The following is a 115,343-nucleotide window of genomic DNA, read 5'->3' as shown; positions in this document are numbered from 1 at the left end:
CGGACGAACACCTCCACCTGGGAGCTCTCCACCTCGGCGTACACATCAACCGAGCGTTCCCCGGAGTGTTTGGCGGCGTTGACAAGTGCCTCCCGCGTCGCCGCGATCAGCGCAGCCCATCGACGGTGATCGCCACTCCAGGAGGGGTCATCGGCCGTGACGTCGCCGACGGTCACCACCTCGACTTCGACGCCGTAGTGGTCTTCGACCTCGGCGGCAACGGCCTTGAGTGCGGTGGTCAGCGAATCGCTCTGCTGCCCTTCACCTTCGAACAGGTAGCGGCGCAGCTCGCGTTCCTGACTCCGCGCCAGGCGCTGCACCTCTTCGGCATGTCCCGACCGCTTCTGGATCAGTGCCAGGGTCTGCAGCACAGAATCGTGGAGGTGCGCGGCGATCTCTTCCCGTTCGGCGTTGCGGATGCGTGCGGCGCGTTCGGCACCCAGCATCCGGGCCATCCGCAACCACAACGGGATCGTCAGCAGCAGCACACCCAGTACCGTCGCGGCGACGGCCAGCAACGTGGTGCTCAACCCGCCGATCCGGTTGTTCCCGGCCAGCACCACCACCACCAGGCCGATCACCACCAGCGTTGCGCCACCGGCGATTCGGGTCCAGGTGATCGCCCGGGCCGACGCGGATCTGGGCCTCCATGTCGAATCGAGTTCGCGCCAGACAAGTGATGCGCCAACCGCCACCACCACCAGCGGGATGAGGAACTGCGCGGGGGTGCCTGAGGCCACGAACCCCACCGACACCACTGCGACCACGCCGACGATCGCCAGGCCGATTCCCTGCCGCCGTTCGGAGGAGGTCGGCGGTTCGGTGTCGGTACCCGGCGGGCACATGAACCAGAGCAGACCGTAGGCGCACACGCCGGCCCCGGCCAGTGCGCTGAGCACGACGAACACCACGCGCACCCGGAAGGCGTCCACTCCGAGGTGGTCGGCCACGCCTCCGGCGACCCCGCCGATGACACGGCCACCATCGCGGCGGTGGACACGTTCGACTGTTGGCACCAGTCGATAGTGGCACGCGCCCGCCGTCGCACACATCAGGGACAATCCCCAGATGTGATTCCAGGGAGCAGATCAGGGTGAATCCCGATGGTGCGGTGCCCGACCCGTGATCAGTATTGAACACATGAGCGGAGATGTCCCGAAGACGAAGCGAAGCGGAGCTCGACCATGAATGCTGCATCCAGTCCCACCATCAATGCCGAAGTACTGCAGAACATGTGGCGAACGCGCCCGGCACGCGCGGCGTCGGGTTCGACGATCGGCGGCGTGTGCACCGGGATCGGTGTCCGGTACAAGGTCGACCCCACGCTCGTGAAGGTGGCGTTCATCGTCTCGGCTCTGTTCGGCGGTGCAGGCATCCTGCTCTACATCGCTGCGTGGATCGTGTTGCCCGAGGGCGCTCCTGCACAGTCATCTCCGGAAACGGCTATGCGCCCCAAACGCTTTGGGCATGGGATGCGTCATGCCTCATCCCACCCGCCGACCGTGGTCGCGGTGGCCGTCGTGGCCGTAGTGGCCCTGATCGCCGGGCCCCATCTCGCGTGGAGCAGTGGTGGTCTCTTCGGCCTGGCGCTGATGATGCTGGGCTGGTGGTTGCTCTACCAGCGCACACCGGTCCCCGAGCCCGGTACGAGCGCCGACACGTTGGGGCAACAGGCTGCCGGCGATCCGGTCACCGCAGGCGGTTCGTGGTGGCAGACCGCCACAGGTGTGCACACCCCTGCTGCGGGCGGGCACTTCCAGAGCTGGACTCCCCGCGCCTGGCTCAAGGAGGACCCTCCGGCGACGGCGGCCGACGCGACGCAGAAAACTGATGGTGAGGATGCGGACTCCGATGTCGAACCGCCTCTCCCGACCCCACCTGCATGGGACCCACTGGGTGCGGCGCCTTTCGCCTGGGATCTACCGGAACCGTCGTCGCCGGTGGAACGCAAGCCGTCGTCACGCTTCACCCCGGTGGTGCTCGGTATCGCGGTCATCGTCGCAGCGGTCGCGGCGGCGATCGGCACGGAGGTGGATTGGTTCGGTCCGGCACGGGTCGGGGCCATCGCGTTGGCCGTGGTCGCCGGCGGACTGGTCATCGGTGCATTCGTGCGCAAGGGCGGTGGCCTGATCCCGATCGCCATTCCCCTCGCCGGGTTCGTGGTGATCGCCACGGTGATCGGCAACGTGAACCTGCCCGAGGGCGGCATCGGCGACCGCGATTGGAAGCCGCTCTCGGTGACCGATCTCCAGGACGAGTACTCCCTGACGATGGGTTCGGCACGACTCGACCTCACCGCAATCGAACTCGACGCCGACAAGAAGGTGACGATCGACATGGGTGTCGGCGACTTCAAGATCATCGCGCCCGAGAACATGAATCTGCGCGCCGATTGTGAAGTGGCCATCGGAGAGGTCAAATGCCCCGAGGGTCTCGAGGGCGGACCTGATGGATCACAAGGTCCGGTGCTGACCATCGACGCCCATTCGAACATCGGAAATGTGGAGGTCATCCGTGACTAAGTTCGCACCATTTCAAGCCGTGACCGGAATTGCCGGACTATTGGTGGCCTTGTGGGCCATCGCGGGCGGCCCCGAACTCAACGGCTCGGATTCGACGATGTGGATCGCGCTCGCCGTTGCTGTCGGGGTGGGACTCATCCTGATCTTCAGCGGAGGAAGAGACAAGAAAAAGCTGCCCGGGGTGCCCGAGCACGAAACGACCAGCTAGCAATATTCGCATCGATCCGGCCGCGCAACAGCGGCCGGATCGATGCGTTGATTCACCGCGAAAGCGGCTTTGTCCACGTAATCGAGTAGCGAAAGAGCAATTCGCGTCGAAACCGTGATCCGGGCAGGAGTTCGGACGCATGTGTGCGCATTTCCCGATACGAGACCGGCGGCGGCCACACAATGGGCGACGGCTGTTTCCACACGTTCCGCCGTGCCACCGTGGCGCCCGCGGCCACGATGGATGCGTAGTCCAACGCACGATCGCGAAGGCCTACGCTGCCCGCACAGCCGACCACGACCAGCGTTCCGCCAGGACGGATGAGTTCCCCCATGCGCTGCAGGCCCTGACGGGGATCCATGTGATGCAGTGTCGCAACCGAGACGACCGCATCGAAGGACTCCGGTTCGAACGGATGGCTGAGGACGTCACCACAGATGTAGTCGATGTCGTCCGACTTCGCCGCCGCCATGTCGACGCTCGCCTCATCGCAGTCGATCCCGACCACGTGCGGTATGGATCGGCGTAGAAGTCGGGTCAGCATTCCCTCGCCCGATCCGACGTCGAGCACCGACTCTGCTCGTCCTTGCAGCGACCGCTCGATGAATGGGTAGTAATGGGTGTTGAAATTCCAGTGTCTCGAATCCGATGCGATGTGGTCATGGTCTTCGATTCGAAGAAGAGACCAACGTTCTTTGACCGAATTGTTGCCGTTCATGATCGCCACCTGATGCCCCCAACCTGTTCGCGGAGATACAACATAAACGTGTTGTGTCCCACATATGAACCGTGTACTTCACCTTGTTGCCCGAATGGCGAATTCACGAACGAGGCCGATTCGACAATTCGGTGATACGACCCCGCTCGTACTCACCATTACTTTTACAACGTAGCACGGAGACGATTCAGGCTTGCCCCGGCGATCATTCTGATGATTGGTCAGCATGTTCACAGTAGGCAGACACAAATCAAACATTGAAATGCGTGCTGGTCGCAGCCTGAAACAATGGCCGGACATCCGATTCAGAACGAATGGAAGGATAAAGCCAATACGGGAGTGAAATTATTCATTCACGCCGACGAATGGAACGCGCCGCGCCCACAGGCACGACAGCGAACCTATTCCCATTCGATGGTGCCCGGGGGCTTGCTGGTGACGTCGAGTACCACCCGATTCACCTCAGGCACCTCGTTGGTGATCCGTGTCGAGATCTGTTCGAGCACCTCGTAAGGGATGCGGGTCCAGTCGGCCGTCATCGCATCTTCACTCGACACCGGACGCAACACGATCGGATGGCCGTACGTGCGGCCGTCGCCCTGCACACCCACACTGCGCACGTCGGCGAGCAGAACCACCGGACACTGCCAGATCTGGTGATCCAAACCGGCGGACGTCAGTTCCTCACGGGTGATCAGATCAGCTTTTCTGAGGAGTTCGAGACGGTCTGCGGTGACCTCGCCGACAATTCGGATCGCCAGACCCGGACCCGGGAAGGGCTGGCGTCCGACGATCTCCTCCGGCAGACCCAACTCACGCCCGACAGCCCGGACCTCGTCTTTGAACAGCAGGCGCAGTGGCTCCACCAAACTGAACTCGAGATCCTCTGGCAGGCCACCGACGTTGTGATGACTCTTGATGTTCGCCGTACCGGTTCCGCCGCCCGACTCCACGACGTCGGGATACAAGGTGCCCTGCACGAGGAAGTCGACCTTCTCCCCTTCGGCCGCCCGGTCGCCGAGCACATCGCTCACCGCGCCTTCGAAGGCGCGGATGAATTCGCGGCCGATGATCTTACGTTTGGCCTCCGGATCACTGACGCCTGCCAACTCACGCAGGAACGTCTCCTCGGCATCAACCGTCACCAGACGAGCGCCGGTAGCGGCCACGAAGTCCTGCTGAACCTGCTCGCGTTCCCCGGCCCGCAGCAATCCGTGGTCGACGAAGACGCAGGTCAGACGATCTCCGATGGCCCGCTGTACCAGCGCGGCAGCCACCGCCGAGTCGACACCGCCGGACAGCCCGCAGATGGCGGTGCCGTCACCGATCTGTTGTCGGACCTGCTCCACAAGCGCATCGGCGATGTTCGCCGCGGTCCAGGTGGGCTTGAGGTCCGCGACCTCATGCAGGAACCGGGTCAGGATCTGTTGCCCGTGCGGTGTGTGCATCACCTCAGGGTGATACTGCACACCGGCCATCTGACGTTCGATGCTCTCGAACGCTGCGACCGGAGCGCCCGCCGTCGACGCGGTGACCTCGAACCCGGGCGGCGGTTCCTGGACCGCGTCGTTGTGGCTCATCCACACCGGCTGTTGGGCCGGGGTGCCCGAGTGCAGCACGCCGCCCTCAGTGGTCATCGTGGTTCGACCGAACTCGCGCCCGCCGGTGTTGGCCACCACGCCGCCCAGCGCATTCGCCATGGCCTGGTAGCCGTAGCAGATCCCGAACACCGGAACGCCGAGGTCGAACAGATCGCCGTCGATTCCCGGGGCGTCGTCCGCATAGACCGACGCAGGTCCCCCGGACAGGATCAGCGCGACCGGATTCTTCGCCTTGATCTCGTCCAGGTCGGCGGTATGGGGGATCACCTCGGAGTAGATCCGGGCCTCACGCACGCGACGCGCGATCAGCTGGGCGTACTGCGCCCCGAAATCGACCACCAGAACCGGTCGCGGAGCCGCTGATTCCACACCTGTATCTTCGCTGTCTGCCACGCCTGTCAGTCTAAACCCGGCCGGGGTCGGGCCCGTCCCACCGGCAACCGGACGAGGTCGGTACTCAGGCGCTCACACCGTCGGTCTTGGTGATCACCGTCAGTGGCAGCCGAAGCGCACCGGGCGCATCCGCCGGAACCACCGGCGACTTGGGCGGCGTCGGCGAGATCCGCTCGTAGGGCTCGCCCTGCGGCGGCCGGTTGTCGCGCTCACCCTTGTTGGGCCACAACGCAATTGCGCGCTCGGCCTGGGCACAGATCGACAGCGAGGGATTGACCCCGAGGTTCGCCGAGATGGCCGCACCGTCGGTGATGTGCAAAGTCGGGTAATTCCACACCCGGTGGTAGGGGTCGATCACACCGGTGTCGGGACTGTCAGAGATCACACACCCGCCGAGGTAGTGAGCGGTGAGCGGCATGTTGAACACATCTCCCCAGGTTCCGCCGGGCAGACCGTCGAACTGTTTCGCCGCGCGCTCGGTGGCTTCGTTACCCGCCGGGATCCACGTGGGGTTGGGCTCCCCATGGCCCTGTTTGGTGGTGACAAGACGCCACGGCCCAAACTTCTTCACGAAGGTGGTGAGCGAATTGTTCCGGTTCTGCATCACCAGCAGGATCACCGTGCGCTGACTCCAACGCCGCAACCAGATCAGCTGCAGAACGCCCCGCCAGCCCTCTTCACGGGCCTTGTCGAGCAGCTGAGCCGCCTCGACCGACCCGGCTTGTCGTCGGTGAGGAATGTCTGCAGCGCCGCAATGGCGTTGGATCCCTTGCCATATCGGACTGGTTCGATGTGGGTGTCGGGCGACGGGTGGAAGGACGAGGTGATCGCGATGCCCTCGGAGAAATCCTGCGCCGGGTCGTAGGAACGGCGCATCGCACCCAAGATCGATTCGGAGTTGGTGCGGGTCAGCACACCCAGCGTTTCGGAAAGTTCCGGCAGCGAACCCCTGTCCTTGGCCAGGTGCATGATCTTCTGGGTGTTGAACGTACCTGCGGCGACGATCACCTGACCCGCGGTCAGGGTCCGGCGGCGGGCACCGATCCGGCCCCAGGCCGCCGACCGAGCCGTGTGCACCTTCCAGCTGCCGTCTGCTTGCGGATCCAGCCCGGTGACCGTGGTGCGGTCGAGAATCGTCGCCCCGCGTGATTCGGCAAGACCGAGGTAGTTCTTCAGCAGGGTGTTCTTCGCGCCGTACCGGCATCCGGTCATGCAGGCGCCACACTCGACACACACTGTCCGGTCAGGGCCTGCGCCACCGAAGTACGGATCGGCCACCCGCTCACCCGGAGTTCCTGTGCCACCGGACTTCTCACCGAAGAAGACGCCTACGGGGGTCGGCCCGAAGGTGTCCCCCACCCCCATCTCGTCGGCCACCTGCCGCATGACGCGGTCGGCGTGGGTGACGATAGGGGTGCTGACCACACCCAGCATGCGGCTGGCCTGGTCGTAGTACGGCGACAGCTCGCTCTCCCAGTCGGTGATGTGCTCCCACTGTGGATCCCGGAAGAACGGTGTCGGCGGTTTGTAGAGTGTGTTGGCATAGTTCAGCGACCCACCGCCGACGCCCGCACCGGCCATCACCATCACGTCTTTGAGCAGATGAATGCGTTGAATGCCGAACATCCCGAGCTTGGGAGCCCACAGCCACTTGTGCAGTCGCCAACTGGTTTTGGCGAACTGGTCGTCGGCGTACCGCCGGCCCGCTTCGACGACACCGACCTTGTAGCCCTTCTCGACCAGCCGTAAGGCGCTGACACTCCCGCCGAAGCCCGATCCGACGATCAATACGTCGTAATCGTGCTTCTCGCGAGTGGCCGGCTGCTCGGGCTGGGAGTAGCTGTTACCGCGTGATACAGACACCACGCCATCGTACATTGGTACGTTACCGGCCGGTAATGTATGGCGAATTCTCGCGTGAGAAGAGCCAGGAGCGAGTGGTCAATCGCAGGCCGACAGGCCGACCTTCTGGAACTCCTTGAGGTCGGAGTAGCCGGCCTTGGCCATCGAACGCCGCAATGCGCCAACGATGTTGAGATGTCCGAACGGGTCGTCGGTGGGCCCGTGCAACACCGTCTGCAGATCCGGCCTGCCTTCGTCCTCGGCCACGGCCAGCAGTGCGCCACGAGGCATCGACGGATGCGCGGCGGCAGCGGACCAGTAATAACCGCGGCCGGGCGCCGAGGCTGCCGCAGCCAGAGGTGTGCCCAGGACGGCGGCGTCGGCGCCGCAGGCAATCGCCTTGGCGAGCTCGCCGGAGTTGTGGATGTCGCCGTCGGCGATCACGTGCACGTAGCGACCGCCGGTTTCATCGAGGTAGTCGCGACGGGCCGCTGCGGCATCGGCGATGGCCGTGGCCATCGGAACCCCTATCCCGAGGACTTCCCCGGTGGTGGTGGCCCCGGCGGTGGAGCCGTAACCGACGATCACCGCAGCAGCACCGGTACGCATCAGGTGCAGGGCGGTGCGGTGGTCGTGCACGCCACCGGCGATCACCGGTACGTCCAGTTCGGCGATGAACGTCTTGAGGTTCAGCGGTTCGGAATCTCCTTGGGAGACATGCTCGGCGGAAATGATCGTGCCGTGGATGACCAGGAGCTCCACCCCTGCTGCCACAAGCACCGGCGTGAGCTCGGCAGCCTTTTGTGGGCTGACCCGCACCGCGGTGGTGACGCCGGACTCACGAATCGACGAGACAGCCTGACCGAGCAGGTCAGGATCGATCGGCGCCGCATGGAGTTCCTGCAGCTTGCGCACTGCCGCGGTCGGATCGATCTCGTCCTCGGCGATCCGCACCACCTCGGCGATCTTGGCCTCGACATCGCGGTGGCGAGCCCAGAGACCTTCACCGTTGAGGACGCCGAGACCCCCGTGCCGACCCAGTTCGACAGCCGACTGCGGCGAGACGAGCGCGTCCGTGGGGTGACTCAAGATGGGGATCTCGAACCGGTAGGCATCGAGCTGCCACGCGGTCGACACCTCTTTCGACGAGCGGGTGCGCCGAGACGGCACGATGTTGATGTCGCTGAGTTCGAACGTCCGACGGGCCGTACGGCCCATCCCGATGTCCACATGATCACGCACGAGGGTGCCTTTCGTCACTGCTGCACACAGAACCGCATCGGTGAGCACCGACAGACCGGTTCACGAACTGACTCGACCTGCCCGAATCGGATCGGTGCCGGCCGCCTTGAGAACTCAGCGGGAAGTGTAGTTGGGCGCCTCGACGGTCATGGTGATGTCGTGCGGATGGCTCTCTTTCAGGCCCGCCGCCGTGATCTGGACGAACTGGGCGTTCTGCAGCTCGGCGATCGAGCTCGAGCCGGTGTACCCCATCGCAGCGCGCAACCCGCCACCCAGCTGATGGATCACCTGGGTGAGGGGTCCACGGAACGGCACTCGTCCCTCGATGCCCTCGGGCACGAGTTTTTCTTCGGAGAGCACATCGTCCTGGAAGTAGCGGTCTTTCGAGTAGGACTTCGCCTGGCCGCGACCCTGCATCGCGCCGAGGGAGCCCATCCCCCGGTAGCTCTTGAACTGCTTGCCGCCCACCAGGATCAGCTCGCCCGGGGCTTCTGCGGTGCCGGCGAGCAGCGAGCCGAGCATCGCGGTCGATGCGCCTGCCGCCAGCGCCTTGGCGATGTCGCCGGAGAACTGCAGCCCGCCGTCGGCGATGACCGGAACGCCAGCCGGCTTGCAGACCGCAACTGCTTCCATGACCGCAGTGATCTGCGGGGCGCCCACGCCGGCGACCACACGGGTGGTGCAGATCGAACCGGGTCCGACCCCGACCTTGACCGCATCGGCACCGGCCTCGACCAGAGCGGCAGCGGCAGCACGGGTCGCGACGTTCCCGCCGACGATCTGCACCTTCGACCCGATCTCTGCCTTGAGTTTGCTGACCATCTCCAGGACCAGCCGGTTGTGCGCGTGCGCGGTGTCGACGATGATCACGTCCACCCCGGCGTCCGACAGCGCCATGGCCCGATCCCACTGGTCACCGCCGGTTCCGACCGCGGCCCCGACCAGCAGCCGCCCGTCGGCGTCCTTGGTGGCATTGGGGTGCTGCTCTGTCTTGACGAAGTCCTTCACCGTGATCAAACCGGTCAGGCGACCGTGACCGTCGACGATCGGGAGCTTCTCGATCTTGTGCCGTCGCAGCAGGCCGAGCGCGGCTTCGGCGGATACACCCTCCTGGGCGGTGATCAATGGAGCCTTGGTCATCACCTCGGAGACCGGCCGGTTCTGATCGACCTCGAAACGCATGTCCCTGTTGGTGATGATGCCGACGAGCTCGCCGGCGTCGTCGGTGACGGGCAGGCCCGAGATACGGAAGCGGGCACACATCGCATCGACCTCGGCCAGCGTGTTCGACGGGCTACAGGTCACAGGATCGGTGACCATGCCGGCTTCGGACCGCTTGACCGTTTCCACCTGCCCCGCCTGGTTCTCGATCGAGAGGTTGCGGTGCAGCACACCCATCCCACCTGCGCGGGCCATCGCGATGGCCATGCGGGATTCGGTGACGGTGTCCATCGCCGAGCTCACCAGGGGCACCCGCAACGTGATGTCGCGGGTCAGCTGCGACGAGGTGTCCACGTCGCTCGGGATCACGTCGGAGGCCGCGGGCAACAGCAGGACGTCGTCAAAGGTGAGGCCGAGCATGGCGACCTTGTTCGGGTCGTCGCCGCCGGTCCACACCGGGCCTCGTGCCTGGGCGGAGCCGGCTGTCGGGTTGTTCATTCCGGGCACGCTCATTCCGGTCAGGCCTGTTCCACTTCGGATCGGCATGTTGTCATTTCGATGAGTCCATCCTATCTGCTCGGCGGACCTCCTCAGGACGTCGCATCCTGCCCTCGGCGGTGCCCTCTTCGAGCGTTGATTCGGCGGTCGGCCCTCCCGCACGCCCCACAGGTCGTTCACCTATGTGAAGGAGGATCGTTCATCCAACCGGCGTCGATCTTTCATTCATGCGGTGCACAGACTGGCGCCGGTGGGGTGAGGCTGACTACCGTGGTCAGCGTGCGAGATCATCTGCCGCCGGGGCTGCCACCGGACCCGTTCGCCGACGATCCCCGAGGGGACCCGTCGGCGGCGTTGGACGCCGCCCCACCCGGTGAGCCACTGGACGCGAACGAACGCATGGCGATCGAGGAAGACCTCGCCGATCTCGCTGTCTACGAGGCACTTCTGCACCGCCAGGGGATCCGCGGTCTCGTCGTGGTGTGCGACGACTGCCAGCTCGACCACTATCACGACTGGGACATGCTGCGCGCAAACCTGCTGCAGCTCCTGGTCGAGGGCACGGTACGACCGCATGAGCCGGCCGTTGACCCCAGTCCCGAGGCGTACGTCACCTGGGATTACTGCCGCGGCTACGCCGACGCGACGATGCACGCCAAAGACGAGGACTGACTTTCTTCCCCACCGCGGGCGTCGGGCTGATCAGCCCGGCGGCGGTAGCGGGACGCTGCTGGTCGTCGAGGTGGTCGTCGGGGTCACCGGCGACTCACTGACCACGGTCTCGTCGGTGGTCGGCGGTGGTGTGGACACCGAGGTCGTCTCGGACGGGATCACCGTCACCGTCTGCTGAGTTTCGGTGATCGTCACCGCCGGCAACTGCAGCTGCGGCAACGTCGTCTCCACCGGCGGGAGGGTGACGGTCGTCGGGAGGGTGATGGTCGGCAGGATCGACGTGAGCAGGCCACGCAGCTGGTCGATCTTTGCCTGGAGCTCGGCCCGCCTGTCGGTATCGGTCACATCGGCCAGTTGTGACTCGGCCCGGTTCAGCAAGGTCTGGGCCGCAGACCTGTCACCTGTCGACAACAGGTCGACGGCCTGATCGAGATCGTTCTCGACGTCGCCGACTGCGAGCGTTGCCGAAGCGTCCGCTCCGAACATCACTTCTTTGACACCCCAGAGCGGGTCACCGGGCGAGGCGTCATGAGCCACCACGGACAAACCGCCGAACACGATCGCACATGCTGCCGCGGCGCCGGCCGTGTAGCGGGCCACGGTCAGGGACCGGCGACGGGTCGCGGTTCTTCGCTGTGTGGCGATGCCCGCCTCGACCTCTTCGAGGGTCGGGTTTGCAGGCATCGGAGCGGCCGTCACCTCGGCACGCCAGTTGGACAGCAGCGCCGCCAGTTCGTGATCTACGGGCGATTGCGCAGGCACGCCACGCTGGGACACCAGAGCGTCGATGAACTCGTCGTCGGCACGAACCGCGCCCAGGTTCACCGGGATGGAGTCTTCATCGATCGCCTCGGATGCCGATGAGGGCACGCTCTGGAAACGCTCGTCGGATTCATCACCGAACCCCTTGCCACCACGTCGATCGCGCCTGTCACCCATCGCCCTCACCTACCCTTCTCGATCTCGGTCTTCAATTTCGCGAGTGCCCTGTGTTGAGCCACCCGCACCGCTCCCGCCGTACTACCCACAGCGGACGCGGTCTCTTCGGCCGACAGCCCGACAACGAGTCGGAGCACCAGCACCTCACGCTGCTTGTCCGGGAGCGTCGACAACAGTTCGTTCATCCGACGGCCCGCGTCGGAGTCCAGCGCCCTCTGTTCGGGTCCGTCGTCGACGGCCATCCGCTCGGGCATCTCATCCACCGGCTCGGCCTTGTTACGACCGGCCGCTCGATGAGCATCGGCAACCTTGTGGGCGGCGATGCCGTAGACGAACGCCATGAACGGTCTGCCCTGGTCTTGATACCGGGGCAGAGCTGTCATGACGGCCATGCAGACCTCCTGCGCTACGTCGTCGGCGGAGAGCGAATGCCGCTCACCACCTCCGACCCTGGCCCTGCAATAGCGCACAACCAGGGGGCGGACACTTTCGAGTACGTCGGAGAGAGCCGATCGGTCGCCCTGCGCTGCGGCAGAGACAACCCGGTCCAACTCTTCACCTGTAAAAATCATCGCTCGTAGACGTCTCCGCGTTACCTTCGCCGATTGGTGCCGGCCGCGCGGAGGCCATACCCCCGGCGGTAAGTCGCTAGTAGCTTAGCCAGCGAACGGCCTCGCGTTCTCGCCGCTAGCGCATCGCACCGCCGCGAGCTGCCAGTTCGTGCCTCAGATCGGCCGCACTCGGCGATCCGCCGGCGCCGAGCGCTTCGAGCAACATGGCCGATGCCCACCACAGCGGCAGTTGACCAGCGAATGCTGCCGCATCACCAACTCGCTGGGCTCCTTCGATGGCGCGCGTCGTCTCCCCCGCGCTCGCCGCGGCCGCAGCAGCGATCAGTTCGGTCTTGATGAGATGGCGCTGCGAAGGACACCTTCGGGCCACTACAAGGGCTGCCGCCGCGCGTTCTTCTGCGGTCTCGGGGTCACCGCTGTACATCGCGAGTTCGGCCCGGACCCACAGTGAGCGCAGGGCCGGTCGGCCATGCCACACCCATTCGCTGCTGCCCTCGATGCGTTCATGCGAGTCGATCAGCAGGGCGTCGACCCGGTCCAGCAGTCGCGCGGCGGCGCCGAACATCCCGCGCCCGAGATCATCGGCGGCCAGACCGGTGAGCGCGTCGCACCAAGCAGACACCCGGGGTCCGGCGATCGTGGCCGAATCGGACCCTGCCACCGGGGTGGCGAGCAGGGCCAGTGCGTGTGCGTCATGGTAAACCGCGCGAAAGTGCTCTCCACCCTGGCGCAGATGCGCGGCGCGCGTACTCGCGGCGAGGGATCGGAGAACGACGTCGGTGCTGGTGATGGCGATCCGGTGCAACTCCGTGGCCGCCGCGGCGTAGTGGCCGCTACCTCCCAACGCGACGGCGCGAAACCACCTGTCCCAGCCGTCAACAGCCACGGGAAGTGGGTACTCGCCCGCACTGCCGCCGAAGGCGATCGCGGGTAGTGTGACCTGCATCGCCCTCCTCACATCACGGCACGGTAACCAAGTTAGCGTGAATTTAACTTACTGAAACCGGCTCAAAAGTCGCCTCGACGTCAATCTGAGGTCACCGGAACATTTCCTGCGGGTAAATTGCAGCTCTTCTGCGTTTTCCCTCCATACGCGGTTCTCAAACCATCGCGACCTCGGGCGACAGCACTCGAATGGCCCCTGACATGCGCATACGCCGCCTGCCTTCGCCATGCCCCGACGCCAGTCGTCATCACAAAACAACAGGGCGTCGATAAACAAATGGTTAACATCGCCCGAAGTTCGCGTCTTCAATTGGCGGAATCGGGGCCTGTTGACTCCATTTCCTCGCTTTGCATACGGTGTGCTGGACGTCGAAAACAACGCGGTCTCGACCAGTCAGTCACAATTACGCCTCACCGGCACGTCACAGAGGAGCACGCAGATGCCTCAGCCGAACCACCTTCCCGGACCGAATGCCGACATCTGGGATTGGCAGATGAAAGGCTTGTGCCGCGGTGTCGACTCATCAATGTTCTTCCATCCGGACGGCGAGCGTGGCCGTGCCCGGGCCCAGCGGGAACGTCGCGCGAAAGAACTGTGCCACCAGTGCCCCGTGGTAGCTCAATGCCGCGAACACGCACTGGCGGTCGCTGAGCCATACGGCATTTGGGGCGGCCTGTCCGAGTCCGAGCGTGGAATGCTCATGAAGCGCGGGGTCGGGCGCCGCATCGCGAGCTGACCCTTTGCAACTCCACGAAATCCAACGCAAAGAAACAAAACAGAATTGGATTTCAATCTCAACAAATTGAATCTTCACAAAAGCGAGGACGCCTGATATCGGCTCCTCGCTTTTGTTGTCAAGACAAATACGAGAAACAACACCCGAACAACCGGTGAACGACAAACGCCCCGGCCGTGGGGCCGGGGCGTTCGAGGTCGGGCAACAACTAGTGCGCGTGCCCGTGACCGTGACCATGACCGTGGTCGGCCTCGGACTCGGCCGGCTTGTCGGTGATGGTGCTCTCGGTGGTCAGGATCATCCGCGCCACCGAAGCGGCGTTGACGACGGCCGAGCGGGTCACCTTCACCGGGTCGACCACGCCGTCGGCGAGCAGGTCGCCGTAGGTCAGGGTGCCGGCGTTGAAACCGTGGCCGCGAGGTAGCTCGGCAACCTTGGAGACCACCACGGCCCCGTCGGTTCCGGCGTTGGCCGCGATCCAGAACAGTGGCGCCTGGGCGGCCTGCTTGACCACCCGCACACCGAGCGCCTCATCACCGTCGAGGCTGTCGGCGAGATCGTCGAGGACCGCAGCGGCAGCCTGCACGATCGCCGAACCACCACCGGGGACGATGCCTTCTTCCACAGCTGCCTTCGCTGCCGCGACGGCGTCTTCCACACGGTGTTTGCGCTCCTTGAGTGCGGTCTCGGTGGCTGCGCCGACCCGGATCACTGCCACCCCGCCGGCCAGCTTGGCCAGGCGCTCGGCGAGCTTTTCCCGATCCCAGTCGGAATCGCTGGCCTCGATCTCACGACGGAGCTGCTCGGCGCGGTTCGCGATGGCGTCGGAGGTTCCCGAACCGTCGACGATCGTCGTAGCGTCCTTGGTGACGACGATCCGGCGTGCGCCGCCGAGCAGTTCGAGCCCGGCGTCGGCCAGGGTGATCCCGATGTCGGCGGTGATGACGGTGCCGTCGGTGACGATCGCCAAGTCCTCCAGGAACGCCTTGCGACGGTCGCCGAAGAACGGTGCCTTGACCGCGACAGCGCGGATCGTCTTACGGATCGAGTTGACCACCAGAGTTGAAAGCGCTTCGCCTTCAACATCTTCGGCGATGATCAAAACAGGCTTGCCGGATTCGGCGATCTTCTCCAGAAGCGGCAGGAAGTCGGGGAGCGAGCTGATCTTGTCCCGGTAGATGAGCACCAGCGCGTCTTCGAGGACGGCCTCCTGGCTGTCGATGTCCGTGACGAAGTACGGCGACAGGTATCCCTTGTCGAACTGCACACCCTCGGTGATCTCGAGGTCGGTGACAAGTCCCGAGCCTTCCTCCACGGTGACGACACCATCGGCGCCGACCCGGGCCATTGCCTTGCCGACCATCTCGCCGACCTCTGCGTCACGGGACGACACGGTGGCGACCTGCGCGATGGCTTCAGCACCTTCCACCGGGGTGGCAGCGGCGAGCAGCGACTCGGAGAGCGCGTCGGCGGCCTTGGAGATCCCCAGGCCCAGCGCGATCGGGTTGGCCCCTGCTGCGACGTTGCGCAGTCCGGCCTTGACGATTGCCTGCGCCAGAACGGTGGCGGTGGTCGTACCGTCGCCGGCCACGTCGTTCGTCTTGGTGGCAACAGATTTGACGAGCTGGGCGCCGAGGTTCTCGAACGGGTCTTCCAGGTCGATCTCTCGCGCGATGGTGACGCCGTCGTTGGTCACGGTCGGACCGCCGAACGCCTTGGCCAGCACCACGTGGCGGCCGCGGGGTCCAAGAGTCACCTTCACCGCGTCGGCGAGGTGGTTGACCCCTCGCTCCAGCGAGCGCCGGGCCTGCTCATTGAATTCGATCTGCTTGGCCATGTGTGTGGCTCCTAAGATTTTGGTCGGGTGATGAAACGACAGCCGCCCCGGCTACCCCGCATGGGGACGCCGGGGCGGTGTCGAACCAGAGTTACTTGGAGATGACTGCCAGCACGTCACGCGCCGACAGGATCAGGTACTCCTCGCCGGAGTACTTGATCTCGGTGCCGCCGTACTTGCTGTAGATGACGGTGTCGCCTTCTTTGACGTCGACCGGGATCCGGTTGCCCTGCTCGTTCACGCGTCCTTCGCCAACGGCGACGACGGTGCCCTCTTGCGGCTTTTCCTTGGCCGTGTCGGGGATGACCAGGCCGGACGCGGTCGTCGTCTCGGCCTCATTGGCCTGAACGAGGATCTTGTCCTCGAGCGGCTTGATGTTCACGCTCGCCACGATGTGAGCCCTCCACTTTCGGGGTAGTTCGGGCCCGAAGACCGGGCCCTGTTAGCTGTTCGGAACGTATACGGCGCCTGGATCGGTCCCGTCGTCGCGGGTGCCGGAACCTCACTGGGTGCCGACTAGCACTCTATACATGCGAGTGCCAGCACTCAAGGTGAGAGTGTGCGAAGTTCTCATTCCGGGAGCGATACCGTCGTCGCGACGGCGCGGTCGCGACGACGTTCCCATCCGATCAGGCCAAGCGTCGACACGAGGGCGACCACGGTCAGCACTGCGATCACCGTGATGGCCGGGACCATGCCGCCGATCAACTCCCCGGGACGCCCGGGTTCGGCGCTGCCGAGGATGGCGGTGATCACCGCCATCATCAGCGCGCCGCCGATCTGGATGCTGGTGTTGACGAGCCCTGAGGCCAGCCCCTGCTCGTCGTCCGACACACCGGCGGTGGCCTGGGAGTTGACCGAGGGGAACGTAGCCGCGAACCCGATGCCGAGGAACAGGATGGTCGGTAGCAGGAAGACGAAGTAGTTCATACCCGGTTCCACGCGGAGGAACCACAGGTATCCGATGAGGAACGCCACGAAACCGCCCGCGATGAGCAGCTTGGTGCTCACGCGGTCGAGCACCCGGTCCATGAAGAACGCACTGGCCACCACGAGCACACCGGCGGGCAGGAACCCGAGTGCCATCTCGATCGGCGACCATCCCAGGGAGTTCTGCAGGTACAGCGTGACGACGAACTGGAAGGCCACATAGCCACCGAACATCGCCGCGGCCGACAGGTTGGCGTGCACGAGCGTGATCGACCTCAGGATCCCCAGTCGGAGCAGGGGGTGTTTGTGCCGCACCTCCACCGCGATGAAGGCTGCAGCGAGTAGACCTGCGATCACAAACAGGACGATGGTCGACGTCGCTGCCCAGCCGACCTCAGGCGCCTGCACCACGGCGAACACGAGGATCAACAGCGCAGATGTACTCGTGACCGCGCCGATGACGTCGAAGTGCGACCAGTTGAACGCCGCGCGTGGCGACTTCACGATCACCCGGGCACCCACCACGAGTAGCAGCAGCGCAACGGGGCCGGGGAAGATCAGTGTTGCGCGCCATGACAGTTCGGTGAGCAGCCCACCGAAGACGAGGCCCAGGGAGAACCCGCTGGCGCCGCACACGGTGTAGATCGACAGTGCTTTGTTGCGGGCCGGCCCCTCGGCGAAGGTCGTGGTGATGATCGACAGGCCTGCGGGCACCGTGAAGGCCGCGGCCACGCCTTTGACGAAGCGCAGCGCGATGATCAGGGTGTCGATCTCGGTCGCCGCGCTGACGACGGAGGCGACGCCGAACACTGCCAGTGCCGTGAGGAACACCCTGCGACGACCGAGTAGATCGCTGGCTCTACCTCCCAGTAGCAGCAGGCCGCCGTAGCCGAGGACGTATCCGCTGACGATCCACTGCAGCTGCGCCTGGTCCATGGCGAGTTCGGAGCCCATCGAAGGGAGCGCGACCCCCACCATCGAGACGTCCAGCCCGTCGAGGAACAGCGCGCCGGCAAGAACCACCAGCAACAACCAGGTCTTGCCGGTCCATCCGCCGGCAGACGTGACGTGCTCGGTGGCCGGCGCGTCGCCGGCCATCAACTCCTTCTCGTCTTTCGTTCTGGGTTCTCGGATCTTCGGATCTTCGGGTGTGGTTTCAACCGTCATGGTCCAAAACTATATGCATTTGCATCTAATGTGTCTACATAAAATGCAGTCGAACATAATGTGGTTGCATCTGATACGATGCCCTCATGTCCACCCCGCGCCGAAGCGACGATGACCTGGCCCAGGCCTGGCATTCGCTGTCGGTGCGATACCACCGCCTCCAGTGCGACCTGGACCGGGAATTGCAAGCGGCACAACAGATCTCGAACAGCGAGTTCGAGGTTCTCGAGCTCCTCTCGGCCGCGGACGACTGCAAACTCCGGATGAGCGAGCTCGCCGGATCAGTCCACCTGAGTCAGAGCGCCCTGTCCCGTCTCGTGGCCGGGCTCGAGAAAGACGGATTGGCATGCCGATCCATGTGTCCGCAAGACCGCCGTTCCGTCTTCACGCAGCTCACCGACGAGGGGCGAGCCAGGTACGAGGCGGCCAAGCCCGTTCAGCGCGCCATCCTCCGTGCCGAAGCCGAATGCCATTCATCCGGTTCGATCTGCGGCGCGATCGAAGTGAACCAAGGCCCACATAGCTGAACGCAGATCAGTAGTTGCTGACCTGCACCGACAGACCCGGGTCGGTGGCCACCGTCAGATCTGACGGGGCTGCCCCACCGGCGATCACGTGGGCACCCAGGGTCGCGATCATCACGCCGTTGTCGGTGCACAACCGCGGCTTCGGAACCCTCAGCGTGATCCCGGCGTTCTCACAGCGTTCTCGCGCGAGCGACCGGATTCTCGAGTTCGCGGTCGCGCCGCCGCCGAGCACCAAGGTGTCCACACCGACGTCTCTGCATGCCCGCACGGCCTTCATGGTCAGTACGTCGGCCACCGCTTCCTGGAAAGACGCCGCAATATCCGCGACGGGTGGCTCGACACCATCACGGCGGCATTGCTCCACGTATCGGGCAACCGCAGTCTTGAGACCGCTGAACGAGAAGTCGTGCCGCGCATCTCGTGGACCGGTCATGCCCCTGGGAAACCGGATGGCGTTCGGATCGCCCTGTGCTGCAGCCGCATCGAGTGCCGGGCCGCCGGGGAAACCGAGGCCCAGCAAGCGGGCGACCTTGTCGAACGCTTCACCGGCGGCGTCGTCGACCGTCGTACCCAACTCCACGATGGGCGCACCGAGGTCGTCGACGTGCAACAGGTGTGTGTGCCCGCCCGACACCAACAGCGCCACACAGGGCGGCATCGGGCCGTGTTCGAGGGTGTCGACCGCAACGTGACCGCCGAGGTGGTTCACCGCGTACAGCGGTACATCCCACGCAGCCGCATAGGCTTTCGCTGCCGCAACCCCGACGAGCAACGCACCGGCAAGTCCCGGGCCGATGGTCACCGCCACGGCATCGGGCACTCGGATGTCTGCCGTCGCGAGCGCACGCCGCAGGGTCGGGACGATGGCTTCCAGATGTGCGCGGGAGGCGACTTCGGGGACCACTCCCCCATATCGGGCATGCTCATCGACACTGGAGGCCACCTCATCGGCCAGCAGTGTGGTCGTACGGTCGGCATTCCACCGGACGATTCCCACACCTGTTTCGTCACAGGAACTCTCGATACCCAGGACGATCATGGTCGGCCTCCCTCGGGCGGGGCTGATCTATGCTCACGCCGCATCGTGTACGCGTCTGCCCCGCTGGGCTGGTAGTAGCCCTTCCGGGTTCCCACGATCTCAAAACCGTTGCGACGGTACAAGTCGATGGCCGCCTCGTTGTCGGTACGCACCTCGAGGAACACCGGCGCCCGACGCGTGTCCGCGATCTCGAGCAGTGCGGCGAGAAGCCCCCGTCCGTGACCGTGTCCCTGATGCTCCGGGGCGACCGCGATCGTGTGGATCTCACACTCGTGGCCGCCCTCCGGTCCGAGCACGGAAATACCCGCATAGCCGACCAGGTCGTCGCCGTCACGGGCCGCGAAGTAGTGGTTGTGTGGCGTCGAGATCTCGGCACGAAATGCTTGCGCGGGCCACGGCGAGTCCCCCGCGAACAGCAGGCTCTCGATGGCCGCGCAACGGGCCGCGTCGCGAGGGAGTAGTGGTCCGATCTCCACTTTCGACGAGGTCATTTCTTGCGGTCCTTGAGTTCCACGGCATCCGGTCGACGAAGGTACAGCGGCGTCAACGGCGCGGGTGGTGTCCTCGACAGGAGTCCTGGCAACGCCGCCTGAACCAGTCCGATCGCCGTGGGAGCCGTAGTGGCGAGCACCGGGTAGTCGAAAAGCGCGGTATGAGCGGGAGACCCGGCAATCGCGTCGATGGCCGCCGAGCCCGGCGAGGTCGCCTCTGCGCGCTCGAGCGCGGCAGCGAGATCGGCGGGAGCCTTGACGTCGGGACCGTCGGTACGGGCGCCACGGGTGTACCGCGCCCAGTAGACCTCCCGACGGCGGGCGTCGGTGACAACAAGAAGGGAGTCGACGTCGCTCGCCGCGACCGCGATCGCGTCCAGCGAGCACACGCCGTGGACATCGACACCCAGCGCATCGGCGAAGGCAGCGCCGGTGGCGAGCCCGACACGCAATCCGGTGAACGGTCCGGGACCTTGCCCCACCACAACTGCGTCCAGGTCAGCCCTCGCGACGCCCGCCTCTTCGAGGCATTCCAGGATGCGGGTGGTGAGGATCTCCGCGTGGCCCCGCGTGGTGGTCTCCACACGTTCGGACCGCACGGCGAGCCGGCCGGGCGGTGATCCGGCCGTGCCGGTATCGAGTTCCACGATCCCGGTCACGACCTCGGGCGTTGCGGTATCGACTGCGAGGACAAGCACGATCAGCCAGCCTACCCGTGACGGCCGACGCGCCGTGGCGAGCGGACGTCGCCGACTGCGTCAGCCGCGGGTCACCCAGCCGTAGTCGACGGTGCGCTCGTCGGTGTCGAGGTCACGGCGCAGGCGAACGAGCAGATGACGTCCACTCAGCCGTTCCGCCACCCCCTCCCCCATTCGACGACGACCACGGAGTCGGTGAGGTCGGTGTCGAGGTCGAGGGCGTCGAGTTCCTCCAGACCACCCAGCCGATAGGCGTCGACGTGAACCATCGCCGGTCCACCTCCTGGCCCCGGCCGGTGTTCCCGCGCGATGATGAACGTCGGTGAGGTGACGCGACCCTGCACGCCGAGACCTGCCCCGATCCCCCGTGCCAGAGCGGTCTTGCCCGCTCCGAGTGGCCCGTCGAGGATCACCAGATCTCCCGCGCCCAGGCCGGCGGCCAGGGTACGTCCGAACGCCTCGGTGTCCTGCACCGTCGGCAGGATCTCCTGCTCGAAGTCTGCCTGGTCGTCAGATGTCACGGTCGCTGTACCCGCCCGACGAGCCCGCTGATCGCGTCGTTGACTGCCTGCGGGTTCTCCATCATCACCATGTGGCCGCACTCGGCAACGCCGAGCAGTTCGCAGTTCTTGCCCAGACGGTTGTGCAGTTCCACCGAGTTCGCCACCGGCGTGACCTTGTCTTCGTACCCGCACACGACGGCCGTCGGGATCGCGGAGAGCACCGGGAGCCCGGAGGTCTCGTCGTGCTCCTCGAGAGCACGCAGAAAGTTGACGACCGTGTCGATCCTGGTGTTCTGGATGACCGATTCGGTGAACTCGATCACGGCGGGTGAATGGTATGCAGAGCCAAAACTGCCCGCGGTCAGCACCGGGGCCATCAGCATCCTCGTCACGCCCCGGCCTGCCTCCACCGCTCGCGGGGCCTGCCGGACGGACAGCCTGAAGGCGTCGACCAGTGGATTCTGCAGTCCACGTCCCAACCCGGCCTGCGTGATCCCGTGGGCTGCGCTCGCCACGAACCCGACACCGACCACTTTCGACCCGAACAGTTCCGGCCGTCTGCTGGCCAACGCCATGATCGCCATGCCACCCATCGAGTGCCCCACCAGCACCACGGGCCCATTCGGAACAACTACGCGCAGAACGGTTTCGAGGTCCGCGGCCATCTGAGTGATGGTGCACGAGCCCGCGGCCGCCTGCGCAGACTCACCGTGCCCCCGGTGATCGAAGAAGACCATGCGGACGTCGTCACCCCACGTCTGCGCGAGATCCCGGCGCTGGAAGTGCCACGTGGACATGCGCAGGCAGAAGCCGTGGACAAAAACGACGGTGAGCGGCGCGTCTCCCGGACCGACTTCCCGAACAGCCAGCGGCACACCATCATCGGCGACCACGATGCTCGGGCGATCGTTGTAGATCGACCCGAAGTCCTCAATGGAGTTGGGGTCGCTGGTGGGGTGCCGCCGCGTCAGCGAACGCGCTGCCGCCCCCACAGCGAGAGCGCCCAGAGTCGCGATGCCGGCGGTACCGGCCAAGATCTCCCAGCGTCCGGTGCGCTCCATCAGCCGGGCCCCGTCGCGACGGGTGTGTGGCGGTCGTTCGGAATCGGCGCTGGCGCACCGACATACGTCCGCACCACCCGCCCACGGATTCCGGAGACGATCTCGTAGTCGATGGTGCCGATGGCCTCGGCCCACTCGAGAGCGGTGGGTCCACCATGCTCCCCCGTCCCGAACAGCACCGCGCGATCGCCCACGTCGACACCACCGCCGTCCGCGCCGAGGTCGACGACCATCTGGTCCATACAGACACGTCCGACATTCGGAAAGCTCCGGCCATTGATGTGCACCCGCAGGGTGTTCGACAGCAGTCGCGGAACCCCGTCCGCGTAGCCTGCCGGCAGCAACGCAACGGTGGTGTCGCTCGGCGCAGTCCACGTGTGACTGTACGAAACACCTTGACCTGCCGGGATCTTCTTGACCGACAAGACCTCGGCCGAAAGAGTCATCACCGGGATCAACCCGAAGTCGCCCAGGTCGGGGGCAGGCGATCGGCCGTACACGGCGATGCCGGGCCTGGCGAGATCTCGGCTCAGGTCGGGCCTGGTGAGCGTGGCCGCCGAATTGGCGATGTGCACAACCTCCGGATCCACGCCGATGCGGCGCAGGTCGGCCACGGCCTCATCGAGGCGTTCACCTTGCAGGCTGTTGAGTGGATGGCCGGGTTCGTCCCCGCGCACGAGGTGGGACATCACTCCGCGTAGCACGACCGATTGCTCCGCCGAGGCAGTTGCGACGGCGTCCCGCAGCTCGTCCCACTCATCTGCCGCCACCCCGTTACGGGCCAGGCCGGTGTCGACCTTCACGGTGACCGACGCGGTACGACCCGCCGTGCGAGCCGCCTCGACGACCGCGGTCAGCTCGCGGGGCGAGGAGACACCGATCTGCACATCGGCCTCGATGGCAGCACCGAAGTCCGTCGAACTGCCGTGCAGCCAGGCCAGCAGAGGCGCGTCGATCCCGCCCCGGCGCAACGCCAGCGCTTCGTCGATGGTCGCGACCCCGATCTCGGCCGCCCCAGCGCTCATCACCGCCGCAGCGACCTGCACGGCGCCGTGACCGTACGCGTCCGCTTTGAGGACGGGCATCAGCGCAGCGGTGGTGTGTGCCTGTAGGACCTCGATGTTGTGGGCAACCGCCGACAAGTCGATGCGGGCCTCGAGCGCCGGAGAATTCATCGCCCACCATTGTCGCACTCGAGACCACCGAGGAGGGCACGCAAGGTGGGCGACACCGCCGCCAGCAATGCCGACGCACCGATCGGGGCGTTCCCGCCACCGTGGTTCGGCCCTCCCGCAGACGCTGCGGTCGCCGCCAGCGCGTGTACTCGCGCTGCCGCAGCCGCGGCAAAGGACGGTTCCAGACCTGCGGCCAACAGACTGCCTGCGATGCCCGACAACACGTCGCCGGCGCCGGCCGTGGCAGCCCACGACGATCCTGCGTCGTTCACCAGTACCTGCCCGGAGGGATCCGCGATCAGTGTCGCCCGCCCCTTGAGGAGCACCGTCGCACCCAGTTCTGCCGCGAGATCCTTCACGGCCGCGATCCGGTCGACGCCGGGGGGCTGTCCGGTGATCCGGGCGAACTCGCCGGCGTGCGGGGTGATCAAGGTGGGTGCGGTGCGGGTGGTCAGCAGCTCACGGTGGGTGGCCAACAGTGTGAGTCCATCGGCGTCGACAAGCACGGGCAGGTCGGTGTCCAACACGTGTCGCAGTCGCCTGATCCCGGTGTCATCGGTTCCTGCGCCTGGCCCGATCACCCACGCCTGCACCTTGCCCGTCTTCTCCGGCTCATCACTGGCGACAACCTCGGGGAAATGCGAAAGCACCTGCGGCGCTGCCGTTCCGACGTACCGGACCATTCCTGAGGTGGCCGCCACGGCTGCCCCGCTGCACAACACGCCAGCTCCTGGATAGCGCGCCGAGCCCGCGACGACACCGACCACTCCCTGGCTGTATTTGTCGTCCGACGGTCCGGGCACCGGCCACATCGCGGCCACCTCGGCGTTGCTCAACTGCCGCAAGGCCGGGCGGTGAGCCTCGATGCCGATGTCGGCCAACACGATCCGGCCACACTGGGGTGCGGCGAGCACGTGAGCCACCCGGTACTCACCGAATGTCACTGTCACCGCGGCCCGCACGGCCGGGTCATTGACCTGCCCGGTGTCCGCATCGACCCCTGACGGGATGTCCACCGCCACGATGGGCGCGGTGAGCTCACCGACGATCCGAGCCGCTTCCGGGCGCAGCGGTCCCGAACCGCTCAGCCCCACGATGCCGTCGATCACCACATCGACGTCGCGCGAGAAGCTGTCGGTGATACGCCCGCCGGCGCCGCGGAAAGCGGCGAGACCGCTTGCGTGAGTGCGGTCGCCGGCCAGCAGGACAGTCCGTACGTCGACGCCCCGCCGGCGTAGTAGCGCGCCCGCGAACAGAGCGTCCGCCCCATTGTCGCCGGCTCCCGCAAGCACACCGACCTTGCGTCCGTAACAACCACCCGATCGTGACACCAGTTCCGCCGCAACCACATCCGCGACAGCGCGAGCCGCACGACCCATCAACACCCCGCGCACCAACAGATCTCCGGTCGCCACCTCGGCGGCCCGGATCGAGTCGGCGGTGAAGTAGTCGATCATCGCCCCGCGCGGCCTATTCGACGGTGACGGACTTGGCCAGGTTGCGCGGCTTGTCCACGTCGTACCCGCGCGCCTGAGCGACAGCCGCAGCGAAGACCTGTAGGGGCACAGTCGAAACCAGTGGCTGTAGCAACGTGGGCGTCTGCGGGATCACGATCAGATGGTCGGCGACGCCCCGTGCCGACTCGTCACCTTCCTCCGCGATGACGATGGTGGTGGCGCCACGCGCCTGGATTTCCCGGATGTTGCTGACCATCTTCGAGTGCAGCAATGCCCGCCCCGTCGGTGAGGGCATCACGATGATGACCGGAACGCCGTCTTCGATCAGTGCGATCGGCCCGTGCTTGAGTTCACCGGCAGCAAAACCCTCGGCGTGCATGTACGCGAGTTCTTTGAGTTTGAGTGCGCCCTCGAGCGCGACGGGGTATCCGACGTGGCGCCCGAGGAACAGGACGGTCCCCCGGTCGGCCAGGTCGCGGGCCAGCGCACGCACCGGCTCGACCGTCTCGAGCACTGTGGCGACCGCGGCCGGCATCGCTTCGAGCGCAGCGTATTCGCGTGCCACCTCATCGGGATACTTCGTACCCCTGGCCTGTGCGAGCGCCAGACCCACCAAGTATGTTGCTGCGATCTGGGCGAGGAAACACTTGGTGGACGCCACCCCGATCTCCGGCCCGGCGTGGGTGTAGAGCACGGCGTCGGATTCTCGGGGGATCTGCGCGCCATTGGTGTTGCAGATGGCCAAGACCCGGGCCTTCTGTTCCTTGGCGTGCCGGACCGCCTCCAACGTGTCGGCGGTCTCGCCCGACTGCGAGATGGCAACCACAAGGGTGGAACGATCGAGAACCGGGTCGCGGTAGCGGAATTCGCTGGCCAACTCGACCTCGACCGGCAGACGCGTCCAGTGTTCGATCGCGTACTTCGCGAGCAACCCCGCATGGTAAGCGGTACCGCAGGCGACCACGAACACCTTGTCGATGTCGCGCAGGTCGTCGTCGGTGAGTCGCTGCTCGTCGAGGATGATCCGGCCGTTCTCGAAGTGCCCGAGCAGGGTGTCGGCGAGAGCCTGTGGCTGCTCGGCGATCTCCTTGAGCATGAAGAAGTCGTGCCCGCCCTTTTCCGCCGCCGCCAGATCCCAGTCGATGTGGAAGGGCTTGCCGGATTCTTCGTTGCCTTCGAAATCGGTGATCGTGTAGTCGTCGGCGGTGATCACGACCACCTGGTCCTGACCGAGTTCGACAGCCTCACGGGTGTGTTCGATGAATGCCGCGACATCGGAGCCGACGAACATCTCGCCTTCGCCCACACCCACCACCAGTGGAGTGGACCGGCGCGCGGCCACGATGGTGTCGGGGTGGTCCGCGTGTGTGAACACGAGCGTGAACGCACCCTCGAGCCGGCCCAGCACCGCATATGCGCTGTCGACGAAGTTCCCCGCTGTCGAACCACTGGCGTACTGCAGAGCCATCAGGTGGACGGCGGTCTCGGTGTCCGTGTCGGACGAGAACTCGATGCCGGCCTTTTCCACCTCTTCCCGCAGGACCGCGAAGTTCTCGATGATGCCGTTGTGGACGACGGCGATCTTGCCGTCGAGGCTGGTGTGCGGGTGCGCATTTCGGTCGGTCGGCCGCCCGTGGGTGGCCCAGCGCGTATGGCCCATACCGGTCGAGCCCGCGAATGCTTCGCGGCCGATGGTGGCCAGCTCCTTGTCGAGGTTCTCCAGCCGCCCGGCCTTCTTCTCGACTGCGGCATGTCCGGCGCCGTCGAGGATTGCCACACCCGCGGAGTCGTACCCGCGGTATTCCATCCGGCGCAGGGCTTCCACGACAACCTCGAGGGCGTCGCGTCTGCCCACGTATCCGACGATTCCACACATAGTGCTACAGGGTACTTGCCGGGCGCGGTTACACAGAAGTCGCTGGTGAAGTGCCGATTCTTGCGTTCGCACTGACAACAGGTGAAGTTATGGGTTACGCTGTGCGAACTCTTGCAGTTCTCGAGCGTCAAGCTCAAGGAGTCGAGGGGGATGCGTCGGTTGGGACGCCTTTGATACGTTCGATCCGTATGTCCTCCACCACCGGGGTCAAGCCCCACTTCTCTACCGCGATCCACGTGAAAATCCTGTAGCGAATCCGTCTGGTCACGGTTCGATCTGCAAACACGCTTTTTTGGCTCGTACACACGTGACACCTCGCATTTCGCTGTAGGTTTCGATGCGGGCTCCACTTTCGGGTCCATCCTCCTGAAGGACGTACATGGACTGGCTGTGGGACATATCGGTGCTCGACGGACCACTGCCGTGGGCCATCCTCCTCCTCGGCGCCCTAGGGCTGTTGTGGCTGATCCTGCTGCCCCAGAAGACCTACCTTCTTGTTGTCGTACCGATTGCCGCGGTTGTCAGCTTCCTACTGGTGTTCGTCACGAAGTGGCTCATCGAAGACGTCTGGAAACTGTTCTCGGACCCCATCCCGGCGTCCAACTACATCTGGGGTGGCGCAGCGGTGTTCGCACTTGTGCTGTTCATTCCGAGGCTGATCCGTGGCCGTGGTGTGGCCGGCCGGATCATCACGGTTCTGGCGACGGTGTTCGCGGTGGTGATGGCTCTCGCACAGATCAATGACCACTTCGACGAATACCCGACCGTTGGCTCCGTCTTCGGGATCAACAACGTCAGGACGGTGTCCATCGATGAGGCCCGCAGCACCGACATCAAGACCGTGGAGGTGGACAAGTGGCGCAAGCCCGCGGGCCTGCCGTCGCAGGGCGGCGTGATCACCTCGTCCATCCCGGGTGAGGTCTCGAAGTTCAACGCACGGCCGGCCAAGGTCTATCTACCGCCCGCCTACTTCGCCGAACCCCGTCCGTTGCTACCGGTACTGGTGCTGATGGCCGGCCAACCGGGGTCACCGGAAGACTGGCTCGTCGGCGGCCGGTTGACGCAGACGATGGATCAATACGCTGCCGCCAACGAAGGACTGTCCCCCGTTGTGGTGGTCGCCGATGCCACCGGCGACGAACTCGCCAACCCACTGTGCATGGATTCCAACCTCGGCAACGTCTCGACCTACCTGTCGGTTGATGTGCCCACCTGGGTGAAGAACACCTTGCAGGTCGAGACCGACCCGTCCGGATGGGCTATCGGCGGGTTGTCGTACGGCGGTACCTGCTCATTGCAGATGACCACCAATCACCCAGAGGTGTATCCGACGTTCCTCGACATGTCGGGTCAACTCGAGCCCAGCCTCGGTGACCGCAAACGAACCATCGACCAGGCATTCGGCGGCGACGCGGCCAAGTTCACCGCGGTCAATCCGATGGACCTGATGAAGTCGAAGAAGTACCCCCAGGTGGCCGGCGCCTTTGTCGTGGGCAAGGACGATGCGGAATACCGGCCCGGTCTGCAGCAGGTCTACCAAGCCACACAGGCTGCCGGCATGGACGTCCACTTCGACATCGTCCCGGGCGGACATTCGTTCGCCGTGTGGTCGGCAGGCTTGAAATTGGAGATGCCATGGCTCGGTAAGCGCCTGGGATTGCCGTGATCTAGGGAATAATCCCCTCCGAGAGCGACTCTGCACACATCTCGACCACCAGCGGCGGGCACGGGCCCGTCCGTTCGGCCGGCGCGACCGGCTCCACAACTCGAAAGGCGCCGATGAGCACGACCGACACCACTGCCGAGGCACCCCCGGCCGAGCCGACACCGTCGCGGGCCGACAAGGTGCTCGGTCCGGTGGCCTGGACCATCCGCAAGGTCCCCTTCACCTCGACCGTGGTCGCGGTGACAATTGTTCTCGGCATCGTCACCGGAGCGTTGTGGGAGACGGTGGAGAACCGGTCCTGGTTCGGTGATGTCGCCTATGGCTATCCCCCGCTCACCGACGGTAAGTGGTGGACTCCGTTGTCGGGCACCCTCTTCGGGCTGACACCTGCTCACTACATCGCCCTCATCGTCATCTTCGCCGTTGTGGTCGGATGGTGCGAGTGGTTGCTGGGCACGGTCAGGGTCGCCGTTGTCACCATTGCGGGGCAACTGATCGGCGAGCTCGGTGCCGTCGCGTTCATCGCTGTGTTCCGGCCGACCAGCTGGGAATGGGTCGACCATCTCGCCGACGTCCAGGACGTGGGCCATTCCACCGCCATCGTGGCTGCCGTGGCGGCGGCAAGTGCCAGACTCCGCTCGCCGTGGCGACTGCGGGTGCGGGCGATTCTCCTTGCCTACGTTGCCGTTTCTTTTCTGTTCGAGGGCTCGCTGCACGACGTCACCCACCTCATCGCTGCGGTGGTGATGCTCGTGGTCGGCGAAAAATTCTTCAGTCGAGGTGAATCCGGTGTGATGCCGCGAACGCGGCAAGAGATCCGGATGATCAGCTTCCTCGGCCTGGTCCTCATCGGGATCGTCAACATCGCCGTCGCCGTGTTTCCCGGCGACGGGCCCTTCGGTCCCACCGATTCCGACGACAGCCTCAGCTGGGGATCGATCGTCAGTGTTCTGATCGTGCTGCTGATCGCCGACCAGTTGCGGCGCGGACGGCGCTGGGCATGGTGGATCACCGTGATCTACGGGCTGTTGTACGTCGTCCTGCTCGTTTTCGTGTTGGTCGCGGTGATCACCTCCGACTTCAAGGGTCAGGGCGCGGTCACGGTCGGTACCGGTCTGTTGTGGATCGTCGAACTATCGTTGCTGTTCGCCGGGCGGTATGCGTTCAACGTCCCGCTTCGTAGCCGGAAAGCCATGGCCGGCATGGGCGGATCCAATCCGGCCGAACAGGTACGCAGCCTCCTCAAGAAATATGGGGGCAGCACCATGAGCTGGATGATCACCTGGGAGAACAACCAGTACGCGTTCACCAAGGACGGCGAAGGCGTCATCGGCTACCAGCGACCGGCCGGCACCGTCATCGCCCTTGCGGACCCCGTCTGCGCTCCGGAGAAACTGGCCGAGACGATCCGCGAGTTCACCGACATGGCCGAGAGCAGCGCGCGCATCCCCTGCTGGTTCTCGGTCAGTGAGGCAACCGCCGAGATCGCCCGCGAGATGGGCTGGCGCACTTTGCAGATCGCCGAGGACACCATCATCGACCTGCCCACACTGGCCTTCAAAGGCAAACCGTGGCAGGACATCCGATCGGCGATCAACAGGGCGAAGAAGGAAGGCATCAACTTCAAACTGACAACACTGAAGGACGAGCCGTTCGCCGTACTCGCCCAGGTGCGGGCGATCTCCGAGGAATGGGTCGGCGACAAGGGCCTGCCGGAAATGGGTTTCACCCTCGGCAGCGTCGAGGAGGCCCTCGACCCGGAAGTCCGTGTGGCGCTTGCCATCGACGAGACGGGTTCGGTGCACGGAGTCTTGTCATGGCTGCCGGTGTTCGGTGGAGATGATCAGGTGAAGGGCTGGACGCTCGACGTGATGCGCCGACGCGACGACGGTTTCCGCCCGGTCATCGAATTCCTCATCGCGAGCTCTGCGTTGGCTTTCAAAGCCGAAGGCGCGCAGATCCTCTCACTCTCGGGCGCTCCGCTCGCCCGTGCCGCCGACGAGACCGGCGAGGTGGAAGCCATGGATCGCCTGCTGGACATGCTGGGAGCAGCAATGGAACCGTTCTACGGTTTCCGCTCATTGCACGCTTTCAAGATGAAGTTTCAGCCGCGATACGAGCCGGTGTACATGTGCTTCCGCGATGAAGGCGATCTGCCACGGATCGGACTGGCGCTCACCAGGGCGTACCTGCCCAATGCCACCCCTGGCCAGATGTTGAAGCTGGCCACCACAAGGGAGTAACGGCATCAGTCGAACAGAGGCCAGCCCCGTCGGTGGATACACACCGACGGGGCTGACCAATAGTTCTATTGGGTCAGGCGGTCCCGGCACCTAGTTTGGTCGAGGCCTGCGACCGCTGCCGCTGCACCTCGATGGCAGCATCGAACTCTGCTCGCCAGTTCTCGGTCAGCGGAAGCTCTCGGTTGACGGCCTCTTCGGTGGACAGCTCCACCGGGAATCCGAATGTGTCGTAGAGCTTGAAGAGGTCGTCACCGTTGACGGTGTCACCGGTCTTGCCCAGTCGCTTCAACTCTCGCAAGCCCTTGCCGAGGGTGCGCCGGAAGGCCCGTTCCTCCTTCTCGAGCACGGCGATCACCACGTCGCGCCGATCGGCCACCTCCGGGTAGGCCTCGGCGTACAGACCTGCGACAACTGGGACCAACTCCGTCAGCAGGTTCTGTTGAACACCGAGTTGATGGGCGAAACGGATCGCCCGCCGGACGAGCCGTCGCATCACATAACCCTGTTCCTTGTTGGACGGCACCACACCGTCCACCGCAAGGAACACCGCACCGCGGATGTGGTCGGCGATCACTCGCATCGCAACCGTGTTGTCGTCGTAGCTCACACCCGAGAGCTCCTCGATCTTCTGGACGATCGGCCAGAGGAGGCTGATGCGGTACACATCGGGACTGTCGATGGATGCCGCGGCGATCCGCTCGAGACCGCCGCCGTAGTCGACGTTCTGCTTGGGAAGCAGCGCAAACCCGTCGTCGGTCTTGCAGTACTGCATGAACACCGAATTGCCGATCTCCATGTACTGACCGCCATCGGAGTTCTGATGCGGATACTTGCCGAAAGCCGTGTCGTGCTCCACCTGTGGGAAGTAGTAGAAGACCTCGCTGTCCGGTCCGCCGGGGTCGCCGACGGGCATCGTGTCCGGACCACCGGACCGCGACCACCAGTTCTTGTCGCTGTAATAGGCGATCCGCGCGCCCTGGTTTCCTTGCTCGTTGCCCTGTTCTTCGGTCAGCAGCACCACTCTGTCCGACGAGACACCGGCCTTGGTGAACAACTCGGTCCAGATGTCCGCGCTCTCGTCGTCGCGGGGGATGCCGTGTTCGGGGTCCCCCGAGAACACCGTCACGTAGATTCTGTTCGGATCAAGTCCGACGATCTCGGTCAGGAAATGCCAGAACAGCGGGATCTGCTCGGACTTGAAGTAGTCGCCCAGGCTCCAGTTGCCGAGCATCTCGAAAAAGGTGGTGTGCCGGTTGTCGCCGACTTCCTCGATGTCCTGCGACCGAAGGCAGGTCTGCGAGTCGGCGAGCCGGTTGCCGTCCGGATGTTCGGCGCCCAACAGGTATCTCAGCAACGGCTGCATCCCGCTGCCGGTGAAGAGTGTGGTGGGGTCGTCCTTCGGCACCAGCGGGGCCCTGTTGATGAGGGCGTGGCCGCGCTCCTGCATCAGCGAGAGGTAGGCGCTGCGGATTTCATTGGCATCCATCCGGTAACTGTCCCAAGATCACGGCCGGTGTGCGCGCCGAATCGGCGCGTTGGCCTGAAAATTGTCTCCGATACGGGCAACGGGTGATGTCGGCAGGCAACACGATCGCTTAGAGTCAGTTCGTGGCCAACCCCAAGAAGCTTCTCTCGCAGCTGTCCAAGACGGGACCGCACAAGGTCTTGCGCGGCGATATGGCGATTGTCGGATTGCCGGGCACCGTCTATGCGCCCGCCGGCGGGAAGGACCTGCCCGGGGTGGCGTTCGGTCATGGCTGGCTCACGGGCGCCAAGCAGTACAACAAGACCCTCGCGCACCTGGCCTCGTGGGGCATCGTCGCCGCGGCGCCCACCACCGAGAAGGGCATGCTCGGTTCTGATCAGGGACTGGCCGCAGATCTCGAGACCACCCTGTCGATCATCACCGAGGTCCGCCTCGGTGCCGGCGACATCACCGTGCACAAACAGCGTCTGGCGGTCGCCGGGCACGGCTTCGGCGCATCGGCCGCGACGTTGGCCGCGTCACGGAGCAGCAAGGCCAAGGCACTCGCCGCCCTCTACCCGGCGCCGACCAGTTCTGCCGTGCTCCCCGCTGCCGCGGACGTCCGGCAGTCCGCGCTGATCCTTGCCGCGCCCGGCGAACTCGAATCGATGACGTCCAATGCGCTTGCGCTGCGTCGTGCCCTGGCCGGACAGTCGGTGTTGCGCCTGGTCCCCAAAGCCGACAACCGTGGACTGGCCGAAGGTTTCAGTGTTCGGGGCAGGCTGGGTGCCGGGGGCAACGACAAGAAGACGCAGAAGCAGACGCGCGCGGTACTCACCGGATTCCTGTTGCACCAACTGACGGGCGACGTCACGTACGCCGCATTCAGTGACCCGGCAGCCGAGCTCGGCAAGCTGATGACGATCGACCCCGATGCACTCGCGCCTGGCATGGAGGAGATCGTCGATCCGCTCACCAAGTTGCTCAAGGGCTAGCGCGGTCGCTCGAGGTCTAGCGCTATTACTCTCGGGCTTACGCCACAACGAGCTCCGGCGTTCAGCGGTCGGACAGCCAACCGGATGTGTACGAGAACCCGCTGTCCTGACAGTCCTCTACGCCGGACTGACCAGGGAGCGGCGTCGAGGAGTCCTTCGCATCGGTGCCCGGAGTTGCCTTCGCCCCGATCGTCGGGTTGTCCGCTGACTCACCCGGGGCTGGGTACGGGGTGTGGGGACTGAGGTCGATGTCGTTCGCAGGGAGCAGGATTGCGCCGCCCGCAGCCACCGATGCCCGTGTGACACCGCGACCGTGCGTTGCGTTCTCGGCACTCGTCCGGACCTTCTCACCGAGTGTTTGCTGGCTTTTGCGGTAGCCGGCCACGGCCTCGGCACTGTGCGTACCGACTCTGGCGGCGATGTTGTCGAACAGGTCGGACAGGCTCATTGCTCACCGGCCAAAGCCAGGAGTCCGTCGTCGGGCGGTGCCACCGCGTCGCGCTCAGATGCCTGCGGTGTCACCGGTGTCGCATCGAGATTGCCAGGAGTGCCGGGGGTATCGACATCATCGTTGCTTCTCGGAGCTTGGATCCCCGGCGAACCGGGAGTCGGACATTGCTCGAGAGGGTCTCGATCCGTCTCGGGCGCGTCCGGCGGTTCGGGGTCACCGGGAGTCGCCGGTACCGGCGGTTGCTCCTCGAAAGTCAGGTCGTCACCGATCTCGCTCTGGCCGTCCGCGGTGGTGGTCTCGCACGCTTGCTCGTCCGTCGCGACGGCATCCGGTGGCCCCAAGGAGACCAGAGGGGCCGGACAGTCGGGCGCGCCCGAGCCAGATGACCCGTTCAAATCAAACCTCTTGTCCCCCAACGGGGTCGGTGCCGGCGGTTCATCTGTCACACCGCCCGCATCTGCGGCATGCTCGGCGCCGTCCGGGCTCGCCGGAGGCAGCATCACTGCGCCGCTTGCGTTCGCCACCATCTCGATCACACCTGTGATCGAGCCTGCCACAGCCGAACCGACTGCCACAGCGACGGATCCGAGCACTGCTGAGAGATCGGCACCACCCACCATGGGCGTCAACGGGCTCGCCACCCCCGACTGTGCCGTCATCACCGGCTGCGTCGTCATCACGGGGTGCGTGGTCGTCGCGGGCTGAGTGGTCTTCACGGGCTGCGCCCCCGGTTCGCACACCGAGGTCGAGATCGCCGGCCCGGAGTCCGGTGCCGGAGCGGACAGCGTTGTGATGCCCGAGGATTCGCGAACCCCGTCGCCTGGTCCAGAAACGTCTACCGCAGCGTGGCAATCGCGCTCGGAGGCGATCGGTTCAGAGTTGTGAGCGGCGCATCGCACCAGTGTCTCGTCCGAGGACACCAGCTGTTCCCTCCCACAGTCGCCGCCTGCGTAGTCCGAGACGTCCACCTTGGCCATCGCCGTACACAGCCCGGTGAGAACCGCATCGATGGCGTCGTCGCTCAAGGCAACGGCGGCGTTGAACAACCCGACCGTGCTGTCGATCGCGGCTGTCAGTTCGGCGGCCGGCGAACCCGGGGTGGTGATCAGTGTCAGCCATGAACTGATCGGGGTCCCGAGCAGAGTGTCGGGTGTGATGGCGGCGACGCACCAGAACTTGGCCAACCGTGCCGCCTCGATGGCATCGGCAGCCACCAACATCCCAGAGCCGATGTCTGCCAACGCCGCCACATCAACCGTTGCGCGCGGGATGTGCGCGTCCTGAAGGCGAGTGCGGGCGACAATGCCGGACCCCGTAGGCCAACAGGTTCCCAGTACGGCGTCCTGGCCGGTCTGGTTCTGCAGTTCGGCCGCCGCGACGGCCTGAAGTCCCAACACGGTGCGACCGTCGGCTCGCAGCCTGTCGGTGTCCAGGTCCTCGGTCTCGAGCAGGCGGTTCCGGCACACGTCACCGGAGGGAACGTTTTCCATCCCCAGCCGCCGCGCCAGGGGGCCGACGTTGTCGAAGAAGCGGACGCTGTTCTCCGCCGCCGATCGTTGGTCCGCCAGTTGTTGTGCGAGACCCGGCGTCTCACCCATGGAGGCCGCCATCCCGGGTGGTCGCGGCGCCGAACGTCGCCGCATTCACCACGTCCTCGCCTGTCAGCGTTGCGGCTGCATCGAAGAGTCCCCCGGCGATGCTCCGCGACGACTCGACGAAGCGGTCCACCGATGACACCACCGCAAGCAGTCCAGCCGCGTAGTGCTCGCCGTGGGCCGCGTACCGCGTTCCCGCATGTGAGCCGAACGAGCAGTCGGCGACAGCACCCGCAGCGACCTCGACCGCCCGGGCACCACTCCGGAATACCTCGCCGACCCCTTGTACTGCGGATGTGTCCATCCACGTCTGCTCGCTCATGATGCCTCCCCGAAGTCAGACGCTGCGGGGCATGGAGAGGTTCCGTTCTATTGCGCGAGCAAGCCGGACACCGCGTCGAGGAGCGCGTGTGGCCGCTGTTCGACAGGCGTGGGTTCAACCAGCGCGAACCGGTATCCCACTGCCCGTGCCCCACCGTCAGCCTCTTCGCTGTCACCCACCATCAACACATCGACGGGGTCAACACCCAGGTGACCCGCAGCGAGAGTGAAGATTCGCGGATCGGGTTTGGTGACACCGACCTCATAGGACAGGGTGAAGTCGTCGACGAGTCCGGCCATGTCATGTATGTCGAACGCCGCGCGGACATCGAACGCGATGTTGCTGACGACTCCCACCTTGATTCCTCGTTCCCGGAGTCGCCGCAAACAGTCTCCGGTGTCCGGATACGGTTCCCACGACAACGGATCGACCACCCGCTCGTACAACAGTTCCGCATGACCTGGCAACGTGAGTCCGGATGCCCTCAGAACCGACAGATAAGCCCTACGGTGCAGTAGTGGGTCCAGATCTCTTCGTTGCCAAGCGAATTCGTCTTCGGTGGGCAGACCCGGCGGCATCCCGACCGGAGCGGTCATCCGTCGGATGATCTCGGACTGCGCCTCTCCTTCGAACTCTTCCCCGGATTCCCGGCGTAGGCGCGTGAACCACTCGGACCGTTCGGTGAACCGGAAAAGGGTGCCCGAGAAGTCGAACAGGACGGCGTTCACGGGTGCCGATGTCAGGCAGACTCGACAGCGGCCGCGATCTTGGTGGCCACCGATTGCGCCTGCTCTGTGGTGGCTGCCTCCACCATGACACGCACGAGTTGCTCGGTGCCGGAGGGCCGGAGGAGCACTCGTCCGGTGGCGCCGAGTTCGGCCTCACCGTCGGCCACTGCCTGCTTGACCGAAGCTGCTTCGGCCACAACGTTTTTGTCGGCAACCCGCACGTTGAGAAGAACTTGCGGCAACGCACTCATGATGGATGCCAGATCGGCCAGCGACCTACCGGTCTCGGCCATCCGGCCCATCAACGCAAGCCCGGTCAGGATGCCGTCCCCCGTGGTGCCGTGCGAAGGGATCACCACGTGTCCCGACTGTTCACCACCGAGCGAGAATCCGCCGGCACGGAGCTCCTCGAGGACGTAACGGTCACCGACAGCGGTGGTACGCACGGTGATCCCGGCATCGGTCATCGCCAGATGCAACCCGAGGTTGCTCATCACCGTGGCGACGAGCGTGTTGTCCTTGAGGCGGCCGGCATCTTTCATGGCACTGGCCAAAACGGCCATGATGGCGTCGCCGTCGACGACCTGTCCCGCGGCATCGACGGCGAGGCAGCGGTCCGCGTCGCCGTCGTGAGCGAGTCCGAGGTCGGCTCCGTATTCCAGAACTGCTGCTTGAACCCGGTCGAGATGTGTTGAGCCGCAATCCTTGTTGATGTTCTCGCCATCGGGGTCCGCGCTGATCGCGATCACGGTGGCACCGGCAGCGCGATAGGCACGTGGCGCAGCCGCATAGGCGGCGCCATGGGCACAATCGACCACCACGGTCACCGACTTCACGTTGACGTCCACAGCTGCGGACAGATGGGTCAGGTACGCGTCGAGTCCGTCGTGCGCATCCCGAACGCGGCCGACATCTGCACCGGTCGGCCGGTCGAACACGGTCTCCAGCGCGGACTCGATCGCGTCCTCGGCGGCGTCGGCGAGTTTGTGCCCACCAGCCGCGAAGAACTTGATCCCGTTGTCGGGCATGGGATTATGCGAGGCCGAGATCATCACGCCGAAGGCGGCGTCGTAGAAGTCCGTCAGGTACGCAACAGCCGGGGTGGGAACGACGCCGACTCGCAGCGCGTCGACACCCGCCGCGGTCAGACCGGCACAGACCGCGGCTTCGAGCATCTCCCCCGACGCCCGCGTATCCCGGCCCACGATTGCTATGGGACGGCCAGAGGCCGGCGCTGTGGGGCGGCCGGACCCGGACCGATCCTGAGGCAGTACACGTGCCGCTGCCTGCGACAGCGACAGCGCCAACTCGGGTGTCAGGTCGGCATTTGCCAGACCACGTACGCCATCGGTACCGAACAGGTGCCCCATCGACATCCTTCGCTCTAAATACACAGGCAGGCGTCCAGTGAAACTGAACGCCTGCCTGTGCCAAGTTCGACTTGGTGTTTCTTGCGGGCTGAAAGAATCAGCGCTTGCTGTACTGCGAAGCCTTACGGGCCTTCTTGAGGCCGTACTTCTTGCGCTCCACCGCACGCGGGTCACGGGTGAGGAAGCCGGCCTTCTTCAGTGCGCCGCGGTCCTCGGGAGTGACCTCGATGAGGGCACGCGCGATGGCCAGACGCAGGGCGCCTGCCTGTCCGGACGGTCCGCCACCGTGCAGGCTGGCGAAGATGTCGAACGAGTCGTTGCGCTCGACGGTGACGAACGGCGCCTTGATGAGCTGCTGGTGCACCTTGTTGGGGAAGTACTCCTCCAGGGTGCGACCGTTCAGTTTGAAGGCACCGGTGCCCGGTGACATCCGGACGCGGACGACGGCTTCCTTACGACGGCCCACGGTCTGGATCGGGCGATCGAGATCGATCGGCGCGCGGGTGACGGCCGGCTCGTCGGCAACGTCTGCGGTGGCGTCGTCCACGGTGTAGTCGTCAGCGCCGACCTCGGCGTCGACCACTTCGGGAGCCACTGCTTCGGCTTCGTTCACATCGGACACGTTCTGCTCCTCCGGCGCCGTCACTGGGCAACCTGGGTGATCTCGAAGGGCACGGGCTGCTGCGCCGTGTGGGGATGGTTGGGGCCTGCGTAGACCTTCAGCTTGGAGGCCATGGCCCGCCCGAGCTTGGTCTTCGGGAGCATCCCGACGATCGCCTTCTCGACGAGGCGTTCCGGATGGGTTGCCAGTGTCTCACCGACAGTGCGGGACTTCAGGCCGCCCGGGTGGCCGGAGTGGCGGTAGAGGAGCTTGTCGTCGAGCTTGTTTCCGCTGACGGCAACCTTCTCGGCGTTGATGATGACGACGAAGTCGCCACCGTCCATGTGGGGTGCGTAGGTCGGCTTGTGCTTGCCGCGCAGGAGCGTCGCGCTCTGCACAGCGAGGCGGCCGAGCACCACGTCGGTGGCGTCGATGACATGCCACGTACGGGTGATGTCACCGGCCTTCGGGGTGTAAGTAGGCACAGATAGTCCTCATGTCTGGTGATCTGGAGCTGGTCAGGAACGCGGCAGAGGTAGTTCCCGGCGACCAGTGGGGACCCGGGCCTCGACTACACCTGGCTACAGGCGGTCGCGCACCAACGATCAACAGTACCGGCCGGGCCGTCGACAGGTCAAAACGCCGCCGACCGGCACGGGCCGTGCCACGGACTCGAACGTCATGGCGTTCCTATCCGCACCGCACCCACCGCGACCCGGCACTGCTCGTCGATCGTCTCACCTGCGGATCCGCCCTGACATCCCACACTCACCTGCAACCCCGCCGACACCAGCAGGTACCACCTGATCGGCCCTCCGGAGACGGGCACCTCGCGGTAGCTGATCACCTCCCGGCCTGCGTAACGCGTGCTGGCCGAGAACTCCTGGACGACGTCGTCGCCGCGCTGCCCGATGCGATTGCGGAGGCTGCCCGCCACCGAGGCCAAGGTCGACGTGTTGCGCACCGTGTTCTGCAAGACGATGATCCGGCGGTCATCGCCGGGTGCGGCGAAGGTGGTGCGGGACACAACACCCTCGGCTGCCGGCTCCGAGCTCTCGCGCCACTCGGCCGGGACTGTCACGGCTACGCGGCCGAGCTGGGCCTCGCGGTCCGCAGGCGGCGCCACACCCTCGCGTCCGTTGTCGACCATCAACGCGACCACCACCACTGCGATCACCACTGCAGCGGTCGCTGCGATGGCCCCGACGACGCGCCGGCGCATCGGAGTCCGGCCAACGGTCGGCGGTTCGCGAATGCCCTCGTCCACCGGCAATGCGGCGCCACCGAAGCGATGGATCAGTGATCGCTGCACTGCCGCGACCCGACCGACCACTGTGTGGACTTCACAACACCGCACAATCTCCGCAACGGCCGCGGGGTCGGTGCCGTCGACGAGGATTGCCTCCACACGGTTGTCGACGACGTCACCCAGTCGAAGAGCGACCGTCTCGGCAGTAGCCACCGAGGTCCCGACAACGTTCCAGCTGCCGGCGGACCGATCCATCTCATGGATGTCGATCCGGGAGTGGACCTCGATCACCAGTGCCCGCTGCGTGGAAGGTCCCAGATGCGATTCGGCGATGACCGCAGCACGCGGTGTCAGCACCAGGTGGCCAACGTGGGGTTGCGCCGCCTGCCGCAAGATCTCGGTGCGTCGGGCACCCCATGTCGTCGGGTGCGCCAGCTCCACGGCCCCGAAGCCTTCGAGAGCTCGGGCGAACACCTGCGACCACGCCCCCGCGGTAGAAATCCTCACCCCGTCGACGGCCACCGACGACCCGTTGATGCCGCGGACAAGGGCTTCGACGGAGCAGGGTTCACGCCCGGCAACCACCACGTCGTCATAGGCGATGTCGGCGACCACCATCCGTATCGGTCGGACCGTCGGCGACGCCTCGGGATCTTTGTCTCTCACGTCGGGTGTCATCACAACGGCGGCATGTGGGCGACCTGGATCATTTCCTGCGGTCGCGATCTGGACACGAGTTCTCCCCGACCCGGTACCAGGCGCTGCAACCGCACCCGGCCCAGCAGGTACCCCTCGTCGCGGTCACCGCTCATCAGCAGCCCATCGGTGGACAGGTCCTTGAGACGCCCGATGATCGGATCGAACAGAGCTCGTCCGGCCCCGCCAGAACGGCGCGCGACGATGAGGTGCAGGCCGATGTCGCGGGCCTGTGCCAGCAGGTCGAGCAACGGGCTCAACGGGTTTCCGCTTCCGGTGGCGACCATGTCGTAGTCGTCGACGATGATGTACACGTCCGGCCCCGACCACCAGTTGCGGTCACGGAGTTGCTGCTGGGTGACGTTCTCCCCGGGGATCCGGGCGGTGAAGAACGCCACCAACTCGTTCACCATCGGGGTGAGGGTCTGGGCCGAACTCGCATACCCGGCGAGGTGATCGGTGTCGATCACACCGAGCATGGTTCGCCGATAGTCGACCAGGACGATCTTCGTCTGCGTGGACGTGCTGTTCTCCACCAGACCCGCGACGATGTTGCGTAGCAGCGTGGTCTTGCCATGCTCCACGTCGGCGAAGACCAGGAAGTGTGGTTGAACGCGGAAGTCCAGGATGACCGGGGCCAACTCGGCTTCACCGACACCGATCGCGACTTCACCGGCCGTCAGGTCGATCCCGGCGTCGTGCACACGTGCCACCACTTCGGACCGTTCCAGATGAGCGGCGAGTTTGCGGACCGGCATGGCCTGCTGACCGGGATACACGGCCACCAGCTGCTGCACCGTCTGCGCCACGGCCGCACTCAGTGAATCGAGCGAGGTGTCGGAATCCGTACGCGGCAGAGCGATCAGCATGTGCAGGTGCTCGGCGGTCAGACCACGCCCAGGCTTGCCCTCGGGCACGAGTCCGGCGACCTTGCGGCCCATCTCCGAGTCGAGTGGGTCACCGAGTCTGAGTTCGAGGCGGCTGCCGATGAGGTCTTTGACGGCCGGCCTGATCTCGGCCCAGCGCGCAGCGGTGAGCACCACGTGGACTCCATACGAGAGGCCCTGCGCCACAATGGTGTTGATCTGCTCATCGAGGAAATCGAACTCGCCCCGGATCACCGAATAGCCGTCGACGACCAGGAACAGGTCACCGAACACATCCGCCTGCACCGATGCGTCACCGGCAAGGCGGCGTTGGCGGTAGTCGCGCATCGACTCGATGCCGAGTTCGGCGAAGCGCAGTTCCCGCTGCCGTATCACCGTTGCGACCTCGGCCACCGTCCGCCGCACGGCATCCATGTCCGAGCGGCTCGCAACCGATCCGACATGCGGCAGGCCTGCGATCCCGGCCAGACTGCCGCCGCCGAAGTCGAGGCAATAGAACTGGACCTGCGCCGGACTGTGGGTGGCAGCCGCCGCAACGATCAACGCACGCACCGCATTCGACTTACCCGATTGCGGTCCGCCGACGATCGCCACGTTGCCGCGCGATCCGGCGACATCGACGGTGAGAACGTCGCGCCGCTGGTCGTACGGGCGGTCCACGATGCCGATCGGGAACACCAGCCGACCGATCTGCGGGGTTCGCCAGTGCGGGGCCAGCATGTCGATGGTGGGCGGTTGACCCAACGGCGGCAGCCACACCTCATGCGCCGGACGTCCCTGCCCGGCGATGCGGTCCACCACGATCTCGAGCAGCGTTCTGGAGTTCGGTGCGGGCCGTTCTGGATCACCGGCAGGGTCGGGGCCGGCCACCTCGGCCGCAACCGGGGGCACGATGGGGTCGAGTGGCACAGGGCCGGCGGTGAACATCTTCAGGCCCACCGGGCCGCCCGACGACGCGTCGTGCTCGGCGCCCGCCGCGACCGGCGGCGAGTACGGACCCGACACGTAACACGTGTTGAATCGAATCGGTTCCGCCGAATCACATTTGAGGTAGCCCGATCCCGGCACATTGGGCAGGTGGTAGGCATCGGGTACACCGAGTACCGATCGGGACTCGTTGGCGGAAAAGGTTTTCAGTCCGACGCGGTAGGACAGATGACTGTCCAGGCCTCGCATCTTGCCCTCCTCGAGCCTTTGCGAGGCAAGGAGCAGATGGATGTGCAGCGACCGGCCCAGTCGTCCGATGGCGACGAACAGGTCGGCGAAATCCGGCTTCTGCGCGAGCAGTTCGGAGAACTCGTCGACGACGATGAACAACGCCGGGAGCGGTTCCAACGGCGCACCCGCGGCGCGCGCACGTTCGTACTCCCCCACGTTTGCGAAGTTCCCCTCCGCGCGAAGCACCTCCTGACGCCGGTTCATCTCCCCCGACAACGCGTCACGCATCCGGTCGACCATCGACAGCTCTTCTTCGAGGTTGGTGATGACGGCTGCCACATGCGGGCACGAGTCGAGGCCCAGAAACGTTGCCCCACCCTTGAAGTCGACCAGGACGAGATTGAGTGCCTCAGGCGAATGGGAGCTGACGAGCGAGAGCACCAGAGTACGCAGGAACTCCGATTTACCGGACCCCGTCGCCCCGATGCAGAGCCCGTGTGGACCCATCCCGCCCTCGGCTGCCTCCTTGATGTCGATCTCCACGGGCGTACCGCTGGTGGAGTACCCGATCGGGACCCGCAGCCGCGACCGCGCGCTGCGGGGTGCCCATGTCAGATGCGGGTCGAGGCGGGTGGCATCGGCGACTCCGAGCAGACTCATCAGACCGGGGTCGGACGGAGCGACCTCCTGTTCCAGATTCACCATCTGGGCTGCGGTCGCCAGGCGGTAGCGGGCCATCGATCGGGCGAAGGCTTCCGCTTCGGCCACCGTCAGCGAATCCATGTCCGCGAACTCTTCGACTCCGAAAGCGCTTCGCGCGCCGATCTTCCCGTCCCGAACCGCCAGCTGTAGGCCCCGGCGGACCGCGAGTCCGTCCGGGGGTGCCGACAGATCGAGGATCGAGACCGCCTCCATGCCCGCGTCACCGACCACCCGTTCGTCTCCCGAGACGAACCCGTCGTCGATCACGATCACCAGCTGGATCCGGCCGGCGCTCGGTGGGGCCGAACGAGAGAACCGGCCCCGTTCGAGGAGGTCGACCGCCAGATCGTCCTCCAGCTCGGTCAGCGACCGGTAGATCATCCGCGCCGAGCCCATACCGTCGCACTCATATGGGTGCTGCACATGGGGCAGCCACTTGCACCAATCCCACGATTCGGCGCCAGGGTCGGCAGTCACCACCGCGACCATCAGCTGATCGGGGCCGTGGAACGCGCACAGTTCGAGGACCATCGACCGCGCGAGTTGCCGGGTCTCCTGCCGGGCACCTTCGATGTTGATCGCCGGGAAACCCCGCAGTGACACCGCCGTCGGGAGGCCGTGCACAACTGAATGCGTTCGCACAAAACGCCGTAGCGCCACCGCCGAAACCGGCTCGATGTCTTCGAGTGGGCCCGTCTCCGGCGGCATCAGACGCGTCGCCAGACGCTGCGATCCCACGCCCACCCGAACATGGCCGAAATCGCTGTCGGCGCGCCGGCGTTCCCACATCCGCCGGCCGCCGACGACACCCAGCAGAGCCGCCGGTTCGGGATGACTCCATTCCAGTGCCTCACGCTGAGCAGCTCCGGTGTCGTGGACCTCGTCGCGTACCTGACACAGATACCGGAAGTAGTCCTTGCGCTCTTCGTTCAGCTCCGCGGCGCGCTTGCCACCACGGTTGCCCGAACCCGCGTACATGCCGAACATCGACATCAGCATCATCATCGGGAACATCATGAACAGCGGGTTGGACAGCATGTTCCGGCCGCCGGTCACGACCATCATCGAGATCATGCCCACCACGGCGACCACCATCACCACAGGCATCATCTTCATCAGCAGACTGCCCGGAACCACACGCGGAACATCCGGTGGCACTTGAATATTGACCTCGCCGCCGGGCGCGCGTGGAGCAGGCACGCGTGCCCGCCGCACAAACCCTTCGGTCGTGCCTGCCGTCACCTGAACATCATGGATTGTTACCCCACCCCTGGAACAGAAACTTCCCCCGGCCGCCCATCATTCACCATCACTCCGTCGGCGGCACCCGCAAGGGTGCAAAAACGTCATCCGACGGCAACGGTTGTCGGTCTCATTCGCTATGGTCTTCGGTACTGGTGGGGACCTTGGGGGAAATTCATGACCGCTGCCGATCTTTTGGCCGAGCTGGATGCTGCTGCCGGCATCCAACCGGCGCTTGCACGTGTTTCCGTCATCGGGGGCACAACCCAATTCGACGTCGGGTTGCCCGCCGCGGTTCCCGTTGCGGCCTTGATCCCGGATCTGGTGTCGCTCATCACCTCCCGGGCACCGGAGACCGACGATTCGGAGGCACGTCCCGGACCTGTTCGCGACCACTGGACGCTCTCCCGGGTCGGCCACGACCCCATCGCGCCCGGACGCAGTCTCGCCGAGGCAGGCGTGCGCGACGGCGACCTGCTGATCCTCCGGTCCGTTCCGGCGCGCGAGACCGCAGTTCTGTTCGACGACGTCATCGATGCGGTGGCGCGCCTGGGTGGAGCCCAGTCCAGCGGGTGGTCGGCGGGCGCGGCACAGGCGATGGGCTACGCGGTGGCCGTGGGCGCGTCCACCCTCACCGCTCTCACCCTCCTCCAGCAACGGAATGCGTACGGCGACCTGTGGCCTGCGATCGTCACCGGGTTGCTGGCGCTGGCGTTCGTGGTCGCCGGAGCTGTCGTGGGTCGCTTCTACCTCGACCGCTCGACAGCGGCGATGTGTTCGCTGTGCTCGTTTCCTCTCGCATTCGCGACGGGAATGATGTTGCCTCCCGGTGACTTCGGCGCCGCCCACCTCACCCTGGGTGGCTGCGTCGCCGCCGTCGTCGCGGTGCTGTCCTACCGGATCTCCACAGCCGGGCCGCTGATCCATTCCGCGATTGTCACGGCAACCACCTTCGCCACCGCCGCCGCAACGGCCCAGTTGCTGTGGTCGCCAGGCACCGTGCGGGTCGGGGCGGCGCTCTGCGCTGGGGCGGTAATGGCCATCTCGATGGCGCCCCGCCTCACGATCGCCCTCGCCCGATTGCCACTGCCGCCGGTTCCCACAGCCGGGGCCGCCATCGACCCGGCCGATTCAGCGCCTCGCCCGGCCATCGAGGGCATCGGCGCGATCGGGGCGATGGCGTTGCCGTCGGCAGCCGCACTGGAACTCCGCGCACACACCGCCGGTCGTTACCTCACCGGCATCATCGCCGGCACTGCCGTCGCAGCGGTCGCGGGCATCGCGCTGGTCGCCTACCCCGTAGACGATTTCAGTTGGCGCTGCACGGTTTTCGCACTCATCATCACCACGGTCCTGTGCCTACGTGGCAGATCACACGCCGACCTCGCCCAGGCAGCCGTCCTCATCGCCGCAGGTGCTATCGGCTTCGCCGCCGTGGTAGGCGAAGTGGCCCTGGGACCGGGCGATCATGTCGTCGCGGCCGCCGGCGCGGCAGCGGCGGTGAGCGTGGCCGCGCTGCTCTGCGGCGTGGTTGCCCCGAGGTCCAGCTTCTCGCCCGTGGTGCGGCGAACCGTGGAGATCATCGAGTACCTCTTGATCGCGACCATCGTCCCTTTGATGTTCTGGATCATGAATCTCTATGCAGCGGTCCGCGACCTGTGAGTGCGCTGGCATCGACCCGTTGTCATCCTCGCCCCACGTCCAAGCGCGTTCGCATCGCAGCACTGTCGGCCGTCGGGTTCCTGGTGGTGCTGGCGAGCATGCCGGTCCCGGCGCATGGCATCACGCCGCCCTCGATCGATCCTCGTGCCCTCATCCGCGACGCACCCGTGGGTCCGCCCGAACCGACTGAGCAGGACACCTTGTGCGCGGAACCGGTGCTGTCGCCCGGCACCGATCCGCAGGTCCCGTCGGCGGCGCAGACGATGATGCGACTACCCGACGCCTGGCGGTTCAGCCGAGGAGCCGGACAGAAGATCGCGGTGATCGATACCGGCGTCACCCGGCATCCACGGCTGCCGCGACTGACCGCCGGTGGCGACTACGTCGCCCGCACCGACGGAACCGAGGACTGCGACGGCCACGGCACGTTGGTGGCGGGGATCATCGCTGCGGTCCCGTCCCCCGATGACGCCTTCAGCGGCGTTGCCCCCGAATCCTCGATCATTGCGATCCGGCAGTCCAGCGTCGCGTTCGTCGCCAAGGACCGACGTTCGGAGACCCGCGACAAGACAACCGTCGGAACAGGATTCGGCACGGTGCAGACCCTCGCACATGCCGTTGTGCGTGCGGTCAACCTCGGCGCCGACGTCATCAACATCTCCGAGGTGGCCTGCGGCCCCGCCGGTGGTGACCTCCACGACGCGCAGCTGGGAGCCGCCGTCAAGTACGCGTTCGACCGCGATGTCGTGGTGGTCGCGGCGGCGGGCAACCTCGTCAGCAATACCCAGTGTGCGCAGCAGAATCCGCCGCCGGACCCGGCGGACCCCGACCTCGCCGGCTGGGACACGGTCACCACGGTCGCCAGCCCAGCGTGGTACACGCCCTATGTGCTGAGCGTTGCCGCGGTCGACTCGGTCGGCGGGGCTCCGGCGCCATTCAGTCTGGCGGGACCATGGGTGGGCGTCGCCGCTCCCGGAACCGCGATCGTCAGCCTCGACAGCGCCCGCGGATCCAGACGGATCGTTGATGCCCAGTCCACCGAGAAAGGCCCCGTACGAGTCGAGGGCACCAGTTTCGCAGCGCCCTACGTCGCGGGTGTGGCGGCGTTGGTCAGATCCAGGTTCCCCGAACTCAGTGCAGCAGAGGTGATCGAGCGCATCACCAGGACGGCGCATTCACCGGGCACCGGACGAGACAACACCGTGGGCCACGGAGTTGTCGACCCGGTTGCCGCCCTGACGTACGAACTACCCGCCGAGAAGTCTGATTGGACTGCGTCGCAAGCGATTCCGCCTCCGGTGCGACCACCGGAGCCCGACCACTCCGCACGTACGGTTGCCATCGTCGGCGGCGGTGTCTGCGCGGTGATACTGGTCGCAGGATGGGCGGTGTCCCTGCCTGCGCGACGGCTACGGCGGCTGGAACCGGAAGAATACTGAGCTCGGGCTCACCAGCCCCGCACATGCTCCGGCACCACTCGGATCAGCGTTGAATACTGATCGCGGAACTCCTCCGGTGAGGTCTCGAGCGAAGCGAAGCCACCACCGTATTTGGCGACGTACTGCTCCCATTCCTCGGGTGTCGGCCCTTCCGGGTCCAACCGGGCGGTGCCCCGGAACACGGCGACGTCCCCGCCGTGCTCGGTGCTGTTGAAGTTGAACGCCACCGCGCTCGAGCGTGAGATGTTTGCGAGCTTGGGTGTCTTCGGAGCACTGAAAACCAGGAACTCACCGTCCGACCACAGAAACCAGACGGGCGTCGGTACAGGTGCGCCCGAGGAGTTGACAGTGGTCAACCAGATCACCTGTTCGGAGGCGAGCCGGTCGGTCTGTCGCTGCGTCAGCTGCACCGTCGAAGATGTCATGCACGTCACAACATCGCCGAGTGTTCGTTTTCTTCCCGTTCGGGCAGGAGAAGAACGCCGCTACTTCGCGCGCGCCGGCCGCAGCTCACGCGGCAACGCGAACGTCAGCGTCTCTTCGGCGGTGGTGACCTTTTCGATGTTGTTGTATCCGTGCTCACCGAGCAGATCGAGAACACCCCGCACCAGCACCTCCGGCACCGATGCACCTGACGTCACACCGACGGTTTCGACCCCCTCGAGCCAGGTCAGATCCACGTCACGTGCGTAATCGACCAGGTAGGACGTGCGTGCCCCTGCCTGGAGGGCCACCTCTACCAGCCGCACCGAGTTCGACGAGTTCCTCGAACCCACCACGATGACCAGATCGCATTTGGGCGCCATCGCCTTCACCGCCACCTGACGGTTCTGCGTGGCGTAACAGATGTCGTCGCTCGGCGGGTCGTTGAGCAGGGGGAACTTCTCCCGCAACCGTGACACCGTCTGCATCGTCTCGTCGACGGACAATGTGGTCTGCGACAACCAGACGATCTTCGATTCGTCACGCACCGTCACCGCGTCGACGCTGTCGGGTCCATCGACCAACTGGACGTGCTGGGGCGCCTCTCCGGCGGTTCCCTCGACCTCCTCATGGCCTTCATGGCCGATGAGCAGGATGTCGTAGTCGTCGCGCGCGAAACGCTTGGCCTCCTGGTGCACCTTGGTGACCAGCGGGCATGTCGCATCGATGGTGCGCAGGTTGCGCTGCGCGGCGGACTCGTGGACCGCCGGTGACACACCGTGCGCAGAGAACACCACGAGTGCACCCTCGGGCACCTCGTCGGTCTCGTCCACGAAAACCGCGCCGCGGTCTGCGAGCGTCTCGACGACGTGGCGGTTGTGCACGATCTCCTTACGCACATACACCGGCGCACCGTGCTTCTCGAGCGCTTTTTCCACCGCTTCGACGGCTCGGTCGACACCGGCGCAGTAACCGCGCGGCTCGGCGAGCAGGACTGTCTTGCCTCCAGGGCTGATTTCGGCCGAACTCATGGTGTTCAGGGTACGGGCAATAAGACCCTCCTGGTGGTCACCACCGGTGGCATGAGGCACAGTAATGGGATGATCCGACCACCTTATGCCGCAAGGGTCGCCGCCGGGGTTGTTGTAACGGTGCTGGAAGAGACTCGAAAATTGCCTACCACCGCGATCACACTTCCGATGACGGCAGTGAGTCAGACTCTCCAGACTCTGATGCGTTTCCAGCAGCAGATCGCCGAGATGGCGATCAAGGGAGACGATGTTTTCGACGCGTTGCTGGGACACAACGAAGAAGAGCCGGAGTGGGCGACCTTTGACGAAGACGACGATCTGGCACCTCCGTCCGCGCCCACCTTGGTTCCCTCCGACGACTCCGATGACTCCGGCGAGAGTGCCGCACCGGCGGCCGGAGCCGGACGGTTCGCCTTGTACAGCTCGGCGCCCGACATCGACACCGACGATGTGCAACCGGTCTCGACGACACCGTCCGACGACGTCCCGGAAATCGTCGAACTGCTCGACTACGACGACCTCACCCTGGCGCAGCTCCGCGCGAAGTTGAAGACGGTCGGCTTGAGCGAACTGCAGGACCTTGCGACGTATGAGAGGTCCCATCGCTCGCGGGCCCCATTCCTGACGATGCTCGACAATCGTGTGACCGCCGCGAGCAAGTAGTACCCGGGTGAGCAATACGCCCGACACGGCATGGCCGGTTCGCACCATCAACACCAAGATCGCGGACTGGCTCCACAGACTGGGGCAGGTCTGGGTGGAGGGCCAACTCACTCAGATCAATCGGCGGCCCGGCACGCGTACCGCCTTCCTGACCCTTCGTGATCCCGCTGCCGACATCTCGATCCAGGTGACGTGCAACCCCGATCTGCTCACCCGCGCCCAGGTTCCACTCACCGAGGGCGCCCGCGTGGTGATGCTCGGCCGCCCGGTCTTCTACACCGGGAGGGGCACCGTCTCGCTCCGCGTCACCGAGATCCGGCCGGTGGGGATAGGCGAGCTGCTGGCCCGCATCGAGCGGCTACGACAACTGCTCGCCGCTGAGGGCCTGTTCGATTCGGCTCGCAAACGACCACTTCCGTTCCTGCCCGGAACCATCGGACTGATCACCGGCCGCGCCAGCGCAGCGCAGCGCGACATTGTCTCGGTTGCGCAGAGTCGTTGGCCCGCAGTGCGTTTCGAGATCCGCGACGCGCCGGTTCAGGGACCGACCGCTGTCCCCCGCATTCTGCGGCATCTTGCCGAGCTGGACGCCGATCCGGACGTCGACGTGATCATCCTGGCCCGGGGTGGCGGCAGTGTCGAGGACCTGCTGCCGTTCTCCGACGAAGCCCTGTGCCGCGCGGTGGCCAAGGTGACCACCGCGGTGGTGAGTGCGATCGGGCACGAACCCGACTCGCCCTTGCTCGACCTCGTGGCCGATCTTCGGGCGGCAACGCCCACCGATGCGGCCAAGCGAGTGGTGCCAGACGTCGCCTCGGAGCTCGCGATGATCCGTGACCTGCGGTCCAGAAGTGCAGGAGCACTGCGCAATTGGGTCACCACACAGGTCCGCGGCCTCGATGCGATGCGTGGACGACCAGTTCTCGCGCACCCGTTCCGCATGATCGATGAGCGCAGCGCATGGCTTGATCGCGCGGCCTCGGACATCCGCCGTGACGTGGCGCGGCTCGTCGCCCACGAGGACCAGCGCGTGGAACATCTGTCGGCGCGATTGGCTACCTTGGGTCCAGCCCAGACATTGGCGCGTGGATACGCCGTCGTTCAGCGGGTGCCCGGCTCGGCGAGTACGAACACACCGGATGACCACCCGCACGTGGTCAGCTCGGTGCTGGACATGCCGATCGGCACCCAGCTCCGTGTCCGGGTCGCCGACGGCGCCACCCGTGCAGCGGTGATGGGCGTGGAGAAGTAGAGGACAGACGTGGCAGCGAAGAAGCAGGACATCGAAGGACCGGTCCCGGTATCGGAGTTGGGTTACGAGCAGGCACGCGATGAGTTGATCGTTGTCGTGCGCACCCTGGAACAGGGCGGCCTCGACCTCGATGCGTCCCTGGAACTGTGGGAGCGCGGGGAGGCCCTCTCACGCCGGTGCGAAGAACACCTCGAGGGCGCACGCAACCGCATCGAGGCAGTCCTGGGCTCCGAGGAGGACCTCGCAGACGCCGACGACGAAGACGACGACTTCGACGACCAGGACTGAGCGGACACCGCTGCCCCGTACTCGGCGTTTATGACCGATCGCCGCTGCCTGCAATACTCGGATCGTGGCCGCAAAACCCCGCATCCTCAATAACAACAAGGACATGATCTGGTCGTTGATCCCCTTGCTGTTGCTGTGTGCCTTCATCGCGGTCGTGTCCGGTAACTGCTCGGTCGGATTGACCGGCGGTTCCGGCGACGACAAGGTCCCGGCGTACGACGTCGCGAACGGGCTCCGTGCCGATGCCCGATCGGTCACGTTCCCCATCCGGCTGCCCCAGACACCGGCGGACTGGAAGCCCAACTCGGGTACCACCGTCGCACTGGAGAACACCGTCGTCTCCAATGCCGGCTACATCACGGCCAACGGCGTCTACATTCAGCTCAGCCAGACGAATGCGACCCAGGATGCCGTGGTCGGATACCTCTCGGACGACGAGACCCTGCTCGGCGCGGGCACCCGCGATGTCGGTGGCCGAAAATGGGTTGCCTATGGCAAACCCGACGGTGGCCGGACGGTGTGGGTCACCGACCTCGGCGACGTCCGGATCGGACTGAAGTCGAACAAGGCAAAGGACGACGACTTCTCGACACTGGCATCGGCGGTGCTGGCTGCCTCGCCGTTGCCGGGCGCCAACTCGAACGGACGGGTTCTCCCCACCGGATAGGTGTCCGACCCCGGGCCGACCCGTCGGCTCCGATGTTCGCTGAATATCAATCTTCCGGGTGAGGACTGTTGTCGCCCTAGGGCTATAGGCTCTGGCGCTATGGCAATGTTTCTGTATCGACTCGGACGATTCTCGTTTAGGCACAAATGGTGGGTGATCGTCAGTTGGCTATTGCTTGCGGCCCTGGTCATCACACTGGTGAGCAGTCTGAATCCCAAGTTCTCCAAGGACTTTGAGCTCCCGGGTACCGACTCGGACAAAGCGATGTCCCTCATGAAGGAGAACTTCCCGGCAATCAACGACGAGCAGTTCAAGGCGTCCACGAGTGTTCTCGTCGCCGCGGACAACGGGCTCGAAGCGCACACCGCGGACATCGACGCACTCGTCGCGAAACTCAGGACCTTGCCCGATCTGGTCGCGCCCGACACCATCGTCAATCCGGTCGAGGTGGCCGAAGCCGATCCGGCGCTGGCCCCCAACGTCCTCGGGGACAACGGCCGGGTCGGTTTGATGCAGATCGATCAGGACATCAACGTCGAAGACCTCACCCTCGAGGACAAAGAGCAATTCGAGGACATCCTCAAGGAGTTCCGCGTCGGCGGTCTCGATGTCCAGGGCACCGGTTCCCTGATGCAGGTCTTCGAGCAGGGCGGCACCGCCGAGATGCTCGGATTCGTCATCGCGTTCGTGGTGATGATCGTTGCCTTCGGTGCCATCGTGGCGGCATTCATCCCCATCATCACCGGCATCCTCGGTGTGATGATTACCATCATGCTGGTCACCCTGGGCGCCGGCGTGTTCAACATCAACGAGAGCGCAACCGGCATCATCACCATGCTCGGTATCGCGGTGTCCATCGACTACGCGCTGTTCATCGTCTCCCGCTACCGCAGTGAACTGAACCTGGGTGGATCTCGAGAGGCCGCCGTGGGCCGTGCCGTCGGAACCGCGGGTTCGGCAGTTGTGTTCGCGGGTCTCACGGTGATGATCGCCGTCGCCGCACTGTCGGTGGTGGGTATCCCGTTCATCTCGCAGATGGGTCTGGCGGCGGCTCTTGCGGTCTTGATCGCGGTGCTCGGTGCCATCACACTGATCCCGGGATTGCTGGGGGCGTTCGGTCGGTTCGCCTTCTCGCCGCGCATCCCCAAGGTCCGTCACGGCGACGAGCCCGAGGACTCGATGTCCAACGGCCATCGCTTCGCGAAGTTCGTGACGAAATACCCGTGGCCGATCGCGATCGTGTCGCTGCTCGCGCTCGTCGTGGTCGCCTTGCCGATGTCGAAGTTGGAGCTCGGGCTGTCGTCGACAACCGACGCCGAGGTCCCCGCGACCGAACTGCTGCAGCGAGGATTCGGTGAAGGTATCAACGGCCCACTCCTGGTGGTGCTCAACGACACCGACGGCGGGTCCGTCGCCGCTGCGGCCGACCAGACGGTCGAGCACATCAAGACCCTGCAGAACGTCGCCAACCCCGGTCAGCTGACCTGGACGGGCAACGGTCCGAACAAACAGGACACGAAAGCCGGCGCGACGTCAGCCCTCATCTCGGTCACGCCGCAGCAGTCACCGAGCGGTCCGCAGACCCACGATCTGATGGAACAGATCCGTGACTACTCCTCGACCACGGATGCCGAGGGCGTCACCCTCAACGTGGGTGGGCAGACGGCGATCATGTCGGACATCTCGGCGAAGCTGAGTTCAGCGCTGATCCCCTACCTGGTTCTGGTGGTCGGACTCGCCTTCCTGATCCTGATGGTCGTGTTCCGTTCCGTCCTGGTCCCCCTGACCGCGACCATCGGCTTCCTGTTCTCGGTGTGCGCGACGTTCGGTGCCACGGTGGCGATCTTCCAGCTCGGCCACTTCGGATTGATCACGCACACCCAGCCGATCATCTCGTTCCTGCCGATCTTCATGATCGGCGTGGTGTTCGGCTTGGCGATGGACTACCAGGTCTTCTTGGTCACCCGTATGCGTGAGGAGTACGTGCACGGTCTGTCCGCCAAGGAGTCGGTGATCATCGGCTACAAGCACGGTGCCCGCGTGGTCGCGTCGGCAGCCATCATCATGATCGCCGTGTTCGCGGCGTTCATGCTGGCACCCGACACCAGCTCGAAGATGATGGGCTTCGCTCTCGCGGCGGCCGTGTTCTTCGACGCGTTTGTGGTGCGCATGGTGATCGTGCCTGCGGTGATCACGATCATGGGCGACAAGGCTTGGTGGATGCCCAAGTGGCTCGACAAGGTCCTGCCCAATGTCGACATGGAGGGCACTGCGATCCGGAAGATCCCGATCGATTCGGACGCCGGCGACGACAAGCCGCAGCCTGCCACCGTCGGTTCTGCCGACTGATCTCGCTTCACCGGCCACCTCACCCCCGTCGACACGTGTCGACGGGGGTGAGTGCTGTGTGACCGGGCTCACGTAGAATCACGGTGTCCATCAGAGCCGGAGAACCCTGTGTCGTCACCGTTGACCCGCCCGTCGAGCGCGTTGCGTATCGACCAGGACCCGCGTGTCCACATGCGACGGCTCGACGCGATGTTCGAGCAGTGGTCGGCGACGGGTGCCATCCCGACCGGCGTCCGGAAAGAGGTGGCGAGATCGTGGGAACGGCAGCCGCCCAGATACCAGGATCCCGACCATCGGCCGGCAGACGAGGTGGCCCATCGGCGCCGGGCCGACCCACTGCTCACCCACGCATCTGACTCCTTACGCGAACGGTTGCTGGCCAGCTGCACCGACACCGCCACCGAACTCGTGCTCTGCGACAGGGACGGTGTGGTCCTGTGGGTGGCCGGCCCACCACAGGTGCGTCGACGCTCCGAGACGCTCGGCTTCGTAGAAGGCGCGTCGTGGACCGAGAAAGCCGTCGGCACAAACGGTCTGGGCACCGCCCTGGCCGACCGGTCACCTGTGCAGATCTTCGGGTCCGAGCACGCGCACCCCGATCACCACAGCTGGGTGTGCACGGGCGGGCCGTTGATCGACCCCCGAGACGATTCGGTACTCGGAGCGGTGACGCTGTCTGGCGGCCTGCGCACAGCACACCCGCACACGCTGTCGCTGGTGTGCTCCACGCTTGATGCCATCAATGCCGAACTACGGTCATTGCACCGTGAGAGCCTCCGAACCCACAGCCAGGCCGCGGCCGGCCTGCTCGAGCCCGGCGGCGTCGATGCGCTGATTCTCGACCGCGGCGGCTGGGTCGTCGCCACCCGGGGCCTCGCGGTCAATGAACGGCTGTTCGTCCCTGGCGGACTGCGACCCGGCACCGTCTGGATCCCCAGCCTCGGACACTTCGACAGCATCCCGGTCGGAGATCTGTGGCAGCTCGAGCGATCCACCCAACGCCACACCACCCTCGAGCTCACCGCCGAACCACCGTGTGCCCGTATCTCGGTGGACGACAACAACCACACCTCGCACCCGCTGACCCCACGGCAGTTCGACGTGTTGCGAGTTCTCGCAGCGCATCCCAGTGGGCTCAGCGCGAGGGAGCTGTCCGCCCGGCTGTACGGACCAGGTGATCACACGGTGAGCGTTCGCGCCGAGATCTCGCGGATCCGCCGCACGCTCGGTCCACTTCTGGCCACCCGGCCCTATCGACTGACGGTCCCCGCCTCGGTCATCTGACCTCGCTGCAACCCCCTGCAACCCTCCCGGGCGTCCACATCGACCCCTACCGTCAGGTGTGATCCACCTCACGCGAAGGAGTTGTACATGACCACCACCGTCTCGCCTACTCAGACGGCGCAGGCTTTCCTCACCGATCTGGAATGCGCCCTTGCACACGCCCGCGACACCGGCGACGTCAGTGCTGTCACCGAATTGTTCGTCGATGACTGCTACTGGCGCGACCTGGTGGCGCTGAGCTGGAACCTCACCACCGCCGAGGGCAAGGACGATCTAGCGAAGATGCTCGCCGCGACGCTGCCGCACTCGACACCTGGCAACTTCCAGTTGGACGGTGACGCCGCAGAGGCAGCCGGCTCCGGGGAGGACGCCGACGGAAATGAAGCGGGCCGAGTGATCGAGGCGTGGTACACGTTCACGACCCCGGTCCTGCGGGGCAAAGGCCTGATGCGCCTGCGCGACGGCAAGTGCTGGACCTTCCTCACCTCGGCGCAGGAACTCCTCGAGTTCCCCGAGAGCAAAGGAACCCGGCGCATCAAGGGGGCTGAACACGGCGTGGTCCCCGGGCGCAAGAACTGGCTCGACCGGCGAACCGAACAGCAGCAATCGCTCGGCACCACCACCCAGCCGTACGTGCTCATCGTCGGCGGAGGGCAGGGCGGGATCGGGCTGGCCGCAAGGCTCCGGCGCCTCGGCGTCTCGGCACTGGTCATCGACAAGCACCCCCGGCCCGGCGACCAGTGGCGAAGCCGGTATTACTCTCTGTCCCTTCATGATCCGGTGTGGTACGACCACATGCCCTATCTGCCCTTCCCGGACGACTGGCCGGTGTTCACCCCGAAGGACAAGATGGGCGACTGGCTGGAAAGCTACGTCAAGATCATGGAGCTCGACTACTGGAGCAACACCGTGTGCCGCCGCGCCTCGTTCGACGACGCTGCCCAGGAGTGGACGGTCGAGCTCGAACGTGATGGACAACCCTTGACGCTCAAGCCGACTCAGCTGGTGATGGCCACCGGAATGTCGGGCATCCCCAACATCCCCGACATTCCCGGTGCCGAGACCTTCCAGGGTGATCTGGTGCATTCCTCGCAGCACACCGGCGGCGCGAAGTACGCGGGCAAGAAGGCAGTTGTGTTGGGAGCCAACAACTCCGCACACGACATCTGCGCTGACCTGTACGAGAACGGCGCCGACGTCACGATGATCCAGCGGTCGACCACACACATCGTGCGGTCCGAGTCGCTGATGCGCGAGGTGCTCGGTCCCCTCTATTCGGAGGAGGCGCTCGCAAACGGCATCGACCACGAGAAGGCCGATCTGATCTTCGGGTCCATTCCGTACGGCCTGCTGGCCGACTTCCAGATCCCCGCGTGGAACACGATTCGGGAGCAGGACAAGGAGTTCTACGACCGTCTCGAGGCCGCCGGGTTCATGCTCGACTTCGGCGACGACGGATCGGGGTTGTTCCTGAAGTATCTGCGTCGCGGCTCGGGCTACTACATCGACGTCGGCGCCTCCGAACTCATCGCCGACGGCAAGGTCAAGTTGAGGGCACCCGCCCACATCACCGAGATCCGTTCGCACTCGGTGATCTTGTCCGACGGCACCGAGCTCGACGCCGATCTGATCGTCATGGCGACCGGGTTCGGCTCGATGAACGGCTGGGCCGCACAGCTGATCTCGCAGGAGGTGGCCGACAAGGTCGGCAAGTGCTGGGGGCTGGGATCGGGAACCACCAAGGACCCGGGGCCGTGGGAAGGCGAGCTCCGCAACATGTGGAAGCCCACCGCACAGGCGAACCTGTGGTTCCACGGCGGCAATCTGCACCAGTCCCGGCACTACTCGCGCTACCTCGCGTTGCAGCTCAAAGCCCGCGAGGCAGGGATGAACGTGCACGTCTACGGCCAGGCACCGGTGCACCACCTGCAGTAACGGGCATGAAAGGATGGCCTTCAACAGTATTCGCCGCGATTCCAGGAGGCCCTCCATGTCAGCCGATTCCCACCAATTCGAGGCCCCGGACCGCAACCTGGCGATGGAGCTGGTGCGCGTGACCGAAGCGGCCGCTCTCGCCGCGGGCCGCTGGGTCGGTAAAGGCGACAAGAACGGCGGCGACGGCGCCGCGGTCGACGCGATGAGGCAACTGCTGTCCACCGTGTCGATGCGCGGCGTCGTTGTGATCGGCGAAGGCGAAAAAGACGAAGCGCCGATGCTCTACAACGGCGAAGAGGTCGGCAACGGCGAAGGTCCCGAGGTCGACGTGGCCGTCGATCCGATCGACGGCACCACCCTGATGGCCGAGGGTCGCCCCAACTCGATCGCCGTGCTCGCAGTGTCCGAGCGCGGCACCATGTACGACCCGTCCGCCGTCTTCTACATGGAGAAGATCGCCGTGGGTCCCGATGCGGCGGGCGTCGTCGACATCAACGAATCCGTCGAGTTCAACGTCCAGGCCGTTGCCAAGGCGAAGGGCATCGAGGTCGCCGACCTCACCGTCGTGGTCCTCGACCGCGAGCGCCACGAGGGTCTGATCGGCGAGATCCGCGCCGCGGGCGCCAAGGTCCGACTGATCTCGGACGGCGACGTCGCAGGCGCGATCGCCGCAGCGCAGGAGGAGAGCTCCGTCGACATGCTCATGGGCATCGGCGGCACCCCGGAGGGCATCATCACCGCCGTGGCGATGAAATGTATGGGCGGCGAGATCCAGGGCAAACTGTGGCCACGCAACGCGGCCGAGAAGCAGAAGGCCATCGACGCCGGCCATGATCTCGATCGGGTACTCAAGACCGAAGACCTCGTCAGCGGCGAGAACATGTTCTTCTGCGCCACCGGCGTCACCAACGGCGACATGCTCCGTGGTGTCAGCTACCGGGCGAACGGGGCGACCACCCGCTCGCTGGTGATGCGCTCGCGCTCGGGCACCATTCGCACCGTCGAGGGCCGCCACACCCGCCAGAAAGTCGCCGAGATCGCCGCGAACACCTTCCAGGACTGATCCCCCGCCGAGCGGCGCTCCGCTCTGCGGAGCCGCAGCACAGTGAGGGTGCCCTTCGGGCACCCTCACCACAGGTGGCAAAGTATCGAGGCATGAGCGACTCACCTGCCGAACAGTTCCGGATAGAGCACGACACCATGGGCGAGGTCCGGGTGCCGATCGACGCGTTGTGGCGAGCACAGACCCAGCGCGCGGTCGAGAACTTCCCGATCAGCCACCGGCCCCTCGAGCGCACCCAGATCCGCGCGATGGGTTTGCTGAAGGCGGCATGTGCTCAGGTCAACAAGGACCTCGGTCTGCTCGACGGTGACAAGGCCGACGCGATCATCTCGGCAGCAAAAGAGATCGCCGACGGCAAACACGACGATCAGTTCCCGATCGACGTGTTCCAGACGGGGTCGGGTACCAGCTCCAACATGAACGCCAACGAGGTCATCGCCTCGATCGCAAAGAACAACGGCGTCACGATCCACCCCAACGATCACGTCAACATGTCGCAGTCGTCCAACGACACCTTCCCCACCGCGACCCATGTGGCTGCGACCGAAGCCGCGGTCACCGATCTGATCCCGGCCCTGCAGCATCTGCAGGAAGCCTTGGCCGACAAGGCTTCTGCCTGGCGCGAGGTCGTCAAGTCCGGTCGCACCCACCTCATGGACGCGGTGCCGGTCACCCTCGGCCAGGAGTTCGGTGGGTACGCCCGCCAGCTCGAGGCTTCGGCGGAGCGCGTCTCGGCCACGTTGGTCCGGGTCGGCGAACTGCCCATCGGTGGAACCGCGGTGGGTACGGGTCTGAACGCTCCCGACGGGTTCGGGACCAAGGTCGTCGCCGAACTGATCAATCTGACCGGTGTCAACGAACTCTCGCTGGCAAAGGACAACTTCGAGGCCCAGGCCGCACGCGATGGGCTGGTCGAGTTGTCGGGTGCACTCAAGACCGTGGCCGTCTCGCTCACGAAGATCGCCAACGACATCCGCTGGATGGGTTCAGGCCCACTGACCGGTCTCGGTGAGATCCAGCTGCCCGATCTGCAGCCCGGCAGCTCCATCATGCCCGGCAAGGTCAATCCGGTTCTGCCCGAAGCTGTTACGCAGGTCGCCGCGCAGGTCATCGGCAACGACGCGGCGGTCACGTGGGGCGGTGGCAACGGGGCGTTCGAGCTCAACGTCTACATCCCGATGATGGCGCGAAACGTACTCGAGTCGGTCAAACTCCTCGCCAACGTGTCCCGGCTGTTCGCCGATCGCTGCATCATCGGTCTCGAGGCCAACGAGGAGCGTCTCAAGACCCTCGCAGAATCGTCGCCCTCGATCGTCACCCCACTCAACAGCGCGATCGGCTACGAAGAGGCAGCCGCAGTGGCCAAGCAGGCACTCAAGGAGAAGAAGACCATCCGCCAGACCGTCATCGACCGCGGTTTGATCGGTGACAAGCTCAGCGAAGAAGAACTCGACAAGCGCCTCGACGTGCTCAAGATGGCCAACCTCGACCGCGAGCGGTAGTCACCCCAATCCCGAAAATGTGCCCTTTTGGCGAGCCCCACCTGGGGTTATCCTCGCCAAAAGGGCACATTTTTCGGTATCTGGGTCAGGCGAGCCCGATGTTGATCACGGGCTGACGGGCCGGGTCGAGCCATTGCACGATCTGACGCATGACGTCGCGGTCGATGGCGACACAGCCCCAGGTCGGCTCGTAATTGGTGACGTGCAGGAAGATGCCTGACGCGTAGCCCTGTACCCGCTGCGGATTGTGCGCGATGTTCACCACGTAGTCGTAGATGTCACCGGTGGACAGGATGTGCTCACTGTCGCCACCCGGGCTCTGCGGTGCACGCACATGGGTGTTGTACGTCGGCGACCCCGGCAACGCGTCCCACCAATCCTGGTCGTCCGCCTGGAAGTAGGGCATCTCGGTTCCGGGATTCGGCTGGTTGCCGAAGGCTTGGTCGAGCGCGAACACGCCCATCGGCGTCCGCCAGACGTTGTCGCGGGGAATGCCGATTCCCTCCGCACCGAGGTAGGCCTCGGTTGGTCCGATGACCGCGGTCCAGATACCCGCCTCGTCGCGTTCCCAAGCCGTCAGGGTCGCGGTCGTGTCGGTCACTGTCGCCGAACTCACCGTGATCATCTGGGTCGACGTCGGGAACGCCGGCGGGGTCACCACCTCGACCGCACCGGCAGGGGTGGGAGCAACCATCGCGGTTGCGACACATACGGCGGCGAGCAGTGACAACACTGACCACATACGCCTCACAGACAACATCAGCACCACGTGAGTATGCCAGGGCGGTTCTTCGTAGTGCGTCTCAGACCGATCACAAGGTTGCACTAATCTGATCACTGCCGACCGTGTGCACGAGGGGAAAGTGCTTCGATGCCGGTCGCCACAGGAGAAAATCGGGGGTCTTCATGCCGCTCGCATCGGGCAGTGTCTTTGCCGGCTACACCATCGAACGTCAGCTCGGTGCCGGCGGAATGGGCGAGGTCTACCTCGCCAAGCACCCGCGGCTGCCGCGGTCGGACGCCCTCAAGGTTCTCCCGGCGTCCCTCCCCGGCTCGAGTACCGTCTCCGACGAGGAGTTCAGGCGTCGCTTCATCCGCGAAGCCGATCTGTCGGCCCAGCTCTGGCACCCCGGCATCGTGACCGTGCACGACCGCGGAGAGTTCCAGGGCAATCTGTGGATCAGCATGGACTTCGTGCCAGGGACCGATGCCGCGGAGTTGCTGGCCATCTACCCGCGCGGGGTGAAGCCCGCGTTGGTTGTCCCGATAGCCACCGAGGTGGCAGCCGCACTCGATTACGCGCACGGACGAGGGCTCCTGCACCGGGACGTCAAACCCGGCAACATCATGCTCACCGAATCCATCCCGCACCGCGTGATGCTCATGGATTTCGGCATCGCGCGCCCGGCCTCGGACGTCGCCGGACTCACCTCGACAGGCGCTGTGGTGGGCACGATGGCCTACGCCGCACCCGAACAGCTCCGCGGCCTGCCCGTCGATGCCCGAGCCGATGTGTTCGCTCTCGGGTGCACTGTGTTCGCGCTGCTGACCGGTGCGCCTCCTGGCGCCGGTCGCGAGATCCCTCCTGCCATCCGTCCCGTTCTCGATCGGGCCCTGGCCACCGAACCCGGCGACCGCTACAACTCGTGTGGCGAGTTCGCTCGCGAACTGAGCGCCGCCATGGATCTTCCACCGACGCCCGGATCCCCGCCCCCCGCCGCGCACACCCCACACGACGCCCAGCACGCCCCCACCCTGCTCGGACTGCCTTCCTTACCGCCAACTTCCGTACCGCCGACGAACCCACAGGGCACCACCCCACCGCCGGATCACATCTCGTCCGCCGCGACGGCGCCGACCGTGATGCAGCGCCCCGGGTACCCGGGACCTGCGGGACCACCACCGCCGCCTTCACCCTCGACCGGCCGGTCTCACACACCATTGATCATCGGGTTGCTCGCCGTCCTCGTCATCACGGCCTCCGCGGTGGCGGCAACAGTCCTCTGGCCCAAGTCGGACGACGAACCCGCCGCCGCCGAGCAGAACCCCGGACCGCAAACGAGTGTCACCACCATCACGCAGTCCGCCCAGGGACCGGCACCACTTCCCCCACAGCAGGCCGAACAGTCGCAGCGGGTGCAGGCCACCACCTCGACGCCCTCGGTTCAGCAGGTACCCAACGCTGCCGACCTCGGACTGTCGACACCGATCAGCACTCCGGCATGCGATGGAACCGGCATCATCGTGGTCGCCAACTCCACCGATCCAGCCGGATACCGCAGCGACATGGCCGCCGCCCTGGACAACCACCCCGGCGCGCGATACCTACGCACCGACCAGTCGTGCCCGTCACTGCGACCACGCGACGACAGCGGAAACCTGATCTACGCCGCCTATGTGGTTGTCGGACAAGGGCGATCGGCAGTCTGCGCCGCGCTCCCCGCCTACCCGGAGCGCTACGGCAAAGTGCTCGACACCACCAGCGACCCCGACATCCCCATCTCGCCCGACAACTGCTGACACCCACTGCCGGCAGCCGCAGCCACAAACAAAGGTGCGGCAGAACGCATCACTGCGATCTGCCGCACCTTTCCCGCTCGCTACGCTCCCGGCGCGCTGAGTCAGATTTCGCCCGCTCGCTACGCTCCCGGCGCGAACTCCTCCAGCATTTCCGTCACGAGGGCCGCAATCGGCGACCGCTCACTACGCGTCAACGTCACATGCGCGAAAAGCGGGTGCCCCTTGAGCTTTTCGATCACCGCAGCGACACCGTCGTGCCGACCGACACGGAGATTGTCACGCTGGGCCACATCATGGGTGAGCACCACCCGCGAACCAGATCCCAAGCGCGACAACACCGTCAGCAAGACATTGCGCTCCAGCGACTGCGCCTCGTCGACGATCACAAAAGAGTCATGCAGTGAACGTCCCCGAATATGGGTCAGCGGAAGGACTTCCAGCATGCCACGACTGAGGACCTCCTCGATCACCTCCGTGGACGCGAGCCCCTCCAGGGTGTCGAACACGGCCTGCGCCCAGGGCCCCATCTTCTCGGACTCGCTGCCGGGAAGATAACCGAGGTTTTGTCCACCGACGGCATACAGAGGACGAAAGACGACCACCTTGCGTTGGGTTCGCCGCTCGAGTACCGCTTCGAGACCTGCGCACAGGGCCAGAGCAGACTTGCCGGTGCCGGCCTTGCCGCCCATCGACACGATGCCCACGCTGTCGTCGAGCAACAGATCAAGGGCAACACGCTGCTCCGCACTGCGACCACGCAGCCCGAACACCTCACGTTCACCCCGGACCAACTGCACCTGCTTCTGCGGGTTGACCCGACCCAGGGCGCTGGAATTCGTTCCCAGCAAACGGATTCCGGTATGACAGGGCAGATCTCGGGCCGAATCGATATCCACGACGCCGTCGGCGAAAAGTGTGTCGATCACCGAAGAATCGACATCCAGTTCTGTCATACCCGACCAACCGGACGTCACCACGTCCTGAGCGTGATACTCGTCGGCAGCCAGACCCACCGCTCCGGCCTTGATCCGCAACGGGGTGTCCTTGGACACCAGCGTCACATCCTTGCCCTCGGCGCGAAGGTTCAACGCGCAAGCCAGGATTCGCGAATCATTGGTGTCGGTGCGGAAGCCCGCCGGCAGGACTGCCGGATCGGTGTGGTTGAGCTCTACCTGGACGGTGCCACCGAGATCCCCGATCGGGATCTGCTGATCGAGCCGGCCGTGCTCGAGGCGGAGGTCGTCGAGCATCCGCAACGCCTCGCGGGCGAACCAGCCCAGTTCATGATGATGGCGTTTGCCCTCGAGTTCACCGATGACCACCAGCGGCAAGATCACGTGGTGTTCGGCGAATCGTGTTACCGCCCAAGGGTCGGACAGCAACACCGAGGTGTCGAGGACATAGGTACGAGCATCGCGTGTGGTCACGAAGGGCTCCTAAGACGAAGTGGCACCACTTCGACTGGTGTTGCTGGACCGGTCGGTTCTGGCAGATGCGGCAGGGTTGCCACGTCCACAAGGACCGGGGCCGGTCCTCTCGCACTCACGCAAGCAAGTCAACGATCGAACCTCCCGGACGAACCACTTCCCCGCGGCCCGTCACTCGTCAAAGTACGCCGAGTGCGGCGTGTCGGCTCGTCGGAAACGACGCGTGTCCGTGAATAATCGGTTAACTGTCCAGTGGGTGACAGCGGGCTGTTCCTTGCCCGATTTCGGACGCCGTATTGCTAACGTCGATGGACATGAGCACCCTCATTGCCGAAGACCTTCTGCTTCTGCTGCTCGATGACAACAAGGGCACCACCCCATCCGCTACGGCGGTGAGCACAGCACTCGGCGGCGCGGTTCTCCTCGAATTGGCCCTCGCCGGTGCTGTGGATGCCGGCAAACGGAGTCGCTGGAAGCAACCCAAGGTGCACGTGGTCGATGCTGCGCGCGTCACCGACCCGATTCTCGGGCGGGCGGTTCGCACAATCGCGGAGAAAGACCGGACTGCGCAGAGTTTGGTGAACAAGATCGGGAAGGGACTCAAGACCGAGCTTGCCGAACGCATGGTGAAACGGGGGCTCCTCGACCGCCACGACACCGAGGTGTTGGGAATCCGCCGCACCCGGTTTCCCGCACTCGACACCAGTCACAAGAACGAGCTGAAGAAGGCGATCACCACGGTTCTCGTGCGTCAGGTCCCGCCTGACGACCGCGCGGGCGCGCTCATCGCGTTGCTGTCGGCGGTCGACCGTGCACACAAGACAGTGGACGGCTCGGACGTACCCGGGCGCGAGATCAAGAAACGCGCGAAAAAGGTCGCCGAGGGCGCCTGGGCTGCCGATGCCGTGAGAGACGCGGTTGCCGCCGCCACGACAGCCATCACGACGGCCACGATCGCGGCTGCCGCCGCAGGGACGAGCAACGGCGGCGGCTGAGCCAGATCGGTTCCGCCCGGCTTTGTGGCGGAGGTCTACAGGCCGGCGGCCGCCAGGATTCGTTGCCGTGCGGCCTCGTCCTTGTCGCTCAGCCCGCCGAGGCTCTGCAGCTTGAGGTCAGCGACCAACGTCGACGCGACGTAGGTCGATGCCTCCGCGTTGTACTTGGCAATGAGGTCGAGATCACCGAAGTTGTCCACGTCGGCACCGATCAGTTCCATCTCGGAGATCGCCTTGTCGACGGCGGTGACCAACTCGGAGATGTTGGCGTCCACGCCGGCGTTCAAGAAGTTGGTGAAAGTCTTGGCCTGAACGCGGTCGTCGTGGAGGATGCGGCTGACGATGGCGGTGAGCACCTCGTTGTCCGAATCGGCGAGCAGCTTCTCTTCGAAGGCCACGCATTGCAGCTCGTGCACGGCGAGCAACGCCATCACGTCGAGGATCTGATAGTCGGTCAGCGAGACCGGACTCTGGAGTTTGCCCTTGGTGATGTGATGCAGCCGAAGATTCTCGGCGACCTCGGGATCGACCAGACGCGAGACCACCAGGTAGTCGCGCAACGCGATCGAATGCCGGTTGTCCTCGGCCGTCCACGAACCGATGACCTGCTGCCAGGCACCGAAGATCGACGCCTTCTGTGCCATCAACCGGTGGTAGGACGGCATGTTGTCCTTGGTCAGCAGCAGCGCGAGCACTGCGGCTGCGGCATCGGCAGGCAGCGGCGCCGGCTGATCGGGGTCGAAATCGACGCCGCCCAGGAAGGCGAAGTTGCGGCCGTCGTCCCACGGCACCCAGTCATGCGGGTTCCATGCCTCGGCAGCAGCGTGGTGCTCTTCCATGATCTCCGGAATCGCCTTTTCCAAGGCGTAGAGCAGCTCGTCCTGGGTCAAATCATTCACCCGGACAGACTAGAGGCCGACCCGGGATATGCGAAATGCCCGGCGGGTCCGCACCGCGGGCGCTCGGCCGCCGACGTTCAGCGTGTGGTGCTGAGTAGACCCCACTGCTCGAGGCCCTCGTACAACGGGAAGTCGAGAGCGAGCTGAGACACCCGCTGACGCAGGGCGGTGACGTCGGCCGACTGACCACCGACAAGCGCGGACGCGATGATGTCGGCGACCTCGCGGAACTGATCCTCACCGAAGCCCCGAGTCGCAAGTGCCGGGGTTCCGATGCGCAGACCGGAGGTGACCATCGGCGGTCGCGGGTCGAACGGCACGGCGTTGCGATTCACGGTGATCCCGACCTGGTGCAGCAAATCCTCGGCCTGCTGACCGTCGAGATTGCTGTTGCGCAGATCGACGAGCACGAGGTGCACGTCGGTGCCACCGGTGAGGACCGATACGCCGACGTCGCTCACATCCTTGGCGGTGAGTCGCTCGGCGAGCAGTTTCGCGCCCACCAGAGTGCGTTCCTGTCGCTCCTTGAAATCGTCGCTGGCGGCGATCTTCAAGGCCACGGCCTTCGCGGCGATCACGTGCATGAGCGGGCCGCCCTGCTGACCGGGGAACACGGCCGAGTTCAGCTTCTTCGCCCATTCCTGCTTCGCGAGGATGATGCCCGACCGCGGGCCACCGAGAGTCTTGTGGACCGTGGACGACACCACATCGGCGTACGGCACGGGTGACGGGTGCAGCCCCGAGGCGACCAGCCCGGCGAAATGGGCCATGTCAACCCAGAGGTGGGCACCGACCTCGTCGGCGATGGACCGGAAGGCCTCGAAATCGAGGGTCCGGGGGTAGGCCGACCAGCCGGCGACGATCACCTTCGGCTTGGTGTCGAGGGCGATCTTGCGCACCTCGTCCATGTCCACCCGGAAGTCTTCTTTGCTCACGCCGTAGAAAGCGTTCTCGTAGAGCTTGCCGGAGAAGTTCAGCCGCATGCCGTGGGTGAGGTGGCCGCCATGGGCGAGGTCGAGCCCGAGCAGCGTCTCGCCGGGTTCCATCAGGGCAGCCAGCACCGCAGCGTTGGCCTGGGCACCCGAATGTGGCTGCACATTGGCGAACTCGGCACCGAACAGTTCTTTGGCCCGGTTGCGGGCGATGTCCTCGACGACGTCGACGTATTCGCATCCGCCGTAGTACCGGCGACCCGGATAGCCCTCGGCGTACTTGTTGGTGAGCACACTGCCCTGCGCCTGCAGCACCGCGCGCGGTACGAAGTTCTCCGACGCGATCATCTCGAGGGTGTCCCGCTGACGGGTCAGCTCCCCGTTCATCGCGGCCGCCACATCCGGATCTAGCTCAGCCAGGGATGCGGTGTTGACGTCGGTCATTGTTCTCCTTGGGCGCGCGAAGCAGCGTAAGAGGTGGTGAGTACTCGTCCGCCAGTCTAGGAGACGGGTCCGACGTCGTGAAAACTGCGCCTGAGCCGATCAGCTCTGGAAAGAGAGTTCGGCGCGCAGCGCCGCCGGGGTGAGGGGTTCGTCGAGCAAGCGGCCGAACCGAGCGAGGTGGTCACCGGCAGGAATCGAACTGCCGGTGCCCTGCGTGACGCCGGCTTCGAGCCACGTCTGCAGCAGCCGATATCCCTCGACGTAGGTGCTGATGTACGCGCGCCACAGCGGTGACGACAGGAAACGCAGCATCTGCCTGGCCCGCTCGTCTGTCGCCAGCAACCATTGCCGCAGGTACGCCGCAACGGTGTCGTGGTCGGCACCTCTGTCGTGCAGCAGGAGCGCCGCGTCTTGGCGAACACCGAGCAGTCCCCCGGTTGCCTTGCCGATCGCCTCGGCGCGCCTGCCGTCGAAACGCAGGCCGAGGTCGGCGTAGATCTCCTGCGCCCACGTACCCCAATCAGGACCGACCGCGGCGACCAGCGCATGGTCGGCCAGGCCCTCGGCCATGAGGCATTGGGGCGTGTTCACGAAGAAGATCGTCTGCTCGATCTGTCCCCCACCCACCAGGATCTGCTCTTTGCGGCAGTGTTCGGTGTGGTGTCCCGGATAGGCCTCGTGCGCGATCAGATGTGGCAGCGACGACATGTACTGCGTGAGGTCGCCGTTGATGGCGACGCGGGAGCGGTAGTCGCCCAGGTAATAGTTGAAACCAGACCACGGTTTGTCCGCGACGACCTCGAAGTCGACGACCTCGGTGTCCGGCAATGTGTAGGTGCCGCGCACCTTGTCGCGCAAAGCGCTGCTGAAGGCCGAGACCGCATCGGCGATCTTGTCGGCTGGTATCTCCTCGGAACGGCGATGCGCGGCGTAACGATCCGCGAGGTCGCCACCACCGGGGAGGAGCGCGTCGAGGTCGAGGTGCGCCTGCCGATAGTGCTCGGGGTCGCCCATCTCGATGTCGACGTCGAAGTAGTCGCGCACCTCGTCGACGAAGGTGATCTCGTCGCCGGCGAACTTTCGGGCGGAGCATTCGAGCGCACGCAAAGCGGAGGTCAGGAATTGGGCACGCTGAGGGGTCAGGCCGGCCCCGTCCACTTCGGCCCGCAGGGTCGCGGCTCGGCGCGCCAGTTCCCGGGGATCGGGGGCCGACGCGTTCTCGACCTCTCGGCGCAAGGCCGGATCGCCGGTGAAGGCATCGACGAAGCCCGGTTCGAGGCGATCGAAAGCCAGCCCGAGCCGCAGATACTGCTCGACGACCGCATTGGTGTGCATGGGGTCAAACGGTACCGACACCACCCCGAAGTCACCTGCCTGCCAGGCGTTCGCAAGACTGATGACATGCCATGGGTCCCACGGATCGATTGTTGACATGTCGCGAATGACCGAGCCGAGTCCGTACATCGAACTCGACCGCAGGCAATGGCGCGACCTTCGTCAGTCGATGCCCATGGTGTTGACCGAGGGTGAACTGCGCGACCTGCGAGGGCTCGGTGAGCAGATCGACCTCACCGAGGTCGCCGACGTCTACCTGCCGCTGTCCCGTTTGATTCATCTCCAGGTCGCCGCCCGGCAACGGCTGTTCGCGGCCACCGCGACATTCCTCGGCGAGCGGCAGCCCGAACGCCAGGTGCCCTTCATCATCGGGGTCGCCGGCAGTGTGGCCGTCGGGAAGTCGACCACCGCGCGTGTGCTCCAGGCGTTGCTGGCGCGGTGGGAAAGTCATCCGAAGGTCGACCTGGTGACCACGGACGGATTCCTCTACCCCACCGCCGAACTCGAACGGCGCGGAATCATGCACCGCAAGGGTTTCCCGGAATCGTACGACCGCCGCGCTCTGCTCCGGTTCGTCACCGAGGTGAAATCAGGGGCCGCCGATGTCTCGGCGCCGGTGTACTCCCACCTCACCTACGACATCGTCCGCGACACGAAACACCATGTGCAACAACCCGACATCCTCATCGTCGAGGGCCTGAACGTGCTGCAGACCGGGTCACGGCTGATGGTGTCGGACCTCTTCGATTTCTCGATCTACGTCGACGCCCGGATCGAGGACATCGAGGACTGGTACATCCATCGTTTCCTCGCGATGCGCACCACCGCATTCGCCGATCCACATTCGCACTTCCACCACTACTCGTCGCTGACCGACGAACAGGCCACCCTTGCCGCCCGGGACATCTGGAACGGGATCAACCGGCCGAACCTCGTGGAGAACATTCTCCCGACCCGGCCGCGAGCCACTCTGGTACTCCGCAAAGACGCCGATCACGCCATCAATCGCGTGCGCTTGCGCAAGATCTGACACCCGACGCCGGCCTTGGCTGAGATCACTTGCCGAAGCGTCGGCTGCGATCACTTGCCGAAGCGTCGGCTGCGGGCGGCGTAATCCCTCAGTGCGCGCAAGAAGTCCACGCGCCGGAACGCCGGCCAGTAGGCGTCGGTGAACCAGATCTCCGAATACGCGCTCTGCCACAAGAGGAATCCCGAGAGCCGTTGCTCCCCCGAGGTTCTGATCACCAGATCGGGATCAGGCTGGCCGCGGGTGTAGAGATTCTGGTCGATGGCTTCCACCGTGACGGCGTCGATGAGCTGATCGGGTGAGTCGCCCGCCGCGATACGGTCGGCCAGCAGGGACCGGACGGAATCGACGATCTCCTGACGGCCGCCGTAGCCGACGGCGACGTTCACGTTGGGTCCCGTACGTCCGGAGGACTGTTGTTGCGCCGCCTTGAGCCGCGCGGAAACCTCGTCGGGCAGCTGGTCGAGCGCGCCGACTATCTGCACCCGCCATGGCTGGCCCGGCGCCGAGATCTCCTCGACGATGTCGGGCACGATCTGCAGCAGCTCGCCGAGCTCGGCCGAATCACGATTCAGGTTCTCGGTGGAGAGCAGGTAGATGGTCACGGTCTCGATGCCGAGTTCGCTGCACCACCGGAGAACCTCGGCGATCTTCTGCGCCCCGACCCGGTGCCCGTGGTTGACGTTCTCGAATCCGGCTTCGCGAGCCCATCGCCGGTTGCCATCGCAGATGATCGCTATGTGCCTGGGGTTCTGCGACGGATCCAGATAGTGAGTCAGCCGACGCTCGTAGACCCGGTACATGGGTCCGCGCATGGCGTCGGGGATGAGCTTCACCCGCTACACCTTACGCGGCGACGATGGAGGTCAGCCCGAACCTTCGGTACCGTAAGTTGTGATCGATTCCGAACTGGCGCTGCTGGCCGAGCTCAAGCCCCGAATGCGCGGTTGGATCCACCTGTACGCAGGTTTCGTCGCCATCGTCACGGGCCTCGTCCTGGTTGCGGTGGCGTGGGCGCTGATCGGTCCGATGGCAGCACTGGCGTGCGGTATCTACGCCCTGACCGTCTGTGGTCTGTTCGGCGTCAGCGCCACCTACCATCGCGTCGACTGGACCTCCGATACGGCCAAGCTCTGGATGAAGCGGGCCGATCACTCGATGATCTTCATCTTCATCGCGGGCAGTTACACCCCGCTCTGCGTGATGGGGCTCGAACCCCCGAACAGGTCGCCGTCCTCGTCGTCGTGTGGACCGGCGCCTTGGCCGGCGCCACCCTCAAGGTCCTCTGGCCGGGATCACCCCGATGGCTGGGGGTCCCGCTCTACATCCTGCTGGGCTGGACCATCGTGGCCGTCATCCCCGAGCTGATCGACTCCGTCGGGGTGGCGGTGGTGGTGCTGCTGGCGGTCGGTGGCCTGTTCTACACGATCGGTGGCGTCCTCTACGCCACCCGCTGGCCCGACCCTTGGCCGACCACCTTCGGACATCACGAGTTCTTTCACGCATGCACGGTGATCGCGGCGATCGTGCACTACATCGCCGTGTGGCTGGTCCTGTTCGAATAGGCCACCGACCAGCCACCCGCTGCGGTCAGATCCGCGTCTTGGCCGCCGAAAGCGCCTGCATCACAGTCACTGTCGCATCCCAGTCCATGCACTTGTCGGTGACCGACTGTCCGTAGGTGAGGGGCTCGGCGTCCGGGGCCTGGGCACCGGCGACGAGGAAGCTCTCCAGCATGACCCCGCTGATCCCGCGCTGACCGCTCGCGATCATTGCGGCGACCTCGGTGGCAACCTCTGCCTGCCGGATGTGGTCCTTGCCGGAATTGGCATGGGAGCAGTCGATCATGACGAGTTCGGGAAGGCCTGCCTTGGCGAGCGAAGCCAGTGCCCCGTCCACCGAACCGACATCGAAGTTGGGACCCGCTGTGCCGCCGCGCAAGATGATGTGGCAGTCCGTGTTTCCCTCGGTCTCCACGATCGCACCGCGACCGAAGTCGTCGACTCCGAAGAAGACGTGCTGTGCAGCAGCGGCTTTCACACCATCTACGGCCACCTGGACGTTCCCGTCCGTACCGTTCTTGAAGCCGATCGGCATCGACAGCCCAGAGGCCAGCTGCCGGTGGACCTGCGACTCCGTTGTCCGGGCGCCGATCGCGCCCCACGCCACCGCATCCGCGATGTACTGCGGGCTGGTGGGTTCGAGGAACTCGCAACCGACGGGCAGGCCGAGATCGATGAGGTCGAGCAGCAGGCCGCGGGCGACGCGCAGGCCGCGTTCCACGTCGAAACTGCCGTCCATGCCGGGGTCGTTGATGAGGCCCTTCCACCCGACCGTGGTCCGCGGCTTCTCGAAGTACACCCGCATCACGATCTTCAGCCGATCGGCGTGTTCGGCAGCGATGGGTGCCAGCCGGCGTGCGTAGTCGATCGCGGCAACCGGGTCGTGCACCGAGCACGGCCCCACGATGACGAGCAGCCGATCGTCGCGACCCGCCAGGATGTCGGCGATCTCATCGCGGTCGCGCTGCACCACTTCGGCCCGACGGCCGGTCAGCGGCAATTCGGCGCGCACGGTGTCGGGTGAAGGGATCTCGCGCAGCGCGCGGATCCTGCGGTCCGAGGTGTTGGGACCGGACAACGTTCCGTGTCCGTTGAGTCCGCTGGTCATGTTGTGTGCCTTCCTGATTCGAAGGGCACCATCACCTGTTGACCGGTGCCCTGACAAAGAAAAAGCAGCAACCAGAAGGTGGTCACTGCTCGGGGCTCCGGGTGTGTGGACGCGTCAGCGAAGCGCTGTATCGGCGGCTCCACCCGGAGCCTCGATAAAGCGCCAATACACGCGCGCACTGATGTTCACGTCGGCCAAAGTAGCACGTGAATGCCGCGGTGCCCAATGTTGCATGTCAGGCGCCGTCCCCGGAGCGCTCAGGGCCGGCCGCGGTCGATCACTCGTGACAGCACGATGATGCTCTCGGAGTGGTCCACCGTTTCCGCCGAGCGGATCCGTTCGAGCGCCTCCTCGAGATGCTGGACGTCGCGGGCCACCACACGCAGGATCGCGTCGGCCTTCCCCGTCACCGTCGCGGCGCTGACCACCTCGGTGATGTGTTCCCACGACCGCGCCAAGATGTCCGGGGCGACGGTTCCGCGGCAGAAGACCTGCACGTACGCCTCGGTTGTCCACTGCAGTGCCGCCGGGTCGGTCACAACCGTGAAACCCCGGATCACACCGGACGACACCAGCCGGTCGACCCGGCGTTTCACCGCCGGTGCCGACAACCGGACCTGCTCGCCGATCTGGGCGTAGGTCTGTCGTGCGTCCTTGGTCAGACAACCCAGGATCGCCTCGTCGAGGTTGTCCAACACAGCCAGTCGTCACTTCCCGCTCGATGGTCCGCTGGCCCGACGCAACGGATCACCCCATTTTGCCAGATGCGACAACAAATGCGCTCTCTGTGCGCAATGCACGAGCATTGCTTGCGTCAGACGGTGTCCCTACCCTTGATGTATGAAGCTCTCCTGCTCTCTTTTGCCGCCGCTCGATCCGGCCCTGAGCAGATGACCCTCGACACCGACATCCCCTCGCCGATCCCCTGTCCCGGCCTCGCCACTGCCGAGCACATCGCGATGGCCGCACGCCATGTCCCACACAACTATTCGCCCCTGCCGGTGGTCGCCGCCTCGGCACAGGGCGCCTGGATCACCGATGTCGCCGGTGCGCGATACCTCGACTGCCTCGCGGGCTATTCAGCGCTCAACTTCGGCCATCGAAACCCCGAGATCCTTGCCGCGCTGGCCGATCAGCTCACACGCGTGACGCTCACGAGTCGCGCACTCCACTCGGACCGGCTCGGCCCCTTCTGCCGCGATCTTGCCGACCTGTGCGGCAAGGACATGGCCCTACCCATGAACACCGGTGCCGAAGCCGTCGAATCGGCCATCAAGGTCGCTCGCAAATGGGGCACCGACGTCAAGGGCGTACCCGCCGAGACCGCCTCGATCGTGGTGGCCGGTGGGAACTTCCACGGGCGGACCACCACGATCGTGAGCTTCTCCGACGACGAGACCGCGCGCCGCGGCTTCGGCCCGTTCACGCCGGGCTTTCGTATCGTCCCCTTCGGCGACGCCGAGTCCTTGACCGCAGCCATCGACGACACGACCGTCGCGGTCCTGCTCGAGCCGATCCAGGGCGAGGCGGGCATCATCGTTCCACCGCGCGACTACCTGCCGGAGGTTCGCCGGATCTGTTCGGAGACAGACGTTCTGCTCATCCTCGACGAGATCCAGTCCGGCCTGGGACGAACAGGGACAACCTTCGCCTCCGACCACTGGCAGGTGGTCCCCGATCTCTACGTCCTGGGCAAAGCGCTCGGCGGGGGCGTCCTGCCCGTGTCGGCAGTGGTGGCCGACAGTTCGGTGCTGGGGGTGTTGCACCCGGGCGAGCACGGCTCCACCTTCGGTGGCAATCCGCTTGCCGCAGCGGTGGGTTCGACTGTGGTGGGCATGCTCGAAACCGGTTACTGGCAAGACCGTGCCACCGTCCTGGGAGACCATCTTCATCGCCGGTTACACGAGCTGAGCACCATGGGCCTCACCGACATTCGCGGCCTCGGGCTCTGGGCAGGCATCGATGTCGACCCAGCTCTGGGAACCGGCAAGGAACTGAGCACCGCACTGGCCCAGCGGGGTGTGCTGGTGAAGGACACTCATGGATCCACCTTGCGCCTCGCACCACCCATCGTCATCACGATAGACGAGATCGATTGGGCGATGGATCAATTCGCGGATGTATTGGCCAGCTGCTCCGCCAGCGTTTCCACCGAGGTCACCGGTAGGCCGCACATCGACCCACGACACACATAAGCCGCTGCCCTGCCGTCCACGGGTGGTCGGCCCTCGAGCAGGGGCGCCGAGTCGAGCGTTCCTCCCACCACCACGGTGCCGCCTGGAGCAAGAACGCGAGCCTGGGTCAGCAGTTCGGTCGGCTCGGTGTCCGCCTGCGCCACCGCTATCTGCACCGGGCCTGCGACCGCTGCGGACGACACTGCCAGCCAATGTCCGGCCGACCGCGGCAACTTGGCCAGCAGCACACCTCCACGCGCCAACGTCGCATCGGCGAGCGCGGCGTACTCACCCGATCCATGCAGGCCGCGTTGCACCGGCGACAGCGGGGCCGCGGTCAGCAGCGCCTCGGCGATCAAGGAGGTGCCCGAGGGGGTCGCGCCGTCGATCGGATCGCGCGGTCGGGTCAGCAAGCCCTCGGCGTCGACGCCGGCATCGAACCACGAGCCGGTCGCTTCCGGGTCCGAGAACAGGTCGATGGTGGTGTCGAGCAAGTCGAGTCCGGCATCGAGCCAACGCCTTTCGCCGGTCACCTGATGCAGTGCCAGCAGAGCGGTCACCAGCGCCGCATGATCGTCGAGGACGGCCAGCGGGGCACCCGCATGCCCATCGAGCGAAGAGCGTCTCAGCCGTCCGTCGACGATGTGGCGCTGCAACATCTCCTGGGCGCACCAGGCCGCCAGATCCACCCAGTCCGGCCGGTTCAGTCCGGCGCCAGCTTCGACGAGCGCCGTGATGGCCATGGCGTTCCACGCGGTGACCACCTTGCCGTCACGCGCGGGTTGCGGGCGTTCGGCCCGTGCCGCCGAAAGGCGCGCTCGCACCGAACGGTATCGCTCGACATCGTCGGGGTCGCGCCGCAGTTGCAACGTGGACGTCCCCTCTTCGAAGGTTCCGGTGGGCGTCACGGTGAACAAGTCGGCGGCCCAGGCGCCGTCGTCGGCCCCCAGAACCTCTACGAGTTGCGCGGGCGTCCACACGTAGGTCAGCCCCTCGACGCCGTCGGTGTCGGCATCGAGGGCGGAAGCAAAACCACCGACGACCTTGAGGTCGGCTTCGAGGAAAGCAACCGTCTCCTCGGTGATCCTCTGCGCCAACGGATCCGAGGTGATGCGCGCCAGATGCGCGTACACCCGCAGCAATTGCGCGTTGTCGTAGAGCATCTTCTCGAAATGCGGGACCACCCAGTTCTGGTCCACCGCATACCGCGCGAAACCACCACCGAGTTGGTCATAGATACCGCCCCGGGCCATCACCGCCGCGGTCCGCACAGCAGCGTCGAGCGCCCGGAGGTCACCGGACCTCTCGGTCTCCCGGATCAGCCCTTCGAGCAGAGCGGATGGCGGAAACTTGGGTGCGCCACCGAATCCACCATTGGTGCGGTCCTCCTCCTCGAGGATCGTGGTCACCGCATGGTCGAGCAGCTCCGGGTCGATGGGCACCTGAGCTTCGGGCAGGCCGGAAGCATTGGCCTGCAACTGGTCTACGACGGCAGAACCGACACGGTCGATCTCGTCACGCTTGTGCTCCCACGTCTGGGTGATCGCCTCGAGCAGTTGGACAAACGACGGCATACCGCGACCGGGCCGCGGCGGGAAATAGGTGCCGCAGTAGAAGGGACGGCCATCGGGAGTCAGGAAGCAGGTCATCGGCCACCCGCCCTGCCCTGTCATCGCGACGGTGGCGTTCATGTAGATCGCATCGATGTCGGGGCGTTCTTCACGGTCGACCTTGATGCACACGAAGTTCGCGTTCATCACGGCCGCGGTGTTGTTGTCCTCGAACGACTCGTGCGCCATGACATGACACCAGTGACATGCCGCGTAACCGACCGAGAGGAGGATCGGCACGTCACGTTCGCGCGCCCAGGCGAGCGCGTCGGCGCTCCACTGTTGCCAGTGGACCGGGTTGTCGGCGTGCTGACGGAGGTAGGGACTGGTCGCCTCAGCGAGGCTGTTGGTGTCTCGGGTCAAGGTCGGTCCCGTCGTCGGCGGCCTGATCGGCCTCAGGATGGTCCCGCTCGAACTTCTTGGGCAGGTTGCGGATGTGCCGGTTCATGGACCAGATCAGGAAGACGGTTCCCACCAGCAGCAACAAGATGACCAGGAGGCCGAGCGGCGACGCCTTGCCGAACTCGGGACCCTCCGTCTTGGCCAACACATCGGTGAGCTGCGCCGCAGCGTATGCAGTGGCACTCATGACGCCTCACCTTCACTTGCATCGGGTTCGATACCCGCGAACAGGTCGGTCTCGGGGATTGCGGTCTTGACCCTCGTCTTCGCCAACTCGAACTCCTCGGTCGGCCACAGCCGGAGCTGCCAGTCCATCGGGACCGCGAAGAACACACCGTTCGGGTCGATCTGCGTGGCGTGGGCCCGGAGCGCCTCGTCGCGCTGCGGGAAGTACTCGCCGCATGTCACCTGGGTGGTCACGCGGCCCATCAGGTTGCCGCGTTCGGGATCCCACTTCGAGAGCCACTCCTTGAAGGGGCTCTCCTTGCCGATCTTGGCGTACTCATCGGAGAACAACACCATCCGGTCGCGGATGAAGCCGTGCGTGTAGTAGATCTTGGACACCGTCCACGGTTCGCCGGCGTCAGGGAACCGGTCCGGGTCGCCCGCCGTCTCGTACGCCGCCATCGACACCTCGTGGCACCGAATGTGGTCGGGATGGGGGTATCCGCCGAGTTCGTCATAGGTGATCATCACGTGCGGTTTGAAATCCCGTACCACCCGTACCAACGCCTCGGTGGCCTCGTCGAGTGGGACCGTGGCAAACGAGCCCTCGGGCACCGGTGGCAGCGGGTCACCTTCGGGCAACCCCGAGTCGACGAATCCGAGCCAGGTCTGCTGCACACCGAGAGCTGCGGCGGCCTTGGCCATCTCCTCGCGACGGACTTCCGGCATCCGGTCCTTGATGCCCGGCAAGTCCATCGCCGGATTCAGGATGTCGCCGCGCTCGCCACCGGTGAGAGTCACCACCAGAACGTCGTGGCCCTCGGCCGCGTACTTGGCCATGGTGGCCGCACCCTTGCTGGACTCGTCGTCAGGGTGCGCATGCACCGCCATGAGTCGTAGTCCACCCACGCGTAGTCCTCACCTTCACACCGTCGTCAATCGCTTGTCCATACTCCCACCGCACCCCGGGCTCGCGCCGCGCCGGTCTCGGTTCTGCCACTCCATGGTAGGTATGAACCCATGACCAGCGCCCGCAGCCTCCCGCAGGGCCGCTATCCGGCCGAACGCACACCTCGATCACGCAGACGCTGGTTCCTCGCGCTCACCGGCCTCGTGATCATCATCGGCGTGGTGATCGCCTGGCTCGCCTACCAGCGGTTCGCCGATCCGGAGATCTCCGGCGAAGCCACCGGATACGACATCCTCGACGACACCTCCGTGGAGGTGAAGTTCACCGTCAACCGCAAGGACCCGACCGTCCCCGCGACGTGCGTGGTGCGAGCCAGATCCAAGGACGGATCCGAGACCGGGCGCCGCGAGGTGTACGTCCCGGCGTCAGAGGACCCCCGGCTCCCGATGTCGGCAGTGGTCCGCACCTCTGCCCCTCCCGCGGTGGGCGAGGTCTACGGATGCAGTGACACCGTGCCGCCGTACCTCGTGGCCCCCTGACTTCTCCGTAGTGCGCACGGCCCTGCGCCTCGCGCACCGGTTCACACCGATGCGCGACGCTCAGCGCAGCGCGTGACCGACGCACCGGCCGGCACGGACGTGCCCCATAATCGGCACCCATGACACCAACAACACAGTCTGGGCAGCCGGACCCGCTCACCGCCAAGGGAACGGGCCCGGCGTTCGCCACCATCACCAGTCACTACTTCCCCACGCTCGTCGGACTCTTCGTCGGCGTGATGATGATCAGCAACATCACCGGCACCAAAGGTGTGGTGTTGTTCACCGACCTCCACTTCGACTTCGGGCCACTGTCCATGGACGGTCTGGTCACCGACGGAGCGTTCTACCTCTTCCCCCTCGCCTACGTGCTGGGCGACGTGATCAGCGAGGTGTACGGCTTCAAGGCGATGCGCCGCACGATCCTCACCGGTTTCGCCGTACTCCTGATCGCTTCCCTGTGCTTCTGGCTCACCGTCCACCTGCCGGCCGCCGACTTCTACGACGGTCAAGAATCGTTCGAGACCGTCGCGGGGGTCGTTCCACAATTCCTCGCCGCCGGACTCGCCGGATATGTCGTGGGTGAATTCCTCAATTCCTGGGTTCTCGTGAAGATGAAAGAGCGCTCGGGAGAAAAACGTTTGTGGGCCCGGCTTTTCAGTTCCACCGTGGTCGGTGAATTCTTCGACACCCTGGTTTTCTGTTCCATCGCAGCGTCGGCCCTGGGCATCTCGACCTGGTCGGACTTCATCAACTACACCCTCATCGGATTCGTGTGGAAAACCCTGGTCGAGGTGGCCATCATGCCGCTGACGTACCTGGTGGTCGGATGGCTCAAGAGCCGTGAACCCAGCTACCGCACGGCCCTCGCCCAGCAGGGCACAATTCGATAAGAATTCGAGCCGTGTCCATATGTCCTGCTACTCTTGGCTGATACACGGTCCCGAGAGGGGCCGTGTTGCTGTATTTAACGAGAGGGAGTGACGAGCATGACCGACACCGAGGTGACCTGGCTTACCCAGGAGTCCCATGATCGGCTCAAAGAGGAGCTCGACGCCCTCATCGCGAATCGTCCGGTGATTGCCGCCGAGATCAACGAGCGCCGCGAAGAGGGTGACCTCAAGGAGAACGGTGGCTACCACGCCGCCCGCGACGAGCAGGGTCAGCAAGAGGCCCGCATCCGTCAGCTCCAGGAGTTGCTCAACACCGCAAAGGTCGGCGAGACGCCGACGCAGTCGGGGGTGGCACTGCCAGGTTCCGTGGTGAAGGTGTACTACGACGGCGACGAGAACGACACCGAGACCTTCTTGATCGCGACCCGCGAACAGGGTTCGTCCGACGAGAAGCTCGAGGTCTATTCACCGAAGTCGCCATTGGGCGGCGCGTTGATCGACGCCAAGGTCGGCGAGACCCGTAAGTACACCGTGCCCAGCGGGGCCACCATCTCGGTGACCCTGGTGAGCGCGGAGCCGTACCACGCCTGAGCAAGCACTCGAGTGCCCTATCGGGGCGTCCGCGAAGGACGTCGCCGGTAGGGCATTTTTGTGTGAAGGCCACCGACACCGGCCGGCCCGGACGATGTGTCGAACGGCTGCAGTGCGGGTACTCGGCCGCCATGTCTGAAGAAGTCAGCGCCACAGCCCGTCAGATCGCCCACTTCGCGGGAGAGCATCCCGACTACGACGCCATCGCGTTCGACAACGACGGCAAGATCATCGACTGGCAGCAGAACGACAAGTGGGCCAACGGTTCCCACAAAGGCGAGCGCATCTACGTCGTCCAGGGCGGCACCACGACTCCACAGGCCGTTCAGGATGTCTTGGACAAGACTGGGGCGCAGCGTGATTCCGCCTCCGACGTGACCTCCTGAACGCGTTCGCGCCATCACCTCGCGTGCGCACGCCGGGTTCCGATGTACCTCACAGGCGCACCCGACGTGATACCCAGCTCGTAGCTGTTCTCTCGAGTGGTCCGACGCCGGACCGACTTCGAGGAGGTGGTGATGACGGTTGTTCAGTGGGCCGACAGGCGCTTACGACGGCTCGTCTTCGCCGGTCCGACCAGTTGGCCGGCTTCGAGATCTTCCCGTAGACGGGCGACGGTCTCGGCCGAGTCCGATTTGTTGGTGCCGATGAAACCGGAGGGGCCTCGCTTGATCCATCCGGTCACGTACAGGCCGGGGATCGGGCCCGCCGACGTGACAACTCTGCCCTGCTCGTTCGGGATGACTCCGCGCACAGGGTCGAACGGCAAGCCGGGAACTTCCACGCCTCGGTATCCGATGGACGTGAGAACCACTCCGGCGGCGACGGTTTCGACCTGACCGGTCGGCTCGGTTCCACCCCTCTGCGAATCGAACCGATTGATCCCGAATGTGACGCCGTCGAGTATCCCGGCCGCGTCACACTCGAAGCGTTCGGGCGATCGGAGGAACGCAAGCCTGATGCTCGGGCCGGTGCGCCGGGGACGATCTGCCAGCTCGGCCAGTAATTGCAGCTTGGCCGCCGCAGTCGGGTCGGTTGGCGCGGTTGCGTTCACAGCGTCGAGCGCACCGGGGTCGAGCGTGACGTCGACACCCCCGTCGGCCAGCCCGATCAGTTCGGGAAGGGTGAAGGCGGCGCCTTCGGGACCACGGCGCGCGGCGACGACGATCTCTTCGACCATCGACGAACGCAACGCCTCCAGTGCGGTCCGTGAGATGGATGTCGAAGCCAACCGCTGCGGGTCGGTCGCGAGGATGCGCGCGACGTCGAGAGCGACGTTGCCGTTGCCGATGATCACCACCCGCCGCGACGAGAGGTCGAATCGACGGTCGGCGAAGTCGGGGTGCCCGTTGTACCAGCCGACGAACTCTGTCGCGCTGGCCACACCGGGCAGATCCGCACCGGGAACCTGCAACCGTCGGTCGGTGCCGGCTCCGCCGGCATAGATCACGGCGTGGTTGTCGCGCTGCAGTTCGTCCAAGGTGATGTCGCGACCGAGTTCGCTGCCGAGAAGGATGTCGAGCCGATCGTCTCGTGCGATCTCATCGAAGAGCGCCATCACCTTGCGTGTCGAGAGATGATCGGGCGCAACGCCGTAACGGGCGAGACCGAACGGTTTGTCCAGCCTCTCGTGGATGGTGACGCTCACGTTCGGGTACCGGAGCAGTTCGTCGGCGGCATACATCGCAGACGGGCCTGAACCGACAATTGCCACGCGCACCGGTTCCCCGCCGGGCGACGCCATCGGCTTCGGCTTCGAGATGGGCGCCAAGGGCAGACGCAGTCCCGGGTCCACCGGGAATCGGACCGCCGGGGTTGCTGCATCGGAGTAGTGGTCGGCGTTGATGGCCGGATAGCGTTCGTGCGCGGGCTCGATCCGGTTGCCCGGAACAATCGCGCCCACCGGGCAGGCGCTCACGCATGCACCACAATCCACGCACGTGGCCGGGTCGATGTACAGCATCTCCGACGTGAGGAAATCGGGCTCGTCCGGAGTCGGATGAATGCAGTTGACCGGGCACGCGTAGACGCACGACGCATCGGCGCAACACGCCTGCGTCACCACATGGGGCACTCTCAGGCCGCCGTGTACGTCGGTTCGCTGCGATAGCGCGAAGGACGTCCGCCGATGCCGAGCAGTCGCCACAACACACGCGACACCGGGTTCATCAGGCCACACTGCTCTCCGAGCATCCGGACGTCACCGAAGACGTTCCTGAGGAACTGCTTGGAGCTCTCGGACTTCCAGAAGATGTCCTTCATGACCTCGCGCGGGATGTCGAAGTCGCGCTCGAAAGACTTGGGCGGCACGGTGATCGCCCCGCACAGCACCCGCATGACGATCGGCAGCATCAGCGACAGGAGAAAGCGCTGCACCCAAGACTTGCGGGGCACCGTTTCGCGCAGCAGGTGGTGGGCGAAGGAGATGTGCCGGGCTTCTTCGGCGACGTGCAGTTGCATCACGGCCATCATGGTCGGGTGCATCTCGTCGCGATTGCGCAGGAAGTCTTTCTGGATGTGATCGATGGGCTCTTCCCCACCCAGCACACCGAAGTAGAAGATCGTGGGAAAGATGGTGGAGGCCAAAGGAACCAGGGGCGAGATCAACCGGTAGCCGAGCTTGGCGCCGGGAACGTCCACCCCGGTGCGGTTGATGAACTCCTGGAACATGAGGGTGTGGTTGCACTCCTCTTTGGCCTCGTGAGTCGTGTAGCGAAACTCTTTGGCTGCGTTGGGGAGTTTGAAGCTGTACTGCATCAGACCGCGGATCAGGACGGACTCGAACTGAAGGCCCACCTTGGCAACGTTGGCCTGACGCCACATGCCGATCTTGATCTGCTTGTCGAGCGGCTGTTGCTGATACCAGGGGTGCCTGCCGATCGGGTCGACGACCTTGGACAGCACCCACCGCGGGTCGTTCTCGGTGATCGCCATGTGCGGCGCGTCCCAGTCAATGTCCAGATACGGGTCGAAGTTCCTGTGCACCGAAGCGCTGGACAGGTCGTCGAGGACCTGGCCGTAGTCGTGCCCATCGGTGTCGCGGGTGTGTTCCGGGACGTACTTCAGCGCTTTCGTCAAAACGACTCTCCTGGCCTGTGCAACGTGTTCTCGACGAACGCTAGGGGCTAGGTCCTAGCTTGTCAACGTCCGTTGTCATAAATCAACCACGATTGGCACACCCCACAATGTCATCTGACTGCTCGGCCCGCCCTGAACAGGAAACTTCCCGCTCGTGACGCGCACCGGTTGCCGACGACATGAACTTTCAGCCCATGTACTCATGAGGCAGCTTCGCGCTGCCTGGAACGAGGTATTCGTCGGCGGAGATCATGCGTAGCCACTCGGTGGTCAGCCCCCGATACATATCCTCCGCAACGTTCCAGCCCTTCACCTGCACGCCCGGGGTGACCAGCCCGAGGACCGCGCCCGCAATGGCCGATGGGGCACTGTTCTCGGCATCCCACACACCCGCGGCCAGAGGTCGAGGCTCGATGATCAGCACCTCATCGACGACGACCGCCACACCTCCGAGCCTGCGCACGTTGTCGATGACGCCGGTGACGTCGTCGTCGGTGACGCCCCTCAGGCGGCTCACCCCCGTCGTTCGCGTGGCCAGCACGGCGATCAACGGTATGAGATCCGCGACTTCGTGCACCGCCGCGTCGACAGGGCCGAGCACCCCACTGGTCGACCGCGAGGTGACCGTGAGACCGGCATCCGACGTCACCACGTAACCATCCATCTCGGCGAAGACGTCGCCGATGGCGTCACCGGGTCCGCTTTCCCGCGGCCAGTTGCGGATGAGGACAGTGCCCCCGGAGATCAGCCCGGCCGCTGCGAACCCGGCCGCGACCGTGGGATCGACACGGCCCGAGGGACCCTCCGGAGCGACGACACGTGCCCGCACCGGACGAGAGGTTGACGGCGTCAGCCACGCTGTCCTACGCCCGCTCAAGGCTTCATCGCCTCCACCGGGTAGTGGTAGCTCTCTTTGACGGTGTCGAGGTGAACCCAGCTGTCGAGCCTGAGCACGGGTCGCAGTGCGCGCAACCGGTCGAGAACGCTGACGATGTCGGCCAGCGAATCCGCGTGCACGGTGGCGAGCAGATCATAACGCCCCAAAGTGGCTGCCAGGAAGCGGATCTCGGGCATCTCCGACAGCAGGTCGCCTCCGGTCGAGGCGGGACCCCGCAACGAGATGCCCACCCCGACATCGAATTCAGTATCACGGCCCGACCTCGCGATCGCGCCGATCCGTACGACTCCTTCGTCGATCATGCGCAGCACCCTTGTCCTGGCGGTGCCGGTCGACACCCCGACCCGCTCGCCCAGGGTGGTGTACGACAGTCTGCCGTCCATCTGCAACTGCATCAGAAGCCGCGAATCGACCCGGTCGATCTCGACAGCGTCAGCTCGGGTCGGGCGCAGCACGTCGACCACCAACTCTGTGTAGAAGAGTGTCTCCGTGGAACGAACCCCCTCTACCGAGCGCACCCGATCGAGCACCGTCGCGAGATCACCATCGCTGTGGGCACGGGCTTCGGCGATGAGCGGAAAGGCCCCCGAGGCAAGGCTCACAAAGGGCACCTCTGGCATGGCGGCGATGGCCTCGGCCACTCGGCGCACGGGCCGGTCGACCGAGATCGAGATGTGGGCAAGCGATTTGATCCCGATGGTCAGCGGATGCACGAGACCGACCACGCTGACGAATCCCCCATCGAGCAGATGGCTCAGGCGCCTGGCGGTGGTGGTTCTGGACAGGCCCAGCTGATCGGCGAGCTCGTGTGTGGACACCCTGCCATCGCGGCGGAGTGCCTCCACGATGCGCATGTCGACCTCGGGCATCGGGCCCGATCGACTCTGCTCACGAGAACTTAACAATTGACCGGTCCGATCGTCGGCGGGACGTTTTTGCAGGTGAGTGCCCGATCAGTGGATCTTTGTTTACAAAATGCACACATAGTTGGGCTTTCCTTCAATTGATTCCCGTTTGATTGCAGATTTCGCCTTGCTGACCTATGCCGGCGATCCTACGGTGAGACCCGACAGTTCCGCACCACCGCCGGTGCTCACGAATCAACACCCTGAGGATCCCCACATGCGAAGAGTTCTAGCGACTACGGCCGCAGTACTGCTGGCCACCACCATCGCCGCCTGCGGTGGCGGTGCGGAAAGCACCGAGGCCTCCGGCAAAGCGCCTGCGGGACTTCTCAAGAGCGGCGAGCTGACGGTGTGCACCGACCCCGAGTACCCGCCGATGGAGTACTTCAAGGACGGTGACACCTCCAGTCCCGTCGGCTTCGATCCCGACGCGGCGCGGGCACTCGCGGATCTCTGGGAACTCGACATCAAGTGGCAGAACACGGCTTTCGACGGACTGATGCCAGCCCTGCAGGCAAAACGCTGTGACATCCTCTGGGCCGCGCTCTACATGAGTCCCGAGCGACTCGAAGTCGCCGACGGCTCACCCTTCATGGAGACCGGCCCCGGATTGATCGTGCGCACGGACACGAGCGACATCACCACAGCCGATGACCTCTCGGGCAAGACGGTCGCGGTGCAGGGCGGCGGGTCGAACGAACAGACCCTGCGTGATCTGTCGAGCCGACTCGAATCCGAGGGCAAGCCCGGAATCACGGTGCAGCCGTACCCCAAGACATCGGAAACTGTTGCTGCTTTGTCGAATTCGAAGGCCGACGCACTCATCGAGACCGATGTCGCCGTCGTCGACATGGTCGAGAAGTCCCAGGGCAAGCTGAAGTCCATCCCCGATGTGTTCCCCGCCGACACCCAGTTCGGCGTCTTCACGCTCAAGGGTTCGCCGCTGAGCCCAGCGGTCAGCACCAGCCTCAAAGAGCTCGACGCCAACGGCACACTCGGCAAGCTCGCCGAGCAGTATGGCCTCGATCCCAACCGAATCGTCACCTGACCGCGATGGTCTTCGAGTGGAGCGTCTTCACCGACGCCTTGACGTCCGGGACATTCTTCCGTGGCGCGCTGCTGTCGCTCGGCCTGGCGATCAGCGCGATGATCGCAGCCACCGTGATCGGGTTCCTGGTTGCCCTCCTGCGCGTCGCCAAGAATCCCGCTCCGCGTGCTGCGGGCTGGGTCTACGTCTGGTTCTTCCGGGCCATACCCACCTTGCTGGTGCTGCTGCTCATCTGGAACGCCGGACCACAGCTGTTCCCCGGCCTTCGTGAGAACTGGTTCACCCCCTTCCTGGCGGCTTTCATCGGGTTCGCGGTGGTGGAGGCCGCATACATGGCCGAGATCCTGCGGTCGGCGCTGCTCAGCGTCGACGACGGCCAGCACATCGCGGCGCGGGCACTGGGCCTTCCGCCGCACAAGGTGTTGTTCAAAGTGGTTCTCCCTCAGGCCATCAAGGTTGCGATTCCGCCCAGCGGCAACGAGTTCATCGCCATGCTGAAGTACACGTCACTGGCATCGGTCATCTCACTACGAGAATTGCTGACCACCGCGCAAGCCGAGGTGTCTGTGACCTTCCGCTACGCCGAGTACTACTCGGCCGCCCTGGTGTACTACCTCGTGATCGTCAATGTGGCCATGGTCATCCAGTACTTCATCGAGGCTCGATACCGATGGATTTCCAAAGGTCACAACACATCCGGCATCACCCCCACCGTGCAGAAGGTACCGGCATGAGCAGCCCAGTCCTGCAGGCGATCAACCTGCACCGTTCTTACGGCCAGACCAAAGTGCTCAAGGGAGTCGACCTGACGGTGAACAAGGGTGAGGTCAAAGCCCTGCTGGGCCCTTCAGGTTCGGGCAAGTCCACGATCCTGCGCTTGATGGCTCTGCTCGAGACACCGGACCAGGGTGAGATCCTGCTACACGGCAAACAACTGGGTGTGTCCGTCGGATCAACCGGGGCGACGCGGCCCCTACGGGAGACCCAGCTGGCCCGTCAGCGCCGCGACATCGGCATGGTGTTCCAGCGGTTCAACCTGTTCGCACATCTCGATGTGCTCCACAACGTCACCCTGGCGCTCACCGAGGTCGGCGGGATACGACGGACCGAGGCCAAAGAGCAGGCCACCGCCATGCTCGAACGGGTCGGTATGGCACACCGGCTCAAGCACTTTCCGAGTGAACTGTCCGGTGGTCAGCAGCAGCGCGTGGCAATCGCCCGCGCTCTGGTGATGAACCCGTCGGTGATGCTGTTCGACGAACCGACGTCGGCTCTCGATCCAGAACTGGTGGGAGAGGTGCTCGAGGTGATGGAGCAGCTCGCCGAACAGGGAATGACCATGGTGGTGGTCACCCACGAGACGCGATTCGCGCGTCGCGTCGCCGACGAGGTCGCCCTCTTTGACGACGGGATGATCGTCGAAGCCGGACCGCCGGGGCCGTTCTTCGACGACCCGCAACACCGACGGACGCAACAATTCCTTTCGCACCTGCGCTGAACGTCTGCGCTGATCCTGGAGCATCGATGCCCGACAACGGACCGCTGGCGGTCTACACCGACACCGACGACCTCGACCCCGATATCGGTTGTCGATTACTGAGAGACAACGGCTTTCGGGTCGAAGTACTGCAGACACGGGACCCCGACGTCATCGCCCGCGACGCCGCCGCGGCCACCGCTCTACTCGTCGGCTACGCACCGATCGACCGAGACCTGTTGCTGCGGCTGCCGAACCTGAAGATCGTCGCGTTGCTCTCGCGTGGACATGACAACGTCGATGTAGATGCCGCAGCCGAGCTGGGCATCTGGGTGTGCACGGTGGGTGACGTCGCGGCCGAGGAGGTGGCCACTCATGCCTGGACCCTCACTCTTGCACTGATCCGCCGGCTCCCCTTCTTCTCCGGGTTCCCCACCACACGCGGCTGGCTGGACCGCCCCACCCCTCTGCCGCGGCGATTGTCCGAGATGACGGTCGGCGTCCTGGGTCTGGGCAGCACCGGTCGTAGATATGCTGCCCTGGCGGCACCGACGGTGCGCGAGGTGCTGGGCTTCGACATCCGCACCGACCGTCCGGAACCTGCCGCGGGCAACGTGCTGGCAGGCATCGACGGCGCGCGGGTGACAGACCTCGACACCGTTCTGAGCCGATCCGACGTCATCTCCTTGCATCTCCCGCTGACCGAGGACACCCGGGAGTTCCTCGGGGACAGCGCTTTTGCCCGGATGCGTCAGGGAGTCCATCTGATCAACGTCGCGCGCGGCACACTCATCGATTCGGCGGCGCTGCGTCGCGGTCTCGACACCGGGCGTGTCACGGCAGCCGCACTCGACGTCTTCGACACCGAGCCCCCTGATCCCGCCGATCCGCTCATCGGGCACCCGAATGTGCTCGCGACCCCTCACGTCGCGTACCTGTCGGATGCCACGACGCGTGGGTACATCGTCGCTCAGGCGCAGAACGTGGTGCAATGGATGCAAACCGGCACACCCGTGCTCACCGTCAACGACCCCGTGGTGCCGGTGTCGTGAGCACAGAACTCGCTGTCTTCCAGTCACTGTGGGCCATGGAAGACCTACCCAGCACCGCAGATCAGTGGTCGCTTCCGGAGCAGATCCATCTCATCGCCGCCGCGGGTTTCAACGGTGTCGCGGTGGATCTCGGGGCACGGCGGGCGCCTGCTGCCGCTGAGCTCGCCCCACTCATCCAGGGGTCGGACCTGAACGCCGCCGTCTTCGCCTTCGTTCACACCATCGATGATCTGCGTGCAGCGATCGACTACGCCCATCAGGTCGGTGCCGGCCAGATGGTCGTGTGCGCGCAGATTTACGGGTTCGATCCCGAAGCCCTCGCCGGCACCGTGGCGAGGTGGTACGAGCTGTGCCGTGACGAGCAGATCGACATGCAGTTGGAGACACACCGCAACACCGTCACCAACGACATCCGATTCAGCGAGCTGCTCCTGCGTCACCTGGACCCACGCATCGAGCTTGCCGGGGACCTCTCACATTATGTGTGCGCCAACGAGATGCCCGACGAACCCACGCGTGAGTACGAAGACCTGGTGACCGCCATCCTGGACCGTTGCGGATCACTTCAGGGCAGGATCGCCACCCGCGCGCAGGTCCAGATCCCCCTCGGCACCCCAGCGGGTGAACGTTGGGAGCAACGGTTCCGTGGATGGTGGGAACAGGGCTTCCGATCCATTCGGGCCCGAAGTGCCCCAGGCCGGCAGATCATGTTCTGCACTGAGCTCGGTACGCGTCCCTACGCGATCACCGACGCCGCAGGAGCCGAACTGTCGGACCGGTGGACCGAGGCCCTGATCCTCAAGAGCTGGGCCCATGAGGCGTTCGCTGCCTCGGCGATCGAACCATCCTCTCCCCCGGCCACTTCGCCGATCACCGTTCCATCACCTGACGGGAGTCATTGATGACCACACACAGTCCGAACCCGGTCACCGCCACCGGCAACCAGGTTTTGCCGGGCCCACTGTCCTCGGACACCACCGGGCACGCGCTCATCCCGGCGCGCGCCTACAGCGGTAGCGCCGAATACGCACTCGAGCAGGAGCGGATCTTCTCGTCCGGCTGGGTGTGGGCCGGTTACGCGCACTGGGTCGACGAACCAGGGATGGTGCATCCGGTGGACATCGGCGGCAAGCCCCTTCTGATCATCCGCGGCGACGACGACCAGATCCGGGTGTTCCACAACTCCTGCAGACACCGTGGCATGGCCATGACCGACGAGCCGGTGAAGGTTCGCAAGCGGATTCAGTGCGCGTACCACTGCTGGTCCTACAACTTGGACGGAACTTTGCACGCCACACCGTATTTCACCCGGGAACGCACGCGCGCCGTACCCGACGGCGCCGAGCACCTGGGTCTGCTGCCTGTCGCCTGTCAGGTGTGGGCGGGCATGGTCTTCGTCAATCTGGCACTCGAGAGCGCCGAGGCCGGCGGAACGGACCAGGTCGATGCCGATTTTGCCGCCATGCTCGCGCCGATCTTGGCGCGATGGGACCACGTCGACTTCAACCGCATCCAATTGGCCGAGGAACGCCGGTTCGACATCGCCGTGAACTGGAAACTGGTGGTGGAGAACTTCCTCGACTTCTACCACCTGCCGTTCATCCACCCGCAGGTCGGGCCGGTCAGTGCGTCGCTGGACGTGGACGATGTCCGTTTGGCCGACCACATCATCGGGGGCTGTTACCCCCATGGCGCAGCCGGTAAGGCCGCCAAGACCGACGAGGCGTTGCCATTCCTCGGCGACGTCCCCCCTGCTCGAACCGAGAGCCAGGACATCTTCTGTGTGTTCCCGAACGCCCTGCTGTTCTTGGAAGCGGATTGGTTCCAGGTGATCGGATTCGACGCCGCCGGCCCGGAACGAACCGTCGAGCACATGGCCGTGTTCGTCGACGAGACAGCGACGGGCGAGCGGTTCAGCACCGAGCGAAAGCGATTGACGGACATATTGTTCGAGGTCAATGAGCAGGACATGCCGATCCTGCACAAGCTGCAGAGCGGTCGCAGATCTCCCGCGGCGGACCGCACCAATCTCGTCACACACTGGGATCAGATCACCGCGATGTTCCAGAAACTGGTGTCCGCAAAGGTCGGCTACTGATGCCGGATCTCACGACCATTGCGGCCGAGGAACTCGAACTACGCAGACAACTGGCCGCGGTGTACCGGTTGATCGCGCATTTCCGGATGACCGATCTGATCTTCACACACATCTCGGTTCGACTGCCCGGTCCGGACGAGCATTTCCTCATCAACCCCTATGGGCTGCTGTTCGAGGAAATCACCGCATCGAATCTGGTCCGCATCGATGTGGACGGTCAGTTGACCGAACCCGGTGGTCCGCCGGTCAATCCGGCCGGGTTCGTCATCCACAGTGCCATTCACCGGAGCCGGCCAGACGCGCATTGTGTACTTCACACCCACACGGTGGCGGGTTGCGCCGTGGCCGCCTCGGCGACCGGCCTCCTCGGCCTGAACCAGATCTCGATGGAGTTCCACAACCGCGTCGGCTACCACGACTACGAGGGCGTCGCTCTGAACCTCGACGAACAAGAGCGGCTGGTTCGAGACATCGGCAACCATCCGGCGCTGATCTTGCGAAACCACGGTCTTCTCACCGTGGGTTCCACACCCGCGCAGGCTTTTCTGCGGATGTACTACCTCAACAAGGCCTGCGAGATACAGGTCGCCGCCACCCGGGCGGGAGAGGTCATCGTCCCGGACGAGGCGATCCGTGAACACACCGCACGCCAACTGAACGCCGAAGACACCGGCGACGATCTCACCGACGACATCGGCATCGACCTCGCCTGGTCCGCCATGGTGCGGTTGGTCGAGCGCATTGCACCTGACTACAAGGACTGAGGAAAAGCAGTGACATTGAACTCGATTCAAGGCCCTATCGATGCAAGCCTGGTGCCCCGCTACACCGAACCCGGCACCTTCGCCCGCCTGCCGCGTCTTGATGACGTCCGGTCGGCCGCCGTCAAGATCGTGGGCGTCCCGTTCGACACCGGAGTCAGCTACCGCCCCGGTGCACGTTTCGGCCCCGGTCACATCCGCGCGTCGTCAAAGCTGTTGCGGCCTTATAACCCCGCCATGGACATCTCGCCGTTCGCCGTGCACCAGGTTGCCGATGCCGGCGACATCGCGGTCAACGCTTTCGACATCGTCGAAGCCCTCGACACGGTCGACCGTGCCGTGACGCACCTCGGATCGGACGGGGCGCGGCTGCTGACGTTGGGCGGTGACCACACCTTGGCACTCCCGCTGCTGCGGGCGCTGCATCGTGAGCGCGGAAAGCTCGCGGTGCTCCACTTCGACGCCCATCTGGATACCTGGGACACCTACTTCGGGGCGCCGTACACACGGCACCCCGTTCCGGCGGGCCAGCGAAGAAGGTCTCATCGACATGGAGCGGTCGATGCACGTCGGTATCCGGGGGCCGCTGTACAGCGCGCAGGATCTCGAAGCAGATGGCGTGCTCGGCTTTCAGCTGATCCGGTCCGACGACTATCAATTCGACACGGTACGCAGCATCATCGAGCGCATCCATCGCCGTGTCGCCGGAGGCCCGGTGTACGTGTCCGTGGACATCGACGTACTCGACCCCGCGCACGCGCCGGGTACGGGTACTCCGGAAGCGGGCGGCATGACGTCGCGCGAATTGCTGAACACCTTGCGCGGGCTGTCCGGGCTCGACATCGTCGGCGCCGACATCGTCGAGGTGGCGCCCGCGTATGACCACGCCGAGATCACGGGTATCGCCGCCGCACATGTGGCGTACGAACTGTTGTCGGTGATGGCGGCCGACGCGCAACCGTCGACGAGCTGAGAGGAGCTGGGGTGCAGGCTATTTGCTGCCTCGGCCCCAGTTCAGACCCCAGCGGAAATGCTTGTCCATCTTGTCTCCGCCGGAGAAGTACTCGACAGCTCGCGTGATGGTCACTCCTTGAGCGCCGACCTCGATGAGCGCGATGGATGCGGTACGGAGGTTGTTCTTGGCCGAGTCCATCCGAACCTCGATGGGGGGTCCGAACTGCGACTCCACGGTCACCACGCCATCGACTGCGGCCCAGTTCGGGCTTCCCGCGTAGATGTCGGCGAACACCAGGATGCGCCGGAACACAGCAGGATTGGCGAGGTTGACAAACATGTTCTCACCGCCCGCCGAATTACCGGATCGATCGTCGGAATCCAGGTGGATGAACGGCCTGCTGTCGAGGGAGCCGAAGACACGGTCGAGCGCACCGATCCCGCCTCGGGAGCCGTCGGCCAGTTCATAGAGACACCGCAGGTCGAGGTCGACGCCCTTCTTGCGCTTGCCGAACAGCCCTCCTGACGATTCCCCCTGCGCCCAGTTCAGGTTGATCCGAATCGTGCCGCCGGACGCTCCGGGCTTGGCGAGGTTCACCGACGGCGCCTGCTTGGTCAGCGCGATCTTGCTGAGGTTCACCGCCGACGCGGCCGCTGGTGCGGGTGTCGCGGGAGGCACCGGCGCAGGGGTCGACGGTGCCTGCGAAGGTTTGGAACGCTTGGTGTAGTCGATGGCCATGGGTTGAGCCTAGGGAAATTCGGACACCCGCGCGTGCGGTCAGGTGAACGAGTACCCGGATTCGGTGAGCGCCGCGCGTACGCGTGCCTGGTGTTCGGGCCCCTTGGTCTCCAGACTCACGGTCACTTCCACCTCGCCGAGTCTCAGCTCGCCGCTGACGCGGGAGTGGATGACGTCGACCACGCTCACCCCGATGTCACGCAGCAGCTCCAACAGGGCAACCAGGCCGCCGGGACGATCCGGGACAGTCGCGGTGATCGTCAGATATCGACCGGCCGCCCGCAAGCCATGGGTGGTGACCTGCGTCAGCAGGAGCGGGTCGATGTTGCCGCCCGAAAGGACCACGCACACCTGCCCGTCGAGCCGTAGGTCGGGAATGCTGGTGATGGCAGCGACCGCTGTGGCGCCGGCCGGTTCGACCACCAGCTTGGCGCGTTCGAGTACCAGGACGAGCGCCTGGGAGATCGCCTCTTCGCTGACCGTGACCACCTCGTCGACAAGTTCGGACACATGGGCGAACGGCACTACTCCGGGTTTGGCCACGGCGATACCGTCAGCCATCGTGTTCATCGACGTCGCCTTGACGGGGCCACCCTGGGCCAGCGAATCCGGCCACGCAGCAGCGGCCGCCGCCTGCACCCCGATGACCCGGATGGCGCGGTTGTGCAGCTTGATCGCGGCTGCGACGCCGGCGAGCAGACCGCCACCACCCAACGGCACCAGCACTGTTCCCACATCGGGCATCTGTTCGAGCACCTCGATGCCGACGGTGGCCTGCCCGGCCACGATGTCCGGATGATCGAACGGGTGGATCAGCACGGCCCCCGTCTCGTCGGCGAAAGCAATTGCGGCATCCAGACTTTCGTCGACCGTGGCACCGTGCAGCATGACGTCTGCGCCATACGCCCTGGTGGCCGCCACCTTCGGGAGCGACGCTCCCGTGGGCATGAAGACGGTCGACGAGATTCCCAGCGTGCCCGCGGACCAGGCGACCCCTTGGGCATGATTGCCCGCACTGGCCGCGACCACACCCCGTGCCCGCTGCTCCTCGTCGAGCCCGGCGATCCGCAGATACGCACCCCGGGGTTTGAATGATCCGGTGCGCTGCAGGTTTTCGCATTTCAACCAGACATCATGACCACAACGTTCGGACAGCGCCCGCGACGCAACCACCGGAGTCCGGCGCATCACCGGTGCCAGCAGTTGCACCGCCCGGTCGATGTGGGCCAGGTCCACCAGCGGCTGTGCACTCATCAGACCATCATGCTTCAGTTTTGGCGCGCTGGCGCGCGCGTGGCGCGCGGCCGTTCTCGCGTCGTCTTCCCTCGTCTTCGCATCGCTGGCGCTCGCTCATCCTCAGTCCAGACGACGCGGGCCGCACGCCGGTATTCGCACCGCTTCGCTCGCTCACCCCAAGCGAACGAGCGAAGCGATGTTCAAACTGTGAGTGGCCCCGCGTGCTCTGGACAGAGGAGCGACGGAGCGCAGCGACTGAGTCGACGAAGGAAGAGCACGCGACCTGGGGACCACTCACCCGCGAGCGAAGCGAGCCAGACCAGCACAGCGAGCAGACTAACCCAGCGCGTTCTCGAGGTCTCCGATCAAGTCACCGATGTCTTCGATCCCGACCGACAGGCGGACGAGGTCGGCGGGAACCTCGAGCAGTGAGCCGGCGGTGGAGGCGTGGGTCATCGCGGCGGGGTGTTCGATGAGGGATTCGATGCCGCCGAGTGACTCGGCGAGGGTGAACACCTCGGTGCGGTCGCAGAACTGTTGTGCTGCTTCCGATCCGCCGGAAACGCGCACCGAGATCATGCCACCGAATCTGGTCATCTGCTTGGCGGCGGCCTTGTGTCCGGGGTGGTTGGGAAGGCCCGGGTACAGCACTGAGTCGATCTTGGGATGGGAGCTGAGGAACTCCACGAGCTTTTCGGCGTTGTCGCTGTGCCGATCCATCCGGACGCCGAGTGTCTTGATGCCCCGCATGGTGAGGTAGGCGTCGAACGGTCCCGGAACTGCTCCGGCGCCGTTCTGCAGGAAGGCGATGTCGACGTCGAGCTGTTCGTCGTCGGTGACCAGTGCGCCGCCTACCACGTCCGAGTGCCCGCCCATGTATTTGGTGGTCGAGTGCAGCACCACGTCGGCGCCGAGTGTCAGCGGTCGCTGAAGGTAGGGCGACGCGAAGGTGTTGTCCACCACCAGTTTTGTCTTCGCTTCGTGGGCCACTGCGGCGAGCGCCTCGATGTCACCGATGTTCAGCAACGGGTTGGTGGGTGTCTCGACCCAGACGAGTTTGGTGTTGGGTCGGATCGCGGCACGCACGGCGTCGACGTCGGTGACCGGCGCGACCGAGTACTCGATGCCCCATTGGCTGAACACCTTGTCGATCAACCGGAACGTGCCGCCGTAGGCGTCGTTGGGGATCACCAGGTGGTCGCCGGGACGCAGCGTTGCACGCAGGAGGGCATCGGTGGCGGCCATGCCCGAGGCGAAGGCCCGGCCGAAGCTGCCCTCTTCCAGGGCCGCGATGTTGGCCTCGAGTGCCTGACGGGTGGGGTTGCCCGTACGCGCGTATTCGAAGCCGCCGCGCATGCCTCCGACACCGTCCTGGGCGAAGGTCGAACTGGCGTAGATCGGTACGTTGACCGCACCTGTCGCCGGGTCGGGTTCGTAACCGGCGTGGATCGCCTTGGTGGAGAATCCCTGCCAGTTGTGCGAGTCGGTCTTGCTGCGCTGCTCACTCATGACATCCAGGGTAGAGCCCGGCCCGCCCGGCCTGCAGTTCGGCCGATGCGAACCGGTTTCCGCCCTGGGTGACCTGGTCTGGCTAGCCGATCGAGCTGACGAAGGCCAGCAGGTCGTGCCGGGTGATGACGCCGATCGGTTTGCCGTCTTCGACGACCATCAGGGCATCGGTGTCGCTGAGCGCTTTTGTGGCCGCCGACACCGGTTCGCCCGAGCCGATCAGGGGGAACGGCTCACCCATATGAGCGCTGACCGGATCGGCGAGGTTTGCCCGGCCCTCGAACACGGCGCTGAGGAGTTCGCGTTCACTGACCGCGCCGGCGACCTCGCCGGCCATGATCGGTGGCTCGGCCCCGACGACGGGCATCTGCGACACCTCGTACTCGCGCAGGATCTCGATGGCGTCACGCAGCGTCTCGGACGGGTGGGTGTGCACCAGGTCGGGCAGCGCTCCCGACTTGCCGCGCAGCACGTCGCCGACAAGCGGTTCCTTCTTGGCGTTGCCGTCGAGCGGGGTGCGCAGGAAGCCGTAGCTGCTCATCCACCTGTCGTTGAAGATCTTGCCCATGTAGCCACGTCCACCGTCGGGCAGCAGCACCACCACAAGCGCGTCCGGGCCCTCACGTTCGGCGACCTGGAGTGCGGCGACAACCGCCATGCCGCAGGAGCCACCGACGAGCAGTCCCTCTTCGCGGGCGAGCCGCCGGGTCATCTCAAAAGAGTCCGCATCGGAGACCGCGATGATCTCGTCGGGGATCGCCGGGTCGTAGGCGGTGGGCCAGAAGTCCTCACCGACACCTTCGACGAGATAGGGACGACCGGTGCCGCCCGAGTACACCGATCCCTCGGGGTCGGCGCCGATGATCTTGACCTTCCCGCCGGACACCTCTTTGAGGTAGCGGCCGGTGCCCGTGATGGTTCCGCCGGTGCCCACGCCTGCGACGAAGTGGGTGATCTTGCCGTCGGTGTCGTTCCAGATCTCGGGGCCGGTGGTCTCGTAGTGACTTTCCGGTCCTGCCGGATTGGCGTACTGGTTGGGCTTCCACGCGCCTTCGATTTCCCTGGTGAGGCGATCGGAGACGTTGTAATAGCTGTCGGGGTGCTCGGGCGGAACCGCAGTCGGGCACACCACGACCTCGGCCCCGTAGGCACGCAACACGTTCCGTTTGTCTTCGCCGACCTTGTCGGGGCACACGAACACGCAGTGGTAGCCCCGCTGCTGGGCAACCAGGGCGAGCCCCACGCCGGTGTTGCCGGAGGTCGGCTCCACGATGGTGCCTCCGGGCTTCAACTCGCCCGACGCCTCGGCGGCGTCGATCATCTTGACGGCGATGCGGTCTTTGGAGCTACCGCCTGGGTTGAGGTACTCGATCTTGGCGGCGACCAGGCCAGATCCCGGTTGGACAACCGAGTTCAGCCGGACCAGAGGTGTGTTCCCGATCAGATCGACGACGTGACTTGCGATGCGCATGACTCCATGGTCCCAGACGCGTTCGATTATGTTGGAGCTGTGTCCGGATCAAGGCAGCGGATGATTCGCGACCTCGCAGCAACCGCGGCCGCCACGGCGGGTACGGCAGGTGCAGGGTGGGGTGCGTGGACCTTCCTCAACGGCCAGGCGCGAGCAGCGCGCACAGTCATCCCGCACCGCACCGACAACGCACCCAACGGCGACGGGATCTATGGCCCCGACGGTGCCGGACCGATCCGTTTCCGGCGAAGCGAACCGTTTGATCTGCACCTGATGATCTTCGGCGACTCGACGGCGGCCGGTCTCGGCGCCGAGGTCGCCGACGAGACACCCGGCGTCCAGTTGACGCGAATGCTCGCCGACGAGACGGGTCGGCGTATCCGGTTGAGTACCAAGGCGATCGTCGGTGCGACGTCGCGTGGGCTGTCCGGTCAGGTGGACGCCATGCTCATCGCCGGCCCGCCGCCCGACGTCGCGGTGATCTTCATCGGGGCCAACGACGTCACCAGCACCAGCGGGATCCGCGCGTCGGCGAAACGGCTGGGTTCAGCGGTACGGCGGCTGCGCGATGCGGGCGCGCATGTGGTGGTCGGCACATGTCCCGACCTCGGTGTGGTCGCGATGATCCCGCAGCCGTTGCGCACGGTGATCCGCCAGTGGGGCCTGCGTCTGGCCGCGGCGCAGGCCGTCGAGACCACCGCCGCCGGCGGCAAGCCGGTGCCCCTCGCCGATCTCCTTGCCCGCGAGTTCTTGGCCGCGCCCGATCGGATGCTGTCGGCCGACAACTATCACCCGTCGGCAGCGGGATACGAGCTGGCCGCGCGCACTCTGCTGCCCGCCGTCCTCGCGGCCGTCGGCGAATGGGGCAGCGGGCCGCTACCGGACCCACCCGAGGTCTCCGCGATCGCGGAGGACAACCGGTGGAGCCGCCGGATGCGCGAGTACGTGGAACGCGCTGCCCGGCATCGTTGATCTCAGCGAGCGGTCAGGTCCCGGCATGCGCGTTCTCCAGCTGGCGTAACGTTCGATCAGAAACCCTTAAACACTTGCGTGTTCAACTTGATTCGACAGGGAGTCCATATGCCAGAAGCAGTCATCGTCGCCACCGCCCGTTCACCGATCGGACGCGCGAACAAAGGGTCACTGAAAGATCTGCGGCCCGACGAGATGGCCCGCCAGATGATCGAAGCCGTACTCAACAAGGTGCCATCGCTCGACCGCGCAGACATCGATGATCTGCACTTGGGCAGCGGGCAGCCCGCAGGGCAGGCCGGTTTCAACATCGCCCGTTCCGTTGCCGTGCAACTCGGCCTCGACCACGTTCCCGGCGTCACGGTGAACCGCTACTGCTCGTCGTCGCTGCAGACCACCCGCATGGCGTTCCACGCCATCAAGGCGGGCGAGGGCGACGTGTTCATCTCCGGCGGTGTGGAGAGCGTGTCGAGCTTCGCCACCGGCAGCGCCGATGGCTGGCCCGACACCAAGAACCCGATGTTCGCCGAAGCGATGGAACGCACCGACAAGGCCACGGCGGCGGCGCAGGCACATGGAGTGATCCGCGTGAACAAGGCCTGATCCCCGACGTCTACATCCCGATGGGCCAGACAGCCGAGAACGTCGCCACCTTCACGGGCATCTCACGTGAAGATCAGGATCACTGGGGCGTGCGCAGCCAGAACCGTGCCGAGGAAGCCATCAAGTCGGGCTTCTTCGAACGCGAGATCGAGCCGCTCACCCTCGCCGACGGCACCAAGGTGACCACCGACGACGGTCCCCGAGCCGGCACCACGTACGAGAAGATCAGTCAGCTCAAGCCGGTTTTCCGTCCCGACGGCACCATCACGGCCGGCAACGCGTGTCCGCTCAATGACGGCGCTGCCGCGCTGGTGGTCATGAGCGACACCAAGGCCAAGGAACTCGGCCTCACCCCGCTGGCCCGCATCGTCTCCACCGCAGCCACAGGCCTCTCCCCCGAGATCATGGGCCTGGGACCGATCGAGGCCGTGCGCAAGGCGCTGAAGTACGCCGGACTGGGCATCGGCGACATCGATCTGTTCGAGATCAACGAAGCCTTCGCGGTCCAGGTCCTCGGCTCGGCCAACGAGCTCGGCATCGACCACGACAAGCTGAACGTCTCAGGCGGCGCGATCGCCCTCGGCCACCCGTTCGGCATGACCGGTGCCCGCATCACCGCGACGCTGCTCAACAACCTCAGCACACAGGACAAGAGCCTGGGTGTGGAGACCATGTGCGTCGGCGGCGGACAGGGCATGGCAATGGTGCTCGAACGTCTCAGCTGATCACTCTGCAGACACAAAGAGCCCCGCGACCGGTGGTCGCGGGGCTCTTTGTGGTTCTGGTCGCCGAAGCGCTCTCGAACTAGTCCGAGTTGAAGTAGCTCAGCAGGCGCAGGATCTCGACGTACAGCCACACCAAGGTGACGGTGAGTCCGAGAGCGATGCCCCAGGCCGCCTTTTCCGGTGCGCCCGAACGGATCAGCTGATCCGCGGCGTCGAAGTCGATCAGGAAGCTGAATGCCGCGAGCGCGATGCACACGAGCGAGAAGATGATCGCGATCGGTCCGCCGTCACGAAGGCCCAGTCCGTCGCCACCGTTGAAGAACCCGATGACGAGGTTGCCGAGGATCAGGACGAGCACGCCGATCAGGCCCGCGAAGATCATCCGGGTGAACCGCGGGGTGACACGGATGGCGCCGGTCTTGTAGACGATCAGCATGCCGCCGAAGACACCGAATGTCGCGAGTACCGCCTGGCCGATCAGGACACCGGCGCTGACGTCGCCGGCAACAACCCAGTTGGCGAAGACAAACGACACCGTACCGACGAACAGACCTTCGAGCAGCGCGTAACTGAGCACGATGGCCGGATTGTCTTGCTTACGACCGAATGTCGCGACGAGGACGAGACCGAGGCCACCCAGCGCGCCGATCAGCATCAGCGGCATCGCCAATGCTTCGTTCTGACTGGCCAGGAAGTACGAGACGGCCGCAGAGAGGATGAGGACACCGAGGGTGGCGGCTGTCTTCATCACGACGTCGTCGATGGTCAGGGTTCGCGATCCGACCTGCTGCCCTGGACGGGCGAACGGATCGGCAGGCGGCTGCCCCGTCTGCTGATTCCACATCGCGCCCTGGCCGGCGCCGGCTGCACCAGCGCCAAAGCCGGCGTAGCCGCCGGGTCCCTGGTTGCTGCGCACTACTCCACGCATCACCGGATTGCTGCTTTCACGCACCGTTTTGGTCCCTTCATCAAGTGATCCCACTTATGCACGCTCAACGAGCGGCGTGGCTATCGAGTTCCGACTTTACCTTCTCTTGAACTTCGGTGCAGTCGACTCCCCTGTGGGATCAGCTGCCGGGCCGAAAAGTCGGCTCAGAGCATCGATCTGGTCAGCCCCACCGGCTGTGACCGCCATCGGCGGGGATTGTCACACCGCTGAGATACGCCGCATCCGTGCCGCACAGGAACACCGCGATACGACCGATGTCCTGCTCGGCATCACCGATTCGGCCCAGCGGGATGCTCTTGACAAACGCTTCGGCCTCCTCTGGGTATGTCTCGGTCCACCACTGCAACGAGGGCGTCATGGCATGCGGCGCAATGGCGTTGACGCGGATGTTGTCCTTACCCCATTCGCAGCCCGCCGCCCGGGTCAACGAGCGCGTCGCCTCCTTGACGGCGGCATAGGGTCCATATGTGGCCATGTCCCAGCGGACCGCCGAGGACGTCACCAGGTTGATCACCGATCCCCCACCTCTGGCAACCATCAGCGGATGACAGGCCTTCATCAACCGCAACACGGCGAGCGGTCCGGTTCGGAAGAACCTGGTGAAGTCGTCGTCGGACACGTCGAGTAGCGGGATCGGCATAGCGTCGTTGGCGTTGTTCACCAGGATGTCCACCCCGCCCAACCGTTCTGCGCACGCCTCGACGATGGTGGAGCAATCGTCGGCCTCGCTGACGTTGCCCACCAGGTACTCTGCCCGCACACCGTTGGCTTGCAGTTTCTCGGCGGCCGCGGCCAACGGCTTCTCGTGACGGCCGCAGATGAAGATGTCGGCACCTTCCTTGCTCAGTGCCGAAGCGATGCCGAAGCCCACCCCTTTGCCGCCGCCGGTGATCAATGCAACCTTGCCGTCCAGAACTCCCATGCAGCAGACACTAGCGAAACTAGAACACGTTCACCCCGTGAATGGAGTCACGAATCGGGACCTCGGCGGCTTCGCTGTTCGACGATGAAGTCGCGGATCTTCGTGGGCCCGACGTCTCCACCGATCAAGTCCTTGGTGGCCCGTCCGAGGCACACAGATGTCAGGACCCGTTCGGCGAGTTCGTAATCGTCGCCGATCGCAATGTAAGGCTTTGCGATCATCAACGCGGCGACTCCGTGTGCGGCGGTCCACAACTCGAGCACCACAGGGGTCGGGTCGCCCTTGTCGACAAACCCCTCGTCCATCAAACGCTCGATCGTCTCGGCAAAATGAACAAAAGCCGATTGCCCGAGAACGGCATCGGCATCGGTGCCCTCGGCGCAGACCTTCATGGTCGCCACCCGGTACAGTTCCGCGTTCTCGACCGCAAAACGCACATAGGCCATCCCCTGCGCATGTGCCGCTTCCCAGCTGTCCTCGTGCTCGGCACCGGCAGCCCGCATCACTTCGTCCAGTCGGGTGAAGTACTGCGCGACCACTTCGTCGATCAGTGTGTCCTTGTCGGCGAAGTGGATGTAGATCGAAGGCGGAGTGACCCCCACCCGATTGGCGACAGCACGGATCGAGACCGCTGACTCGTCTCCACTCTCGAGAAGCAATTCGGTTGCAGCGGTGAGGATCTCCGCGCGCAGTTGCTCACCCGAGCCGCGAGGGGACCTGCGGCGCCTCAGTCGCTCGACTGTCATGGCCACCTTCCTCACTCAGACCGAACCTGTCATGGAACTTGCGCAGGGGCGCCGGTGCCCACCAGTTTGCCCGACCGGCAATCTTCATGAATGCAGGAACGAGGAACATGCGGATCAACGTCGCGTCCATCAAGACCGCCAGCGCGAGACCGACACCGAACATCCGCATGAAAGACACCTGCGAGAAGGCGATTCCGGCAAAAACGATGGCCATCAGCAGCGCGGCGGCCGTCACAACCCGGCCGGTTCGTGCCAGGCCGTACGCGACCGCGTGGTCGTTGTCCGCCCTTGTCCTGCCGGACTTGAGCCACTCTTCCCGTATCCGCGACAGCAAGAACACCTCGTAGTCCATCGACAACCCGAAAGCGATGCAGAACATGAGTACGGGCATGTTGGCGATCAGCGTGCCGGTGGTGGTGCTTCCGAGCCCTCCGAGATTGCCGTCCTGGAAGATCCAGACCATCGCGCCGAATGTCGCCGTCAGCGAGAACACGTTGAGCACCAGCGCTTTCACCGGTAGCAGCACCGAACCGGTGAGCAGGAACAACAGGATGAACGTCGTCACGACGATGACAACGAACACCTCGGGGAGGTGGTCGATGATGCTGTTGACGTTGTCGATGTTCTGCTGTGCCAGACCGCTGAACAACGTCTCGGCGGGTGCAGGCACCTCACGAAGCGCGTCGAGCTGGTCCTGACCGCGTTCGGAGAACGGATCGACAGTCGAGGAGACGGTGAGATAGGCGGCGTTGTCGGCGGTCATGTCGTTGCCACCGTTGCCCACCCGTTGTCCGTCGACGAACGTTCCGACCGGGGTGGTGACCGCGGTGACGTCGGCCACCTGGGAGAGGTCCTGGCCATACCGCGACATCGTGGGCTCGTCGAGGTCGCGGGCCTCCGGGATCACGATGTTGACGGACGCGGATGCGTTCTGTGAATAGTCTTCTCGCAGTTCGTCGCCGAGTACGCGCGCGGACGCCGACTCCGGGAGCACACGGTCGTCCGGGTAGCCGAACTTGATGCCGAGGAACGGGGCACCCAGGACGAGGAGCAACGCGACGACGGCCAACCCGACCGGGACGGCATGACGCAGGACAAACTGTGTGGAGCGGTACCACATCGACTCTTCGGGTTCGGGCACATGCGGTTCGTCTCGGCCGAAAAGCCTTCGGATGGGCCTGCGCACATCGAGTGAGTCGATGCGCGGGCCGAGTACCGCGATGAGTGCCGGTGCCACCACAAGCGCGGCGCCGGCGGCCAGCGCCACCACGGCCAGTCCCGCATAGGCGAACGACCGCAGGAAGTACATCGGGAAGATCGCCATCGCAGCGAGCGAAAAGGCCACTGTCACAGCGGAGAACAGAACTGTGCGGCCTGCCGTAGCGACCGTGACGACAAGAGCGTCATCCCGGTCCCGTCCAGCCTGCACTTCTTCTCGGTAGCGGTTGATGATCAAGAGCGTGTAGTCGATGGCCAGCGCGAGCCCCATGGCCGTCGTCAGATTGAGGGCGAAGACGGACACGTCGGCGAAGAGTGTGAATCCTCGCAGTACAGCGGTGGTTCCGATGATCGCGAAGATACCGATCGCCAGCGGTAGCACTGCCGCGGTGAGTCCTCCGAACACCCAGATGAGAAGCAGAAAACTGATCGGGATCGCCACCGCTTCAGCGACGAACAGGTCACGGCTGGTCTGTTCGTTGACCTGCGAGTAGACCATCGCCTGCCCACCGACGAGAACGTCGATCCCGGGGAACTGGCTGGTGAAAGACGGGGCGCTGAAACGCTCTTCGATTTTCTTGCCGTTGCCGGCAGCGTCCTTGTCGCCCCCCGCGACCGTGAACGTGATCAGACCGGACGTGCGGTCTTCGGAGATGAGCGCTGCTGCTGCTTCCGGATTGTTCCACGCCGAGATGATCGGTCTCTCCACGAAACTCAACGACTCGAGTTCGCGCTCCACGGCGTCCGCCGCGGTCCGCGCAGTATCGCTGTCGGAGATGTTGGGTGTGCCCGGCTCGTGCAGGCGGATGACCACCTGCAGCCCCCCGCGCTCGAAGGTGTCGCTCATCACCTCAATCGCCTTGGCCGATTCGGAGTCCGGGTCCTGGAAACCGCCGGCGGCCAGATGGCCGGACACCGACGAGCCGAGGACCCCGCAGATGATGAGCAACAGCAGCGCTCCGGCCAGGACGCGCTTCGGGGCGGCGATGACGCCACGGGCCAACGAGGACAACACGGCAGATCCTTTCGAGTCATTCTCAAGTGATCGCCGTTAAGTTATCAGCACTATCTTAGGGGGTCAATGCCATTTACCAGCGCTAATGATTGAGAACCCGTCTGCAACCCATGCCCGACGAGAGCACGGGCACTACGCAACCGAATCCCCGTGGGCGATCTGTTGAGCGTCCATGCCCAGGCCCCACATGACAACCCGCATCTCGCGCCGGACCACCCGATCCTCGTCGCCGAGCAGCCCGATCACCCGTGCCACCTCGCGGGCGCGAACCGCCGGTCTGGCCACATCGACGAGGTGATGCAACGGCGTGCGGCGAAGGCCCATCTTTCCCGCGGAGGGTTTGTCCATCCAGCGCGTCGAGATCGATGAAAACGACACGGACAACATGGGCCGCAGCACCGAAGTCATCATCGTGGCCAACGGACCCGGCATCAACGGGATGTCGATCCGGTAGCCTTCCCGCAGCAACGCCCGGGTCAAGGTCTTCGACGCCTCGTCTGGTTCGAGGTCGAATTGTGCTCCCACATCGAACAATTCGTTGGCGGCGCCAAAGTTGTTGGGAAGCAGTTGCTCATCCACCCCGATGACCCAGCCGATCCAGCGCCACAGATGCGCGATCGCTTCGTGCTCGGCTGCCGAGTACTGGATGCCGAGATCGCGGGCGACTTTCATCGGCAAGGCCAGGAAGCCGCCACCGATCGTCAGGGCGCTGTACGTCTGACTGATCGGGACTCCCCACTCGGCCACATCCCAGCCACCCTCGGTCACCAGGTGGTGTCGGACCATAGCGTGGACCAAACGGATCCGGAGAGTCTGCGCCCAACCTGCGTTGCCGGGCAGCATCTGACCCGGTGCCGTGGCCAGCGCGATCCAGCGACCGGTGCCCAGCACGCGGTCGTAGGTGTGCTCCTCGAATCGGCCGGTGGCCGCGAGCGGCCGGACGAATCCGCGCGCTTGGTAACCGTAGATCAACGACTGGTAGAGCGTGCTGGACTGAAGGGTTCCGAACTTCCACCACGCTCGACCACCCGCTTGAGCGACGGCCGAGTCGAACCACGGCGGCGGCGTCGACGCAGCATCGAGCAGAGCCCGCAAACAGTGCGGCGCGTCGTCGATCAGACCGAGCGGATCGTCCAGGATTCGCAGGATGTCTCGCCAACCGTAGTCATCAAGAGCAAGCATCTCGTCGATCACATCGTCTGCCAGAGGATCACCGACATGCAGCCCGGCTTCGAGCCGATCTACGAGGTCAGGGTGCCGTTCGCGGACGACGTCCCAATTCGCTGCGCCTGTGATCTCCGATGCACCCATAGGTCATGGTGTATTTAAAGGCGCCCGTGGTCAACCCTTGGCGACTTCTCCGGCTTCATCGGTCTCGATCGGCAGCTCGACCTCGGGCAGTTGCACCCGTTCGCCGCCCACACCGGCAAACCCGGCCCAGATCAATTCGGTGATGTGATCGACGAGTTCGGCGCGATCCATGGTCGGCGTTTTGCTCCACCAATCCACGGCGGTCCAGATGGCTCCGACCAGGGCACGCGCCCACGGCCCGGACGCCCGGGTGTCGGCCCCGAGCTGTGCCAGGGCGATGTCCAGAACCTTCTCGATGAACCCGGTGACCTCGGCCGAACCGACGCCGACCTGCATGCGTGGTGCCAGAACAGCCGCGAGCTTGCTGTTGTCCTCCATCCACCGGGCGAGGATGTCGATCACCGACCGCGTCTGTTCCTTGGGGTCGTGCAGGGTGTTCACCATGGTCCCGACCTCTAAGACGAGGTTCTGGGTGTGTCTCTGCGCGAGTGCGGCCAGGAGATCGCTGCGATCGGCGAACGCGGCGTACACGGCCGAGCGGGTCAGACCAGCTCGTTTCGCGACACCGGCGAGACCGAAGTCGACCCCGTTTTCGATGATTTCCGCCTCAGCGGCATCAAGCAATTCCTCACGCCGTGCCCCAGGATCGACACCGGGGCCAGGCGGTCGGCCGCGACTGCGTCGAGTTGATCCGTCAGACATGCCGTTCAGTTTGCCACTTTCCTTGCCTCACATAGTTGCCCGAGGTCAATTACGGCGATTCGTCACATGCCCGCGGCGAGTGAGCCGGCCGTCACCGTCCACTTGCGCAGGTCGAAACAGCTTGTCTCGCAGGTCAGCTCCTGGGCCGCCGATCGCTCGGCAGCGTGCAGACCGGCTTCCGGCCCAACTCGGCCGGGGGCCCCGCGGCGGCCCTGAGCTTCCGTGAGATTCTGGTCTCGCCCGGGTCCTGTGTCCGGGAACGCCCCCATAGCCCAATCGGCAGAGGCACCGGACTTAAAATCCGTCAAGTGTCGGTTCGAATCCGACTGGGGGCACCCTATTCCTTGGTGATGAACCCCTTGGACACCATCCAGTCGCGCGCCACGATGCTCGGATCCCGGCCATCGACATCGACCTGCTTGTTCAGATCGGTGATCACCTCGTTGGTGAGTGCCGCGGTGACCGGAGCGGTCACCGGGGCGATCTCGGGATGCTTCTCGAAGAAGCTCTCCTTCATCGTCACCGACGGGTTGTAGTGCGGGAAGAACTGCTTGTCGTCGGTGAGAACAACCAGGCCCAGACCGGCGATACGACCGTCCGTGGTGAACACCTCACCGAATTTGCACTGGCTGCCCGTCGACGTCGCCTGGTAGATGATGCCCACCTGCAGGATCGGGGTCTGAGCCTGAGCCGGGTCGAAACCGTAGGCGGCGGCCATGCCGGGGAAGCCGTCCTGACGGGCGCGGAACTCGGTGTCGACACACGTCGCCGCGGCCGCCGGATCGCGTTTGACGAGCTCGGCGTAGTCGGACAGTGTCGCCACACCGGTCTCGTCGACGACCTTCTTGCTGGCGGCCAGCGCATAGGTGTCGTCCATCGGACCGGGTTCGAGCCAGATCATGTCGTTGGCCGCGAGGTCCTCATCCCGAACGGCTTCGAACTGCTCGCGCGTATCGGCGATGGGCTTCTCGTGCCCGAGATAGTTGATCCACGCGTTGCCGGTGAACTCGTACGCCACATCCACCTGACCCGCCAACTGCGCGTCCCGCGTGCTGCGCGACCCCACGATGCCGGTCATGTCCCGCACGTCGGCGCCCGCTGCCACGAGGGTGAACTCGAGGATGTATCCCAGGATCACCTGCTCGGTGTACTCCTTCGATCCCACGGTGATCTTGACGCCCTTGAGTCCCTCGTTCTCCGTGATCGAACCCGGGCCCACCTTCAGCGGGACCGCGCCGCCCGACGACAGGCCACAGGCCCCCAGGACTACCGCACACACCAGCGCGAAGATGATCGACGGGAAGAGACGGCGAAACCCACGCGCCGAACGAGGCGTTGTGGTCATCCGCGCACCCCTTTCGGTCCGAGGTAGTGCTCGGCCAAGGCGCCGAGCCAGTCGACGAGGAGTGCCAGACAGACCGCGAGGACACTGCCGAGGATCAGGGTGACGTTGTCGCGGAGTTTGTATCCGGTGTCGATCAGCACTCCGAGCCCCCCGGCATTGACGAGGAAACAGAGTGTCGCAGTTCCGACGGCCAGCACCAGTGACGTCCGCAGGCCGGCGAGGATGTACGGCACCGCCAGCGGCAGTTCCACCCGAAAGAGAATCGACGACGGGGACATACCCTGTCCCTGACCCGCGTCGATGAGCGACTTGTTCACCTGGTCGATGCCGAGGATCGTGCTGCTGAACACCGGGAGCAATGAGTACACCGCGATCGGCAGTACGCCGATCCAGAAGCCGGTCTCACCTGTCCACAGGAAGAGCAGCACAAGCAGACCGACTGCCGGAGCTGCCTGCCCGATGTTCGCCACCCCGATGAACGGCGGACGAAGCAGTCGCGCGCGCCCGCGGGTGACCAGAATGCCCAGCGGAACTCCCACCACGACCACGATGAGTGTCACTGTGATGGTGATCAGCAGGTGCTGCCACACCAGTGTCGTCACGTTGCCGGCGCTGATGTTCACCTTCTGCGTGGCCGTCAGGTCGCGGCTGAACGCCCAGAAGATGACGGCGGCTGCGACGATGACCACAAGGATGGGTTGGATGATCAGGCGGAGCTTGTCCGCCACGCTGATGGAGGGCGCCGGCGCCTCGACGGCAGTGGTCATCGCGCGGCGTCCGACGAGCCCGCGGCGCCTGGGGCGTCCGAATCGGTGTGGGCGCCATCGGCCGGCGCTTTGCGGAGGTTGGTGATGGTCGTGATGAGCGTTTCGAGGGTCACCACCCCCTGGTATCGACTACCTGCTCCGGTGACCACCGCGGAGGCGTGATCCTCGGCCAGCATTGCCTCGAGTGCATCCTGCAAGGTGGCCTGGACGCTGATCCACTCGTTGAGCGGTTCGGCGAACTCTTCGACGGTGCGGGCCTGCTGGAGACGGTTCTCCCGCACCCAGCTCACCGGCCGCTCGCGGTTGTCGAGAATGACAGCCCAATCATGTTCACTCGCTGCGAGTTCGGATCGCAGCGTGTCGACGGCCTCCCCGACGTGCGCGGTGGGCCGGGTCTCGAGGTCGATGTCTTTGACCCGGACAAGACCCAGCTGCCGCAGCGAAGCCCCGGTTCCCACAAAACCGGCGACGGTGTCGTCGGCGGGATTGGCCAAGATGGCCTGAGGGGTGTCGTACTGCAGGATCTTCGACTGCTGACCCAGCACCGCGATGCGGTCGCCCAGTTTGACCGCCTCGCTGAAGTCGTGTGTCACGAAGACGATCGTCTTACCCAATTCGCTTTGCAGACGCAGCAGTTCGTCCTGCAGCGAACTGCGGGTGATCGGGTCGACGGCGCCGAAGGGCTCGTCCATGAGGAGGACGGGTGGGTCTGCCGCCAGCGCACGGGCGACGCCGACCCGCTGCTGCTGGCCGCCGGACAACTGCCGCGGGTACCGGCTCGCATACTGGGCCGGATCGAGTCCGACCAGGTCGAGCAACTCGTCGACACGATCGGCGATGCGCTTCTTGTCCCACTTGAGCAGTCCTGGAACGAGGCCGATGTTCTGCCGGATCGTCATGTGCGGGAAGAGGCCGGCCTGCTGGATCGAATAGCCGATCGAACGTCGCAACTCGGTGGGTTTGATCGACAACGCATCCTTGTCGCCGATCGTGATCTTTCCCGACGTGGGCTCACTGAGCCGGTTGATCATCCGCATCGTGGTGGTCTTGCCGCACCCAGACGGGCCCACGAACACCACGACGTCACCGGCCGGGATGTGCAGCGACACATCGTCCACCGCAGGTGTTTTGGACCCCGGGTAGGTCTTGGAGACATGGTCGAGCGTGATCTGCACGCCGGTCGGGTTCTCGGTACGCAGGGCCTTGGAAGCCGTGGCGGACTGTGGTGCGGCCGCTGGATGTTCTGTCACCGGATGCCTTTCGACGTTGTGAGTCGTCCGAGAAGTACGTAGAGAGCGTCGAGAACGAGGGCGAGTATGACGATCAGCAACGTGCCGCTCAGCGCCATCGGAACCGCGGTCGGGCTACCGACGCGGGCAAGACCTGCGAATATCAGGTTCCCCAGCCCCGGCCCCTTCACATACGCCGCGATCGCCAGGACGCCCATCGCCATCTGCGTGCTCAGCCGCATGCCTGCGAGGATCGCCGGCCAGACCAAGGGGAGTTCAACCCGTACGAGGGTGATCAGCCGGCCCATACCGATGCCCCGTGCCGCATCGATGAGCGCAGGCTCGATGTTGTTCATGCCGACGATGGTGTTGCGGATGATGGGCAGCAGCGAATACAGCACCAGCGCGGTGATACTCGGGATGACACCCAGCCCGACCAGCGGGATGAGTAGCCCCAACAGCGCGAACGAGGGCACGGTCAACACGGCGCTGGAGATGGATGTGGCGAGGTTGGATGCGATGTCGTTGCGGTAGGTGAGCAATCCGATCACCACTCCGATGACCGTCGCGATGACAACGCTCTGCATGACCGCACTGACGTGTTGATACGAGTCGAAGACCAATTGCGATTGGTGCGACGTGATGTAGTCCCACAACGCGTCCAAGCGATGCCCCGCTTCCCTCGGTCGTTCGGCCAACAAGCGACATCGCCGCCGTCTCGGCGGGGAGCCGCCGCGACGTGTTCGTCATTATGTTGTCCGACCACGACCGCGCCAAACATCGCTTCTCGGAAAAAGGCTCACAGCGTCCACTGCCGCTGCGGCAAACCTGCACGTGGCGGCCACCCGGTGCGGCTGAGCAAGCCTTCAAATCACGATGAGCGAAACACCTTCACCACACGCGGCTGCGCCGATCGGGCCGAAAACTGAAACGTGTTCCTTATTCTGGACTGCGGACGACGCGGTAGATGCCGTGGTCGACACGAACCGCAAGGACGGCGCCGTCATGATCATCGACGTTCCCCAGGACAAAGACCCGATCTCCTATGTATGGGGTGAGATGGTGCCCGGCATCGGAGTTGCCGCGTCCACCTTTGCGATGAAGGTGTACTCCGACAGCACCCTCGGACTCCGCGAATTCGAAGCCGCCCGACTGCGGATTGCGCAGATCAACGGATGTGTGTTCTGCCAGGATTGGCGCACCGAACGGGACGGGACGAAGGTCGAGGACTCATTCGACCAGGCGGTCACCGCGTGGCGAACCACCGACGCGTTCGACACCCGTACGCGGCTGGCCGCTGAGTATGCCGAGCGATACGCCCTCGATCACCACGGACTCGACGACGACTTCTGGAAGAGGATGACCGCCGCCTACAGCCAGGCCGAGATAGTCGTACTGAGCATGTGCCTCGGTTCATGGCTCGCCTTCGGTCGCCTCAACCGGGTGCTCGGCATCGACACCGTGTGCGTGTTGCCGGACCACTGACCGACCAACTGCGATTCAGCGCGCCCGATCTCGAATCTTCGGTGGCCCGATCCTCGGCCGACGGGTACCGTCGAACACATGAGCGAATCAAACATCCAGCAGAATCCCGAAAAGGACCCCTCCGACTGGGTCACCGGCGATGAGCCGGCCACCGGACCGCAACAGAGCTACCTCGAAACCCTGGCTCAGGAAGCCGGCGAAGAGGTCCCGGACGACCTCAACAAGGCCCAGGCCTCGGAGATGATCGACAAGCTGCAGAGCGAGACCGGCCGCGGCCAATAGCCACGAACACCGCGTTCATCAGCCCAGCCTGATGCCCGAGCGACGACGCGCGAACATTTTTCGCCCTTGCGCTATCGCTTTCGCCCAATCCGTGCAACACTATGTGCAGGGGCGTGTTCATGCGCTCTGCAGGAAAAAAGAGAGAAGTACTTTAATATGGCACAGGGAACTGTGAAATGGTTCAACGGCGAAAAAGGCTTCGGCTTCATCGCCCCCGACGGCGGTTCGGATGACGTCTTCGTTCATTACTCTGAGATCCAGGGCGGCGGCTTCCGCACCCTCGAAGAGAATCAGCGAGTCGAGTTCGAGATCGGCCAGGGCGCTAAAGGCCCGCAGGCCACCGGAGTAACCGCGATCTGAGATCGCCAGACTTCCAAAGAGTGGGTGACCAGCGAGAAATCGCCGGTCACCCACTTTTTGTCTTCACTGCCGCTGAGCTCAGCCGAGCAGACCTCTCCGGCAAGGCGTTTCGCCGTCGACACTCCCTCATGGATGTTTGACCGCGAGCGAATACGGGTACGTCATTTCTTCTTCAATGACGATTCTTTGTGCGCGGCCTTCGAACCGCTCTTTGCGGACTCGACTATCCAATAGGGTTCGTCATCACTTGCATTGAATTTTTGACCTGAAAAAGTAAAAGGCTTTGTTCTCTTCTCGACGGCTTTCCCTTCTGTCTCGCCTTGCGGGGTATTCCATGACACTGAATCGTTCTTACTGATGCTCATGTATCCGAGGGTAGCGATGCGCGGCCGGACGACGGCGCCGTCCGGCCGACCGATCAGGTCGTGAGCTGCATCTGGTGGGTTTGCACCAGCTTCTGCGACCCTCCAGGGCCGGTCTGCGCGTGGTCGACCCGCACAGATGCGGTGTCACCCTCGAGCCGCAGCGACATCACGCCGTTGTCGAACCAGGGGCCCGCCTCGGCCTGCCAGGTGATCGGATGGTCCTCCAGCCCGGCCCGCTGGGCGAGGAATCGCAGGAACCGGACCATCGGCTTCCGGATCGCGAGACGGTTCACCACCCGAATGGGCAGGTCAAGGGGATTCCGGAACGGCGACATGGTCAGTTGGTAGAGCACCGTGGAGTCGGTCGAGGTGCGGGTCAGCTCGGCCTCGGCGACATAGGAACAGTGCACATCGCCGGACAACCACAAGGCACTCGCGGGCGGATTGGGACGACCGACGATCTCTTCGACCAGACCGACCATGTCTTCGAACGACTTGCCGAAGGCGGCCCAGTGCTCGAGGTCCAGAGCGAGCCGCAGCTTCTCCCCCACCTTGCCCCAGCGTTTGCCCCACGCGCCCTGCGCGACGGCTTCATTCCACTGCTCGAGGTGATGGAGCGCAGGCAACATCAGGTAGGGCAATGACGTCCCGAAGACGATGTGGCGTGCATCGGTCCCAAGTGCCTGCTCGCGCAACCACTTCCACTCGGCTTCGTCGAGCATCGCACGCCGTTCGGGGGTCAGATCACGTGAGCAGCGCGAATCGATCATGATGATCCGGGTGTTCCCGAGGTCGCGGACATAACTCCAACGCGCCGATGTCGGCTCGCTGTCGGCGCGGAGCGAGAAGTCCGACAGCAGCTTTTCGCGTTCCTCGGCCGAGGCCGCCCGCGCACGGCCAGGTAGAGCTTGTCGTTCTGCAGCTCGTCCGGCGAGAGATTGCCGAGGTGCTGGTAGATCCAGTAGGACGAGAATGCCCCGACCACCCGTCGGTGCCACCACGGCTTCTGCTCGATGTCTTTTCGCCAATCGAGCGACGAGTTCCAGTCGTCGCGTAGATCGTGATCGTCGAGGATCATGCAGCTCGGGATGGTGGCCATCAGCCCGGTGACCTGCTCGGCGCCCCACGACTCCCGATACAGCCAGGTGTACTCCTCGAAGTCGCAGATCTCTTCGAGCACTTCCTCGCCCAGTTCCGGATCCTTCTGGGTCTCGCGGCGTTCGCGCAGTCGCTCTTTGATCTCGGGGGACGGATCGTCGGCGTACACCTGGTCCCCGAGAAGCAGAAGCAACTGCGGCCACTGCTCGGCGTCTTGATCTTTCACCCGTGCGGCCAGACCGGAGAGCCCGTCGGCTCCGATCGCCTTGAGCCGGTCCTCGTCGTATGTATCGCCGCGCCGGCACGAGCCGAACGCAACTGTCAGGGCATCGTCCTCGGCCGCGGTCCGCAATGTACCGCCGGCCGCCACCGTGGGCGCGGCCTCGACCACCGGATCCGCGGACGATCGCAACGTCACCGAATAGTCGACGACAGTGCCGGAGGGCAGGTCGACCAACTGCACGATGGCGAAGTGGTGCTCGTGTACGGACCACGTGTTCTCGGCACCGCTCTGGCCGGTCGATGTCCGCACCTCCACGGTGCACTCACGATCGGTCTCCACCCAGATGGTGGCCCGCGTGTTGTCCACGTAGCGAAGGATGGGTCCGAGAACGAGGGTCGGTATTTCATTGCTCACACTCACACGGTTCCACCGATTGGTCCGATGTGCACCATTTCTGAGGTCACGCCCTCACTCCGGCGCCCATGAAGACGGTTTCGCGGGGTAAGTGTGGAGAGCGCACCACCAGAACTTGACGGAAGGAACACCGTGAACGAATCTGCCCTCCTGACCGACGCGTTCGACCGGATCAAGGAGGTTGTCCACGAGACACTCCAGGATCTTCCGGAATCCGCCCTCAGCTACCGGCCTGATCCGGAGGCCAACTCGATCGCCTGGTTGATCTGGCATCTCACCCGGGTGCAAGACGACCACGTCGCTGAGGTTGCCGGGACCGAACAGGTGTGGACCGGCGACGGGTGGGAGGCGCGGTTCGCGCTTCCCTTCGACACCGGCGCAATCGGCTACGGGCAGACATCAGATGAGGTCGGGCAGGTCGTCGCGAACGCGCAAGACCTTCTCGGATATCACGATGCAGTGCATGCGAGCACGCTGTCGTACCTGAAGACCATCGACTCCGACGATCTCGACCGGATCGTGGACGATCGCTGGGATCCGCCGGTCACGCTCGCGGTGCGTCTCATCAGCGTCATCTCGGATGACCTGCAGCACGCCGGGCAGGCCGCGTACATCGCCGGACTGTTCGACCGGGTTTCGACCACCTCCTGACGCTGTTTGGTTGTGCACAATTAAATTGTTGTCTACCATTTTGGCATGTCCGCACTTCGGCTTGATCAGCAACTCTGCTTCGCGCTGTACTCGGCGTCGCGGGCAACAACGGCCGCCTACCGGCCGATTCTGGACGAACTCGGTCTGACCTACCCCCAATACCTGGTTCTCCTGGTTCTGTGGGAGGACGAACCCATCACGGTCCGACGGCTCGGTGAACGGCTTCAGCTGGATTCGGGAACCCTTTCCCCGTTGCTCAAACGCCTTGAGTCGGCCGGCCTCTTGGTGCGTCAACGGACTCCCGCCGATGAGCGATCGGTGGAGATCACGTTGACCGACAAGGGCCGTGACCTCGAACGCCGCGCAGAGTGCATACCTGAAAATCTCTTCGCGGCAACCGATCTGACAGAGCTCGAACTGACGAACTTGCGTGACGCGGCCCAGTTGCTGACCGCCGCGTTACGACAGGCTGGCGCCGCTCAAGCCGGCGATGAGAAGAACCGACAACGAAAGGCATTGTGATGAAAGCTATTTACACCGCGGAGGCACTCGCCACCGGAGAAGGTCGCGATGGCCGCGCCCGCACTTCTGACGGCAAAGTGGACCTCGAACTCTCGATCCCCAAGGAAATGGGCGGCAACGGCGTCGGCACCAACCCCGAGCAGCTGTTCGCAGCCGGATACGCCGCATGCTTCCACTCCGCCCTGCGGTTGGTGGCCGGCCAGGAGAAAGCGGATGTGTCCGATTCGGCCGTGGGCGCACGCGTCTCCATCGGCAGCCTCGACAACGGCGGCTTCGGGCTCGCGGTCGAACTAGAGGTGACGCTGCCGAACGTCGACCACGACACCGCACAGAAACTGACCGAGAAGGCTCACGAAGTGTGCCCCTACTCCAACGCCACCCGCGGAAACATCGACGTGAACCTGGTTGTGACCGACGACTGAAGCGTGCTCAGTGCATGATCGATAACCCCCGAACGGCCGTGTCCGCGTATTACAATTCACGCGGCGCGGCCGTCGTGGTGTTCGACCCATCGGTTCTGCGCCCATCGACCGGGCTGCAGGAAGGCGACCGATGATCGAGATTCATGGCCTGTCCAACGAAACCGTTGTGCTCGACGGCGAATGGTTCGAGAAGCTTCGCGGAGGCACGTCTAAGACGCGGCTCCCGGCGGCGTCCTTCGTCTCCGCTGATGTCAAAGAAATCGATCGCCGCAAGAAGCTGTTCGGCGGCGACCGAGAACAGCTCATCCAGGTCACGTTGACGTTCGACCGCCCTCCCTTTGTCGGCTTGATGACACCGGTGGCGAATCGCGAGAAGGTCGACGCACTACTCGCCGGTCTCGCCGCCGCCCGTGACAGCACCCAGCGGCCGATGCAATGACCTCACCCCACGTTCCCCGGCCCGCAGTGGTCGACATGGCGAACCACCCTTACCTGTCTGGGGTGTTTGCCCCGCAGCGA

General features: G+C 65.0%; 106 protein-coding genes, 1 tRNA gene and 5 pseudogenes (2 of these 112 only partly in view). 48 read left to right on the top strand and 64 right to left on the bottom strand.

Annotated elements, in window-relative coordinates:
* On the bottom strand, positions 1-1,016 hold the 5' portion of the coding sequence (locus tag MVA47_RS13325; RefSeq protein WP_245969066.1) for an ATP-binding protein. 223 nt of this gene lie to the left of the window's left edge; the window shows 1,016 of its 1,239 coding nt (coding positions 1-1,016); it begins with the start codon at positions 1,014-1,016; its stop codon lies off the left edge, out of view.
* A gap of 168 nt (positions 1,017-1,184) precedes the next feature.
* Between MVA47_RS13325 and MVA47_RS13320 the strand changes: the two genes are divergently transcribed.
* The gene (locus MVA47_RS13320; RefSeq protein WP_247208287.1) at positions 1,185-2,522 is read left to right on the top strand and encodes a PspC domain-containing protein; all 1,338 of its coding nucleotides are present in this window, start codon (positions 1,185-1,187) and stop codon (positions 2,520-2,522) included.
* Between the two features lie 19 nt (positions 2,523-2,541).
* A complete protein-coding gene (locus tag MVA47_RS13315) occupies positions 2,542-2,730 on the top strand; it encodes a hypothetical protein (protein ID WP_247208286.1) in 189 nt (62 codons plus the stop codon).
* A gap of 52 nt (positions 2,731-2,782) precedes the next feature.
* Here the strand turns inward: MVA47_RS13315 and MVA47_RS13310 are convergent, their stop codons facing one another.
* From MVA47_RS13310 to guaB, 5 genes and pseudogenes are all read right to left on the bottom strand, one after another.
* Complete coding sequence (locus MVA47_RS13310) at positions 2,783-3,448, bottom strand: bifunctional 2-polyprenyl-6-hydroxyphenol methylase/3-demethylubiquinol 3-O-methyltransferase UbiG (protein ID WP_247208285.1); 666 nt, start codon at positions 3,446-3,448, stop codon at positions 2,783-2,785.
* 401 nt (positions 3,449-3,849) lie between these two features.
* On the bottom strand, positions 3,850-5,442 hold the full coding sequence (gene guaA, locus MVA47_RS13305; RefSeq protein ID WP_247208284.1) for a glutamine-hydrolyzing GMP synthase: 1,593 nt from the start codon (positions 5,440-5,442) through the stop codon (positions 3,850-3,852).
* A 64-nt stretch (positions 5,443-5,506) separates the two neighbouring features.
* Positions 5,507-7,320 (bottom strand): annotated as a pseudogene (locus MVA47_RS13300) (GMC family oxidoreductase N-terminal domain-containing protein).
* A 63-nt stretch (positions 7,321-7,383) separates the two neighbouring features.
* Positions 7,384-8,526, bottom strand: a complete 1,143-nt coding sequence (locus tag MVA47_RS13295; RefSeq protein ID WP_247208283.1) for a GuaB3 family IMP dehydrogenase-related protein — start codon at positions 8,524-8,526, stop codon at positions 7,384-7,386.
* 114 nt (positions 8,527-8,640) lie between these two features.
* Positions 8,641-10,185, bottom strand: a complete 1,545-nt coding sequence (gene guaB, locus MVA47_RS13290; protein WP_281504727.1) for an IMP dehydrogenase — start codon at positions 10,183-10,185, stop codon at positions 8,641-8,643.
* A 279-nt stretch (positions 10,186-10,464) separates the two neighbouring features.
* Here guaB and MVA47_RS13285 point away from each other — a divergent pair, with 279 nt between their 5' ends.
* Entirely contained in the window at positions 10,465-10,857 is a 393-nt protein-coding gene (locus MVA47_RS13285; RefSeq protein ID WP_023962030.1) for a DUF5319 domain-containing protein, read from the top strand.
* Positions 10,858-10,887: 30 nt separating this feature from the next.
* On the opposite strand, the gene MVA47_RS13280 is transcribed toward MVA47_RS13285, so the two are convergent.
* The 3 genes from MVA47_RS13280 to MVA47_RS13270 all read right to left on the bottom strand — a co-directional run bounded on the left by MVA47_RS13280 (position 10,888) and on the right by MVA47_RS13270 (position 13,314).
* Complete coding sequence (locus MVA47_RS13280; protein WP_247208282.1) at positions 10,888-11,796, bottom strand: anti-sigma-D factor RsdA; 909 nt, start codon at positions 11,794-11,796, stop codon at positions 10,888-10,890.
* 5 nt (positions 11,797-11,801) lie between these two features.
* Positions 11,802-12,368, bottom strand: a complete 567-nt coding sequence (locus tag MVA47_RS13275; protein WP_099381869.1) for a sigma-70 family RNA polymerase sigma factor — start codon at positions 12,366-12,368, stop codon at positions 11,802-11,804.
* A gap of 115 nt (positions 12,369-12,483) precedes the next feature.
* A complete protein-coding gene (locus MVA47_RS13270) occupies positions 12,484-13,314 on the bottom strand; it encodes a hypothetical protein (RefSeq protein ID WP_247208281.1) in 831 nt (276 codons plus the stop codon).
* A gap of 439 nt (positions 13,315-13,753) precedes the next feature.
* Here MVA47_RS13270 and MVA47_RS13265 point away from each other — a divergent pair, with 439 nt between their 5' ends.
* Positions 13,754-14,050, top strand: a complete 297-nt coding sequence (locus MVA47_RS13265; RefSeq protein WP_031333284.1) for a WhiB family transcriptional regulator — start codon at positions 13,754-13,756, stop codon at positions 14,048-14,050.
* 208 nt (positions 14,051-14,258) lie between these two features.
* Here the strand turns inward: MVA47_RS13265 and groL are convergent, their stop codons facing one another.
* The 3 genes from groL to MVA47_RS13250 all read right to left on the bottom strand — a co-directional run bounded on the left by groL (position 14,259) and on the right by MVA47_RS13250 (position 17,915).
* A complete protein-coding gene (gene groL / locus MVA47_RS13260) occupies positions 14,259-15,887 on the bottom strand; it encodes a chaperonin GroEL (protein ID WP_247208280.1) in 1,629 nt (542 codons plus the stop codon).
* A gap of 91 nt (positions 15,888-15,978) precedes the next feature.
* The gene (gene groES / locus MVA47_RS13255) at positions 15,979-16,278 is read right to left on the bottom strand and encodes a co-chaperone GroES (protein WP_030171070.1); all 300 of its coding nucleotides are present in this window, start codon (positions 16,276-16,278) and stop codon (positions 15,979-15,981) included.
* 179 nt (positions 16,279-16,457) lie between these two features.
* Positions 16,458-17,915, bottom strand: a complete 1,458-nt coding sequence (locus MVA47_RS13250) for an MFS transporter (RefSeq protein ID WP_247210754.1) — start codon at positions 17,913-17,915, stop codon at positions 16,458-16,460.
* A gap of 155 nt (positions 17,916-18,070) precedes the next feature.
* Between MVA47_RS13250 and MVA47_RS13245 the strand changes: the two genes are divergently transcribed.
* Entirely contained in the window at positions 18,071-18,511 is a 441-nt protein-coding gene (locus MVA47_RS13245; protein ID WP_247208279.1) for a MarR family winged helix-turn-helix transcriptional regulator, read from the top strand.
* Positions 18,512-18,518: 7 nt separating this feature from the next.
* Here the strand turns inward: MVA47_RS13245 and tsaD are convergent, their stop codons facing one another.
* From tsaD to glmS, 8 genes and pseudogenes are all read right to left on the bottom strand, one after another.
* Positions 18,519-19,550, bottom strand: coding sequence for a tRNA (adenosine(37)-N6)-threonylcarbamoyltransferase complex transferase subunit TsaD (gene tsaD, locus MVA47_RS13240; RefSeq protein ID WP_247208278.1), 1,032 nt, complete (start codon positions 19,548-19,550; stop codon positions 18,519-18,521).
* Positions 19,547-20,041: a ribosomal protein S18-alanine N-acetyltransferase gene (rimI, locus tag MVA47_RS13235; protein WP_247208277.1), complete on the bottom strand. Its 495-nt coding sequence runs from the start codon at positions 20,039-20,041 to the stop codon at positions 19,547-19,549. The genes tsaD and rimI overlap by 4 nt, the downstream gene beginning before the upstream one ends.
* Entirely contained in the window at positions 20,038-20,739 is a 702-nt protein-coding gene (tsaB, locus tag MVA47_RS13230; protein ID WP_247208276.1) for a tRNA (adenosine(37)-N6)-threonylcarbamoyltransferase complex dimerization subunit type 1 TsaB, read from the bottom strand. Before tsaB ends, rimI begins: the two co-directional genes overlap by 4 nt.
* A gap of 60 nt (positions 20,740-20,799) precedes the next feature.
* A pseudogene (gene tsaE / locus MVA47_RS13225) lies at positions 20,800-21,260 on the bottom strand (tRNA (adenosine(37)-N6)-threonylcarbamoyltransferase complex ATPase subunit type 1 TsaE).
* A complete protein-coding gene (locus MVA47_RS13220; protein ID WP_247208275.1) occupies positions 21,257-22,303 on the bottom strand; it encodes an alpha/beta fold hydrolase in 1,047 nt (348 codons plus the stop codon). Before MVA47_RS13220 ends, tsaE begins: the two are co-directional and overlap by 4 nt.
* Positions 22,303-23,478: an alanine racemase gene (gene alr / locus MVA47_RS13215; RefSeq protein WP_247208274.1), complete on the bottom strand. Its 1,176-nt coding sequence runs from the start codon at positions 23,476-23,478 to the stop codon at positions 22,303-22,305. The genes MVA47_RS13220 and alr overlap by 1 nt, the downstream gene beginning before the upstream one ends.
* Complete coding sequence (locus MVA47_RS13210; RefSeq protein ID WP_247208273.1) at positions 23,475-24,935, bottom strand: NAD(P)H-hydrate dehydratase; 1,461 nt, start codon at positions 24,933-24,935, stop codon at positions 23,475-23,477. The genes alr and MVA47_RS13210 overlap by 4 nt, the downstream gene beginning before the upstream one ends.
* 13 nt (positions 24,936-24,948) lie before the next feature.
* Complete coding sequence (glmS, locus tag MVA47_RS13205; protein WP_023962003.1) at positions 24,949-26,811, bottom strand: glutamine--fructose-6-phosphate transaminase (isomerizing); 1,863 nt, start codon at positions 26,809-26,811, stop codon at positions 24,949-24,951.
* Positions 26,812-27,190: 379 nt separating this feature from the next.
* Here glmS and MVA47_RS13200 point away from each other — a divergent pair, with 379 nt between their 5' ends.
* On the top strand, positions 27,191-28,477 hold the full coding sequence (locus MVA47_RS13200) for an esterase family protein (RefSeq protein WP_247208272.1): 1,287 nt from the start codon (positions 27,191-27,193) through the stop codon (positions 28,475-28,477).
* Between the two features lie 113 nt (positions 28,478-28,590).
* A complete protein-coding gene (locus MVA47_RS13195; RefSeq protein WP_247208271.1) occupies positions 28,591-30,720 on the top strand; it encodes a bifunctional lysylphosphatidylglycerol flippase/synthetase MprF in 2,130 nt (709 codons plus the stop codon).
* 73 nt (positions 30,721-30,793) lie between these two features.
* On the opposite strand, the gene MVA47_RS13190 is transcribed toward MVA47_RS13195, so the two are convergent.
* Entirely contained in the window at positions 30,794-32,206 is a 1,413-nt protein-coding gene (locus tag MVA47_RS13190) for an alanine--tRNA ligase-related protein (RefSeq protein ID WP_030171035.1), read from the bottom strand.
* Positions 32,207-32,328: 122 nt separating this feature from the next.
* Here MVA47_RS13190 and MVA47_RS13185 point away from each other — a divergent pair, with 122 nt between their 5' ends.
* Positions 32,329-33,180: a dienelactone hydrolase family protein gene (locus MVA47_RS13185; protein ID WP_247208270.1), complete on the top strand. Its 852-nt coding sequence runs from the start codon at positions 32,329-32,331 to the stop codon at positions 33,178-33,180.
* A gap of 61 nt (positions 33,181-33,241) precedes the next feature.
* On the opposite strand, the gene MVA47_RS13180 is transcribed toward MVA47_RS13185, so the two are convergent.
* From MVA47_RS13180 to eccCa, 9 genes are all read right to left on the bottom strand, one after another.
* Positions 33,242-33,628 (bottom strand): hypothetical protein, encoded by a 387-nt coding sequence (locus tag MVA47_RS13180; RefSeq protein ID WP_247208269.1) that lies wholly within the window; start codon positions 33,626-33,628, stop codon positions 33,242-33,244.
* Positions 33,625-35,229, bottom strand: a complete 1,605-nt coding sequence (locus MVA47_RS13175; protein WP_247208268.1) for a hypothetical protein — start codon at positions 35,227-35,229, stop codon at positions 33,625-33,627. The genes MVA47_RS13180 and MVA47_RS13175 overlap by 4 nt, the downstream gene beginning before the upstream one ends.
* Positions 35,222-35,548, bottom strand: a complete 327-nt coding sequence (locus tag MVA47_RS13170; RefSeq protein WP_247208267.1) for a hypothetical protein — start codon at positions 35,546-35,548, stop codon at positions 35,222-35,224. Before MVA47_RS13170 ends, MVA47_RS13175 begins: the two co-directional genes overlap by 8 nt.
* A 47-nt stretch (positions 35,549-35,595) precedes the next feature.
* Positions 35,596-36,276 (bottom strand): HAD family hydrolase, encoded by a 681-nt coding sequence (locus tag MVA47_RS13165; protein ID WP_247208266.1) that lies wholly within the window; start codon positions 36,274-36,276, stop codon positions 35,596-35,598.
* An 11-nt stretch (positions 36,277-36,287) separates the two neighbouring features.
* The gene (gene glmM / locus MVA47_RS13160; RefSeq protein WP_247208265.1) at positions 36,288-37,646 is read right to left on the bottom strand and encodes a phosphoglucosamine mutase; all 1,359 of its coding nucleotides are present in this window, start codon (positions 37,644-37,646) and stop codon (positions 36,288-36,290) included.
* Between the two features lie 97 nt (positions 37,647-37,743).
* Entirely contained in the window at positions 37,744-38,292 is a 549-nt protein-coding gene (gene rpsI, locus MVA47_RS13155; protein ID WP_099381848.1) for a 30S ribosomal protein S9, read from the bottom strand.
* Positions 38,289-38,732, bottom strand: coding sequence for a 50S ribosomal protein L13 (gene rplM / locus MVA47_RS13150; RefSeq protein ID WP_099381847.1), 444 nt, complete (start codon positions 38,730-38,732; stop codon positions 38,289-38,291). Before rplM ends, rpsI begins: the two co-directional genes overlap by 4 nt.
* A 194-nt stretch (positions 38,733-38,926) precedes the next feature.
* Complete coding sequence (locus MVA47_RS27060; RefSeq protein WP_247208264.1) at positions 38,927-40,162, bottom strand: type VII secretion-associated protein; 1,236 nt, start codon at positions 40,160-40,162, stop codon at positions 38,927-38,929.
* 11 nt (positions 40,163-40,173) lie between these two features.
* Entirely contained in the window at positions 40,174-44,181 is a 4,008-nt protein-coding gene (eccCa, locus tag MVA47_RS13140) for a type VII secretion protein EccCa (RefSeq protein ID WP_247208263.1), read from the bottom strand.
* Between the two features lie 177 nt (positions 44,182-44,358).
* Between eccCa and eccD the strand changes: the two genes are divergently transcribed.
* Positions 44,359-45,843 (top strand): type VII secretion integral membrane protein EccD, encoded by a 1,485-nt coding sequence (eccD, locus tag MVA47_RS13135; protein WP_247208262.1) that lies wholly within the window; start codon positions 44,359-44,361, stop codon positions 45,841-45,843.
* Between the two features lie 98 nt (positions 45,844-45,941).
* Entirely contained in the window at positions 45,942-47,282 is a 1,341-nt protein-coding gene (gene mycP, locus MVA47_RS13130) for a type VII secretion-associated serine protease mycosin (protein WP_247210752.1), read from the top strand.
* A gap of 8 nt (positions 47,283-47,290) precedes the next feature.
* Here mycP and MVA47_RS13125 read toward each other — a convergent pair whose 3' ends face one another.
* Both MVA47_RS13125 and MVA47_RS13120 read right to left on the bottom strand, forming a co-directional pair.
* Positions 47,291-47,707 (bottom strand): TIGR03667 family PPOX class F420-dependent oxidoreductase, encoded by a 417-nt coding sequence (locus MVA47_RS13125; RefSeq protein WP_247208261.1) that lies wholly within the window; start codon positions 47,705-47,707, stop codon positions 47,291-47,293.
* Positions 47,708-47,767: 60 nt separating this feature from the next.
* Positions 47,768-48,736, bottom strand: coding sequence for a 4-hydroxy-3-methylbut-2-enyl diphosphate reductase (locus MVA47_RS13120; protein WP_247208260.1), 969 nt, complete (start codon positions 48,734-48,736; stop codon positions 47,768-47,770).
* Between the two features lie 69 nt (positions 48,737-48,805).
* On the opposite strand from MVA47_RS13120, the gene MVA47_RS13115 reads away from it, so the two are divergent.
* From MVA47_RS13115 to MVA47_RS13075, 9 genes are all read left to right on the top strand, one after another.
* Positions 48,806-49,399 carry a lipid droplet-associated protein gene (locus MVA47_RS13115; RefSeq protein ID WP_247208259.1) on the top strand — a complete coding sequence of 198 codons (594 nt, stop codon included), beginning with the start codon at positions 48,806-48,808 and terminating at the stop codon, positions 49,397-49,399.
* Between the two features lie 7 nt (positions 49,400-49,406).
* Positions 49,407-50,651, top strand: a complete 1,245-nt coding sequence (gene xseA, locus MVA47_RS13110) for an exodeoxyribonuclease VII large subunit (protein ID WP_030170996.1) — start codon at positions 49,407-49,409, stop codon at positions 50,649-50,651.
* 9 nt (positions 50,652-50,660) lie between these two features.
* Entirely contained in the window at positions 50,661-50,939 is a 279-nt protein-coding gene (locus MVA47_RS13105; protein ID WP_247208258.1) for an exodeoxyribonuclease VII small subunit, read from the top strand.
* A gap of 64 nt (positions 50,940-51,003) precedes the next feature.
* Positions 51,004-51,606, top strand: a complete 603-nt coding sequence (locus MVA47_RS13100) for a DUF4245 domain-containing protein (protein ID WP_030170993.1) — start codon at positions 51,004-51,006, stop codon at positions 51,604-51,606.
* Between the two features lie 99 nt (positions 51,607-51,705).
* Positions 51,706-53,955, top strand: a complete 2,250-nt coding sequence (locus MVA47_RS13095) for an MMPL family transporter (protein ID WP_247208257.1) — start codon at positions 51,706-51,708, stop codon at positions 53,953-53,955.
* Between the two features lie 108 nt (positions 53,956-54,063).
* On the top strand, positions 54,064-55,239 hold the full coding sequence (locus tag MVA47_RS13090; RefSeq protein WP_247208256.1) for a helix-turn-helix domain-containing protein: 1,176 nt from the start codon (positions 54,064-54,066) through the stop codon (positions 55,237-55,239).
* Positions 55,240-55,326: 87 nt separating this feature from the next.
* The gene (locus MVA47_RS13085) at positions 55,327-57,174 is read left to right on the top strand and encodes an NAD(P)/FAD-dependent oxidoreductase (protein WP_247208255.1); all 1,848 of its coding nucleotides are present in this window, start codon (positions 55,327-55,329) and stop codon (positions 57,172-57,174) included.
* A 55-nt stretch (positions 57,175-57,229) separates the two neighbouring features.
* Positions 57,230-58,237 (top strand): class II fructose-bisphosphatase, encoded by a 1,008-nt coding sequence (gene glpX / locus MVA47_RS13080; RefSeq protein ID WP_023963074.1) that lies wholly within the window; start codon positions 57,230-57,232, stop codon positions 58,235-58,237.
* Positions 58,238-58,329: 92 nt separating this feature from the next.
* Positions 58,330-59,739: a class II fumarate hydratase gene (locus MVA47_RS13075; RefSeq protein WP_023963071.1), complete on the top strand. Its 1,410-nt coding sequence runs from the start codon at positions 58,330-58,332 to the stop codon at positions 59,737-59,739.
* An 85-nt stretch (positions 59,740-59,824) separates the two neighbouring features.
* Here the strand turns inward: MVA47_RS13075 and MVA47_RS13070 are convergent, their stop codons facing one another.
* The gene (locus MVA47_RS13070) at positions 59,825-60,340 is read right to left on the bottom strand and encodes a L,D-transpeptidase (protein WP_247208254.1); all 516 of its coding nucleotides are present in this window, start codon (positions 60,338-60,340) and stop codon (positions 59,825-59,827) included.
* On the opposite strand from MVA47_RS13070, the gene MVA47_RS13065 reads away from it, so the two are divergent.
* On the top strand, positions 60,330-60,512 hold the full coding sequence (locus tag MVA47_RS13065; protein WP_247208253.1) for a hypothetical protein: 183 nt from the start codon (positions 60,330-60,332) through the stop codon (positions 60,510-60,512). The two genes, MVA47_RS13070 and MVA47_RS13065, sit on opposite strands and share 11 nt — an antisense overlap.
* Positions 60,513-60,645: 133 nt before the next feature.
* Complete coding sequence (locus MVA47_RS26760) at positions 60,646-62,259, top strand: serine/threonine-protein kinase (protein ID WP_281504725.1); 1,614 nt, start codon at positions 60,646-60,648, stop codon at positions 62,257-62,259.
* A 119-nt stretch (positions 62,260-62,378) separates the two neighbouring features.
* Here the strand turns inward: MVA47_RS26760 and MVA47_RS13055 are convergent, their stop codons facing one another.
* Complete coding sequence (locus MVA47_RS13055; protein ID WP_023963065.1) at positions 62,379-63,686, bottom strand: PhoH family protein; 1,308 nt, start codon at positions 63,684-63,686, stop codon at positions 62,379-62,381.
* Positions 63,687-64,000: 314 nt separating this feature from the next.
* Here MVA47_RS13055 and MVA47_RS13050 point away from each other — a divergent pair, with 314 nt between their 5' ends.
* Positions 64,001-64,681: a GPP34 family phosphoprotein gene (locus tag MVA47_RS13050; RefSeq protein WP_247208252.1), complete on the top strand. Its 681-nt coding sequence runs from the start codon at positions 64,001-64,003 to the stop codon at positions 64,679-64,681.
* A 35-nt stretch (positions 64,682-64,716) separates the two neighbouring features.
* Here MVA47_RS13050 and MVA47_RS13045 read toward each other — a convergent pair whose 3' ends face one another.
* From MVA47_RS13045 to MVA47_RS13035, 3 genes are all read right to left on the bottom strand, one after another.
* The gene (locus MVA47_RS13045) at positions 64,717-65,580 is read right to left on the bottom strand and encodes an acyl-ACP desaturase (RefSeq protein ID WP_247208251.1); all 864 of its coding nucleotides are present in this window, start codon (positions 65,578-65,580) and stop codon (positions 64,717-64,719) included.
* Between the two features lie 77 nt (positions 65,581-65,657).
* Positions 65,658-66,956: a serine hydroxymethyltransferase gene (glyA, locus tag MVA47_RS13040; protein ID WP_062799935.1), complete on the bottom strand. Its 1,299-nt coding sequence runs from the start codon at positions 66,954-66,956 to the stop codon at positions 65,658-65,660.
* A gap of 99 nt (positions 66,957-67,055) precedes the next feature.
* Positions 67,056-68,291 (bottom strand): DUF885 domain-containing protein, encoded by a 1,236-nt coding sequence (locus MVA47_RS13035; RefSeq protein WP_247210751.1) that lies wholly within the window; start codon positions 68,289-68,291, stop codon positions 67,056-67,058.
* Between the two features lie 97 nt (positions 68,292-68,388).
* On the opposite strand from MVA47_RS13035, the gene coaA reads away from it, so the two are divergent.
* Positions 68,389-69,321 (top strand): type I pantothenate kinase, encoded by a 933-nt coding sequence (gene coaA / locus MVA47_RS13030; RefSeq protein ID WP_023963057.1) that lies wholly within the window; start codon positions 68,389-68,391, stop codon positions 69,319-69,321.
* A 50-nt stretch (positions 69,322-69,371) separates the two neighbouring features.
* Here coaA and MVA47_RS13025 read toward each other — a convergent pair whose 3' ends face one another.
* Entirely contained in the window at positions 69,372-70,154 is a 783-nt protein-coding gene (locus MVA47_RS13025; protein ID WP_030170951.1) for an isoprenyl transferase, read from the bottom strand.
* A gap of 103 nt (positions 70,155-70,257) precedes the next feature.
* On the opposite strand from MVA47_RS13025, the pseudogene MVA47_RS13020 reads away from it, so the two are divergent.
* Positions 70,258-70,883, top strand: a pseudogene (locus MVA47_RS13020) (hemolysin III family protein).
* A 25-nt stretch (positions 70,884-70,908) separates the two neighbouring features.
* Here MVA47_RS13020 and MVA47_RS13015 read toward each other — a convergent pair.
* Together MVA47_RS13015 and MVA47_RS13010 are read right to left on the bottom strand one after the other, a co-directional pair.
* On the bottom strand, positions 70,909-71,988 hold the full coding sequence (locus MVA47_RS13015; RefSeq protein ID WP_247208250.1) for a 3-deoxy-7-phosphoheptulonate synthase: 1,080 nt from the start codon (positions 71,986-71,988) through the stop codon (positions 70,909-70,911).
* Positions 71,989-72,245: 257 nt separating this feature from the next.
* Entirely contained in the window at positions 72,246-72,692 is a 447-nt protein-coding gene (locus MVA47_RS13010) for an Lrp/AsnC family transcriptional regulator (protein ID WP_031333588.1), read from the bottom strand.
* Between the two features lie 255 nt (positions 72,693-72,947).
* On the opposite strand from MVA47_RS13010, the gene rocD reads away from it, so the two are divergent.
* On the top strand, positions 72,948-74,183 hold the full coding sequence (gene rocD / locus MVA47_RS13005) for an ornithine--oxo-acid transaminase (protein ID WP_247210748.1): 1,236 nt from the start codon (positions 72,948-72,950) through the stop codon (positions 74,181-74,183).
* Here the strand turns inward: rocD and MVA47_RS13000 are convergent.
* The 3 genes from MVA47_RS13000 to mca are packed head-to-tail and all read right to left on the bottom strand — an operon-like array spanning position 74,096 to position 77,230.
* Positions 74,096-76,135 (bottom strand): thioredoxin domain-containing protein, encoded by a 2,040-nt coding sequence (locus MVA47_RS13000; protein WP_247208249.1) that lies wholly within the window; start codon positions 76,133-76,135, stop codon positions 74,096-74,098. The two genes, rocD and MVA47_RS13000, sit on opposite strands and share 88 nt — an antisense overlap.
* A complete protein-coding gene (locus MVA47_RS12995; RefSeq protein WP_023963047.1) occupies positions 76,107-76,361 on the bottom strand; it encodes a hypothetical protein in 255 nt (84 codons plus the stop codon). The genes MVA47_RS13000 and MVA47_RS12995 overlap by 29 nt, the downstream gene beginning before the upstream one ends.
* The gene (gene mca / locus MVA47_RS12990) at positions 76,358-77,230 is read right to left on the bottom strand and encodes a mycothiol conjugate amidase Mca (protein ID WP_247210747.1); all 873 of its coding nucleotides are present in this window, start codon (positions 77,228-77,230) and stop codon (positions 76,358-76,360) included. The genes MVA47_RS12995 and mca overlap by 4 nt, the downstream gene beginning before the upstream one ends.
* A 129-nt stretch (positions 77,231-77,359) precedes the next feature.
* Between mca and MVA47_RS12985 the strand changes: the two genes are divergently transcribed.
* From MVA47_RS12985 to MVA47_RS12970, 4 genes are all read left to right on the top strand, one after another.
* On the top strand, positions 77,360-77,788 hold the full coding sequence (locus MVA47_RS12985; protein ID WP_062799928.1) for a DUF4307 domain-containing protein: 429 nt from the start codon (positions 77,360-77,362) through the stop codon (positions 77,786-77,788).
* A 119-nt stretch (positions 77,789-77,907) separates the two neighbouring features.
* Positions 77,908-78,681 carry a queuosine precursor transporter gene (locus tag MVA47_RS12980; protein WP_099381834.1) on the top strand — a complete coding sequence of 258 codons (774 nt, stop codon included), beginning with the start codon at positions 77,908-77,910 and terminating at the stop codon, positions 78,679-78,681.
* Positions 78,682-78,777: 96 nt separating this feature from the next.
* A complete protein-coding gene (gene greA / locus MVA47_RS12975; RefSeq protein WP_030170928.1) occupies positions 78,778-79,272 on the top strand; it encodes a transcription elongation factor GreA in 495 nt (164 codons plus the stop codon).
* A 131-nt stretch (positions 79,273-79,403) separates the two neighbouring features.
* Complete coding sequence (locus MVA47_RS12970; protein ID WP_247208248.1) at positions 79,404-79,658, top strand: hypothetical protein; 255 nt, start codon at positions 79,404-79,406, stop codon at positions 79,656-79,658.
* A 143-nt stretch (positions 79,659-79,801) separates the two neighbouring features.
* Here the strand turns inward: MVA47_RS12970 and MVA47_RS12965 are convergent, their stop codons facing one another.
* The 4 genes from MVA47_RS12965 to MVA47_RS12950 form a co-directional block, all read right to left on the bottom strand.
* Positions 79,802-81,346: a 4Fe-4S binding protein gene (locus MVA47_RS12965; RefSeq protein WP_247208247.1), complete on the bottom strand. Its 1,545-nt coding sequence runs from the start codon at positions 81,344-81,346 to the stop codon at positions 79,802-79,804.
* Positions 81,347-81,348: 2 nt separating this feature from the next.
* Positions 81,349-82,350 (bottom strand): diiron oxygenase, encoded by a 1,002-nt coding sequence (locus MVA47_RS12960; RefSeq protein WP_023963041.1) that lies wholly within the window; start codon positions 82,348-82,350, stop codon positions 81,349-81,351.
* Between the two features lie 187 nt (positions 82,351-82,537).
* Positions 82,538-83,179 carry a hypothetical protein gene (locus MVA47_RS12955; RefSeq protein ID WP_247208246.1) on the bottom strand — a complete coding sequence of 214 codons (642 nt, stop codon included), beginning with the start codon at positions 83,177-83,179 and terminating at the stop codon, positions 82,538-82,540.
* 44 nt (positions 83,180-83,223) lie between these two features.
* The gene (locus MVA47_RS12950; protein WP_247208245.1) at positions 83,224-84,117 is read right to left on the bottom strand and encodes an Lrp/AsnC family transcriptional regulator; all 894 of its coding nucleotides are present in this window, start codon (positions 84,115-84,117) and stop codon (positions 83,224-83,226) included.
* Between the two features lie 253 nt (positions 84,118-84,370).
* Here MVA47_RS12950 and MVA47_RS12945 point away from each other — a divergent pair, with 253 nt between their 5' ends.
* The 8 genes and pseudogenes from MVA47_RS12945 to speB all read left to right on the top strand — a co-directional run bounded on the left by MVA47_RS12945 (position 84,371) and on the right by speB (position 91,562).
* The gene (locus MVA47_RS12945) at positions 84,371-85,201 is read left to right on the top strand and encodes an ABC transporter substrate-binding protein (RefSeq protein ID WP_247208244.1); all 831 of its coding nucleotides are present in this window, start codon (positions 84,371-84,373) and stop codon (positions 85,199-85,201) included.
* Between the two features lie 5 nt (positions 85,202-85,206).
* Positions 85,207-85,935, top strand: coding sequence for an amino acid ABC transporter permease (locus MVA47_RS12940; protein ID WP_247208243.1), 729 nt, complete (start codon positions 85,207-85,209; stop codon positions 85,933-85,935).
* On the top strand, positions 85,932-86,699 hold the full coding sequence (locus tag MVA47_RS12935; protein WP_247208242.1) for an amino acid ABC transporter ATP-binding protein: 768 nt from the start codon (positions 85,932-85,934) through the stop codon (positions 86,697-86,699). The genes MVA47_RS12940 and MVA47_RS12935 overlap by 4 nt, the downstream gene beginning before the upstream one ends.
* A 26-nt stretch (positions 86,700-86,725) precedes the next feature.
* Positions 86,726-87,730: a C-terminal binding protein gene (locus MVA47_RS12930; RefSeq protein WP_247208241.1), complete on the top strand. Its 1,005-nt coding sequence runs from the start codon at positions 86,726-86,728 to the stop codon at positions 87,728-87,730.
* Positions 87,727-88,632: a sugar phosphate isomerase/epimerase gene (locus MVA47_RS12925; protein ID WP_247208240.1), complete on the top strand. Its 906-nt coding sequence runs from the start codon at positions 87,727-87,729 to the stop codon at positions 88,630-88,632. Before MVA47_RS12930 ends, MVA47_RS12925 begins: the two co-directional genes overlap by 4 nt.
* On the top strand, positions 88,632-89,828 hold the full coding sequence (locus MVA47_RS12920) for an SRPBCC family protein (protein WP_247208239.1): 1,197 nt from the start codon (positions 88,632-88,634) through the stop codon (positions 89,826-89,828). The genes MVA47_RS12925 and MVA47_RS12920 overlap by 1 nt, the downstream gene beginning before the upstream one ends.
* Positions 89,828-90,592 (top strand): class II aldolase/adducin family protein, encoded by a 765-nt coding sequence (locus MVA47_RS12915; RefSeq protein ID WP_247208238.1) that lies wholly within the window; start codon positions 89,828-89,830, stop codon positions 90,590-90,592. Before MVA47_RS12920 ends, MVA47_RS12915 begins: the two co-directional genes overlap by 1 nt.
* 15 nt (positions 90,593-90,607) lie before the next feature.
* Positions 90,608-91,562: pseudogene (speB, locus tag MVA47_RS12910) on the top strand (agmatinase).
* A gap of 18 nt (positions 91,563-91,580) precedes the next feature.
* Here speB and MVA47_RS12905 read toward each other — a convergent pair.
* The 4 genes from MVA47_RS12905 to MVA47_RS12890 all read right to left on the bottom strand — a co-directional run bounded on the left by MVA47_RS12905 (position 91,581) and on the right by MVA47_RS12890 (position 96,498).
* A complete protein-coding gene (locus MVA47_RS12905; RefSeq protein ID WP_247208237.1) occupies positions 91,581-92,282 on the bottom strand; it encodes a Tellurium resistance in 702 nt (233 codons plus the stop codon).
* A 39-nt stretch (positions 92,283-92,321) separates the two neighbouring features.
* Positions 92,322-93,536: a threonine ammonia-lyase gene (gene ilvA / locus MVA47_RS12900; protein ID WP_247208236.1), complete on the bottom strand. Its 1,215-nt coding sequence runs from the start codon at positions 93,534-93,536 to the stop codon at positions 92,322-92,324.
* A 318-nt stretch (positions 93,537-93,854) separates the two neighbouring features.
* Positions 93,855-95,027 carry a cystathionine gamma-synthase gene (locus tag MVA47_RS12895; protein ID WP_030170888.1) on the bottom strand — a complete coding sequence of 391 codons (1,173 nt, stop codon included), beginning with the start codon at positions 95,025-95,027 and terminating at the stop codon, positions 93,855-93,857.
* A gap of 82 nt (positions 95,028-95,109) precedes the next feature.
* Positions 95,110-96,498: a cystathionine beta-synthase gene (locus MVA47_RS12890; RefSeq protein WP_023963018.1), complete on the bottom strand. Its 1,389-nt coding sequence runs from the start codon at positions 96,496-96,498 to the stop codon at positions 95,110-95,112.
* A 60-nt stretch (positions 96,499-96,558) separates the two neighbouring features.
* Here MVA47_RS12890 and MVA47_RS12885 point away from each other — a divergent pair, with 60 nt between their 5' ends.
* Both MVA47_RS12885 and MVA47_RS12880 read left to right on the top strand, forming a co-directional pair.
* Complete coding sequence (locus MVA47_RS12885) at positions 96,559-97,470, top strand: SGNH/GDSL hydrolase family protein (protein ID WP_247210745.1); 912 nt, start codon at positions 96,559-96,561, stop codon at positions 97,468-97,470.
* A gap of 108 nt (positions 97,471-97,578) precedes the next feature.
* Positions 97,579-98,798: pseudogene (locus tag MVA47_RS12880) on the top strand (acetyl-CoA C-acetyltransferase).
* 79 nt (positions 98,799-98,877) lie between these two features.
* Here MVA47_RS12880 and MVA47_RS12875 read toward each other — a convergent pair.
* From MVA47_RS12875 to MVA47_RS12850, 6 genes are all read right to left on the bottom strand, one after another.
* Positions 98,878-99,750 carry a Bax inhibitor-1/YccA family protein gene (locus tag MVA47_RS12875; protein ID WP_023963012.1) on the bottom strand — a complete coding sequence of 291 codons (873 nt, stop codon included), beginning with the start codon at positions 99,748-99,750 and terminating at the stop codon, positions 98,878-98,880.
* A 157-nt stretch (positions 99,751-99,907) separates the two neighbouring features.
* Positions 99,908-100,669, bottom strand: a complete 762-nt coding sequence (locus MVA47_RS12870) for an SDR family NAD(P)-dependent oxidoreductase (protein ID WP_247208235.1) — start codon at positions 100,667-100,669, stop codon at positions 99,908-99,910.
* 47 nt (positions 100,670-100,716) lie between these two features.
* Positions 100,717-101,415, bottom strand: coding sequence for a TetR/AcrR family transcriptional regulator (locus MVA47_RS12865; RefSeq protein ID WP_247208234.1), 699 nt, complete (start codon positions 101,413-101,415; stop codon positions 100,717-100,719).
* The gene (locus MVA47_RS12860; protein ID WP_247208233.1) at positions 101,366-103,648 is read right to left on the bottom strand and encodes an MMPL family transporter; all 2,283 of its coding nucleotides are present in this window, start codon (positions 103,646-103,648) and stop codon (positions 101,366-101,368) included. The genes MVA47_RS12865 and MVA47_RS12860 overlap by 50 nt, the downstream gene beginning before the upstream one ends.
* Before the next feature lie 132 nt (positions 103,649-103,780).
* Positions 103,781-104,959, bottom strand: a complete 1,179-nt coding sequence (locus MVA47_RS12855) for an oxygenase MpaB family protein (RefSeq protein WP_247208232.1) — start codon at positions 104,957-104,959, stop codon at positions 103,781-103,783.
* A 30-nt stretch (positions 104,960-104,989) separates the two neighbouring features.
* Positions 104,990-105,661 (bottom strand): TetR/AcrR family transcriptional regulator, encoded by a 672-nt coding sequence (locus tag MVA47_RS12850; RefSeq protein ID WP_247208231.1) that lies wholly within the window; start codon positions 105,659-105,661, stop codon positions 104,990-104,992.
* Between the two features lie 261 nt (positions 105,662-105,922).
* On the opposite strand from MVA47_RS12850, the gene MVA47_RS12845 reads away from it, so the two are divergent.
* Positions 105,923-105,996 (top strand) — tRNA-Leu (locus MVA47_RS12845).
* 2 nt (positions 105,997-105,998) lie between these two features.
* Here MVA47_RS12845 and MVA47_RS12840 read toward each other — a convergent pair.
* From MVA47_RS12840 to MVA47_RS12825, 4 genes are read right to left on the bottom strand one after another with little or no spacing between them, the layout of a single operon-like run.
* Entirely contained in the window at positions 105,999-107,006 is a 1,008-nt protein-coding gene (locus MVA47_RS12840) for a glycine betaine ABC transporter substrate-binding protein (RefSeq protein WP_247208230.1), read from the bottom strand.
* Positions 107,003-107,773 carry an ABC transporter permease gene (locus MVA47_RS12835; protein ID WP_247208229.1) on the bottom strand — a complete coding sequence of 257 codons (771 nt, stop codon included), beginning with the start codon at positions 107,771-107,773 and terminating at the stop codon, positions 107,003-107,005. Before MVA47_RS12835 ends, MVA47_RS12840 begins: the two co-directional genes overlap by 4 nt.
* Positions 107,770-108,972, bottom strand: a complete 1,203-nt coding sequence (locus tag MVA47_RS12830) for a betaine/proline/choline family ABC transporter ATP-binding protein (RefSeq protein WP_281505238.1) — start codon at positions 108,970-108,972, stop codon at positions 107,770-107,772. The genes MVA47_RS12835 and MVA47_RS12830 overlap by 4 nt, the downstream gene beginning before the upstream one ends.
* 47 nt (positions 108,973-109,019) lie before the next feature.
* The gene (locus MVA47_RS12825) at positions 109,020-109,667 is read right to left on the bottom strand and encodes an ABC transporter permease (RefSeq protein ID WP_023962993.1); all 648 of its coding nucleotides are present in this window, start codon (positions 109,665-109,667) and stop codon (positions 109,020-109,022) included.
* A 340-nt stretch (positions 109,668-110,007) separates the two neighbouring features.
* On the opposite strand from MVA47_RS12825, the gene MVA47_RS12820 reads away from it, so the two are divergent.
* From MVA47_RS12820 to MVA47_RS12810, 3 genes are all read left to right on the top strand, one after another.
* Entirely contained in the window at positions 110,008-110,487 is a 480-nt protein-coding gene (locus tag MVA47_RS12820) for a carboxymuconolactone decarboxylase family protein (RefSeq protein WP_247210743.1), read from the top strand.
* A 78-nt stretch (positions 110,488-110,565) separates the two neighbouring features.
* Positions 110,566-110,769, top strand: coding sequence for a DUF3072 domain-containing protein (locus tag MVA47_RS12815; RefSeq protein ID WP_030170844.1), 204 nt, complete (start codon positions 110,566-110,568; stop codon positions 110,767-110,769).
* A 156-nt stretch (positions 110,770-110,925) separates the two neighbouring features.
* Positions 110,926-111,129, top strand: coding sequence for a cold-shock protein (locus MVA47_RS12810; RefSeq protein ID WP_020108824.1), 204 nt, complete (start codon positions 110,926-110,928; stop codon positions 111,127-111,129).
* 161 nt (positions 111,130-111,290) lie between these two features.
* On the opposite strand, the gene MVA47_RS12805 is transcribed toward MVA47_RS12810, so the two are convergent.
* From MVA47_RS12805 to MVA47_RS27055, 3 genes are read right to left on the bottom strand one after another with little or no spacing between them, the layout of a single operon-like run.
* On the bottom strand, positions 111,291-111,494 hold the full coding sequence (locus MVA47_RS12805) for a DUF2945 domain-containing protein (RefSeq protein ID WP_081906863.1): 204 nt from the start codon (positions 111,492-111,494) through the stop codon (positions 111,291-111,293).
* Positions 111,495-111,547: 53 nt separating this feature from the next.
* On the bottom strand, positions 111,548-112,264 hold the full coding sequence (locus MVA47_RS12800; protein ID WP_247208228.1) for a hypothetical protein: 717 nt from the start codon (positions 112,262-112,264) through the stop codon (positions 111,548-111,550).
* On the bottom strand, positions 112,261-113,229 hold the full coding sequence (locus MVA47_RS27055; RefSeq protein ID WP_247208227.1) for an alkaline phosphatase D family protein: 969 nt from the start codon (positions 113,227-113,229) through the stop codon (positions 112,261-112,263). Before MVA47_RS27055 ends, MVA47_RS12800 begins: the two co-directional genes overlap by 4 nt.
* Positions 113,230-113,361: 132 nt before the next feature.
* Between MVA47_RS27055 and MVA47_RS12790 the strand changes: the two genes are divergently transcribed.
* The 5 genes from MVA47_RS12790 to MVA47_RS12770 form a co-directional block, all read left to right on the top strand.
* The gene (locus tag MVA47_RS12790) at positions 113,362-113,880 is read left to right on the top strand and encodes a DUF664 domain-containing protein (protein WP_247208226.1); all 519 of its coding nucleotides are present in this window, start codon (positions 113,362-113,364) and stop codon (positions 113,878-113,880) included.
* A 45-nt stretch (positions 113,881-113,925) separates the two neighbouring features.
* Entirely contained in the window at positions 113,926-114,402 is a 477-nt protein-coding gene (locus tag MVA47_RS12785; protein ID WP_062800674.1) for a MarR family winged helix-turn-helix transcriptional regulator, read from the top strand.
* Positions 114,402-114,824, top strand: a complete 423-nt coding sequence (locus MVA47_RS12780) for an organic hydroperoxide resistance protein (protein WP_030170834.1) — start codon at positions 114,402-114,404, stop codon at positions 114,822-114,824. Before MVA47_RS12785 ends, MVA47_RS12780 begins: the two co-directional genes overlap by 1 nt.
* A gap of 130 nt (positions 114,825-114,954) precedes the next feature.
* On the top strand, positions 114,955-115,263 hold the full coding sequence (locus MVA47_RS12775; RefSeq protein WP_247208225.1) for a hypothetical protein: 309 nt from the start codon (positions 114,955-114,957) through the stop codon (positions 115,261-115,263).
* Positions 115,260-115,343, top strand: the beginning of a protein-coding gene (locus MVA47_RS12770; RefSeq protein WP_247208224.1) for a carotenoid oxygenase family protein. 1,326 nt of this gene lie beyond the right edge of the window; the window shows 84 of its 1,410 coding nt (coding positions 1-84); the start codon lies at positions 115,260-115,262; its stop codon lies beyond the right edge, outside the window. The genes MVA47_RS12775 and MVA47_RS12770 overlap by 4 nt, the downstream gene beginning before the upstream one ends.

It is taken from the genome of Williamsia sp. DF01-3, from assembly GCF_023051145.1.
Classification (GTDB): Bacteria; Actinomycetota; Actinomycetes; order Mycobacteriales; family Mycobacteriaceae; genus Williamsia.
The sequence above is the reverse complement of the archived record's forward strand: the minus strand, read 5'-3'. Positions and strand labels throughout refer to the sequence as shown.

Coding starts and splice junctions, on each gene's coding strand:
- MVA47_RS12945 (WP_247208244.1), top strand. CDS start 84,371: ATGCGAAGAGTTCTAGCGACTACGGCCGCAGTACTGCTGGCCACCACC.
- MVA47_RS13180 (WP_247208269.1), bottom strand. CDS start 33,628: ATGAGCCTGTCCGACCTGTTCGACAACATCGCCGCCAGAGTCGGTACG.
- MVA47_RS13265 (WP_031333284.1), top strand. CDS start 13,754: ATGCCTCAGCCGAACCACCTTCCCGGACCGAATGCCGACATCTGGGAT.
- MVA47_RS13170 (WP_247208267.1), bottom strand. CDS start 35,548: ATGAGCGAGCAGACGTGGATGGACACATCCGCAGTACAAGGGGTCGGC.
- MVA47_RS12970 (WP_247208248.1), top strand. CDS start 79,404: ATGTCTGAAGAAGTCAGCGCCACAGCCCGTCAGATCGCCCACTTCGCG.
- MVA47_RS12785 (WP_062800674.1), top strand. CDS start 113,926: ATGTCCGCACTTCGGCTTGATCAGCAACTCTGCTTCGCGCTGTACTCG.
- MVA47_RS13085 (WP_247208255.1), top strand. CDS start 55,327: ATGACCACCACCGTCTCGCCTACTCAGACGGCGCAGGCTTTCCTCACC.
- glpX (WP_023963074.1), top strand. CDS start 57,230: ATGTCAGCCGATTCCCACCAATTCGAGGCCCCGGACCGCAACCTGGCG.
- MVA47_RS12780 (WP_030170834.1), top strand. CDS start 114,402: ATGAAAGCTATTTACACCGCGGAGGCACTCGCCACCGGAGAAGGTCGC.
- MVA47_RS12800 (WP_247208228.1), bottom strand. CDS start 112,264: ATGATCGATTCGCGCTGCTCACGTGATCTGACCCCCGAACGGCGTGCG.
- MVA47_RS12775 (WP_247208225.1), top strand. CDS start 114,955: ATGATCGAGATTCATGGCCTGTCCAACGAAACCGTTGTGCTCGACGGC.
- mycP (WP_247210752.1), top strand. CDS start 45,942: ATGCCGGTCCCGGCGCATGGCATCACGCCGCCCTCGATCGATCCTCGT.
- MVA47_RS12920 (WP_247208239.1), top strand. CDS start 88,632: ATGACCACACACAGTCCGAACCCGGTCACCGCCACCGGCAACCAGGTT.
- groL (WP_247208280.1), bottom strand. CDS start 15,887: ATGGCCAAGCAGATCGAATTCAATGAGCAGGCCCGGCGCTCGCTGGAG.
- coaA (WP_023963057.1), top strand. CDS start 68,389: ATGTCGCGAATGACCGAGCCGAGTCCGTACATCGAACTCGACCGCAGG.
- MVA47_RS13050 (WP_247208252.1), top strand. CDS start 64,001: ATGAGCACCCTCATTGCCGAAGACCTTCTGCTTCTGCTGCTCGATGAC.
- MVA47_RS13220 (WP_247208275.1), bottom strand. CDS start 22,303: ATGGAGCGCACCGGACGCTGGGAGATCTTGGCCGGTACCGCCGGCATC.
- MVA47_RS13275 (WP_099381869.1), bottom strand. CDS start 12,368: ATGATTTTTACAGGTGAAGAGTTGGACCGGGTTGTCTCTGCCGCAGCG.
- MVA47_RS12895 (WP_030170888.1), bottom strand. CDS start 95,027: ATGAGTGAGCAGCGCAGCAAGACCGACTCGCACAACTGGCAGGGATTC.
- MVA47_RS12890 (WP_023963018.1), bottom strand. CDS start 96,498: ATGCGCATCGCAAGTCACGTCGTCGATCTGATCGGGAACACACCTCTG.
- MVA47_RS12835 (WP_247208229.1), bottom strand. CDS start 107,773: ATGACCACTGCCGTCGAGGCGCCGGCGCCCTCCATCAGCGTGGCGGAC.
- MVA47_RS12885 (WP_247210745.1), top strand. CDS start 96,559: ATGATTCGCGACCTCGCAGCAACCGCGGCCGCCACGGCGGGTACGGCA.
- MVA47_RS13095 (WP_247208257.1), top strand. CDS start 51,706: ATGGCAATGTTTCTGTATCGACTCGGACGATTCTCGTTTAGGCACAAA.
- MVA47_RS13195 (WP_247208271.1), top strand. CDS start 28,591: ATGAGCACGACCGACACCACTGCCGAGGCACCCCCGGCCGAGCCGACA.
- MVA47_RS13250 (WP_247210754.1), bottom strand. CDS start 17,915: ATGGCCGGCGACGCGCCGGCCACCGAGCACGTCACGTCTGCCGGCGGA.
- MVA47_RS12805 (WP_081906863.1), bottom strand. CDS start 111,494: ATGAGCATCAGTAAGAACGATTCAGTGTCATGGAATACCCCGCAAGGC.
- MVA47_RS13320 (WP_247208287.1), top strand. CDS start 1,185: ATGAATGCTGCATCCAGTCCCACCATCAATGCCGAAGTACTGCAGAAC.
- MVA47_RS13310 (WP_247208285.1), bottom strand. CDS start 3,448: ATGAACGGCAACAATTCGGTCAAAGAACGTTGGTCTCTTCTTCGAATC.
- MVA47_RS12815 (WP_030170844.1), top strand. CDS start 110,566: ATGAGCGAATCAAACATCCAGCAGAATCCCGAAAAGGACCCCTCCGAC.
- MVA47_RS12905 (WP_247208237.1), bottom strand. CDS start 92,282: ATGGCCATCGACTACACCAAGCGTTCCAAACCTTCGCAGGCACCGTCG.
- MVA47_RS12865 (WP_247208234.1), bottom strand. CDS start 101,415: ATGACAGTCGAGCGACTGAGGCGCCGCAGGTCCCCTCGCGGCTCGGGT.
- MVA47_RS13015 (WP_247208250.1), bottom strand. CDS start 71,988: ATGACCAGCGGACTCAACGGACACGGAACGTTGTCCGGTCCCAACACC.
- MVA47_RS12930 (WP_247208241.1), top strand. CDS start 86,726: ATGCCCGACAACGGACCGCTGGCGGTCTACACCGACACCGACGACCTC.
- MVA47_RS13280 (WP_247208282.1), bottom strand. CDS start 11,796: ATGGGTGACAGGCGCGATCGACGTGGTGGCAAGGGGTTCGGTGATGAA.
- MVA47_RS12915 (WP_247208238.1), top strand. CDS start 89,828: ATGCCGGATCTCACGACCATTGCGGCCGAGGAACTCGAACTACGCAGA.
- tsaD (WP_247208278.1), bottom strand. CDS start 19,550: ATGATCGTCCTGGGTATCGAGAGTTCCTGTGACGAAACAGGTGTGGGA.
- MVA47_RS13270 (WP_247208281.1), bottom strand. CDS start 13,314: ATGCAGGTCACACTACCCGCGATCGCCTTCGGCGGCAGTGCGGGCGAG.
- MVA47_RS13175 (WP_247208268.1), bottom strand. CDS start 35,229: ATGGGTGAGACGCCGGGTCTCGCACAACAACTGGCGGACCAACGATCG.
- MVA47_RS12950 (WP_247208245.1), bottom strand. CDS start 84,117: ATGCCCGAGGTCGACATGCGCATCGTGGAGGCACTCCGCCGCGATGGC.
- MVA47_RS13125 (WP_247208261.1), bottom strand. CDS start 47,707: ATGACATCTTCGACGGTGCAGCTGACGCAGCGACAGACCGACCGGCTC.
- glmS (WP_023962003.1), bottom strand. CDS start 26,811: ATGTGTGGAATCGTCGGATACGTGGGCAGACGCGACGCCCTCGAGGTT.
- MVA47_RS12820 (WP_247210743.1), top strand. CDS start 110,008: ATGATCATCGACGTTCCCCAGGACAAAGACCCGATCTCCTATGTATGG.
- rocD (WP_247210748.1), top strand. CDS start 72,948: ATGGCCGCACGCCATGTCCCACACAACTATTCGCCCCTGCCGGTGGTC.
- MVA47_RS12980 (WP_099381834.1), top strand. CDS start 77,908: ATGACACCAACAACACAGTCTGGGCAGCCGGACCCGCTCACCGCCAAG.
- MVA47_RS12940 (WP_247208243.1), top strand. CDS start 85,207: ATGGTCTTCGAGTGGAGCGTCTTCACCGACGCCTTGACGTCCGGGACA.
- MVA47_RS26760 (WP_281504725.1), top strand. CDS start 60,646: ATGCCGCTCGCATCGGGCAGTGTCTTTGCCGGCTACACCATCGAACGT.
- ilvA (WP_247208236.1), bottom strand. CDS start 93,536: ATGAGTGCACAGCCGCTGGTGGACCTGGCCCACATCGACCGGGCGGTG.
- MVA47_RS12985 (WP_062799928.1), top strand. CDS start 77,360: ATGACCAGCGCCCGCAGCCTCCCGCAGGGCCGCTATCCGGCCGAACGC.
- alr (WP_247208274.1), bottom strand. CDS start 23,478: ATGAATTCTCCGGCGCTCGAGGCCCGCATCGACTTGTCGGCGGTTGCC.
- MVA47_RS12855 (WP_247208232.1), bottom strand. CDS start 104,959: ATGGGTGCATCGGAGATCACAGGCGCAGCGAATTGGGACGTCGTCCGC.
- glyA (WP_062799935.1), bottom strand. CDS start 66,956: ATGACCGACGTCAACACCGCATCCCTGGCTGAGCTAGATCCGGATGTG.
- MVA47_RS13210 (WP_247208273.1), bottom strand. CDS start 24,935: ATGATCGACTACTTCACCGCCGACTCGATCCGGGCCGCCGAGGTGGCG.
- MVA47_RS13115 (WP_247208259.1), top strand. CDS start 48,806: ATGATCCGACCACCTTATGCCGCAAGGGTCGCCGCCGGGGTTGTTGTA.
- MVA47_RS12840 (WP_247208230.1), bottom strand. CDS start 107,006: ATGACCACAACGCCTCGTTCGGCGCGTGGGTTTCGCCGTCTCTTCCCG.
- MVA47_RS13245 (WP_247208279.1), top strand. CDS start 18,071: ATGTCCACCCCGCGCCGAAGCGACGATGACCTGGCCCAGGCCTGGCAT.
- MVA47_RS12995 (WP_023963047.1), bottom strand. CDS start 76,361: ATGAGTGCCACTGCATACGCTGCGGCGCAGCTCACCGATGTGTTGGCC.
- MVA47_RS12935 (WP_247208242.1), top strand. CDS start 85,932: ATGAGCAGCCCAGTCCTGCAGGCGATCAACCTGCACCGTTCTTACGGC.
- MVA47_RS13200 (WP_247208272.1), top strand. CDS start 27,191: ATGGACTGGCTGTGGGACATATCGGTGCTCGACGGACCACTGCCGTGG.
- MVA47_RS12810 (WP_020108824.1), top strand. CDS start 110,926: ATGGCACAGGGAACTGTGAAATGGTTCAACGGCGAAAAAGGCTTCGGC.
- MVA47_RS13035 (WP_247210751.1), bottom strand. CDS start 68,291: ATGCACACCAATGCGGTCGTCGAGCAGTATCTGCGGCTCGGGCTGGCT.
- MVA47_RS12850 (WP_247208231.1), bottom strand. CDS start 105,661: ATGTCTGACGGATCAACTCGACGCAGTCGCGGCCGACCGCCTGGCCCC.
- MVA47_RS13075 (WP_023963071.1), top strand. CDS start 58,330: ATGAGCGACTCACCTGCCGAACAGTTCCGGATAGAGCACGACACCATG.
- eccD (WP_247208262.1), top strand. CDS start 44,359: ATGACCGCTGCCGATCTTTTGGCCGAGCTGGATGCTGCTGCCGGCATC.
- MVA47_RS12870 (WP_247208235.1), bottom strand. CDS start 100,669: ATGGGAGTTCTGGACGGCAAGGTTGCATTGATCACCGGCGGCGGCAAA.
- guaB (WP_281504727.1), bottom strand. CDS start 10,185: ATGAACAACCCGACAGCCGGCTCCGCCCAGGCACGAGGCCCGGTGTGG.
- greA (WP_030170928.1), top strand. CDS start 78,778: ATGACCGACACCGAGGTGACCTGGCTTACCCAGGAGTCCCATGATCGG.
- MVA47_RS13120 (WP_247208260.1), bottom strand. CDS start 48,736: ATGAGTTCGGCCGAAATCAGCCCTGGAGGCAAGACAGTCCTGCTCGCC.
- mca (WP_247210747.1), bottom strand. CDS start 77,230: ATGGCGGTGCATGCGCACCCTGACGACGAGTCCAGCAAGGGTGCGGCC.
- rimI (WP_247208277.1), bottom strand. CDS start 20,041: ATGACCTCGTCGAAAGTGGAGATCGGACCACTACTCCCTCGCGACGCG.
- MVA47_RS13190 (WP_030171035.1), bottom strand. CDS start 32,206: ATGGATGCCAATGAAATCCGCAGCGCCTACCTCTCGCTGATGCAGGAG.
- glmM (WP_247208265.1), bottom strand. CDS start 37,646: ATGGGGCACCTGTTCGGTACCGATGGCGTACGTGGTCTGGCAAATGCC.